Annotated in this window: 113 protein-coding genes, 2 tRNA genes and 1 pseudogene (2 of these 116 running past the window's edge); 76 read left to right on the top strand and 40 right to left on the bottom strand. The window is 57.6% G+C overall.

The annotated features are described in order from the left end of the window. Together kynU and AC0V6N_RS12265 are read left to right on the top strand one after the other, a co-directional pair. Window positions 1-146 carry the end of a kynureninase gene (gene kynU, locus AC0V6N_RS12270; protein WP_486171830.1) on the top strand. 1,090 nt of this gene lie to the left of the window's left edge, so 146 of the gene's 1,236 nt are visible here — the last part of the coding sequence; its start codon lies beyond the left edge, outside the window; its stop codon occupies window positions 144-146. 200 nt (window positions 147-346) lie between these two features. Continuing rightward, window positions 347-2,530, top strand: a complete 2,184-nt coding sequence (locus AC0V6N_RS12265) for a TonB-dependent receptor (RefSeq protein WP_486171829.1) — start codon at window positions 347-349, stop codon at window positions 2,528-2,530. A 73-nt stretch (window positions 2,531-2,603) separates the two neighbouring features. Here the strand turns inward: AC0V6N_RS12265 and AC0V6N_RS12260 are convergent, their stop codons facing one another. From AC0V6N_RS12260 to putA, 5 genes are all read right to left on the bottom strand, one after another. Continuing rightward, window positions 2,604-3,782, bottom strand: coding sequence for a saccharopine dehydrogenase family protein (locus tag AC0V6N_RS12260; RefSeq protein ID WP_486171828.1), 1,179 nt, complete (start codon window positions 3,780-3,782; stop codon window positions 2,604-2,606). Window positions 3,783-4,096: 314 nt separating this feature from the next. After that, window positions 4,097-5,224 carry a tetratricopeptide repeat protein gene (locus tag AC0V6N_RS12255; RefSeq protein WP_486171827.1) on the bottom strand — a complete coding sequence of 376 codons (1,128 nt, stop codon included), beginning with the start codon at window positions 5,222-5,224 and terminating at the stop codon, window positions 4,097-4,099. A gap of 95 nt (window positions 5,225-5,319) precedes the next feature. Then, window positions 5,320-5,874, bottom strand: coding sequence for a dCTP deaminase (dcd, locus tag AC0V6N_RS12250; protein WP_142787371.1), 555 nt, complete (start codon window positions 5,872-5,874; stop codon window positions 5,320-5,322). Window positions 5,875-5,973: 99 nt separating this feature from the next. After that, on the bottom strand, window positions 5,974-6,516 hold the full coding sequence (locus tag AC0V6N_RS12245; RefSeq protein ID WP_486171826.1) for a hypothetical protein: 543 nt from the start codon (window positions 6,514-6,516) through the stop codon (window positions 5,974-5,976). 53 nt (window positions 6,517-6,569) lie between these two features. After that, entirely contained in the window at window positions 6,570-9,716 is a 3,147-nt protein-coding gene (gene putA / locus AC0V6N_RS12240) for a bifunctional proline dehydrogenase/L-glutamate gamma-semialdehyde dehydrogenase PutA (RefSeq protein WP_486171825.1), read from the bottom strand. Between the two features lie 168 nt (window positions 9,717-9,884). On the opposite strand from putA, the gene AC0V6N_RS12235 reads away from it, so the two are divergent. Then, window positions 9,885-10,178: a YciI family protein gene (locus tag AC0V6N_RS12235; protein WP_486171824.1), complete on the top strand. Its 294-nt coding sequence runs from the start codon at window positions 9,885-9,887 to the stop codon at window positions 10,176-10,178. Window positions 10,179-10,799: 621 nt separating this feature from the next. Here AC0V6N_RS12235 and mtnP read toward each other — a convergent pair. Beyond that, window positions 10,800-11,666 (bottom strand): S-methyl-5'-thioadenosine phosphorylase, encoded by an 867-nt coding sequence (gene mtnP, locus AC0V6N_RS12230; RefSeq protein ID WP_486171823.1) that lies wholly within the window; start codon window positions 11,664-11,666, stop codon window positions 10,800-10,802. 42 nt (window positions 11,667-11,708) lie between these two features. Beyond that, on the bottom strand, window positions 11,709-12,413 hold the full coding sequence (locus AC0V6N_RS12225) for a glutathione S-transferase family protein (RefSeq protein WP_486171822.1): 705 nt from the start codon (window positions 12,411-12,413) through the stop codon (window positions 11,709-11,711). A 122-nt stretch (window positions 12,414-12,535) separates the two neighbouring features. Between AC0V6N_RS12225 and AC0V6N_RS12220 the strand changes: the two genes are divergently transcribed. From AC0V6N_RS12220 to AC0V6N_RS12195, 6 genes are all read left to right on the top strand, one after another. After that, entirely contained in the window at window positions 12,536-13,963 is a 1,428-nt protein-coding gene (locus tag AC0V6N_RS12220) for an aldehyde dehydrogenase family protein (protein WP_486171821.1), read from the top strand. Between the two features lie 50 nt (window positions 13,964-14,013). Then, on the top strand, window positions 14,014-14,787 hold the full coding sequence (locus AC0V6N_RS12215; RefSeq protein ID WP_486171820.1) for a M48 family metallopeptidase: 774 nt from the start codon (window positions 14,014-14,016) through the stop codon (window positions 14,785-14,787). Between the two features lie 19 nt (window positions 14,788-14,806). Beyond that, the gene (locus AC0V6N_RS12210; protein ID WP_486171819.1) at window positions 14,807-16,153 is read left to right on the top strand and encodes a phosphotransferase; all 1,347 of its coding nucleotides are present in this window, start codon (window positions 14,807-14,809) and stop codon (window positions 16,151-16,153) included. A 135-nt stretch (window positions 16,154-16,288) separates the two neighbouring features. Beyond that, window positions 16,289-17,575: an acyl-CoA dehydrogenase family protein gene (locus AC0V6N_RS12205; protein WP_486171818.1), complete on the top strand. Its 1,287-nt coding sequence runs from the start codon at window positions 16,289-16,291 to the stop codon at window positions 17,573-17,575. 110 nt (window positions 17,576-17,685) lie between these two features. Beyond that, window positions 17,686-17,883 carry a hypothetical protein gene (locus AC0V6N_RS12200; RefSeq protein WP_486171817.1) on the top strand — a complete coding sequence of 66 codons (198 nt, stop codon included), beginning with the start codon at window positions 17,686-17,688 and terminating at the stop codon, window positions 17,881-17,883. A gap of 59 nt (window positions 17,884-17,942) precedes the next feature. Continuing rightward, a complete protein-coding gene (locus AC0V6N_RS12195) occupies window positions 17,943-21,209 on the top strand; it encodes an amidohydrolase family protein (RefSeq protein WP_486171816.1) in 3,267 nt (1,088 codons plus the stop codon). A gap of 26 nt (window positions 21,210-21,235) precedes the next feature. On the opposite strand, the gene AC0V6N_RS12190 is transcribed toward AC0V6N_RS12195, so the two are convergent. The 6 genes from AC0V6N_RS12190 to AC0V6N_RS12165 form a co-directional block, all read right to left on the bottom strand. After that, window positions 21,236-21,979, bottom strand: coding sequence for a sigma-70 family RNA polymerase sigma factor (locus AC0V6N_RS12190; RefSeq protein WP_486171815.1), 744 nt, complete (start codon window positions 21,977-21,979; stop codon window positions 21,236-21,238). Then, entirely contained in the window at window positions 21,976-24,084 is a 2,109-nt protein-coding gene (locus AC0V6N_RS12185; protein WP_486172485.1) for a flagellar biosynthesis protein FlhA, read from the bottom strand. The genes AC0V6N_RS12190 and AC0V6N_RS12185 overlap by 4 nt, the downstream gene beginning before the upstream one ends. Before the next feature lie 59 nt (window positions 24,085-24,143). Continuing rightward, window positions 24,144-25,196 (bottom strand): transglycosylase SLT domain-containing protein, encoded by a 1,053-nt coding sequence (locus AC0V6N_RS12180; protein WP_486171814.1) that lies wholly within the window; start codon window positions 25,194-25,196, stop codon window positions 24,144-24,146. A 149-nt stretch (window positions 25,197-25,345) separates the two neighbouring features. Further along, on the bottom strand, window positions 25,346-25,684 hold the full coding sequence (locus AC0V6N_RS12175) for a flagellar protein FlgN (RefSeq protein ID WP_486171813.1): 339 nt from the start codon (window positions 25,682-25,684) through the stop codon (window positions 25,346-25,348). Further along, window positions 25,681-25,986 (bottom strand): flagellar biosynthesis anti-sigma factor FlgM, encoded by a 306-nt coding sequence (locus AC0V6N_RS12170; RefSeq protein ID WP_486171812.1) that lies wholly within the window; start codon window positions 25,984-25,986, stop codon window positions 25,681-25,683. Before AC0V6N_RS12170 ends, AC0V6N_RS12175 begins: the two co-directional genes overlap by 4 nt. Before the next feature lie 90 nt (window positions 25,987-26,076). Continuing rightward, on the bottom strand, window positions 26,077-26,625 hold the full coding sequence (locus AC0V6N_RS12165; RefSeq protein WP_486171811.1) for a flagella basal body P-ring formation protein FlgA: 549 nt from the start codon (window positions 26,623-26,625) through the stop codon (window positions 26,077-26,079). Between the two features lie 180 nt (window positions 26,626-26,805). Between AC0V6N_RS12165 and AC0V6N_RS12160 the strand changes: the two genes are divergently transcribed. Then, window positions 26,806-27,834, top strand: coding sequence for a GGDEF domain-containing protein (locus AC0V6N_RS12160; RefSeq protein ID WP_486171810.1), 1,029 nt, complete (start codon window positions 26,806-26,808; stop codon window positions 27,832-27,834). Window positions 27,835-27,836: 2 nt separating this feature from the next. Here the strand turns inward: AC0V6N_RS12160 and AC0V6N_RS12155 are convergent, their stop codons facing one another. Both AC0V6N_RS12155 and AC0V6N_RS12150 read right to left on the bottom strand, forming a co-directional pair. Continuing rightward, window positions 27,837-28,256 (bottom strand): hypothetical protein, encoded by a 420-nt coding sequence (locus tag AC0V6N_RS12155; RefSeq protein ID WP_486171809.1) that lies wholly within the window; start codon window positions 28,254-28,256, stop codon window positions 27,837-27,839. Beyond that, window positions 28,253-28,930: a MotA/TolQ/ExbB proton channel family protein gene (locus AC0V6N_RS12150; protein ID WP_486171808.1), complete on the bottom strand. Its 678-nt coding sequence runs from the start codon at window positions 28,928-28,930 to the stop codon at window positions 28,253-28,255. The genes AC0V6N_RS12155 and AC0V6N_RS12150 overlap by 4 nt, the downstream gene beginning before the upstream one ends. A 240-nt stretch (window positions 28,931-29,170) precedes the next feature. Between AC0V6N_RS12150 and flgB the strand changes: the two genes are divergently transcribed. Genes flgB through AC0V6N_RS12075 form a run of 15 tightly spaced genes read left to right on the top strand, consistent with a single transcriptional unit; the run spans window position 29,171 to window position 42,353 of the window. Further along, complete coding sequence (gene flgB, locus AC0V6N_RS12145; RefSeq protein ID WP_486171807.1) at window positions 29,171-29,524, top strand: flagellar basal body rod protein FlgB; 354 nt, start codon at window positions 29,171-29,173, stop codon at window positions 29,522-29,524. A gap of 2 nt (window positions 29,525-29,526) precedes the next feature. Beyond that, window positions 29,527-29,937, top strand: coding sequence for a flagellar basal body rod protein FlgC (gene flgC, locus AC0V6N_RS12140; RefSeq protein ID WP_486171806.1), 411 nt, complete (start codon window positions 29,527-29,529; stop codon window positions 29,935-29,937). Window positions 29,938-29,939: 2 nt separating this feature from the next. Continuing rightward, window positions 29,940-30,296, top strand: coding sequence for a flagellar hook assembly protein FlgD (locus AC0V6N_RS12135; RefSeq protein WP_486171805.1), 357 nt, complete (start codon window positions 29,940-29,942; stop codon window positions 30,294-30,296). A gap of 45 nt (window positions 30,297-30,341) precedes the next feature. Then, the gene (locus AC0V6N_RS12130; protein WP_486171804.1) at window positions 30,342-31,154 is read left to right on the top strand and encodes a flagellar hook-basal body complex protein; all 813 of its coding nucleotides are present in this window, start codon (window positions 30,342-30,344) and stop codon (window positions 31,152-31,154) included. A gap of 22 nt (window positions 31,155-31,176) precedes the next feature. Further along, complete coding sequence (locus tag AC0V6N_RS12125) at window positions 31,177-31,920, top strand: flagellar basal body rod protein FlgF (protein WP_486171803.1); 744 nt, start codon at window positions 31,177-31,179, stop codon at window positions 31,918-31,920. 42 nt (window positions 31,921-31,962) lie between these two features. Then, a complete protein-coding gene (flgG, locus tag AC0V6N_RS12120; RefSeq protein ID WP_486171802.1) occupies window positions 31,963-32,754 on the top strand; it encodes a flagellar basal-body rod protein FlgG in 792 nt (263 codons plus the stop codon). Between the two features lie 8 nt (window positions 32,755-32,762). Further along, the gene (locus AC0V6N_RS12115) at window positions 32,763-33,446 is read left to right on the top strand and encodes a flagellar basal body L-ring protein FlgH (protein ID WP_486171801.1); all 684 of its coding nucleotides are present in this window, start codon (window positions 32,763-32,765) and stop codon (window positions 33,444-33,446) included. After that, window positions 33,446-34,549, top strand: coding sequence for a flagellar basal body P-ring protein FlgI (locus AC0V6N_RS12110; protein WP_486171800.1), 1,104 nt, complete (start codon window positions 33,446-33,448; stop codon window positions 34,547-34,549). The genes AC0V6N_RS12115 and AC0V6N_RS12110 overlap by 1 nt, the downstream gene beginning before the upstream one ends. Then, complete coding sequence (locus tag AC0V6N_RS12105; protein WP_486171799.1) at window positions 34,546-34,845, top strand: rod-binding protein; 300 nt, start codon at window positions 34,546-34,548, stop codon at window positions 34,843-34,845. Before AC0V6N_RS12110 ends, AC0V6N_RS12105 begins: the two co-directional genes overlap by 4 nt. Further along, a complete protein-coding gene (locus AC0V6N_RS12100; RefSeq protein ID WP_486171798.1) occupies window positions 34,845-36,203 on the top strand; it encodes a flagellar hook-associated protein FlgK in 1,359 nt (452 codons plus the stop codon). Before AC0V6N_RS12105 ends, AC0V6N_RS12100 begins: the two co-directional genes overlap by 1 nt. A 19-nt stretch (window positions 36,204-36,222) precedes the next feature. Next, complete coding sequence (locus AC0V6N_RS12095) at window positions 36,223-37,140, top strand: flagellin N-terminal helical domain-containing protein (RefSeq protein WP_486171797.1); 918 nt, start codon at window positions 36,223-36,225, stop codon at window positions 37,138-37,140. 35 nt (window positions 37,141-37,175) lie between these two features. Beyond that, window positions 37,176-38,039 (top strand): flagellar motor stator protein MotA, encoded by an 864-nt coding sequence (motA, locus tag AC0V6N_RS12090; RefSeq protein ID WP_486171796.1) that lies wholly within the window; start codon window positions 37,176-37,178, stop codon window positions 38,037-38,039. A 1-nt stretch (window position 38,040) separates the two neighbouring features. Then, the gene (locus tag AC0V6N_RS12085) at window positions 38,041-39,045 is read left to right on the top strand and encodes a flagellar motor protein MotB (RefSeq protein WP_486171795.1); all 1,005 of its coding nucleotides are present in this window, start codon (window positions 38,041-38,043) and stop codon (window positions 39,043-39,045) included. 51 nt (window positions 39,046-39,096) lie between these two features. Then, the gene (locus tag AC0V6N_RS12080; protein WP_486171794.1) at window positions 39,097-41,541 is read left to right on the top strand and encodes an HAD family hydrolase; all 2,445 of its coding nucleotides are present in this window, start codon (window positions 39,097-39,099) and stop codon (window positions 41,539-41,541) included. After that, window positions 41,538-42,353, top strand: a complete 816-nt coding sequence (locus AC0V6N_RS12075; protein WP_486171793.1) for a class I SAM-dependent methyltransferase — start codon at window positions 41,538-41,540, stop codon at window positions 42,351-42,353. Before AC0V6N_RS12080 ends, AC0V6N_RS12075 begins: the two co-directional genes overlap by 4 nt. Before the next feature lie 113 nt (window positions 42,354-42,466). Here the strand turns inward: AC0V6N_RS12075 and AC0V6N_RS12070 are convergent, their stop codons facing one another. Beyond that, window positions 42,467-43,285, bottom strand: a complete 819-nt coding sequence (locus AC0V6N_RS12070) for a flagellin N-terminal helical domain-containing protein (protein WP_486171792.1) — start codon at window positions 43,283-43,285, stop codon at window positions 42,467-42,469. A 270-nt stretch (window positions 43,286-43,555) separates the two neighbouring features. Between AC0V6N_RS12070 and AC0V6N_RS12065 the strand changes: the two genes are divergently transcribed. The 18 genes from AC0V6N_RS12065 to AC0V6N_RS11980 are packed head-to-tail and all read left to right on the top strand — an operon-like array spanning window position 43,556 to window position 59,779. Further along, on the top strand, window positions 43,556-44,884 hold the full coding sequence (locus AC0V6N_RS12065) for a sigma-54 interaction domain-containing protein (protein WP_486171791.1): 1,329 nt from the start codon (window positions 43,556-43,558) through the stop codon (window positions 44,882-44,884). 35 nt (window positions 44,885-44,919) lie between these two features. After that, window positions 44,920-45,240 carry a flagellar hook-basal body complex protein FliE gene (gene fliE / locus AC0V6N_RS12060; RefSeq protein ID WP_486172484.1) on the top strand — a complete coding sequence of 107 codons (321 nt, stop codon included), beginning with the start codon at window positions 44,920-44,922 and terminating at the stop codon, window positions 45,238-45,240. 3 nt (window positions 45,241-45,243) lie between these two features. Continuing rightward, on the top strand, window positions 45,244-46,932 hold the full coding sequence (gene fliF, locus AC0V6N_RS12055; RefSeq protein WP_486171790.1) for a flagellar basal-body MS-ring/collar protein FliF: 1,689 nt from the start codon (window positions 45,244-45,246) through the stop codon (window positions 46,930-46,932). Next, complete coding sequence (fliG, locus tag AC0V6N_RS12050) at window positions 46,929-47,975, top strand: flagellar motor switch protein FliG (protein WP_486171789.1); 1,047 nt, start codon at window positions 46,929-46,931, stop codon at window positions 47,973-47,975. Before fliF ends, fliG begins: the two co-directional genes overlap by 4 nt. Then, window positions 47,956-48,609, top strand: a complete 654-nt coding sequence (locus tag AC0V6N_RS12045; RefSeq protein WP_486171788.1) for a FliH/SctL family protein — start codon at window positions 47,956-47,958, stop codon at window positions 48,607-48,609. Before fliG ends, AC0V6N_RS12045 begins: the two co-directional genes overlap by 20 nt. A 9-nt stretch (window positions 48,610-48,618) precedes the next feature. Then, window positions 48,619-49,983 (top strand): FliI/YscN family ATPase, encoded by a 1,365-nt coding sequence (locus tag AC0V6N_RS12040; RefSeq protein WP_486171787.1) that lies wholly within the window; start codon window positions 48,619-48,621, stop codon window positions 49,981-49,983. Further along, window positions 49,980-50,429 carry a hypothetical protein gene (locus tag AC0V6N_RS12035; RefSeq protein WP_486171786.1) on the top strand — a complete coding sequence of 150 codons (450 nt, stop codon included), beginning with the start codon at window positions 49,980-49,982 and terminating at the stop codon, window positions 50,427-50,429. The genes AC0V6N_RS12040 and AC0V6N_RS12035 overlap by 4 nt, the downstream gene beginning before the upstream one ends. Before the next feature lie 49 nt (window positions 50,430-50,478). Then, window positions 50,479-52,623 carry a hypothetical protein gene (locus AC0V6N_RS12030; protein ID WP_486171785.1) on the top strand — a complete coding sequence of 715 codons (2,145 nt, stop codon included), beginning with the start codon at window positions 50,479-50,481 and terminating at the stop codon, window positions 52,621-52,623. Between the two features lie 35 nt (window positions 52,624-52,658). Continuing rightward, a complete protein-coding gene (locus tag AC0V6N_RS12025; RefSeq protein WP_486171784.1) occupies window positions 52,659-53,234 on the top strand; it encodes a flagellar basal body-associated FliL family protein in 576 nt (191 codons plus the stop codon). Then, entirely contained in the window at window positions 53,231-54,286 is a 1,056-nt protein-coding gene (locus AC0V6N_RS12020) for a FliM/FliN family flagellar motor C-terminal domain-containing protein (RefSeq protein ID WP_486171783.1), read from the top strand. Before AC0V6N_RS12025 ends, AC0V6N_RS12020 begins: the two co-directional genes overlap by 4 nt. Continuing rightward, a complete protein-coding gene (fliN, locus tag AC0V6N_RS12015; protein ID WP_486171782.1) occupies window positions 54,283-54,612 on the top strand; it encodes a flagellar motor switch protein FliN in 330 nt (109 codons plus the stop codon). The genes AC0V6N_RS12020 and fliN overlap by 4 nt, the downstream gene beginning before the upstream one ends. Then, window positions 54,609-54,926, top strand: a complete 318-nt coding sequence (locus AC0V6N_RS12010) for a flagellar biogenesis protein (protein ID WP_486171781.1) — start codon at window positions 54,609-54,611, stop codon at window positions 54,924-54,926. The genes fliN and AC0V6N_RS12010 overlap by 4 nt, the downstream gene beginning before the upstream one ends. Beyond that, complete coding sequence (gene fliP / locus AC0V6N_RS12005) at window positions 54,926-55,711, top strand: flagellar type III secretion system pore protein FliP (protein ID WP_486171780.1); 786 nt, start codon at window positions 54,926-54,928, stop codon at window positions 55,709-55,711. The genes AC0V6N_RS12010 and fliP overlap by 1 nt, the downstream gene beginning before the upstream one ends. Window positions 55,712-55,728: 17 nt before the next feature. Then, entirely contained in the window at window positions 55,729-56,001 is a 273-nt protein-coding gene (locus AC0V6N_RS12000; RefSeq protein ID WP_486171779.1) for a flagellar biosynthetic protein FliQ, read from the top strand. Between the two features lie 4 nt (window positions 56,002-56,005). Continuing rightward, window positions 56,006-56,794 carry a flagellar biosynthetic protein FliR gene (locus tag AC0V6N_RS11995; protein WP_486171778.1) on the top strand — a complete coding sequence of 263 codons (789 nt, stop codon included), beginning with the start codon at window positions 56,006-56,008 and terminating at the stop codon, window positions 56,792-56,794. Continuing rightward, window positions 56,794-57,969, top strand: coding sequence for an EscU/YscU/HrcU family type III secretion system export apparatus switch protein (locus tag AC0V6N_RS11990; RefSeq protein WP_486171777.1), 1,176 nt, complete (start codon window positions 56,794-56,796; stop codon window positions 57,967-57,969). The genes AC0V6N_RS11995 and AC0V6N_RS11990 overlap by 1 nt, the downstream gene beginning before the upstream one ends. Then, window positions 57,962-59,389: a flagellar filament capping protein FliD gene (gene fliD, locus AC0V6N_RS11985; RefSeq protein WP_486171776.1), complete on the top strand. Its 1,428-nt coding sequence runs from the start codon at window positions 57,962-57,964 to the stop codon at window positions 59,387-59,389. Before AC0V6N_RS11990 ends, fliD begins: the two co-directional genes overlap by 8 nt. Before the next feature lie 15 nt (window positions 59,390-59,404). After that, window positions 59,405-59,779: a flagellar protein FliS gene (locus AC0V6N_RS11980; protein WP_486171775.1), complete on the top strand. Its 375-nt coding sequence runs from the start codon at window positions 59,405-59,407 to the stop codon at window positions 59,777-59,779. Here AC0V6N_RS11980 and AC0V6N_RS11975 read toward each other — a convergent pair whose 3' ends face one another. After that, window positions 59,780-60,649, bottom strand: a complete 870-nt coding sequence (locus tag AC0V6N_RS11975; RefSeq protein ID WP_486171774.1) for an alpha/beta hydrolase — start codon at window positions 60,647-60,649, stop codon at window positions 59,780-59,782. A 10-nt stretch (window positions 60,650-60,659) separates the two neighbouring features. Next, on the bottom strand, window positions 60,660-61,856 hold the full coding sequence (gene nhaA, locus AC0V6N_RS11970) for a Na+/H+ antiporter NhaA (protein WP_486172483.1): 1,197 nt from the start codon (window positions 61,854-61,856) through the stop codon (window positions 60,660-60,662). Window positions 61,857-62,035: 179 nt separating this feature from the next. Here nhaA and AC0V6N_RS11965 point away from each other — a divergent pair, with 179 nt between their 5' ends. Together AC0V6N_RS11965 and AC0V6N_RS11960 are read left to right on the top strand one after the other, a co-directional pair. Continuing rightward, window positions 62,036-62,572, top strand: a complete 537-nt coding sequence (locus AC0V6N_RS11965; protein ID WP_486171773.1) for a flavin reductase family protein — start codon at window positions 62,036-62,038, stop codon at window positions 62,570-62,572. Continuing rightward, entirely contained in the window at window positions 62,508-63,197 is a 690-nt protein-coding gene (locus AC0V6N_RS11960) for a TetR/AcrR family transcriptional regulator (RefSeq protein ID WP_486171772.1), read from the top strand. Before AC0V6N_RS11965 ends, AC0V6N_RS11960 begins: the two co-directional genes overlap by 65 nt. 5 nt (window positions 63,198-63,202) lie before the next feature. Here the strand turns inward: AC0V6N_RS11960 and AC0V6N_RS11955 are convergent, their stop codons facing one another. From AC0V6N_RS11955 to AC0V6N_RS11945, 3 genes are all read right to left on the bottom strand, one after another. Then, window positions 63,203-63,604: a PaaI family thioesterase gene (locus AC0V6N_RS11955; RefSeq protein ID WP_486171771.1), complete on the bottom strand. Its 402-nt coding sequence runs from the start codon at window positions 63,602-63,604 to the stop codon at window positions 63,203-63,205. Window positions 63,605-63,688: 84 nt separating this feature from the next. Next, a tRNA-Leu gene (locus AC0V6N_RS11950) sits at window positions 63,689-63,775 on the bottom strand. Between the two features lie 104 nt (window positions 63,776-63,879). Further along, on the bottom strand, window positions 63,880-64,920 hold the full coding sequence (locus tag AC0V6N_RS11945) for a zinc-ribbon domain-containing protein (RefSeq protein ID WP_486171770.1): 1,041 nt from the start codon (window positions 64,918-64,920) through the stop codon (window positions 63,880-63,882). Window positions 64,921-65,090: 170 nt separating this feature from the next. Between AC0V6N_RS11945 and ftsE the strand changes: the two genes are divergently transcribed. The 4 genes from ftsE to AC0V6N_RS11925 are packed head-to-tail and all read left to right on the top strand — an operon-like array spanning window position 65,091 to window position 68,026. Then, a complete protein-coding gene (gene ftsE, locus AC0V6N_RS11940) occupies window positions 65,091-65,825 on the top strand; it encodes a cell division ATP-binding protein FtsE (protein WP_486171769.1) in 735 nt (244 codons plus the stop codon). Further along, window positions 65,822-66,754 (top strand): cell division protein FtsX, encoded by a 933-nt coding sequence (locus tag AC0V6N_RS11935; RefSeq protein ID WP_486171768.1) that lies wholly within the window; start codon window positions 65,822-65,824, stop codon window positions 66,752-66,754. Before ftsE ends, AC0V6N_RS11935 begins: the two co-directional genes overlap by 4 nt. A gap of 4 nt (window positions 66,755-66,758) precedes the next feature. Next, window positions 66,759-67,295 carry a YdcF family protein gene (locus AC0V6N_RS11930; protein ID WP_486171767.1) on the top strand — a complete coding sequence of 179 codons (537 nt, stop codon included), beginning with the start codon at window positions 66,759-66,761 and terminating at the stop codon, window positions 67,293-67,295. 11 nt (window positions 67,296-67,306) lie between these two features. After that, a complete protein-coding gene (locus tag AC0V6N_RS11925; protein WP_486171766.1) occupies window positions 67,307-68,026 on the top strand; it encodes a lysophospholipid acyltransferase family protein in 720 nt (239 codons plus the stop codon). Between the two features lie 8 nt (window positions 68,027-68,034). Here the strand turns inward: AC0V6N_RS11925 and AC0V6N_RS11920 are convergent, their stop codons facing one another. Beyond that, window positions 68,035-68,946, bottom strand: a complete 912-nt coding sequence (locus tag AC0V6N_RS11920; RefSeq protein WP_486171765.1) for a prephenate/arogenate dehydrogenase family protein — start codon at window positions 68,944-68,946, stop codon at window positions 68,035-68,037. Then, window positions 68,943-70,046: a histidinol-phosphate transaminase gene (hisC, locus tag AC0V6N_RS11915; RefSeq protein ID WP_486171764.1), complete on the bottom strand. Its 1,104-nt coding sequence runs from the start codon at window positions 70,044-70,046 to the stop codon at window positions 68,943-68,945. Before hisC ends, AC0V6N_RS11920 begins: the two co-directional genes overlap by 4 nt. An 83-nt stretch (window positions 70,047-70,129) precedes the next feature. On the opposite strand from hisC, the gene metX reads away from it, so the two are divergent. Next, window positions 70,130-71,227 (top strand): homoserine O-acetyltransferase MetX, encoded by a 1,098-nt coding sequence (gene metX / locus AC0V6N_RS11910; RefSeq protein WP_486171763.1) that lies wholly within the window; start codon window positions 70,130-70,132, stop codon window positions 71,225-71,227. Continuing rightward, on the top strand, window positions 71,224-71,817 hold the full coding sequence (gene metW / locus AC0V6N_RS11905) for a methionine biosynthesis protein MetW (protein WP_486171762.1): 594 nt from the start codon (window positions 71,224-71,226) through the stop codon (window positions 71,815-71,817). Before metX ends, metW begins: the two co-directional genes overlap by 4 nt. Window positions 71,818-71,828: 11 nt before the next feature. Here the strand turns inward: metW and AC0V6N_RS11900 are convergent, their stop codons facing one another. Further along, window positions 71,829-72,221, bottom strand: a complete 393-nt coding sequence (locus AC0V6N_RS11900) for a VOC family protein (RefSeq protein ID WP_486171761.1) — start codon at window positions 72,219-72,221, stop codon at window positions 71,829-71,831. Window positions 72,222-72,392: 171 nt separating this feature from the next. On the opposite strand from AC0V6N_RS11900, the gene AC0V6N_RS11895 reads away from it, so the two are divergent. The 4 genes from AC0V6N_RS11895 (at window position 72,393) to AC0V6N_RS11880 (ending at window position 76,603) form a co-directional block, all read left to right on the top strand. Beyond that, complete coding sequence (locus AC0V6N_RS11895) at window positions 72,393-72,785, top strand: hypothetical protein (RefSeq protein ID WP_486171760.1); 393 nt, start codon at window positions 72,393-72,395, stop codon at window positions 72,783-72,785. A gap of 45 nt (window positions 72,786-72,830) precedes the next feature. Continuing rightward, a complete protein-coding gene (locus tag AC0V6N_RS11890) occupies window positions 72,831-73,502 on the top strand; it encodes a glutathione S-transferase family protein (protein WP_486171759.1) in 672 nt (223 codons plus the stop codon). A 326-nt stretch (window positions 73,503-73,828) separates the two neighbouring features. After that, window positions 73,829-74,233: a peptide-methionine (R)-S-oxide reductase MsrB gene (msrB, locus tag AC0V6N_RS11885; protein WP_486171758.1), complete on the top strand. Its 405-nt coding sequence runs from the start codon at window positions 73,829-73,831 to the stop codon at window positions 74,231-74,233. Between the two features lie 117 nt (window positions 74,234-74,350). Beyond that, window positions 74,351-76,603 carry a transglycosylase domain-containing protein gene (locus AC0V6N_RS11880; protein WP_486171757.1) on the top strand — a complete coding sequence of 751 codons (2,253 nt, stop codon included), beginning with the start codon at window positions 74,351-74,353 and terminating at the stop codon, window positions 76,601-76,603. Window positions 76,604-76,689: 86 nt separating this feature from the next. On the opposite strand, the gene AC0V6N_RS11875 is transcribed toward AC0V6N_RS11880, so the two are convergent. From AC0V6N_RS11875 to hflK, 3 genes are all read right to left on the bottom strand, one after another. Further along, window positions 76,690-78,222: a Do family serine endopeptidase gene (locus AC0V6N_RS11875; protein WP_486171756.1), complete on the bottom strand. Its 1,533-nt coding sequence runs from the start codon at window positions 78,220-78,222 to the stop codon at window positions 76,690-76,692. Window positions 78,223-78,398: 176 nt separating this feature from the next. Then, window positions 78,399-79,247, bottom strand: a complete 849-nt coding sequence (gene hflC, locus AC0V6N_RS11870; protein ID WP_486171755.1) for a protease modulator HflC — start codon at window positions 79,245-79,247, stop codon at window positions 78,399-78,401. After that, the gene (gene hflK, locus AC0V6N_RS11865; RefSeq protein ID WP_486171754.1) at window positions 79,247-80,440 is read right to left on the bottom strand and encodes a protease modulator HflK; all 1,194 of its coding nucleotides are present in this window, start codon (window positions 80,438-80,440) and stop codon (window positions 79,247-79,249) included. Before hflK ends, hflC begins: the two co-directional genes overlap by 1 nt. A gap of 76 nt (window positions 80,441-80,516) precedes the next feature. On the opposite strand from hflK, the gene AC0V6N_RS11860 reads away from it, so the two are divergent. The 4 genes from AC0V6N_RS11860 (at window position 80,517) to AC0V6N_RS11845 (ending at window position 86,486) form a co-directional block, all read left to right on the top strand. Further along, a complete protein-coding gene (locus tag AC0V6N_RS11860; protein ID WP_486171753.1) occupies window positions 80,517-81,518 on the top strand; it encodes an Mrp/NBP35 family ATP-binding protein in 1,002 nt (333 codons plus the stop codon). Between the two features lie 5 nt (window positions 81,519-81,523). Next, complete coding sequence (locus AC0V6N_RS11855) at window positions 81,524-83,809, top strand: molybdopterin cofactor-binding domain-containing protein (RefSeq protein WP_486171752.1); 2,286 nt, start codon at window positions 81,524-81,526, stop codon at window positions 83,807-83,809. A gap of 76 nt (window positions 83,810-83,885) precedes the next feature. Next, window positions 83,886-84,935 (top strand): ferrochelatase, encoded by a 1,050-nt coding sequence (gene hemH, locus AC0V6N_RS11850; RefSeq protein WP_486171751.1) that lies wholly within the window; start codon window positions 83,886-83,888, stop codon window positions 84,933-84,935. A 141-nt stretch (window positions 84,936-85,076) separates the two neighbouring features. Continuing rightward, window positions 85,077-86,486 carry a cytochrome P450 gene (locus AC0V6N_RS11845; protein ID WP_486171750.1) on the top strand — a complete coding sequence of 470 codons (1,410 nt, stop codon included), beginning with the start codon at window positions 85,077-85,079 and terminating at the stop codon, window positions 86,484-86,486. On the opposite strand, the gene AC0V6N_RS11840 is transcribed toward AC0V6N_RS11845, so the two are convergent. Continuing rightward, entirely contained in the window at window positions 86,483-86,653 is a 171-nt protein-coding gene (locus AC0V6N_RS11840) for a DUF1674 domain-containing protein (RefSeq protein ID WP_486171749.1), read from the bottom strand. The two genes, AC0V6N_RS11845 and AC0V6N_RS11840, sit on opposite strands and share 4 nt — an antisense overlap. Before the next feature lie 60 nt (window positions 86,654-86,713). On the opposite strand from AC0V6N_RS11840, the gene AC0V6N_RS11835 reads away from it, so the two are divergent. Then, window positions 86,714-87,973 carry an RsmB/NOP family class I SAM-dependent RNA methyltransferase gene (locus AC0V6N_RS11835; RefSeq protein ID WP_486171748.1) on the top strand — a complete coding sequence of 420 codons (1,260 nt, stop codon included), beginning with the start codon at window positions 86,714-86,716 and terminating at the stop codon, window positions 87,971-87,973. Here AC0V6N_RS11835 and AC0V6N_RS11830 read toward each other — a convergent pair. Next, on the bottom strand, window positions 87,951-88,772 hold the full coding sequence (locus AC0V6N_RS11830; protein WP_486171747.1) for a hypothetical protein: 822 nt from the start codon (window positions 88,770-88,772) through the stop codon (window positions 87,951-87,953). The genes AC0V6N_RS11835 and AC0V6N_RS11830 overlap by 23 nt on opposite strands. Window positions 88,773-88,793: 21 nt before the next feature. After that, window positions 88,794-89,339 carry a peptide-methionine (S)-S-oxide reductase MsrA gene (gene msrA, locus AC0V6N_RS11825; protein WP_486171746.1) on the bottom strand — a complete coding sequence of 182 codons (546 nt, stop codon included), beginning with the start codon at window positions 89,337-89,339 and terminating at the stop codon, window positions 88,794-88,796. A 144-nt stretch (window positions 89,340-89,483) separates the two neighbouring features. Between msrA and AC0V6N_RS11820 the strand changes: the two genes are divergently transcribed. Genes AC0V6N_RS11820 through folK form a run of 4 tightly spaced genes read left to right on the top strand, consistent with a single transcriptional unit; the run spans window position 89,484 to window position 92,608 of the window. Further along, window positions 89,484-90,353, top strand: a complete 870-nt coding sequence (locus AC0V6N_RS11820) for a class I SAM-dependent methyltransferase (protein ID WP_486171745.1) — start codon at window positions 89,484-89,486, stop codon at window positions 90,351-90,353. Between the two features lie 23 nt (window positions 90,354-90,376). Next, the gene (locus tag AC0V6N_RS11815) at window positions 90,377-91,237 is read left to right on the top strand and encodes a class I SAM-dependent methyltransferase (RefSeq protein WP_486171744.1); all 861 of its coding nucleotides are present in this window, start codon (window positions 90,377-90,379) and stop codon (window positions 91,235-91,237) included. 21 nt (window positions 91,238-91,258) lie between these two features. Continuing rightward, complete coding sequence (gene aguB, locus AC0V6N_RS11810; RefSeq protein ID WP_486171743.1) at window positions 91,259-92,134, top strand: N-carbamoylputrescine amidase; 876 nt, start codon at window positions 91,259-91,261, stop codon at window positions 92,132-92,134. A gap of 9 nt (window positions 92,135-92,143) precedes the next feature. Then, a complete protein-coding gene (folK, locus tag AC0V6N_RS11805; protein WP_486171742.1) occupies window positions 92,144-92,608 on the top strand; it encodes a 2-amino-4-hydroxy-6-hydroxymethyldihydropteridine diphosphokinase in 465 nt (154 codons plus the stop codon). A gap of 92 nt (window positions 92,609-92,700) precedes the next feature. Here the strand turns inward: folK and AC0V6N_RS11800 are convergent, their stop codons facing one another. Beyond that, entirely contained in the window at window positions 92,701-93,216 is a 516-nt protein-coding gene (locus AC0V6N_RS11800; protein WP_486171741.1) for a PEP-CTERM sorting domain-containing protein, read from the bottom strand. A gap of 233 nt (window positions 93,217-93,449) precedes the next feature. On the opposite strand from AC0V6N_RS11800, the gene AC0V6N_RS11795 reads away from it, so the two are divergent. Both AC0V6N_RS11795 and AC0V6N_RS11790 read left to right on the top strand, forming a co-directional pair. After that, window positions 93,450-95,015, top strand: a complete 1,566-nt coding sequence (locus AC0V6N_RS11795) for a tetratricopeptide repeat protein (protein WP_486171740.1) — start codon at window positions 93,450-93,452, stop codon at window positions 95,013-95,015. A 151-nt stretch (window positions 95,016-95,166) separates the two neighbouring features. After that, window positions 95,167-95,242 (top strand) — tRNA-Lys (locus tag AC0V6N_RS11790). A 185-nt stretch (window positions 95,243-95,427) separates the two neighbouring features. On the opposite strand, the gene AC0V6N_RS11785 is transcribed toward AC0V6N_RS11790, so the two are convergent. The 3 genes from AC0V6N_RS11785 to AC0V6N_RS11775 all read right to left on the bottom strand — a co-directional run bounded on the left by AC0V6N_RS11785 (window position 95,428) and on the right by AC0V6N_RS11775 (window position 97,554). Beyond that, window positions 95,428-95,922 carry a hypothetical protein gene (locus AC0V6N_RS11785; RefSeq protein ID WP_486171739.1) on the bottom strand — a complete coding sequence of 165 codons (495 nt, stop codon included), beginning with the start codon at window positions 95,920-95,922 and terminating at the stop codon, window positions 95,428-95,430. A 411-nt stretch (window positions 95,923-96,333) separates the two neighbouring features. Further along, a complete protein-coding gene (locus tag AC0V6N_RS11780) occupies window positions 96,334-96,891 on the bottom strand; it encodes a recombinase family protein (RefSeq protein WP_486171738.1) in 558 nt (185 codons plus the stop codon). Between the two features lie 147 nt (window positions 96,892-97,038). Beyond that, window positions 97,039-97,554, bottom strand: a complete 516-nt coding sequence (locus tag AC0V6N_RS11775; protein WP_486171737.1) for a DUF2924 domain-containing protein — start codon at window positions 97,552-97,554, stop codon at window positions 97,039-97,041. Window positions 97,555-97,649: 95 nt separating this feature from the next. Here AC0V6N_RS11775 and AC0V6N_RS11770 point away from each other — a divergent pair, with 95 nt between their 5' ends. The 7 genes from AC0V6N_RS11770 (at window position 97,650) to AC0V6N_RS11740 (ending at window position 104,052) form a co-directional block, all read left to right on the top strand. Beyond that, window positions 97,650-97,844: a hypothetical protein gene (locus AC0V6N_RS11770; RefSeq protein ID WP_486171736.1), complete on the top strand. Its 195-nt coding sequence runs from the start codon at window positions 97,650-97,652 to the stop codon at window positions 97,842-97,844. A gap of 357 nt (window positions 97,845-98,201) precedes the next feature. Next, a complete protein-coding gene (locus AC0V6N_RS11765; RefSeq protein ID WP_486171735.1) occupies window positions 98,202-98,699 on the top strand; it encodes a ClbS/DfsB family four-helix bundle protein in 498 nt (165 codons plus the stop codon). After that, the gene (locus tag AC0V6N_RS11760) at window positions 98,686-99,390 is read left to right on the top strand and encodes a VIT1/CCC1 transporter family protein (protein ID WP_486171734.1); all 705 of its coding nucleotides are present in this window, start codon (window positions 98,686-98,688) and stop codon (window positions 99,388-99,390) included. The genes AC0V6N_RS11765 and AC0V6N_RS11760 overlap by 14 nt, the downstream gene beginning before the upstream one ends. A 93-nt stretch (window positions 99,391-99,483) precedes the next feature. Continuing rightward, window positions 99,484-100,536: a TIGR00341 family protein gene (locus AC0V6N_RS11755; protein WP_486171733.1), complete on the top strand. Its 1,053-nt coding sequence runs from the start codon at window positions 99,484-99,486 to the stop codon at window positions 100,534-100,536. A gap of 4 nt (window positions 100,537-100,540) precedes the next feature. Beyond that, a complete protein-coding gene (gene cls, locus AC0V6N_RS11750; protein ID WP_486171732.1) occupies window positions 100,541-102,046 on the top strand; it encodes a cardiolipin synthase in 1,506 nt (501 codons plus the stop codon). Between the two features lie 20 nt (window positions 102,047-102,066). After that, window positions 102,067-102,771 (top strand): endonuclease/exonuclease/phosphatase family protein, encoded by a 705-nt coding sequence (locus tag AC0V6N_RS11745; RefSeq protein ID WP_486171731.1) that lies wholly within the window; start codon window positions 102,067-102,069, stop codon window positions 102,769-102,771. Window positions 102,772-102,780: 9 nt separating this feature from the next. Continuing rightward, complete coding sequence (locus tag AC0V6N_RS11740; RefSeq protein WP_486171730.1) at window positions 102,781-104,052, top strand: APC family permease; 1,272 nt, start codon at window positions 102,781-102,783, stop codon at window positions 104,050-104,052. Window positions 104,053-104,082: 30 nt separating this feature from the next. On the opposite strand, the gene AC0V6N_RS11735 is transcribed toward AC0V6N_RS11740, so the two are convergent. The 3 genes from AC0V6N_RS11735 to AC0V6N_RS11725 all read right to left on the bottom strand — a co-directional run bounded on the left by AC0V6N_RS11735 (window position 104,083) and on the right by AC0V6N_RS11725 (window position 107,314). Beyond that, complete coding sequence (locus tag AC0V6N_RS11735) at window positions 104,083-105,531, bottom strand: amidohydrolase family protein (protein WP_486171729.1); 1,449 nt, start codon at window positions 105,529-105,531, stop codon at window positions 104,083-104,085. 72 nt (window positions 105,532-105,603) lie between these two features. Further along, on the bottom strand, window positions 105,604-106,296 hold the full coding sequence (locus tag AC0V6N_RS11730) for a DUF6544 family protein (RefSeq protein WP_486171728.1): 693 nt from the start codon (window positions 106,294-106,296) through the stop codon (window positions 105,604-105,606). A 181-nt stretch (window positions 106,297-106,477) separates the two neighbouring features. Continuing rightward, window positions 106,478-107,314 (bottom strand): universal stress protein, encoded by an 837-nt coding sequence (locus tag AC0V6N_RS11725; RefSeq protein WP_486171727.1) that lies wholly within the window; start codon window positions 107,312-107,314, stop codon window positions 106,478-106,480. 179 nt (window positions 107,315-107,493) lie between these two features. Here AC0V6N_RS11725 and AC0V6N_RS11720 point away from each other — a divergent pair, with 179 nt between their 5' ends. The 3 genes from AC0V6N_RS11720 (at window position 107,494) to AC0V6N_RS11710 (ending at window position 110,236) form a co-directional block, all read left to right on the top strand. Beyond that, the gene (locus tag AC0V6N_RS11720) at window positions 107,494-107,811 is read left to right on the top strand and encodes a TraR/DksA family transcriptional regulator (RefSeq protein ID WP_486171726.1); all 318 of its coding nucleotides are present in this window, start codon (window positions 107,494-107,496) and stop codon (window positions 107,809-107,811) included. A 219-nt stretch (window positions 107,812-108,030) separates the two neighbouring features. Next, entirely contained in the window at window positions 108,031-109,125 is a 1,095-nt protein-coding gene (locus tag AC0V6N_RS11715) for a DUF8173 domain-containing protein (protein WP_486171725.1), read from the top strand. Window positions 109,126-109,213: 88 nt separating this feature from the next. Further along, entirely contained in the window at window positions 109,214-110,236 is a 1,023-nt protein-coding gene (locus AC0V6N_RS11710; RefSeq protein WP_486171724.1) for a sodium:calcium antiporter, read from the top strand. Window positions 110,237-110,246: 10 nt separating this feature from the next. Here AC0V6N_RS11710 and AC0V6N_RS11705 read toward each other — a convergent pair whose 3' ends face one another. The 3 genes and pseudogenes from AC0V6N_RS11705 to AC0V6N_RS11695 all read right to left on the bottom strand — a co-directional run. Continuing rightward, window positions 110,247-110,837 (bottom strand): CC0125/CC1285 family lipoprotein, encoded by a 591-nt coding sequence (locus AC0V6N_RS11705; protein WP_486171723.1) that lies wholly within the window; start codon window positions 110,835-110,837, stop codon window positions 110,247-110,249. 98 nt (window positions 110,838-110,935) lie between these two features. Beyond that, a complete protein-coding gene (locus AC0V6N_RS11700) occupies window positions 110,936-111,421 on the bottom strand; it encodes an STAS domain-containing protein (protein WP_486172482.1) in 486 nt (161 codons plus the stop codon). An 84-nt stretch (window positions 111,422-111,505) separates the two neighbouring features. Continuing rightward, window positions 111,506-112,227, bottom strand: a pseudogene (locus tag AC0V6N_RS11695) (SulP family inorganic anion transporter) (its annotated part continues 397 nt past the right edge of the window); the annotation flags it as partial.

The following is a 112,227-nucleotide window of genomic DNA, read 5'->3' as shown; positions in this document are numbered from 1 at the left end:
GTACGCCCAACGTGATCCGATTTGGACTAACACCGCTGTATTTGCGGCACACCGATATGGTTGAGGCAGCGGAGAGGCTGCATCAAGTTTGCTCAGAAAAGCTATGGGATCGGCCCGAATATAAGGCGGTGGCTGCCGTCACCTGACACTTCGGGCCGCGTTGCGTGTTCAGTGCGTTGACAGGAATCGTGTCCAAATTGACGCACATTCTTGTCGATTGTCCGCTGCGTCGCGCGATTTGTCGAAAGATTACTCTTTTTGGTTGCACTTTTCGTGACCTCTCTTAGGTGCGTGATACATTATTACATTGTGATGTTATCACATGAACTCGCACCAAGAGGGCAACATGAAACCAACCACCTCACAAATCGCGCTTGCAACCGCGATTGCATTCACCGTCTCCGCCTCGCCAGCTCTTGCTGAGGAAACATCCGCCGACGAACAGCAGACCCGCGAAGAGCGTGATGCAGCGCGCGAGGCGGCCCGTGAGGAAGATCCGCATTATCGCGGCAATATCGTGGTTTCTGCCGAAGGGCTTGAAGAGCTCGACTTTATTGCTGGCCAAGACGTGCTGGAGATCGACGAAATTCAGCGCGATCTTGACGGCCAGATCGGTGAAGTTCTCTCCAAGGTTCCGGGCGTTTCCGCCACAAGCTTTACACCCGGTGCCTCGCGCCCAATCCTGCGCGGCCAAGATGGTGAGCGCGTTCGCGTTTTGATTGACGGGCTGGGAACTGCAGATGTCGGCAACACCTCCGCAGACCACGCAACCACAATTGACCCTCTCACCGTCGAACGCGTTGAAGTGCTTCGTGGGCCCGCTGCGCTGCTGTTCGGCAGTCAAGCCATTGGCGGCGTCGTCAATGTGATTGATCGCCGTATTCCGGTAGCTGTGCCTGAAGATCACATTCATGTCGAAGCGCTCACCGCCTTTGACACCGCGAGCAACCTACGCAGCGGCGGCGCATCGATTGATGCAGCGCTTGGCGATATATTCGTGGTCCATGTGGATGGCTCATTCCGTGAAACCGATGACCTTGAAATCCCCGGCTTCCAACTGACGGATGATCTGCGCGCAGACTTGCTTGCTGATGCCGCTGAGGAGGAAGAAGAAGGTGAATTGGAAGAAGCCGAAGAGCTGCGTGAAGCTGCCAATCAACGCGGTTTCCTGCCCAATTCGGCAACGCAAAGCTGGAGCGTCAATGGCGGCTTTGGCGTTTTCCTTGGCGATTCCAGCTTCGGTGCATCCGTCGGCTATTACGACACTGATTATGGCATCGTAGGCAATCCAGAAGGTGGCCATCATCACGGTGAAGAGGGCGAAGGCGGCGAAGAAGAAGAGGAAGAGGGCGAAGAAACCGTCTCTATCGGCCTTGAACAATTGCGCGTGGACTTCCGCGGTGACATCGCCCTTGGCGAAGGGTTCTTGTCGCGTTTGAAATTGCGTGCGGGCTACTCGGACTACACCCACACAGAGTTCGAAGGCGCAGAGGTTGGTACCGTATTTGATACAGAGACCTTCGAAGCGCGCGCTGAGCTGATCCAGAGCGGCGGCGGCGTCATTGGCGCACAATTTACTTCGCGCGATTTCCAAGCCGTGGGCGAAGAAGCTTTCGTAGCTCCCAATGATACCACTCAGTTCGCGGTCTTCACCGCGCAAGAAATCGACTTGGACGGTGTTCAAATCGAAGCTGCTGGCCGGTTTGAGCAAGTTGACGTCGAGTCCGAACCCCTCGGAATTGAACGCGACTTCAGCCTCTTCTCTGGCGCGCTATCAGCAATCTTTGAAAGCGAAGGCGGCGCGCGTTTTGGCGCAACGCTTTCACGTTCTGAGCGGGCACCAGCTGGCGAAGAACTTTTCGCAAACGGCCCTCATATTGCGACACAGTCGTTTGAAATCGGGGATCCCGACCTCAACACGGAAAGCGCATGGGGTGGTGAGCTTTTCCTTCGTGCAGGCTCAGGCGATATCGCGTTCAATGCAACCGTTTTCTATCAGAGCTTTGATAATTACATCTTCTTGTCGCCAACGGGTGAAGAGGAAGATGATCTGCCTGTGTTCGAATTTCTTCAGCGCGACGCCAACTTCTTTGGCTTTGAAGCTGGGCTTGAATTGCCGTTGGTCGAATCCGACAGCTTCTCGCTAGGGGCTGACTTGCGCGCCTCATACGTTTCTGCCGACCTCGATGATGAGGGCGTAGCGGGATTGAACACCAATTTGCCGCGTATCCCGCCAGTGAGTTTGCTCGCTGCTCTTGATGCAGAATACGGCGCGTTTGATCTGCGCGGCGAAGTCGAATGGTATGGCGAGCAAGAAGACGTCGCTGATTTTGAGACAACGACTGACGACTTTGCTTTCGTCAATCTGTACCTTTCATGGCGTCCGTTTGAGGCCAATCAGAACGTCGTGTTTCAGCTGGCAGGAGAGAACCTGTTCGACGTGACAGGCCGCCGCCACACCAGCTTTACCAAGGACTTCGTGACCCTGCCGGGCCGCAACATCCGCGCGAGTGTTCGCTTCGGCTTCTAAGCCAACGGACCATTGGTTTCGCAAAGGGCCGGTGAGGGGGCATTCCCTTCACCGGCCCTTTCGCATGTCTGGATCAATTCTCGACCTTGAAGCTGATCTCTGCATGCTCTTGCAAGCGATCGACCAGAGCTTCTCCCAGGATCGCGCCCGGTGTGCCGATGCATCCTTCGGCATCGCTTTCAAGCAGCGCCATGCCGGTTTCGGCGATCATGCGGCTGGTTGAGCCATAGCCGGGATCGTATTTGCCTTTGACGCCAAAGTGCAGCGTGTCATCGCCGTTCGGATTGTCAGCGACAAACAGCACATCGTAGAAGCCGTTTTCGCGTTCCTCTTTCGATGGACCTTCGCCGGGCTTGGGCGGCTTTGCACCAAACGGGTTCTTCATCATCTCCGCTGCCGCTTCCGCCATCTTCTTGCCCGCATCACCGGGGCTAGTGAGCATCATCTCATCATATTGGAAGTCTTCGCCATAGGGATGGCCAAGCAGGAAGTTGGTGCGATGCACGTTCTTGGTGTTGATCGGTGCCATCACGAACGGAGCGGCCCATTTGTCGAGATCGCCTTCATACATCGGCACCATCCCGGTTGGCTGGCTCGGCCCGTCAAAGCCCGGTGTCAGAGCGAAGCTGTCGCGCAGCACGTTGATGATGCGCGGGTTCTTCGCCGCTGCCTTCATCGTCGCACCAAGGCTGGCTGCGGTGCCGCCCGAGAACGTGCCGGCCATTGCCCGCACGCGTCCGCGCACCTTGGGAGACGCTGCGCCAAAGCGGTCCTTTGCGGCCTTCTGCGTCATCAGCACGCCCAGGTCGAAGGGGATGCTGTCGAACCCGCTTGAGAAGCAGATGCGTGCGCCTGTCTCTTTGGCCTTTGCGCCGTGCTCTTCGATCTTGTCGGCCATCCATGCAGGTTCACCGCATAGGTCTGCATAGTCAGTGCCGGTGTTGACGCAGGCTTCCAGCAGCTTGTCGCCATAGAGCTGGTATGGGCCAACCGTGGTCAGCACGACTTTGGTCCGACCGCACATCGCTTCTAGGTCAGCGGCGTCATCAGCATTGGCGACCACTAGCGGCGTATCAGCAGGTGCGCCGATCTCATCGCGAACGGCTTCCAGCTTCTCCTGAGAGCGGCCAGCCATCGCCCATTTGGGTGCGTTATCGGAGGCGCCGTAATGGTTGCTCAGATACTCCGCGACCAAGCGGCCCGTATAGCCCGTGGCGCCATAGACGATGATGTCGAATTCGGTGTCAGCCATATCTAGTCTCCTTTGATCCTGACATGGGCGCGGCGATGGCGTGTGTCAAAGGGCGATTGAGCGTCACGCTCATCATGCGGTTCGTCGCTGCTGAGGGGCACATGGACCGCATGTTACACGGTCCTGGGCAAGAAAAGTGGTTCTCGATGGCTGGGTAGCAACGCGCTTTTAAGAGGGTCCGGAAGCATCAGGAATTGCGGCTTGATCATGCCAGTCAAATAGCGCGGCGAAGCGATGTAGGAAAATGCGCTATCAATCACTGACCGCTTGGTGCCAATTCGAAACCGCGTGCTGATCAGAGCAATTTTGGCGGATCACACCTTCGTGAAGCGCGGTGAAGGCGGAATGCGGCACATTCGCGTTTGAAGCCTAACCTCCTCACCAGCGCGAATAGCAATGTCGGTGACGACAATGCATGTTGGGGTCGACGCCAATGATGGTGCAACCGCGCTTTCATTGTCGGAAATCCTCGCCAGCTCGCTTGAACCGGGATTGGCTGACAAGACGGATTGAGCCTCATTCACGCGGCCCTGGTTCTGAAGCGACACGGCGAGACTTGAGGCAGCTGCCACCGTTTCTGGCGCGCCGGGTTCGAGATTTTCGTTTGCCGTTTCCAGCACGGGCCGAATGATGTCCTCAGCCTCGGAATTTCGGTCCTGCGCGATCAGTGCGGCGGCAAGGTTGTTCTTGATCGCGATAACACTGGGATATTCGGGAACCTGATACTTTTCGATTAGCGCAACAGCCTCGCGAAAGAGCTGCTCTGCTTCGTCATAGCGCCCTTCTTCGAGATAGATCGCGCCCAGCCCATTCAAAGCGTAAATCTTCGATTGTTCGAAATCCTCAGGCAGTTTGGCGTACCCATCAAGGACACGCAGAAACAATACCTTTGCTTCCTCATTTCGCTCTTGAAGTCTGTAGACTCTGGCCAATCCATCTAAGGCCAAAAGTGTCATCCCATCTTCGGCTCCAAAACTGGCTTCGCTCGCCGCTACCGCATTTTCCAAGACTTCAGCAGCTTCGGAATATTGGTCACGCTCGCGCAGCAATGCGCCCAGCGACACCTGGCTGCTGATTGTGCTGTGATAATTGGGCCCTTCGGCGCGTTCAAAACCAGACACGACCCGGCGCATCAGGTCGACCGCTTCTTCCTCCTGCCCGACCAGAAACAGCGCGCCCGCCAATACTTCGCGCATTATCAGCATCGCCAGATTGTCTGGGCCGCGCTTCTCTTCAAGGTCAGAGACCGCATTCGTGAGCAGATCTATGGCCTCTTCCATCCGCCCCTCATTCATAAGCTCGGAGGCAGGGCCCAATGCTTCTAAATCCGACACACGGATTTGAGCGCTGGCGCTAAATGGAACGGCGAAAGCTGCCACGATCAGCATGATAGCCGACGCAATCCCGACAATGTGATTTGCAGCCGTTTTTATCTGGAGCATTGGCCCTCAACTATGCATTGCTAGGCGATGCTATCTCAGTTGCGCGAAGAGAGGCAACATATTCCCAAGCGCGGCTGCTCTTTACAGCTATGGCATTAGAGTCTGGGGAGCGTCACGCCGCGCTGGCCCATATATTTGCCTGCTCGGTCTTTATAGCTCGTCTCGCAGCGTTCATTCCCTTTTAGGAACAGGAACTGGCACGCGCCTTCATTGGCGTAGATTTTCGCGGGCAGCGGCGTGGTGTTTGAAAACTCCAGCGTCACATGGCCTTCCCAGCCCGGCTCAAGCGGGGTGACATTCACGATGATCCCGCAGCGCGCATAGGTGCTTTTGCCAAGGCAGATGACCAGCACGTCTTCGGGCACGCGGAAGTATTCAACCGTGCGGGCCAGAGCAAAGGAATTGGGCGGGATGATGCAGACATCGGTTTCGCGGTCCACCAGACTGTCTGCGTCGAATTTCTTCGGGTCGACCGTTGCCGAATTCACGTTGGTGAAAATCTTGAACTCAGGCGCGACACGCGCGTCATACCCGTAAGAGGAAAGGCCGTAGGAAATCACGCCTTCGCGCCGCTGCGCCTCAACAAATGGCTCAATCATGCCATTGGTTTGCGCCTGTTCCCGGATCCACTTGTCTGAAAGAATCGCCATGCAAGATGGATTCCCGATGGCGCGCGCCGGGGCAAGGGGAATGACGAGGTTTCCGGTGGAGTTCTTGGTTTCGAACGGTTCGAAACCTGACCAGCAGGACTAGTCGACGAGATCAGCGCCCAAATGCGGGTTGAGCGATGTGATGTGGTTGAGCCATTTCTTCGGCCGGCGCAGCATGTTGCCGGGGAACTCAACCCGCAACCCGACCAATTCAGCCATGCGGCCCACAAAGTGGATGCAATTGCGATCATCCAAACTGTAGCGTGCGCCGGGTTCGTTCTGCCAGCGGCGCACTTCGGCCACCACTCGGCGATATTGCGCGTCTGTTAGCGTGATCGAGAAATGGCGATTGGTGCGGCGAATATTGCGCGCACTTTCGTGCAAGACCATGTGTTCGGCCCAACCGCTCGTGATGGCGGCGGCTGAGCTGCGCGCGGAGAACCCGTAATTCTCATTGACCGCCTCGCCGGTGCTTTCCAGCGTCCCGTCAAGGACGATGAACGTGTGTGGGTAGCGTCCAAACAGGACCGAACCGTTAAAGCTGTGAAAGTGGATTTCCACCGCAGCCATCGCCGTGCCGCTCCATGCAAGGGCGATCAGGGCAATGGCTTGGGTGATAAGGCGGGTGAGGTGCTTGATCATGCGAGCTTTTTTATCGTCGCATGGCGCACTTGCAACCCTCTAAAGCGGTTGGATCACAGGCTCGCGAGCAAGCTCGCATTGCCGCCCGCAGCGGTTGTATCGATGCAGGTCACGCGCTCGGTCGCAAACCGGGCAAGATAGTTCGGGCCGCCTGCTTTGGGACCCGTGCCCGATAGGCCTTCCCCGCCAAAGGGTTGGCTCTCAACGATCGCGCCGATCTGGTTGCGGTTCACATAGAAATTGCCGACTCGAGCACGCGACTGAATGAAACGCTGGGTGGCCGCGATCCGGCTGTGGAGGCCCAATGTCAGGCCATATCCGGTGGCGTTGATATCGTCGACGACCTTGGCAAGCTCCTCCGCCTTAAACCGTGCGACATGGAGGACGGGGCCGAAATTCTCACGCTTCAGTTCAAGGATAGAGGGGATTTCGATGATGGTGGGAGCAACGAAGCATCCCTTATCTGCACCCTCGGGCAGCTCGCGCCGCCACACGGTGTGGCCCGAAGCCTCGCGCCGGGCGACATGGCGCTCCAAAGCGGCCTGCGCATCGGGATCAATCACCGGGCCGACATCGGTTGAGAGCAGAGCCGGATCGCCGATCTCCAATGCCTCAAACCCGCCTCGGATCATGGCGAGCATTTCATCCGCTACATCGTCTTGAAGGTAGAGCACTCGGAGCGCTGAGCAGCGTTGGCCTGCGCTCTGGAAGGCGCTCGCCAGCACGTCGCGCACCACCTGTTCGGGCAGAGCTGAGCTGTCGACGATCATCGCGTTCTGGCCGCCCGTCTCTGCGATCAGGGTCGCAATCGGACCATCGCGCCCTGCAAGAGTGCGGTTGATCGCTTGGGCTGTCTCGGTTGAGCCGGTAAAGGCAACACCAGCCAATCGCGGGTCGCTGGTAATCATCTGACCAACATCGCCCGCGCCGGGCAGCAATTGCAGCGCCTCTTCTGGGATGCCCGCTTCGTGGCACAGCTTTACCGCCAGCGCGGCGATCAGCGGGGTTTGTTCAGCAGGTTTGGCGATCACGGCATTGCCAGCGGCCAATGCGGCGGATGCCATGCCAGTGAAGATCGCGAGCGGGAAATTCCACGGGCTAATCGTGGCAAACACGCCGCGCCCATGCATGGTAAGTGTGTTCTCTTCACCTGTTGGTCCGGGGAGGTACACTGGCCCCGCAAATTGCCGCCGGGCCTCGCTTGCATAGTAACGCAGGAAGTCGACCGCTTCGCGCAGTTCCGCCACGCCATCGAGCAAAGTCTTGCCCGCCTCACGTTGGCACAGCGACAAAAACTCATCGGTGTGCGCTTCGAAAAGGTCGGCGGCTTCTTCCAGCAAAGCGGCGCGTTTCTCTCCGCCCAATGCATCCCAGCCCGGCTGGATCGCGGCGGCGCGTTCAAACGCGGCGTCGACCTCTTCCTGCGTGGTGTCACGCCGTGTTCCGACTTCGCTGGAAAGGTCATGCGGCATTGTCACAGGGGCGAGTTCACCGGCTTCCTCAGCCGGGAAAGTCGGCTCGGCGCGCCAATGCAATTGTTCAAGCTCGGCCAAGCGCTCCATTAGCGGCTCGACCACGGTCGCGTCCGACAGGTCGACGCCGGCGCTGTTGAGGCGCTCGCCAAGAATGTCTGCAGGCAGCGGGATTTTGGGATTGCGGTATGGGTCTTTGGCCGCGAGTTCTGCCACGGGATCACCCACCAGCTCTTCAGCCGCTATCTCAGCGTCGCCCATACGGTTGACGAAGCTGGTATTGGCTCCGTTCTCCAGCAGGCGGCGCACCAGATAGGCAAGCAGTTCCTTATGCCCGCCAACAGGCGCGTAAATGCGCACGGGCGTGGGGTTGTTGCCCTCGATTGCGCGCAAGGCCTCAAACACCTCTTCGCCCATGCCGTGAAGGCGTTGAAACTCAAAAGAGCGACCGGCCGAAAGCTCCTTTACCACCGCGACTGTGTAGGCGTTGTGGGTCGCGAAGGCGGGGCGGATCACGTCGTCATGTTCGAACAGACGCGCGGCGCATGCGAGGTAGGAAACGTCGGTCGCGATCTTGCGGGTGAAGACGGGGTAGTCGTCATATCCGCCGACCTGGGAAAGCTTCACCTCACTGTCCCAATAGGCGCCTTTGACGAGGCGTACGAACAGTTTGCGCCCATATCGCCGTGCAAGTTTCGCCACCCAGTCGCACAAGGGCACACCGCGCTTTTGATAGGCTTGCAGGGCCATGCCAAAGCCGTGCCATTGCGAACCATCTGCGCGGGTGAACAGCGCGTCGTCCGCCACCAAAGTCTCGATAATGTCGAGACTGACTTCGAGCCGTTCGGCCTCTTCCGCATCGATAGTGAAGTGGATGTCCGCATCGCGCGCCTTCACCGCCAGCGCGCGGACAATCGGCACAATATCCTCGCGCGCTTGGTCGGCGTGGAAGTGTGTGTATTTCGGATGCAGCGCGGAGAGTTTCACCGAGATGCCCGGCGATGGGCCAACGCCTCCCGATGCCTCTTTGGCCAGCCGCTCAATCGCTGCATCGTAAGACTGGCGATAGCGCTCGGCATCGGCAAAGGTCATCGCTGCTTCGCCCAACATATCGAAGCTATGCGTGAGGCCTTTGGCGCGTTCTGGTTTGGCGCGTTTCAAGGCTTCGTTGATGTCGCGTCCGAAAACGAATTGCCCGCCCAAAATGCGCATCGCTTGCAGCGTTGCCTTGCGGATTACGGGTTCGCCCAAGCGGTTCATTGTACGCTTCAGCGTCCCGCCCATGCCGCGTTGATGTTGCTCTGGCGGGTCAAGAACTTCGCCTGTCAGCATCAGCGAAAATGTCGCGGCATTGACGAAGGTGGAGGAGCTTTCGCCCAGATGCTCACCCCAGTCGATCTCACCGATTTTGTCTCGGATCAGCAGGTCTGCGGTTTCGTCATCCGGCACGCGGAGCAGCGCCTCTGCCAGACACATCAGCGCGATGCCTTCCTCTGTATCGAGGCCATATTGCTGCAAGAACGCGTCGATGCCTGATGCTTTGTGAGCGCGCGCGCCTTCGATAATTTGCGTGGCGAGTTTGGCCGCGCTTTCGCTCAACTTTCGCGCAGGCGCTGCCTGTTCAAGCCGCTCGGCCACACACGCGTTTTCTTCGGCGCGATAGGCGCGGCGCAGGGCGCTGCGGTCGAGGAATGCTGTCTGGGCCGAAGGCGGATTATGCGCGTTCACTTCTCACAAATCTCCCAATGCGCGAGTCGCGTGTCAGAATTCGCACTTGGACCCGGAAAGGCTCGCGATCAAGCGAAGTCGTATCGGGTTTCAGCCATGCTTGATCATGCGCCGCTCTATGGTATCGATTGCGCCCCCTTACCCACGCCCTGCCGAGGAGTTTCTCTGGTGCCCCTGTTCTGCTTTTACTGCCGCGATGGCGAGCACAATGACAAGCTTCGCGAAATGCACTTAGAGGCGCAGCGCGAATGGATGGCCGAGCATGATGAGAACTACCTCACCGCCGGGCCGCTGCTGAACGCGAAAGGCGAATTTGTCGGCTCACTGCTGGTGATCGAAGCCGAAGACGAAGAGGCGGCAAGGGCAACGGTGAACGACGATCCCTACCTAACCGGAGGCGTCTGGCAATCGATCCGCGTGGACCGGTTTGAGCCGGTTAAGGGACGCTGGAAGGAGCGGTAGAGTCAGCTCGATTTCGCAAAACCAAGATCGAGCCAATTACTGTAGCGATCATTGCGAGTGCGCCGAACAAAATCGCAAGGTAGGTGGGAAGCGCAGCCCTTGAGACGTACCCCCGAGCATAGCTTTCCATTTTTAGAATTCCGCCCGAGAACTCAAATCCGTCAGCGCATCCTATGTTGGTCACTTGAACATCATAATCGCCCTGTTCGAAGTCCAGCACCTCGGTATGAAATTTCGCAGTGGACTGATCTCCAAAAACGCTGACCTCTTGTCGTTCGATCGTTGTGGAATGCACGGCCTTCTTTTTTCCAAGGTCTTCCCTAAGCAAGAATCGCACGCCGATATCGCAATCTGGCGAGGAGACCGCTTGTTTCCTCACAGCCGGATTGGGGATAATGTTTGTGGTGAGCTCGAGCGCATAGCGTTTATTATATCGCGAAGTCCGAAACCAAAAAGTCCGTGAGAACCCAGGAGGTGGAAGAGGTTCGCTAGCAGAGATGTACTCTCTCGTCTCGCCAAGCCTGATCCAGAAACTCGTGGCTGCCATAATTGTCGCGATGACAAAGCAGAACAATGCAAATGTTAGCGTACGTGGCCATCGTCGCTTGGCGATTGGTTGACTCAACCCAAAACCCGACCAGCGACAGCGTCCAACTTCGCCATTACCCCCGGCTCCTGCTCCTCAGGCGCAGTAATCACCGCGTCGTCTAGGGCGGTGTCGATGGGGCTGGCTTTGCGGGTCTTGGGCAGCGCTTCAATAAATTTGAGCACGGTTTCGCGCGCCAATTGGCCGTTTTCCTTCATCTGTGCGACCACTTGGGCGACATCAACCGCGTCGCCGTCTCGCCAGCAATCATAGTCGGTCGCCATGCCGATCAGCGCGTAGGGCAGCTCGGCTTCGCGGGCGAGCTTGGCCTCTGGCATGGCGGTCATGCCGATTACGTCGGCGCCCCATGCCTGATACATGCGGCTTTCCGCGCGGGTGGAGAATTGCGGGCCCTCCATCGCCAGGTACGTCGCACCGGTGGCCACTTTGCCTTTGCAGGCGCTGATCGCCTTGGCCGCCATTTCGGACAAGCGCGGGCAAACGGGGTCGGCTATCGAAACATGGGTGACAAAGCCGCTGGAATAGAAAGTGCTCTCGCGATGGCGCGTGTTGTCGATGAATTGCTCAACGACGGTAAAGCGCCCCGGCTCAATCTCTTCGCGTAGCGAACCCACAGCAGAAATCGCCAGAATATCGGTGCAGCCTGCGCGCTTTAATGCGTCAATATTGGCGCGCGAGTTCAGCTCGGTCGGGCTGATCGGATGTCCGCGCCCGTGACGAGGCAAAAACCGTACCTGCACGTCGCCGATGCGCCCGCACAAGATCTCATCAGAGGGGTCGCCCCAAGGGGTGTCGATCATGAGCCATTGCTCATCCTCGATCCCCTCAATGTCATAGAGGCCGGAGCCCCCAATAATACCGATGCACCATTTCTTGGCCATGTCTGGCGCTTTGCTCCCGCAGGTGAATTAACGCTGATCGCCTTATGTCAGGTCAAGCGGCTCGGGCAAGGCTTTGCCAACTATTCGCTGAGCTTTGGTAAACGGACCCGCGATGGAGGGGCGTTCGTGCATCATCGCGTGATGCGCGGCGAGCGCGGGGAAGTTGCCCAGAGGCATATTCGCGACCAGCGCGATCTGATCGAGGATACAGGCGATGGAGATATCGGCGATCGATACGCTGTCGCCTGAACAGAATGTGCCGCCGTCTAGCTCTGCATTGAGGAAAGCGAGCATGGGCTGAATGTCGCCCGCCCACGTTGCCTTCGCCTTGTCCAGATCCGCCTCTTTGCCTGAAGTCAGGTTGAAGAAGATCGGGCGGAAGATGCCTAGCCCGCCTGCTGCGGCCAAGGTGGTGTCGCAGTATTCCTCAATCATCAGTGCGCGGCCATGGGCAAACGCGTTGTCGCAATAGAGCGTTGGTGAGGGGTGCTTGCGTTCGATGTAAGCGCAAATGGCAGAACTGTCGGCAATGGTGCCGCCCACGCCCTCGGCAGCAATCGAGCGATCACGCATCACTGGGATACGCTTCATCGGAGAGATTTCGCGAAACCATTCAGGCGGGTCGAAGACATTAACCGCCTCGATTTCGAACGGCACATCCTTCTCGATGCAAACGCCAGCAGCCTTGCGCACGAATGGGGAAAGCGGGCTTCCATAAATGACGACGTCGGCAGGAGTGTCAGACATGGCGGGGATTTCCTCTCAAAATTGTGAAACGTTCGCTCCAGTTTCCCTTTGCAACGAATCCGCATCAACTGATAGAGCTATCGCAAGAGAGCAACAGACATTTTGGTCGAGAGAGGACAATCATGGTCACGCAATACAAAAACCTGATCAATGGCGAGATGGTCACCACCAGCGAATGGCTCGATGTGGTCAATCCCGCGAATGAAGACGTCATCGGCCAAGTGCCTTCGGCTGGCGCCGCTGAGCTGGATCAAGCAGTCGCCGCCGCGCGCGCCGCTTTCAAAAGCTGGAAGAAAACCTCGCACGAAGAACGCGCAGCTGTCTGCAATGCAATCGCGGGCGCGATCAAGGAAAATGCCGAAGAGCTGTTCCGCCTGCTGACGAGTGAGCAGGGCAAGCCGCATGCGCAGGCCAAAGGTGAGATTTACGGGGCGGCAGGTCTGGCTTCGGCGCAATCAACCCTCAAACTGGAAGATGTGATCAGCGAAGACAGCGACACGCGCTTGTCCCGCACACGCCGCGTCCCCGTAGGTGTGGTTGGCGGCATCGTGCCGTGGAACTTCCCGATCATGATGGCGATCCAGAAGATCGTTCCTGCGCTGATGGCAGGCTGCACGATTGTGCTGAAGCCTTCGCCCTTCACCCCGCTGACCACGCTCCGCATTGCAGAGCTGATCGCTGACAAAGTGCCAGCAGGTACAGTCAACATCATCACAGGTGAAGACAGCCTTGGCCCGCTGATCACCAGCCATCCAGACATCGACAAGATCACCTTCACCGGCTCCACCGCGACGGGTAAGAAGATCATGGAAGGCGCGTCTGCGGACCTCAAACGCATCACGCTGGAGCTGGGCGGCAATGATGCCTCCATCGTCATGCCAGACGCTGATCCCAAAAAGGTCGCTGAGCAGCTGTTCTGGTCAAGCTTCCAAAATGCAGGCCAAGTCTGCATCGCGGCTAAGCGCGTCTACATCCACGAAGACATCTACGATGAGCTGTCCGAAGCCATCGCCGAATACGCCAAAAACGTGAAGGTTGGCGACGGCTCTGAGCAAGGCACCGGCGTCGGCCCGATCCAGAACAAGAAGCAGTATGATCGCGTGCTTGAACTGATCGAAGATGCCAAGGACAATGGCTATAAATTCCTGACCGGCGGGGACAAAGACCCCTCTGGCACAGGCTATTACGTGCCGATCACCATCCTTGATAATCCGCCCGAAGACGCGCGGATCGTTGCCGAAGAGCAATTTGGCCCGGTCATGCCTTTGATGAAATTCTCAACCGAGGACGAAGTGATCGAGCGGGCTAACAACTCCGAATATGGCCTTGCAGGTGCTGTTTGGACCAACGACACCGATAAAGGCGTTGAGATTGCTGAACAGCTTGAAACCGGCACGGTCTGGATCAATGAATTTATGCATCTGTCGCCCTTTGCGCCCTTTGGCGGGCACAAGCAGTCGGGCTTTGGCGCCGAGTATGGCGTTGATGGAATGAAGGAATTTACCTATCCGCAGGTAATTACGGTTAAGAAGGACAACGCAGTCGCATAAGTATCGGCTCGCGGTGATCCGCGGGCCGACACTCAAATGGAGATGACGTTGTGAGTAAAGAAACCGGTTCAATTTCCCGCCGTGAGATCATGGCCATGGCCACCATTCTGGGCGGGGTCAGCATCGCTGCGCCGCTTAGCGCGCAAGGGCTTGGTGATCTTGTGGGATCAGCGCGTAAAGTCGTGGACGCAGCCACTTTCTCTGATGATGAACTGGCCGCTTACTTCGATCAGATGTCGACCGAGATGGATGGTCAAAACCCGGTTGCTGGCGCGGACGATCCCTATGGTCAGCGGTTGGCAGCGCTTTCTCGCGGGCTGGACACCTATGACGGTCTCAACCTCGACATCCAAGCTTATCTGGTGAGCGACGTGAACGCCTTTGCCATGGCGAACGGTACCATCCGTATCTTTGCAGGCCTGATGGATGAATTCACCGATGATGAAATCCGTTACGTCATCGGCCATGAGATTGGCCACGTGAAAGAAGAGCACACGGTCAAACGTATGCGCGGCGCCTTGCAGCAGGATGCAGCGCTCAGCATTGCAGGCAATGCTGACAACCGGGTCAAGCAACTCGCTTCGTCTGAGCTGGGCAAACTATTTGGCGATGTGATCACCGCGCAGCACTCGCAAGGCGATGAGCGCGAGGCAGATGATTACGCCTTCGAATTCATGCAGGACAATGGCTATGATCTTCAGGCGTGTGTGACCGCGCTTGATAAGCTTGATGCCATGTCGGGCGGCAGTTCTGGCCCTTCATGGCTGGCCACTCACCCCAGCCCTAAGAGCCGCGCGCGTCGGATGCGCCGCAAGCTCGACTGATCGGTCGATTTGAGGGGCGATGGGGGACGCGAGCGTCAATGATCTGTTAGAGGGGCTGGCGCGTATCTGCGAGCGCGCGGGCCTCTCGCCACCCTCAAATCTGGAGCGTCTGACCGGCGGCGCGACCATGGAAAGCTGGCGGTTTGAGGCGGGTGGCGAGCTACACGTCCTGCGCCGCGCCCCTTCGCTCGATTTCATGAACGACCGCCCTTTTGGGCACGATGTTGAAGCGGCAGTAATCCGTGCAGCGGGTGCAGCAGGAGTGACCGCCCCGCGAGTGGTGGCAGAACTGTTGCCAGACGACGGCATCGGCTCAGGCTTTGTGATGGAGGCGCTGCCCGGCACGCCCAATCCCAAGCAGATCCTCGAAATGGAAGAGCCGGACGGGCTGCTGAAACAGGCCGCGTGCGACTTGGCGCGCATTCATTCAGTTACGCGCGAGGATGTGCCCGCGAGCGTTCCGGTAATGAACTACCGCGAAGCTATCGCCGACCTCAAAGCGCAATTCGAAGAAGCAGGCGGCGACCGTCCAATCATCGCGCTTGGCTTGAAATGGATGGAGGACAATCGTCCGGATGAGTGCGAGCCAGTGCTCAATCACGGCGATTATCGCATGGGCAATCTTCTGGCTGAGAATTCGCGGCTAACGGGCGTGCTCGATTGGGAACTGGCGCATTTTGGTGACCGGCATGAGGATTTGGCCTTCGGCTGCATGGCCGTGTGGCGTTTCCACCGATATGACCGGCCCGCTCTAGGTCTGGGAAGTCTCGAAGACTACTTCGCCGCATACGAAGCCGAAGCAGGTGTAGAAGTTGACCGCAACCGCTTCCGCTACTGGCTAATCCACCGCACCGTCTGGTGGGCGCTCGGCTGCCTGCGCATGGCGAAAATCTGGCGCTCAGGCGAAGATCGGATGCTGGAGCGCGTGGTGATCTCGCGGCGGACCAGCGAGCAGGAGCTCGATCTGCTGATGCTGTTGGAGGAGGATGCGCCCCGGCGTGAGCGCAAGAGGAAGCCACCACAAAGATTTGGTGGTAGTCTGGTGACCAAAGGTGAAGCAAACATAGAAGAGATTGCTGCGGCGATATCCGACTGGCTCGCTTCTGTTAAGCATCGCATGGAAGGGCATGATCGATTCCAGTTGGCTGTGGCCCGCAATGCCTTAGGAATAATCGGACGCGAACTGCACATGGAGTTCTCGGGTATAGATGGGGAAGACCTCTCTGAGGACTTCCTTTCCGGCCAGCTGTCTGTTGCAGACAAGGGCCTGTTAGCGAAACTGAAGTTTGATGCGATGGAACATGTCGCAGTTGATTCCCCCAAATACCCCGCCCTAGCCGTGGCGCGTGAGCGTTGGCTGCAATAAGGTCATACACTCCTCCGTTCGTCCTGAGCTTGTCGAAGGACGCGCTCAAGACTTCGCGCCAAAGCATAGTCAATGTCGCGGCTGCCCTTCGACAGGCTCAGGGCGAACGGTTATTGGTGGTTTAGGAGAGACTAAATGGACTTCGCAATTCCCGCTGATCTTCAGGCTTATCTCGATGAACTTGACGCTTTTATCGAAGCTGAGATTAAGCCGCTCGAAGCGCAGGACGACAATATCCGCTTCTTCGACCACCGCCGCGAATATGCGCGCACGGATTTCGAAGCGGGCGGGTTGCCGCGCGCAGAGTGGGAAGAGCTGCTCAAGGAAGCCACAAGGCGCGCTGACGCCGCAGGCCATTGGCGCTTTTCCGCACCCAAGGAGTATGGCGGCAAGGACGGCTCAAACCTCTGGATGGCGGTCATCCGAGAGCATTTTGCGCGCCAAGGTTTGGGCCTGCACAATGACCTCCAAAACGAGCATTCCATTGTCGGCAACTTCCCCTTTGTCGCCATGTTCGATCAATGGGGCACTGAGGAGCAGAAAGAAGAGTTCATCCTCGGCGGTTTCAACCGAGAGCGCCGGGTCGCCTTTGGCCTGACCGAAGCGAACCACGGCTCTGACGCCACTCATATGGAAACCCGCGCGGTTCGCGAAACCCGCGACGGGGTCCATGGCTGGCTGATCAATGGCGAGAAGATGTGGATCACCGGCATGCATGTCGCCACGCATTGCGCGATGTTTGCGCGCACCGCTGGCGATGATGGGAAGGCGTCCGGGATCACCTGCTTCCTCGTCCCCAATCCCACACAAGGACTGGAGATCGAGGAGTGGATGTGGACCTTTAACATGCCCACGGATCATCCACGGCTTTCAGTCAAAGACGTTTGGGTGCCTGATTGCGCAATCCTAGGTGTTGAAGGTCGCGGGCTCGCTCTGGCGCAAAGCTTCGTCCACCAGAACCGCATCCGTCAGGCGGCGAGTTCCTGCGGCGCCGCGATGTTCTGCATTGATGAGAGCGTCAAATATGCGCGGCAACGCAAACCCTTTGGCGAGGCGCTCTCCAAGAACCAGGGCATCCAGTTCCCGCTGGTTGAGCTTGCGACACAGGCCGAGATGCTGCGCTTGCTTATCTTCAAGACCGCGTGGGAGATGGACAATATGCCGCATGAGGAGATTGAGCGCACGATCAGCGACAAGGTCTCCATGTGCAATTACTGGGCGAACCGGCTGGTGTGCGAGGCCGCCGACCGTGCGATGCAGGTTCATGGCGGCATCGGCTATTCGCGGCATAAACCCTTCGAACACATCTACCGCCACCACCGCCGCTACCGCATCACCGAAGGCGCGGAAGAGATCCAGATGCGCAAAGTGGCGGCGTATTTGTTTGGCTATTTGGGACCGAAGAAGGGAGCGATGGGGTGAGTTTTCCCGGTTCGAAATCTTCTGCTCGCGCCAAACGCAGGCGGTCAATTGCGCTATGCTTCGCATGGATAGGCGCGATGCTGGCGTATCACTTAATGTCGAGCCACATCATGAGCGATCCGAAGTATGCAGTTTGCCGCGCTGATCGAGTCTATGAAATCGACCTCAAAGGCGAAAACTATTGCGTAGAGTTCGCAGCGGCAGCGTTTCACTATGCGCTTGCTGCGTTCGTAGTCGTGGCGGTGATCGGCGCAATTGCTTTCATTTTCGTCCGTTGGGTTAAGCGAAAGCGAGAAGACGCGCGCTGAACCCCTAGCAATAATATTTCACCCCGCTAGTCTCCCGTTCCAACACAGGGAGACTTCGAATGCGCCGTTTCACATCCATTCTGCTCGCAGGTTCTATGCTTGCCGCACCCACCATCGCTTATGCCGATGACGAAGAGGGTTGGGATGTCGAAGCGCCGCGTGGGGCCGCTATCGAACAGGTGCCGATTGAGACCGACGAAGGCACTTGGATGGATGTCGATGTCTCGCCCGATGGCACGACGCTCGCCTTTAATGTGCTGGGCGATATCTACACGATGCCGATCGGCGGTGGGGAACCAAGGCGCATTGCTGAAGGGCTAAGCTGGGAAGTTCAGCCGCGTTTCTCTCCTGATGGCTCGCGCATTGCCTACACCTCGGATCGCGGGGGCGGTGACAATATCTGGGTGATGAATGTCGATGGCTCTGACAAGCAGCAGGTGACTGAGGAGAGCTTCCGCCTTCTCAATCAGCCGAGCTGGTCGCCTGATGGTCGCTTTATCATTGCGAAGAAGCACTTCACCACATCGCGCAGCGCCGGGACGGGTGAGATCTGGATGTATCACGTCTCTGGCGGAGGCGGCGTTGCGATTGTTGAGCGGCCCAATCCGCAGCAGCAAAAGGAGCTGGGCGAACCTGTCTTCACCCCTGAGGGCGACGCGATTTACTACACGCGTAACACGACGCCGGGAAACACCTTTATCTACGCGCAGGATAGCCAGTCAGGCATCTTTGCAATCGAGCGCCGCGATCTGGAAACGGGCGAAGTGACCACGGCAGTCGATGGCTATGGCGGTGCGGTTCGCCCGACACCTTCGCCAGATGGTCGCGAGCTTGCCTTTGTGCGCCGCTTTGAAGATCGCAGCCAATTGTGGGTGAAGGAATTTGCGAGCGGGCGCGAGCGGATGATTTACGACGCGCTCGACCTTGATCTGCAAGAGACCTGGGCGGTGTACGGCGTCTATCCGAATATGGATTGGACGCCGGATAGCGCCTCGATTGTGTTCTGGGCGGGCGGCAAACTCAACCGCATTGATCGCGATGGATCGAACCATTCGGTGATCCTGTTCCAGATCGACGATACGCGCGGCATTGCCGATGCACCGCATCCGGTGATTGAGGTTTCGCCGGATCGTTTCACCACCAGCATGTCGCGCTTTGGCCAGCTTTCGCCCGATGGCACGCAAGTTGTGTTTGAAAGCCTTGGCCGTCTCTACACAAAATCCGCTCGGGGTCGCGATGCACCGCGTCCTTTGACCGGTGCTGCCGATGTGGTTGAGGCCTTCCCCGCGTATAGCCGCGATGGCTCTCAGATCGCTTACGTTGAGTGGACCGATGAGACGCTGGGCCGGATCATTGTAGCCGACGCTAATGGCCAGAACCCGCGCGTCATCACCAGTGAACCGGGCCATTTCGCCGACCTCGTTTGGTCGCCCGATGGTCAGCATATCGCGTATGAAAAGCGGGCCGGGGGCTATATGACCTCTGCGGAATATTCCGAGGATACGGGCATCTATATGGTGCCAATCTCTGGCGGCGATCCGATGCGCGTGAACCGCTCTGGTTCTAACCCTCAATTTGGTTCTGAAATCGACCGCATCTTTATGACGGCGAGCGAAGACGGTGGTCTCGCGCTTGTCTCCAGTGATCTCAATGGCGAAGCGCGTCGCACCATTGTCAAAGGCGATCTCGCGAGCGATTTCCGCGTTGCCCCCGATGGACGCACGGTGGCTTTCCGGCAGAACTATGAGGTCTTCGCCATGCCGCTGATCCCGGGCGGGCAAGCGGTTAGCGTGAGCGAAAATGGTAGCGCTCTGCCAATCACCCAGGTCTCAACCGGAGGCGCAGACTATATTGGCTGGGCAAACGGGGGCGAGACGGTGTTCTGGTCGATCGGGCCAGAGCTGATGCGCGCCGATGTGTCCGATTTCTTCGCGAACGGTCCCGATGAAGACGAGGACGGCTACGAACCGCCCGAAAGCGGCATCTCAATGGCGATCACGGTTGAGGCGGATAAGCCCACCGGCACCACGGTCATCACTGGCGCGCGCATCCTGACAATGGCGGACGGGCTTGAGGCTACTGATCCCGGCGTGATTGCGAACGGTGTGATCGTGATTGAAGGGGACCGGATCGCCGCCATCGGTGCAGCGGGCGAAGTCGATGTGCCCGCAGACGCAACCATGGTCGATGCCAGTGGTAAAGTGATTATGCCCGGCCTTGTCGATGCGCATGCGCACGGGCCGCAAGGGGTGGGTGATTTCATCCCGCAGCAAAACTGGCGCATGGTCCAGTCGCTTGCAATGGGTGTGACGACCTTCCATGACCCGTCCAACGATGCGAGCCAAATTTTCGCCGCCGCTGAGCGTCAACGCGCTGGCCTGCTACTCGCCCCACGCATCTTCTCCACCGGGGAGATCATTTACGGCGCGAAGGCTCCGGGCTTCTTTGCCCGCGTGGATTCATACGAAGACGCGCTCGCCCATGTTCGCCGGATCGCGGCGCAGGGTGGCATCTCAGTCAAGAACTACAACCAGCCCCGACGTGAACAGCGCCAGATGGTCGCACGCGCAGCCGCAGAAGAGGGCATAATGGTCGTGGCCGAGGGTGGTTCGCTGTTCGGGATGGATATGAACCTGATCGCCGATGGCAACTCCACCATTGAGCACAATATTCCCGGCGATGTGATGTACGAAGATGTGTTGCAATTCTTCGGTCAATCAAACTCGAACTACACTCCGACTTTGAACGTCACCTATGGCGGTCTGGCGGGCGATCCATACTGGCGGCAAGCGACCAATGTGTGGGAGAACCCGCTTATGGTTCACACCCCGCCGCGCCTTCTCCTGGCGCAAACCGGGCGCCGCACAACCGCTCCAGAATGGGCGTTTGTCGACGATAATGCCGCGCGTGAGGCTCACAAAATCGCGCAGCGCGGGGTCGAGGTTTCCATCGGCGCGCACGGCCAGCAAGCAGGCGTTGATGCGCATTGGGAATTGTGGAGCTTTGCCCGTGGCGGCATGACGGCAACCGAGGCTCTGCGGGCAGGCACGATAGCGCCCGCGCGCTCGCTCGGCATGCAGGCGGATGTGGGCAGCCTAGAGGAAGGCAAGCTTGCTGACCTGTTGATCCTCTCCGCCGACCCAAGCGAGGATATCCGCAACTCCGACAAGATTGAGCGGGTGATGCAAGGCGGGCGGCTTTATGATGCTGTGACCATGAATGAGGTCGCAACCGGCACACGAGAGCGGCGCGCCTATTGGTGGGAAGGCACCGGAGCAGGCGGTTCAGAGGAAGCAACCCACGCAGCAGCCGCGCACGAGGACTAGGCTGTTTGGGACTAGGTTCTAACGGACTATGCCGCGTCTGTGGCCATCTCCGCCTCCATCGCTTTTCGCAGGTCTTTAAGGGCCTTTGCGCGAAGCTGATGGACGCGCGGGACGCTCACTTCGAGGACTTCTGCAATTTCGGTAAGGTTCAATTCCTCAACGAAGAACAATTGCAGCACCAGTTTAAGCCTATCCGGTAGGGCGGTCATTGCGGCCACCAAACGGTCGCGATCTTCCTGCCCGCAAAGCACTTCGAACGGGTCAGGATCGTCACTGGCAAAAGCGGTGTTGCTGTCATCATATTCTTCGTTGATCGAAGAAACGCTGATGCCGGAGCTTTCGATCTCGACCAGCTCGGTATCACTAATGCCAAGTGCTTCGGCGATTTCTGCGCGGCTTGGTTCCTGCCCCGTACGCTGGCGCACTTCCTCCACCGCTTTGCTGTAGCGCGCGCGTTTCTTTCGCGCGGTTCGAGTTTCGTTGAGCTGGCGGCGCAGCATGTCGATCATCGCCCCGCGCGCCCTGATTTTGGCATAGGCGGCAAAGCCGTCTTCGGTGGGGCCAGAATGCCGCTGTGCGCATTCGGTCAGGGCGACAATGCCGGCCTGGATCAAGTCCTCAACTTCCAATCCGTCATGGCCAGAGCCATAGATGTGCCAGGCCGCGCGGTGGACCATTGGCAGAAAGCGCCGCACGCGGTCCTCCACCTCCTCGCGGGAAGAGGCGCTGTAGGTTGCGGCATCTGCAAAACTGGCAGGATCGTGCTTCATGACGCTGGCATATGCATCGGCATGTCTTCAGCCTGAGCGGGCGCACCCCCACGTGTTTCTACGTGGTCTGGTCCCGGTGAGGGGAGCGCCTGAGGCTCGGAGCCGATCACGCCCACCACATCAACCGGCTGGGTTGCGGGCAATTCGTTGATAGATAGGACCAGACAGCGCTTGGCCCGCTGGCGCAGCAGGTTTGTGAGCGCGCGGCGTGCAGGCGGCTGCACAATTAGAGCGAGCGGAGCCTTTTGCTCTTCGATCATGGCGTTGATCCGGTCGGCGATCATGCTGCCACAATCGGGTTCGATCAGCGGCTGTCCGGTTGACGGGTCAACCATTCCGCCAAGGATCGCGCCTTCAAGCGCTGCGTCCAAAGTCACAACTCTCAGCCGCTCCCCGGGCCTTGAGATGCGCTGGATCAATCGCGCGCCCAAATCTGAGCGGACCTGATCAATCACCGCGTCAAATTCTTGTGTGGTCTGCAAGGCAAGCGCGAGGCTGGTGAGCAGAGGTTGGGGATGCGCAATGCCAATTCCATCAGCAATCAGCGCGCGGAATATGCGTGTAAGCGCTGCCAAGCTAAGCGGCTCGGGATGGACCGCCTCGATCAAGGCAGGCGCGCGGTCTTTGAGATCATCGATCAGAGCGCGGACTTCTTCTGGACCCAGCAATTGGTGGCTTTGTGCAAGCAGCTCTTGATTGGCATGGGTCGCGATAACCGTGCTAGGATCAACCGTTAGAAACCCTTCAGACACGGCGTGGTCTTTTGCCGATGGTTCTATCCACAGCGCGGGGCAATCAAAGCTGGGATCGCGAGTTGGCTCTCCGAGTAGGCCATGGCCGGGGCGCACTTCGCCCGTGTCGATCGCGAGCAATTTTGCAGGTTTGGCAATGCCTTGAGCGATGGGCAGCCCGCCTAGCAATACGCGATATTCATTGGCGCTCGCATCCAGGGAATCGCGAATGCGAAACTGGGGCAGGACAAAGCCCAAATCCCGGCTCAGCTGTTTGCGGATACCCGTGATACGGGTGAGCAGCGGCGCGCCTTTGCCCTCATCAACTAGGTGCACAAGACCATAGCCCAGCTCAAGTGTGATGAGTGTTTGGTCTGATACATCGGCAATGTCGATTGTGTCGGGTGACTTTTCTTGCGTCGGGGCTTCGATTTCCTCCGGCACATCGGCTTTGCTGCGCAAATTCCACCAGATCGCGCCCGCGATCCCGGCAGCGGGAAAGAAGATCATTTGCGGCATCGCAGGCACCATGCCGATCGCGGCCAGGATCAGGGCAACCGGCAGCCACCCGCGCGGATCGGAAAACTGCCCACCAATCTGCCCCGAAAGATCGCGCTTATCAGCGACGCGCGTGACGATCGCGGCAGCGGCAATGGAAAGCAGCAGCGCAGGGACCTGAGCGACCAGCGCGTCGCCCACGGCTAGCGTGATATACAGCTCACCCGCTTCGCCTGCAGAAAGGCCGTGACTGATCATACCCAGCGCAAATCCGGCGATGATGTTGACGCCAAGGATCAGCAAAGCGGCAATCGCATCGCCTTTCACGAATTTGGATGCACCATCCATTGAGCCGTAGAAATCGGCCTCCACAGTGACTTCGCGGCGGCGTTCGCGCGCTTCATCAGCGGTGATCAGGCCAGCGGCGATGTCGGCATCAATCGCCATCTGCTTGCCGGGAAGAGCATCGAGCACGAACCGTGCGGACACTTCAGAGACGCGGCCAGCGCCCTTGGTGATGACGATCATATTGATGATCAGCAGGATGCAGAACACGAACAGGCCAACAGCGAAATTGCCGCCGACAAGAAATTGACCAAAGCTTGCAATGATCTCTCCGGCTGCATCGCCGCCTTCGTGACCATTGACCAGAACGATACGCGTCGATGCGACATTGAGTGCGAGGCGCAAGAGGGTCGCGAACAAGAGCACGCTGGGGAAGGACGAGAAATCGAGCGGCGTGCGCGCATTGAGCGCCACCATCAGCACCGCCACTGCCACAGCGATGTTGAGGACGAAGAATACATCTAGCAGCCATGGCGGGATTGGCAGCACCATCAGCACAAACAGCGCAAAGATGCCGACCGGCAATGCCATGGCCGCAGGGGCAGCGCGCAGCCGTTCTATTATGGACGGTTGAGAGGCCGGGAAGCTGCTCACAGGCCAAGCGCCCGCAATTGATCATAGGCCCTGCGGATCTGCTGAGTGGATCGCTCGCTTGCGCCCAGATTGCCTGCCCCAAATGTGCTTTCAAGCATACGCGACATTGGTTCGCGCGAGGTTGCAGGCGCTAGGCTGAGCGGCGAGCTGCTTTCAATAGTTGGGCGATTGCGACCCGTCACAACTGGTGGGCTTTGCGGTGCGAAAACCGCCTCATCCGCGATCAGATAGGGCGCGCGTGTCGCAGCGCTTGGCAGGCCAATTGACGGCGGGGCGAGCGAAGCGGCGGCGTAATTTTCAAATCCTGAGACTTGCGAATTGGCGCGCGCGCGCTCCAGCTTACCGCTTAAGAACTCCATCACGCCTGCAAGGCTGCGCGGCGATCCATTGCGTTCGTAAAACACCGCCTGATTGGCCGCAGCCGGGCGGCGGAAAAGCGCATCGGCCCGCTGATCTGGATTATCCTGCATCGCGGATAAGAACCGACCTGCCCCGCCTGCGCCAAGGAAATGCGCAAGATACAGCTCATTATGTTCGGGTTGGCGGCCCAGGATTGGGGCGAGATGCGCACGGTTATCTTCTGCCAGCCCAGCTGCCATCAGCGAGGCAATCTGCGGATCATTGCGAAGGTCTAGGATCGCTTCGCGCGCTGCGGGGTCGGTGACATAGGCAGAGCCGCTTTGTGTGACCCCGATTTGCGAGGCCACTTCGCCAAGGCCAAAGCGCTCGCCATGGCGCTGCATTGTGTTCAGCCAAGTGCTTTCAATGAATTGGTACAGACCTGTCGCGCTTGAGGTGCGGGCCTGCGCGCGCGGGTTCATGGACGATTCCACCTGCGCCTGAGCCACCAGAAAATCGAAATCGATATCGGTTTGCTGCGCAGCGCTCGCTATTGCGGCCTCAACCGATGGAGTTGGTGCTGCGATCTGGCGGGAAGCGGGTGCGCGGGTCAGCGGCGTCCCAAACGCATCATGCACCTGTGCGGCGCGTTCAAACGCTGTGCGGATCCCGGCAGCAGGGGATGTTGAGGATAGTGGATTGTTGCTCACTTCGCGCGCCTGCCTTTCTTGCTGCTTTGCGACCCGTTCCGTTTCCCCTTGGGCATAACCAAAGGCAGGAGCGCATATTCGCAGGCAAGATCAGCAAGCGGCGTGCCAGAACCGCGGGTTTAGGTAGTCATGCGGATGGCCTGGAGGGCTTAGGCAAGCGCCGCATTGCTTGGTGCATAGGTATGCTGTGAGGCACCCATGGCCTCAAGCCGCGCGGTGACATTGGCCGCCAAAAGGTTGCGCACCCGCCGGTTTACATCGTTGAGCGCGCGCGCGGTTTTCACCAGCTCCAGTGTTTGCGTATCGAGCAGGCCGGGGCCAATCGGCGTAAGGATATCGCACAAGGCTTCTTTTTGATGAGCAGCGTCGAACAGCTCATCGGCATCCAGGGTGGCAAGCGCTTGCCGCTCTTGTTCCAAAACGGCAATCATTTGCCGTAGGTTTGCCGCTAAGGTGTCACCCTGCAATTGGGGCAGAGGGGGCGTCATCGCTGAACCTCATAGCTGAATTGTGCAGCGATCATCGCATCGGCGATTTGCGTTGGCACCAATGGGTAGCTGCCTTTGCGCAAGGCATCGCGAATTTCAGACACGCGGTCTTGGTTGACCGGCGGCTTCGCTGGATCGACGGCTGCGCTCACTTCGATTGATACGCCAGCATCGCTTGCCGCAGGCGAGGAAACGCCTGACGGACGCGCTGCTGTGCGCGGGTCAATCGGTGTACGGTCGGCTTCCGATAGAGCCCGGGGGCTCGCGACCGCCTGCAATTTGCTCAGTTCGAAAGAGGGCATGATGCGTCTCCAAGTGAATGTTCTGAAACCTTGAACGGCGATATCGAGAGGAGTTTAAGCCCTACGGTCGCATACATAGGTGGGCGAGGGTTATTGCGCTGGGATAATTGCAAGGCCCGGCCGCTCAATCTGGGCGCGGATAGGGGTGGCATTGCGCGATGTGCGCACGCCGATCCAATCGCCCAAAGCGCCATTTTCCAACGCTTCGCCCGATTGTTGCACACTAAAGCCACGCCCGCGCACTTGAACGGTAATGGGGTCTCCGCGCGTGACCACAGGGGTGGCCTCGGTGGCTTGTTGGGCAGGGTTGGTGGCAACGAAGATACGCCAGCTTTCCGGCCCAGCGCATGAAACCTGCACAGTGCTGCGATTGCGCCCGTACCAGCTGACTTCCAGCGGGCTTGCGCATCTGGCCAATCGCAATCGTCGATCTGCTGGCACCCGCGCTCCTCCAACTTCCCCGATTGCAACACCTGTAAAGGAGCCAACAACTCGGTCGATCTCTGCTGGATCGGTTATGTTTGAGGGTGGGTTCGATTGCGCAGAGGTGGCGACTGCCAATAGCGGCAGGCACGCAATAGCCGTGGCCGCGGCGATTAGGCGCAATTCGTGCCGCATCATTAGTTTGGGGGTGGTCAATTCAGGTCTCCTGATGATCAGTCTGAACCCACCAAAAGCAAGCTGCGTGCCATCTGGATCACTAGGTGTTTGCAACAGTGTCTGCGGTTCACGGTGATAAACCCGCGCCAGCTAAGGCGATGAGCAAAGAAAAAGACGACACCGGAGTTGCTCCCCATGAATGCGCCGTTCCAGCCGCCAATGGATATCACTAACAGCCGCGCGCATGCGGCCCGCGCTGAACTGCTTGATCGGATCAAGGAGTTCATCGCGAAGCACGATCTTAATGCGACAGGCAAGAACCTCGTCGCCATTTGCATGGCGCTTTCAGGTTCCAACGCTGCGCTGGCCCAAGCATTTGCGGAACGCGAGTATTCAGGTGAACCGATTGATCAACGTTGGCTCGATACGATCATAAGGCTGGATCCCGAAACGGGCGAGCGCATGAACGAACTTGAGCAGTTGATGGACCGGATGGAATATTCGCTGATGCGCTTTGGCCAGACTGCCAAGTCCGCGGCGGATGAAACGAGCGAACATCGCGGAGCCATTGATGCGCAGATTGCTGAAATGGCCTCGAAAAAACCGGAGAAATTTCCGGCTGGCGATGTCGACCGGGTGCTTGCCCTTTCACGCGCGATGGTTGAGCGGATTTGCCAGGTTGAAAGCGCGATGGAGCGCAGCCAGCAAGAAACCGAGCAATTGCGCGCCAGCCTTGCCAAGGCCCGCACGGAAGCGGATGTCGACCACCTTACCCGGCTGCCCAATCGGCGCAGTTTTGAACGTCGCTTGATAAGCGCTGCGCAACAGGCCCAGCAGACCAGCAACCCGCTTTGTGTCGCGTTTTGTGACGTCGATCATTTCAAGGCGATCAATGATAAGCATGGTCATGATGCCGGCGACCGGGTGTTGGTCGCGATTGCGAGCACATTGAATTCTGCCGCCAGCGACACTTGCTTTGTCGCGCGCCATGGTGGCGAGGAATTTGTGGTCTTGTTTTATGGCCTCGATCTGGATGACGCCATGCTCAAACTCGACGGTATCCGCCGCGCACAGTCAATGAAAACGATGATGAACCGCGAAAGTGGAAAGCCGTTTGGCAAGATAACCTTTTCAGCGGGCATTGCGAAAGTCGACGGGGTCAAAGACACGCGCGATGCGCTCGCCCGGGCAGACGCTGCTCTTTATGAGGCCAAAAACGCAGGACGCAATCGCATCGAGGTTGCATGACGTTATTCGGTGGTGACCATCGCATCATAGGCAAGGCTGGCATAAATATCGCTCGGCGATCCTAGCGTGATCACCACGCGCACATCGAATCCCTGGCCCCGTGCATCACTTGCAAGCGCCTGCGCGACCTCCCACACGGCACTGCGATCATCGGCTCCATGACTTGCAAAGATAGTCAGGGTAGCGCGCGAATCCGGGGCTTGCTCGCTCAACCAGTCTGAAATCGAAGGGCCAAACGGATCGGGTCTGTAAAGCGCCTGAGCCGAGGCAATGTCGGGTATTCGCGTTTCATCTTCGACTAGGGCAGAGGAGGGCGGATTGTCTGCCTCTCGCCCGGCAAGGGCCGTCAGCGTGACTAGGAACAGGATCAAGGACAGATCCGCGAGGATCAATTGCCACGAGTGAGCACGCCGCGTTCTCATGCTGCATCCCTGATTACCGACGGCAAATTGGAATGTGCAGCAGGCCGTTCACCTGTGACTTCGGCTTCAAAGAAGTCGATCAGCCGCGCGCGTGCGCATTCTTCGCTCTCACCGCGCCGCTCAATTGCACCTGCGAGCGGGACACAGATGAGGTTGGCTGTGAGTACACCGTAAAGCGAAGACAGCACAGCGGTTGCGACCCCGCTCATCATAACCTCGGTCGTGCTGTCGGCGCCGGTGGGTGTCAGCTGCGTGATTGCAAACAGAGTTCCCACCAGACCAAAAATCGGGGCGACTTCGCCTGCATAGTCGAACACGTGCATGGCTTGCCTGCGGGCAACTTCTCGCGCTGCTCGCTCGCCTCTTGATGCGACATGCAGCGCGTCGATGGAGCCACTTTTGCGATAGGCATTTACGAGCCGCGCAAGCGATCCGTCAGGCGGCAGCTGTGGGTCTGCACTGAGATGCCCGCGCCTGCGGATTTCGGGTGCGCAGCGCGCGATAGCAGCCCGGTTTGCGTCCTCATCAAAACGTGTTTGACCCAGCTTAGCAAGCGCACTGCCCGCAGCCCGCATGTCAGCAAATCCGCATCGCGCAATCGTTGCCAGCAGTGTGCCTGCCAGAACAACCACCAGCGCTTCTGCATCCAGCAAGGCGAGGTTCTGTGCTGGCATGATCTCTCCCGTAGACGCGCTGGCCGGATTTGGTTGGGCTTGCACGGATTAGAACGGTGCCACGGGCAATTGCTTAAGCGGGCAGGGCTTTGCCGGATGGCCTGCAATGGTTTGCCGCAACTCGGGGCAAATGGGGGTGAACACTGCTCATTTCAGGTGTTCGGCGGGTTTGGCACGCTTGCTGCAGAGATACGTGCGAACTCAATTCCACACGTTTCAATTCTGGAGCCAGTCGGACCCATGAACGAACAGATTTTTGGCATACACGGGGCAGCATTGGAGCTGCGATCGCAGCGAATGGGGGTGATAGCTTCCAATATCGCAAACGCAGCGACACCCGGTTTCAAAGCCCGCGATGTCGATTTCAACGCGGCGCTTGATGCGCGTCTTTCCGACATGCGCGGCATGCATGCCCCAGCGGGCGAGACCGAGCTTCTCTATCGTCTCCCGACCATGCCCAGCCTTGATGGCAACACGGTAGAGCTTGGCCGCGAACAGGTCGCCTTTGCCGAAAATGCGCTCGCCTACTCAGCCACACTCAGCTTCGTGCAGGGCAAGGTCAACACCATCACCCGCGCGCTGAAAGGAGAATAGGCATGCCTGACACTACTCGTCCCACACTCTTCTCCATGAGCCAGCAGGCGATGTCGGCGCAAATGGTGCGTATGAATGCGGCGACATCGAACCTCGCAAATGCCAGCACAGTCGCCTCCAGCGAGGCCGAAGCCTACCAACCTATCCGCGCTGTTTTTGCCGTTGAGCTTGACCGTGCAAGCGGCCTTTCAAGCGTGCGCAGCGATGGTTTGGTGCGCGCCGATGCGACGCCGACCAAGCGTTACGAACCCAGCAATCCGCTCGCCGATGAGACCGGCCATGTCTTTGTCGCTCCCGTCGATGAGAGCGCCGAGATGGTCGAAATCATGGAAAGCGCCCGCCAGTACCAGAACATGGTGCAAGCCCTTCAAACCGCAAAGCAGCTGATGCTCGAAACCCTCAGGAGCAATTGAATATGGAAATCTCTAACACTCAGCGAAACAGTCCGCTGCAAGACACGCTCAACCAATTGAACGCGCCATCGACACTGCAACGCCAAAGCGCGGCGGCGGCGCTCGATTCAGAGGATTTTTTGCGGCTGATGACGGCGCAATTGGCCAATCAGGACCCGCTAGAGCCGCAAAGCAATGAAGATATGGTCGCGCAATTGGCGCAATTCTCTTCGCTTGAGAATGAAACCGTCTCGCGTGCCACGCTGGCTGACATCTCTGACAAGCTGGACGCGCTGATCGCAGCTCAGGAACGCGCCAATGCCGCGGCTGAAGCTGCTGCCGCAAGTTCAGATGCAGCGCCGCCTCCGATCGCCGCTTAACTCTCCTCCCCCCACTAACTCCGAAACCAATCAAGGAACCCGACCATGTCTTTCTTCACTTCTCTTAGTGGCATGCGCAATGCAGAAACGGATCTGCGTGTGATCTCTAACAATATCGCCAACGCAGAAACTGCGGGCTTCAAGAAATCGAACGCACAGTTTGCCGATCTCGTTGCAACAGGCGGCAGCTCTGACCCGCGCACGTCGCCGGGAATTGGCGCGCGCGTGTCTGCAATCACGCAAGACTTCGGCCTTGGACAGCTCGAGCAGTCGGGGCGTGTGCTGGATGTGGCAGTGAATGGCGATGGCTTTCTGGTGACCGCTGATAGCGTCTCAGGTGACATCAAATTTACCCGCAATGGAAACCTGCAACTGGTCGCAAGTGGTGAATTGCAGAATGCCTTCGGTGACCGAATCCAAGCATTTCCTGTCGATGCTGCTGGCGTTCCAACCAGCACCGTGCCGGGTGACGTTGTGGTGCCCACCAACAATGCGGGCGGGGCTGCTCTCGCTAGCGTTTCGATCAACGCACAAGGCGTGATTGGTGCAACTTACACCGATGGCACGAACGAGCCGGTGGCCATGATTGCCTTGGCAACCTTTGCTGCAACAGGAGGTTTGCGCCCGATTGGTGAGACCAATTGGGAAGCCACTGTAAACTCCGGCACGCCTGAATATGGTCAACCAGGTATCGGCAATCTTGGCCAGTTGCTTAGCGGTTCGCTTGAACGATCAAACGTTGATCTTGCCGAAGAGATGGTTTCGCTGTTGACCGCTCAGCGTAATTTCCAGGCCAATGCTCGCGCCATCGATACCGCCACTGCGATTTCGCAGACGGTTCTGAACCTTCAGCGTTAACCGGCTGAGTTAGGACCGCGATATGGACCGCCTGATCTACACCGCGCTGACGGGCATGGATGCCGCCATGAACCGTCAGCGCGTGGTGGCGAACAATCTCGCCAATGCCTCGACTCCGGGTTTTCGGCAGGAGATATTCTCCGTCACCCCTGCAACTCTGCGCGATGGCTCTATCGAGGCGCGCGCGCTGGCGCGCGGTATGGTGCGTTCTGCCGATATGGGGCAGGCCGAGATTACGCGAACGGGAAAGCCGCTCGATATTGCGGTGCAAGGGGAAGCTCTAATTGCCTATTCGGCACCGGGTGGCGGCGAGATTTACTCGCGGCGCGGCGATTTGCGAATATCGGCCACGGGGTTGCTGGAAAATGGCGAAGGCTTGCCCGTTCTGGGCGAAGGCGGCGCGCCGATCACGGTGCCGGCAGGTTTTCAGATCAACATTGCGCAGGACGGCACAGTCACTGGCCTAGATACAGGCGAAGCAGGCGCAGAGGCTCAGCAGCTCGACCGGATCAAATTGGTTTCTGCAGAAGGCAGTCCGCTTGCCAAGGGGATCGACAGTTTCCTCAAAGTGCCAGGCGGCGGCGTCTTGCCTGCTGACCCCACAGCCAAGGTTATTCCGGGCGCATTAGAACAATCGAACGTCAAAACCGCAGCCACTTTGGTCGATATGATCGAAGCGCAGCGCGCCTTCGAACAGCGCGCCAAAGTCATCCAGACCGCTGGCCAGATCGACGAAGCAGGCGCGCGCTTGATGGGCATGAGCTGACGCTTGATGCTTACCCCAATTTTCAAAAGCAGGACTTAAATCATGCCAACTTCCGCCCTCCATGTCGCCCGTACTGGGCTCGAAGCGCAAGATGTGCGTATGCGCGTCATCGCCAACAATCTGGCCAATATCAGCACCGCCGGGTTCAAGCGTGATCGCCCTGATTTCGCGACACTTGCTTATCAAGAACAACGCGTTGCGGGCCAACAATCGACCAATCAGACCGCTTATGCCATCGGCCTCAATCTCGGGACCGGCGTACAGGTGCAAGGCACGACCCGGATCGACAGTCAGGGCACCCTCAACCAGTCCGGCAATGCGCTGGATCTGGCGCTTGATGGCAACGGCTTCTTTCAGGTCGAACTACCGCCGGGCGGACAGGTTGCCTATACTCGGGCAGGAAACTTCACCCTTTCTCCAGAGGGCAATCTGGTAACGGCGCAGGGCTATTCGGTTACCCCGCCGATCCAAATCCCTGCAAATTCGCAGAACGTGACCATTTCACCCGATGGCACGGTGAGCGCAACGCAACCGGGGCAAGCGGCGCCGGTGCAGGTGGGGCAGTTGCAAGTCGCAAGCTTTGCCAACCCTGCAGGCCTGCGCTCCATCGGCGATAATTTTCTCGTTGAAACCGCTGGCAGCGGACAGGCCGAAGTGGGCGCCGCCGGCCAACAAGGGCGCGGCCAAATCCGCCAAGGGATGCTGGAAGGCTCCAATGTCAGCGTCGTCGAAGAGCTGGTCGACATGATCGAAGCTCAGCGCGCCTATGAAATCAATTCCAAGATGGTGAGTGCAGTCGACGAAATGCTGCGCAACGCCAATCAGACTTTGTGAGGCCGATAATGCTAAAACTAAGCCGCCTCGCCCTTGTGTCCCTTGTCGCCTTGTCGCTGTCTGCCTGCCTTGGTGGCGGTGGTCGGCCAGAGATGAGCTTTGCCGCGCCGCCGCCGCCGCTTCAATCTGCTCCACCCGTCGGTGCAGGTGCAGAAAGCAAAGGCGCAATTTATCAGGCAAGCACTGGATATGCGCCGCTGATCGTTGGCAATCGTGCACGCGGGCTAGGCGATATGGTCACGATCCTGCTGCTCGAAAGCACCACCACATCCAAAAGCACTTCGGGCGATACCTCGCGCGATGGCAGTGCCTCGATCATCCCGCCCAGCGCAGGGATCTTCAGCTTCCTCAATCCCAATGCCCTTAATGCTTCAGCCGGAGGGTCGTTCTCAGGCAGCGGAAGCGCGGCGCAGCAAAGCCAACTGACAGGTTCTGTCACGGTCACGATCGCTGCGATCTATCCCAATGGGACCGCAGAGGTCGTCGGAGAAAAGCAAATGTCGCTGAGCCAGGGTGAAGAATGGGTCCAGTTTACTGGCCGCATCCGGCTGGTCGATATTGATGCCGACAACACATTGCCTTCATCGCGCGTTGCCAATGCGCGGGTCATTTATGGCGGCAGCGGCGCGGTTCAACAGGCCAGCCGTCCGGGCTGGCTGTCGCGCTTCTTCACAGCATTGTCGCCGTTCTGATGCGCCGGTTTGCTTTTCTCGCCGCGCTGATTGCGTTTATTGCCGCGCTGACCCCGGTTAGTGCCTCGGCGGAGCGTATTCGCGATCTCGGCCAGTTTGAAGGACTGCGTGCAAACCAGCTCACCGGCTACGGCGTTGTTGTTGGCCTGCAAGGGACCGGCGATGACAATCTCGCCTATGTAACAGAAGCTATGCGCGGGGTTTCCGGGCGGCTTGGGTTGCAATTGCCACCCGGCGTTAGCCCCAATCTGCGCAATGCCGCCGCCGTCATCATCACCGCTGAATTGCCTGCCTTTGCAAAGCCGGGGCAGCGGATCGACATCACTGTCTCAACGCTTGGCCAAGCGCGGTCCTTGCGCGGCGGGGCTTTGGTGCTCGCGCCGCTTTATGGTGCCGATGGCCAGGTCTATGCGATGGCGCAGGGCAATGTTGCGGTTGGCGGTTTGGGAGTGAGTGGCCGCGATGGTTCGCAGCTTACTGTGAATGTGACCACTGTGGGCCGGATCGCCGATGGGGCTACGGTTGAAAAGGCGGTTGCGACCGGCTTTGAGCAATCCTCATCGCTTCGCTTTAACCTGCACCAAGCCGATTTCCTGACGGCAAGCCGGGTTCGCGATGCTGTGAATGAACGCTATCCTGGCATGGCGAGCATTGCGGATGGGGTGAGCATTGAGCTTGCTCTGCCGTTTGGCAATGATCAGCGCGCGGCTGTTCTGGCCGATATTGAGATGTTAGCGGTAACGCCTGCGCCCGTTGCGGCCCGCGTGATCGTAAACTCGCGAACGGGCACGGTCGTTATCAACCAAGCGGTGCGGCTTGCGCCCGCTGCGATCAGTCACGGCAAGCTGGTAATCCGCATAGATGAGGCACCTCGCGTGGTTCAGCCTGAGCCGTTTGCTAATGGCGAAACGGCGGTTGAAGAGAACACCGAAATCACGGTCGAACAAATCGATAGCCGTGTGGCGCTGTTTCCAGGAGCGGCGAACTTGAGCGAGATTGTCGATGCGCTGAACCTGCTGGGTGTGGGCGCGTCTGATCTGGTCGTAATCCTCGAAAGCTTAAAGCAGGCTGGCGCGTTGCAAGCCGAAATGGTTGTCCTGTGATCCCATCGGTCCGTCCCACTGGCGCTGCGCAAACCACCGGGCTGAGCCCCCAACGCCAAGCCTTGCGCGAAGCCGCGCAAGGTTTTGAGGCGATCATGGTCCGCCGCATGCTGGAAGCGGCGCGCGCTGCCAGCTTTGCAGAGGACACGCCGCTAACCGGCGGCGGCCTCAAACAGTTTGAGCAAATGCGTAATGAACACTTTGCCGAACTTGCCTCGCGGTCGGGCGCATTCGGGTTTGCACGGAGTATCGAGGAACAGCTTGCTCAATTCGTTGCCGGTAATGAGGACCCATAATGACCAGCTCTCTCATCACCATTGGCCGCTCAGGTGCGGCAGCCGCGCGGGCTCAGATCGAGCTAACCGCGCAGAATATCGCCAATGCGTCGAACCCGGACTATGTCCGGCGTACGTTGAGCGTCACCGAGTACACCGCCACCGCAACGATTGATTTTCAAACGCGCGGCACACTGAGCGGTGTCCGGATTGGCGGGGTACAGCGCGCCAATAGCGAATTGATCCAGCGACAGGCGCGCGACAGCGCATCGGATTTGGCCCGCGCTGAAGCTGAATTGACCGGTATGCGCGATGCGGAAACTGCCCTCGAAAATACGGGGCTCTATCGCAGCCTTATCGACTTTGAAGCCTCACTAACTCTGCTAGAAAGTGATCCGACCGATCCCGCCTTGCGCTCTGGCGCGATTGAGACCGCGCGGCAAATGGCGTTGACGTTCCAGTTTGCTGATACGTCTTTGAACAATTCGCGCGCTCTGGTCGAAGCGGATGTGGGCGTCGGCGTGGAACTGGTAAATGGCGCAGCGGTTGAGTTGGCGCGGATCAATCAGGAATTGTCGAACGCGCGTGATGGCACCGCCGCGCAAGCCTCTTTGCTCGACGCGCGCGATGCGACTCTGCGCGATATTGCCGCTGAATTCGGTACGGTCGTGACATTTGATGATCGTGGCCGGGCAGAAGTGCGGCTTGAGGCCAACCCTCCTCCAGCGGGCGAGACCGGCGTTTTGTTGGTATCAGGTGTCACGGCAAATACTGTGAGCGCAAGTGTGGCTGCCGATGGCACGACCACAATTGATGTCGACGGAAACTCATTTGCGCCCGTTAGTGGAGCAATGGCAGGGCGCGCCTCATCATTGGTCGATATTGCTTCGCGTCAGGCTGACTTGAACGCTGCGGCTCTTGCCACGATCACCCGTGCCAATGCAGCGCAAAGCTCAGGTGTGGCACTGGATGGAACAACTGGCCAACCGCTTTTCTCAGGCACCGATGCGTCGGATATCACTTTGGTTCTGGAAGATGGATCGGGACTGGCACTTGCCGCCGCGGGGTCTCCACCGGGCAGCCGCGACACTGGCAATTTGAGCGGTTTGATCGCGGCCTTTGGCGCAGATGACGGGCCAATCGCTGCGATTGACCGCACTTTACTCACGCTTTCGAGCCGTATCGCAGGGCTAGAAACAACACGCGAAGGACTGGCGATTATCAATGCCAGCGCAGAAGCGGAATTGCTCACGGAAACAGGGGTCGATCTTGATACCGAAGCCGCCAACCTCATCCGCCTGCAACAGGCATTCGAGGCCAATAGCCGCGTGATGCAGGTCGCGACCGATCTGTTTGACACCATCCTTGGCCTGCGTTGATCTTGAAGGAGCTTAGAATATGACCTTTGTCGGCAATTCAACCGGCGCCTTTTTTGAGCGCTCGATCACCCAGATGGGCAATTTGCGCCAATCCGTAGAGCGCTTTCAAACCGAGATTGCGACTGGTCAGCGATTGCAACGCGGGTCCGATGATCCGGTGGGTGCGGCACGATTGCGCGCGCTTGAACGGCTTGAAGTTCGCGGAGCAACCGAAGAGGAAAATGCCGCGCGGCTGGAACAGGATTTGTCCGAAGGTGCCAATCAAATCGGCGGGGTGGTGTCCTTGCTTCAACGCGCGCGTGAGCTTTCTGTGGCGGCGGCAAATGATCCCGTTGGCGAAGATGGCCGTGCGGCCATTGCGGAAGAGCTTGAGCAGATGGCGGACGAATTGTTTGCCCGCTCCAATGCGCGCTCGATCACCGGCGCTCCGCTGTTTGCTGGCACCGCCGGTAACCCCGCCTTTGTACGCGATGCAAGCGGCGTGGTCACCTATAATGGCAATGGCGAGAACGGCGCTGTCCCAGTGGCGCCCGGTACTGAGATTGAGCGCGGCGTGACCGGCGATCAATTGTTCGAATTCGACGTCGATGGCACGCCGACCAACACATTTGCCGTGATCACCAATCTCGCCGCTGCCCTGCGCGGAGCGGCGGCTGATCCGGCGGTGGCGGCGCAGGATGCGCTCGCGGGAATTGATGCAGCGATTGATAACGCCAATCGCAGTCAGACGGTGATTGGCACGCGGCTCGCCTGGGTTGAAATGATCCAGCAGGACCAGACCAATCGCGCCATCGACGTTGCGGAAAAGCGATCCGACATTGCCGATACAGACATCGCAGAGACGATCGTGCGCCTGCAACAAACCCTGACCGCACTCGAAGCAAGCCAGACCACCTTCACCCGCGTTAGCTCGCTCAACCTGTTCAACGCGCTCTAAAGCGCCGTTTGTAATCCAATAAGGAAACCCTCGACGTGTTCGCTGCCATTGGTATCGTTGTACTGCTTGTGCTCGTCTTTGGCGGGTATACCCTGGCGGGCGGTGCTATGGGGCCGATCCTTGCGGCGCTTCCGCTGGAGATGATGATGATCGGCGGCGCGGCCATCGGTGCCACGTTGATCGGCAACTCCATGCACGAGCTAAAGCTGCTTGGCGGCGGATTGGGCAAGGTTTTCAAAGGCCCGAAATACTCCGATCAGGACCATCTCGATGTTATCGCGCTAACCAGTAAGCTGATGAAAGTGCTGCGGTCCGAAGGGGCTGTTGCGCTAGAAAGCCATGTGACAGAGCCCGAAAATAGCGCGATCTTCAGCGAATACCCCTCGCTTCAAAAAGACGAAGTGATCGTCAACATGATCTGCGATCCGCTTACACTGATGGTGGTGTCTTCCGGGACGCTTGATACGCATGCGGTTGAGGATGTGATTGACCACGCGATCAAATCTCAATTGCACGAAATGGATGAGCCACAACACGCGATCCAGTCGCTCGCGGATGCCTTTCCCGCGCTGGGAATTGTCGCAGCTGTGCTTGGCATTATCAAAACGATGGGCGCGATTGATCAGCCGCCCGCTATTCTGGGTAAGATGATCGGCGGCGCGCTGGTTGGGACGTTTTTGGGCGTGCTGCTTGCCTATGGTTTTGCAGGTCCAATGGCGAGCCGGCTAAAGCAAGTAAACGCGCATGATCAGCAGATATTTCATTCGATCAAGCAGGTGATTGTCGCAAGCCTGCATGGCTATCCGCAGCCCCTCGTTTTGGAAGCGGCGCGATCAGGTTTGCCGCCAGCGCATCGGCCAAAGCTGACCGAACTGCTCGATATGATGCGGGGTAAGTAAGGTGGCAGATGCGGCGGCCAGTGCCAGTGAAATTCCGGCTCCGATAATCGTGAAAAAGGTGATCGTTGCAGGCGGTGACGGTCACCATGGTGGTGCGTGGAAAGTCGCTTATGCCGATTTTGTGACGGCAATGATGGCGTTCTTTCTGCTGCTGTGGCTGCTCGGGGCAACTGAGGAAAACCAGCGCAAAGGGATTGCTGACTATTTCTCGCCCACTCTGGTCAAAACCCGGCAGCAAAGCGCAGGGTCCGATGGTCCATTGGGCGGCAGTTCGATCACCGATGTCGACAATTACCCCAATGCAGCCGGTCAAACGGGCACTTTGTCGATTACTGTGCCGCGCGGTCGGACAGGTGGTCCTATGGAGGGAGGCGCAGAAGGTGAAACGGTTCAAGACCGAATGCGCAAAATCCGAGAATCCATTGACGAAAAGCTCGCCGAAAACCGCAAGATTTCGCAGCTTGCCAGACAAGTGCGGGTCATGCGCGCGCCCGAAGGCATTCGTATCGATCTGGTTGATGATGCTGACTTTTCGATGTTTGCGCTTGGCACCACAATCCTCACTGACGACGCCCGTGAACTGATCAAGGTTATTAGCGGTGCGATTGAAGAGGAGCGCAATCCGTTGATTTTGCGCGGTCACACCGATTCTCTTCCATGGCGCTCTGGCGTCAATGCGAACAATTGGTCGCTATCAGCGGGCCGCGCGGAAGCCACTCGGCAGCAATTGATCCGCACCGGTATTGCCGCTGGGCGCTTTGCGCGAATTGAAGGTGTTGCCGATACCGAACCGCTAATCGCAGGCGCGCCGGCAGACCCGCGAAATCGTCGCATTTCGCTGTTGCTGCTCGATAACACGGCTCGTGGTCAAAGAGGCCGCCCGCGCCCGGTCAATCCCACGACACCTGTGCCCGCAACCGAAACGGGGGACGGCTCGGACCAAGTCGCTTTAAGTCAAGAAGCGGCCATAGGTGATAGCGCGGAGGGCGCTGCTGCGACACCGTAAACCATGAAGGCGTAGCGCTGGTCTTGCCATTTTAGACGCAGGACGAGACGAATGACGCAAAGCCTATTGCCGCATCAGATGCCCGATGCACTGGAGCATGCTCCCGACACGATACGAGTGCTATCACTCGACTGTTTTGACACATTGCTCTGGCGCGACTGTTTTGCACCCAGCGATATTTTTGCAGACTTGCCCAATGTCTCGATCGCTCAACGGATCGTAGCGGAGCAACGCGCGCGCAAGGCTGAGGGAACGCTAAAGAACCGCTCCGAGATCGGCATTTCCGCGATCTACGCCCAGGCGATGCCGAACGCTGATGAGACGGCAATCAAGGCCGCGATTGAGGCTGAGCTTGCTGCTGAGGCGGCGGCGTGTTTTGCGTTTGAACCGACGGTTGAGCTGATGCGTGCCGCCAAATCGGCAGGGCACAAGGTCATCATCGTCTCAGACACCTATTTGAGTGCCAAACAGCTTGAGGATCTAATCCGCGCTGCTGCGGGAGATGAGGTCGCTGACCTCATTGACCGGGTCTTTGCATCCAGCGAGGCAGGCGCTTCAAAGTCTCAGGGGATGCTCGCCAAAGTTCTGAAAGCCATGAAATGCCAGCCGCATGAGGTGCTTCATATCGGCGATAATCACGCCGCAGATTTTGACGGCGCAAGGGCTCTCGGTATCCCTGCTTTGCACCTTGTCCAGTTTAGCGAAACGGCACGGCAGCGATTGCGGTTTGAGCGCATGTGTCAGCAGCTGGTTGGTGATGCGCGTGGCAAATTGCGCGGGTTAATGCCTTATCGCGCCGTTCTTTCGCAGGATGAGCCGCAGGTGGAGGATGCGGCCCAAAGCTTGGGCCTCAGCGTCCTGGGTCCAGTTTTTCACGCATTCGATCAATGGCTTAGAGGCGAAGCCAAGGCGTTGGAAGAAAAACGCGGAGGCACCGTGCATTGGCTCTTTATGTTGCGCGATGGGCATTTGCCGCATCTGGTGCATCAGGCCAGTGGCCAGATGCCAAGCACTGCCCGCGTTGAGATCAGCCGTTTCACCGCCATCGCCGCCTCGCTCACGTCGCACAGTGAATATCAAAAACAGTTCGCACTTGAGTATGGCCTCAATCCTAGCACGCTTGCGCGTCAGATGCTGTTTGAGGAAAGCGAAATCGCGGCCCTTATTGGCGATCCTCAAAGCGATGCCGAGAAGGTCGCAGCAAGCGAGCGCCTGCGCAAAGAGCTACGCAAAGGCACGCGCGAAAAACTCACTCGCCGGAGGGCAAGAGCGCGTGCTGACAGGATGATTGCGCATATTCGCAAATCTCTTGACCCGAAGCCTGGCGATACCCTGATGCTGGTTGATCTGGGCTACAATGGTTCAGCGCAAGACCGGATCGATTCATTGATTGCTGAGGCATTCGACGTCCATGTCGCAGGCCGATATTTGCTGCTGCGCGAGATGGCTGTAACTGGCCTCGACAAAAGCGGATTGATCGACGCGCGTCATTACGATGCCGAGCTGCTTGAGGCGATGTGCGGGAATGTCGCGGTGCTAGAGCAGTTGGCGACTTGCGAGCTTGGTTCGGTTGTCGATTTCACTGAAGATGGCGATCCAATTCGAAAGGCGCCCAGCGTCAAAGGAGCGCAAAGCGATATTCGCGACGCCGTGCAAGAAGGCGTGGTTCGCTACGCAAAAGGCGCGCAGACTATGCCGGTGATCCGCAAAAGCGATGTCCGCCATGACCGCGCGCTGCGTGAAGGGGCCGTGGGCACTCTCACGCGCTTTATGTTCCTGCCGCAACCCGATGAGTTGGACGTGCTCAAGACCTTCGAGCACGACGTTAATCTGGGCAGCGAACGGGTTGTTCCTTTGTTTGACGAAGACCATGCGCATGAAGGAATGCGGCGGCGCGGATTGTTCTACATGAAAGGTTCGGCGCGCATGTTCTTGCCTGCTGAATTGGCGCGCGAGGATATGAATGCGCGGTTGTCATGGTTCGCACAGACGCGTTTCGGACTTGGTCTTTCCTACAGTGATAGTGCTGGTCGCTCGATCACCATTCCGGTCATCTATCTCGGGGCGAATGACAGCGCGCAATCACAGATTGAAGCCCACTCTACCCATGATGGTTACTATGCAGCGCGCATTCCTGTTGTGGCGGGAGCGAAAGCGATTGCGCTTCAACTCGGGTCGGTTTTCGAGTGGTTTGAGCTTGGTGGAATAACCAGTTCATCGGTCTCCAGCCTCAAAGGTGATCTGGAAAATGATGAGCAACCACAGCAGCTTGATGTACAATTTGATGGTCTGAAGACGCACAGTCCGGGCTTGCTTGAAGCCACCGATCCGGCGGCATTTGTGCTGGTCAATCCACCTGCCGCTGCCGATGATGGCGCGGCGCAAATGATCGAAGTAAGCCTGCGACCCATTCGCTATCGCAAGCAGGCTTTAGCCAAACCAGCCCCGACCAGTCGAACCCTTCCCAATGCTAAGCTCAAGGATGCCGCAGCATGACCGACCTCCTGATCCATTCGATGGCTGAATTTTCGAGCCTGATCCTGCCCTGCCTCGACGAGGCGAAAGTGAAACACATTTCTGAGATTGGCAGCGAATATGGGCCAATGTCGAAGGTGCTGGCAGAACGGGCAGTTGAAAATGGTGGCTCATTGACGTGCATCGACCCAGCGCCGGCGCCAGAATTTGCGCAATGGGCCAAAGATCAAGATGTGGTGCACCACATCGCTGAAACCAGCCTGGACGCGTTAAAGACTGCGGAGGCAGCCGATGCTTGGTTCATTGATGGCGATCACAATTATTACACCGTCTATCATGAGCTTGAAGCGATTGACGCGATCCAGAAAGAGGCGGGTAAGCCGCTTTTGGCATTCATGCATGATGTTTCCTGGCCATGTGCGCGGCGCGATTTTTACTACGCGCCTGAGCAGGTGCCGCCAGGTTGGCGCCATCCACACAGCTATGATCACGGTGTAAAGCTCGGTGAAGATCGCGTTTTGGAAGGCCGAGGAATGCGCGGGATGGGCCAGTTTGCTGTGGCTCTTGATGCGGGGGGACCGCGTAATGGCGTTCTGACTGCCGTAGAGGATTTCTTGAAACAGGCGGATAGCGACGAACGCCCGCTTTTTTATGTTCATGTCCCGGCCGTTTTTGGACTTGGGATTATCTTCGATGCGGAGGCCGATTGGTCCACGGCAATGGCTGAGTTCCTGCTACCATTCCATGCCAACCCACTGATAGCGCGGCTCGAAGAAAACCGGCTGCGAAATTGGCTCGAAGTGATCGAATACCAGGATCGAAGCGCGGCGTAACACTTAGGCGCAGAATTCTGACGAGTGTGCCAGATATCCAAACAAAAAGCCCGGAGACCTCTCGGTTCCGGGCTTTCCTTGCCACCCCAGCGGGGAGCTTATTGGTCTTGGTCTTACCGTAGGAGCGATAGGACATTCTGCTGCGACTGGTTCGCCTGAGCCAGCATCGCTGTCGATGCCTGTCCAAGGATCTGAGCTTTAGCGAGCGCCGTGGTTTCCGCACCGTAGTCGGTGTCTTGGATCCGCGAACGCGCATCTGCGAGGTTGGTCGACGTCGTAGTCAAGTTGTTGATCGCCGATTCGAGCCGGTTCTGGCCCGCACCGAGCGAAGAACGCGCCGTGTTTACCGCCTGAAGGCCTGCATCAACGTTGGTGATTGCAGTTGCCGCATTGGCGGCCGAGCTTACGTCGAGGCCAGCAGCATCGAGGTTGGTGTCGTCAATAGCAGTGCTGGTGATATCGACCGAACGGCCTGCATCGATCTGGATAGAAACGGTTACGTCGGTCCCCGAAGTTGTGCTGAACAGCGCAACGCCGTTAAACTCAGTGTTGTCCAGAATGTCTGCGATCTGTGAAGCTAGTTCTGTGACTTCCGTGTCCAGGAACCCGCGGTCAGTGTCATCGAGCGTGCCGTTCTGCGACTGGACTGCCAGTTCACGAACGCGCTGCAGCATATTCGACACTTCGTCGAGAGCGCCTTCAGCGGTTTGAGCCAGAGCGATACCATCGCCAGCGTTACGGATACCTTGGTTCAAAGCGCGGATGTCGCTGGTAAAGCCGGTTGCGATGGAAAGGCCGGCGGCGTCGTCTGCGGCGCTGTTGATGCGGCTACCGGTGGAAAGACGCTCCATCGCGCTGCCGAGCATTTCATTGGCCCGCATGCTCGCATTTTGAGCGCGCAGAGCTGAGGTGTTGGTGTTGATAACAGACATTATTCGAACTCCCGAAGTGGTCTAGTGCAAGTAACTAAAACAGGTGATCAAACCGATCATCGGAGCACACCTGCTGTGGCTAAGAGCGACCAAGTCCCAAAATGTTTAAGGGCTACGAAGTTTTGCGAATTTGCGAGCTCACTTGTGCCCGTATAAAAAGCCTTGGGGCAATAGACCGCCGGACTAGGGGGTCCTACGGGTGATTAAATTTGCTCTATCTTGGCCGCCCATGCGGCAAATCCTTTCCACCAGTAACAAACAGGTGGAACAATGCGGGCGCTCCCCAATGAATTTCCGGCAAGTGAGACGCAGCGATGCGACGGTTTGCCGCATAGCAATTTTCCAGAAGAAAGCGGTTCACATGCGTCCTTGCTCGAACCCACGATACCACTGCTGGCCCAGAGCTGGCAGCAAGAGCGGTTGGTCATTGGAACAGACGGCACGTTTCCGCCGATCGCCGATCGGACGCGCAAAGATCTTATCGCGATCAATTTGATCCGATGCGACCGTCCTGCACTGACCAAGACCGGTGATGCGCGCATCACGCTGGCCTATGACGCGCGTAACTTAGCCGTCGCCCAATCCGCCTTGATCGCGAGCGCAGCGCAAAATGGCTGGCCGATTGCGGCGGACAATGAAAGCCTCGCCCTATTGACGCTGGCAGAACGCATCGCAGCGAGCGAAATTCCGGTGCTGCTGGAAGGTCCCACTGGAACTGGCAAAGAGGTGTTTGCACGCTTTGTTCATGCAATGAGCGCGCGAGCGGATGGTCCTTTCGTCGCAGTAAATTGCGCAGCGATGCCAGAGGCGATGCTTGAAGGGCTGTTATTCGGCCATCGCAAAGGCGCTTTTACTGGGGCAGGCGAAGCGCGAGATGGCCTATTTCGGGCAGCAGATGGCGGCACATTGCTGCTTGATGAGATCGGTGAACTGCCGCTCGCTTTGCAAGCGAAGCTTTTGCGGACTTTGCAGGAAGGCGAAGTCTTGCCTCTGGGTGCGACCAAACCGGTAAAGATCGATGTGCGCATTGTCGCCGCCACGAACCGCACGCTTTCTACTGAGGTGGAAGCCGGGCATTTTCGCGAAGACCTGCTCTACAGGCTGAACGTTTTCCCCATGGTGTTGCCTGCTTTGCGCCAGCGAGCAGGGGACATTGCTCCGCTCGCCTTTGGGATGTTGCTGCGCCATGCGGCGAAGCCAGGAATGCCGTGTTGGATATCCGGTCAGGCGCTGGCTTTGCTTGAGACGCACACATGGCCGGGCAATGTGCGCGAATTGGAAAATGTCATTCGGCGCGCCGTCCTTTTGGCTGGCAGGGACCAAAGCATTTTGTCTGAGCATATCGTCTTTGACCGCCCGGCATCGCCTGTCAGTGAGACTGCTCAAACCGCAGCTACAGTGACGCCCAATTTGGCCAATGCATCGCTTTCTGATGTTGCATTTCAATCAGAGGCCCAGGCGATCCTGCAAACGCTCGCGCGTCATGGCGGGCACCGGGGCAAAACGGCACGCAGTCTGGGAATTTCGGAGCGCACCTTGCGCTATAGATTGGCTTCAATGCGCGATTCTGGGTTGATTGACGCAGGAGGTGACGCGTGAATTCGATCTCTTCTCCAAATGCCGTGCAACAAGTGATGGCTCTTCGCGCCGAAGTTCTCTCTCGCAATCAGGCCCTGCGTGATGTTCGCGCAGCAAGCGGCAGCAATGGCGGTGCTGGCATGGCCACTGCGCCCGTCAACGGATTTGCCGATACGCTGGGCCAAGCGCTTCAAAAGGTGAGCGCCGTGCAAAAGCACTCAGGCGATATGCAAGCCAAATATGAACGCGGCGAAGTGACCGACATCGCCCAAGTGATGCTGGCACGCCAAGAGGCAGGCGTTGCCTTTGAAGCGACACTGCAAGTGCGCAACAAATTGCTCACAGCGTACCAAGAAATCATGCGGATGGGGGGCTGATAGGTGGCTGATGCAAGTGTCCCTGTCCCTGCGGGCGGTGCGGTGCCGATTGCGCCTGCGGCATATCCTGACGGTGCGGATTGGCGTGCGCGTCTTTCTGCATTCGCCAATCAACCCGCAGTGCGCCGGGCAATGCCAGCAGTCATCGGGCTGGGCGTGGTGGCGATCGTCGCTGCGCTCTATATGACGATTGCGCAAGGTCCGCAGCGCATCCTGTATTCCAGCCTAACCGATGGCGAGCGCGCCAAGGTTGTCGAAACACTGGACAAGGGCGGCATTTCTTATTCGATCGATACCGGCACCGGCGCGTTAAGCGTGGCTGAGGCTGATGTATATCGCGCCCGGATGCTGGTCGCGAGCGATGCTGGCTTGGCGGCTCCCGAAGGAGCGAGTGAAATGCTGGATGCGATCCCGCTTGGGTCCAGTCGCACGCTTGAAGGTGAACGACTGCGGCTTGCGCGTGAACGCGAATTGATGCTGACCATCCGCGAGATTGACGGGATTGAGACGGTCCGCGTCCACCTTGCCACACCGGAACGATCGGTCTTTGTGCGCCAGAACAATGCCCCCAGTGCCAGCGTCATGGTGCGACTGGTGAATGGGCGCAGCCTCAGCGAATCTCAAGTGGAGGCAATCGTGAACCTTGTGTCCGGCTCCGTTCCGGGCATGAGCTCAGATCAAGTGCGCGTGGTCGATCAGAATGGACGTTTGCTCTCCTCTGAAAAGGATGGTGCGCTGGATAGCCTAATCCTTCAGCGCGAGTTTGAGAGCAAGTTGCGCGAGCAGGTTACAACCCTGCTGATGCCTTTGCTGGGCGACGGCAATTTTTCGAGCCAGGTTCAGGTTGAGCTTGATCAATCTGAGATCACCTCAGCGCGTGAAAGCTACGATCAAGACGGCGCAGTTCGCAGTGAAAGCGAGCGTTCGGCGACGCGCTTGGCAGGCACAGGCGTTGGCGGTGTGCCGGGCGTTCCGGCCAATACGCCTCCGCCAGATGCCGAACTGGTTGATGGTGCACCCGAAGGGCAGGAGGCAGCGGAGGAAGGCGCTGCGCCTCCAACCGACAGCGAAACCGCGACCCAGCGCAATTATGAACTTGGCCGCGAAGTGGCGGTGACGAGCACGCGTCCAGGCGGTCTCGTGAAACTTTCCGTGGCTGTGGCTGTCAGCAGCGCAGCGCTCGAAGCGGCAGCGCCAATGACGGCTGAAGAGCTGCAATCATTGGTCAGCGCCGCAGTCGGTGCAGATGAAGCACGCGGGGATCAGGTCCAAGTCGTCGTCAGCGCGTTTGAAAGCGCGGAAATGCCCGAAATTCCTTTGTACGAAGCCCCGTGGTTCTTCAACGTGCTGCGCATAGTGGCCGCGCTGATTGCTGTGTTGATGGTGCTTCTCCTCGCCGTGCGTCCGCTCCTGACTGCCATTTTCGGCCCCGCAAAGCCAAAGGCGAAAAAGGGCAAGAAAGGCGAGGATGCAGACGCTTTGGATGACGGTGCCGAGGCGCTTGAGGGCGCAGATGCTCAGCTTGCATTGGACGCCGCTCAGGAAGAAGCTGAACCACTTGATCTGCCACGCGAGGTTGACCGCATCCGGCAATTGGCCACGCGCGAACCTGACCGTGCAGTTGAAGCCTTGCAACGCATGATTGTCGAACCTCAGTCAGGGTCTGGCGGCCCGCAAGGAGCCCCAGCATGAGCACCGATGTAATCGAAGCCGAAGGCCAAGCTGCAGGGCAAAAGCGAGTGCCAAAACTCAACCGTTTGGACCGCGCAGCCGTGCTGCTGATGCTTTTGAGCGATGAGGAAGCAGCCGCTCTGCTCGCAAGGCTTGGCCCTGACGAATTACAACGTTTGGGCGCAGCGATGTGCGAGATTGGCGAAATTGACCGCTCTGCGATGGCGGAATCCGTTATGGATTTCACTGAGGAAAGCGCGCGAGAAATTCTGCCCAAGCAGGATCGACCCGCACAAGTTCGCGGATTGCTTGAACGCTCAATCGGTCCCACCAAAGCGGAAAGCATGATGATGCGGATTGAGCCGGTTGCTAGTCCGCGCTCAATTGAAATGGCGCGCTGGCTTGCCCCGCCGGTGCTGCTGAAATTGGTAGAGGATGAGCATCCTCAAGTCATCGCTGCTTTGTTGCTGATGCTGGAACCAGATCCCGCCGCCGAAGTGCTTTCAGACCTGCCTGCGGACGTGCAACCACTTGTCGTTGAGCGGGTGGCCAAGATGGGGCCGATCTCGCAGCAGGCCATTGCAATGATTGACAGCCTTTTGTCACAGCGGATCGGGGCCAGCTTTGGCGCGAATGCTCTGACATTGGGTGGCCCGCGCGAGGCGGCGAACCTCATCAACCTCGCTGCAGGCGAATTGCGCGGCACGGTATTGCCAGCGATTGCGCAGCGCGATGGTCCTCTGGCGGAGAAAATCGAAGAGGAACTGTTCACGTTCGAAATGCTGCTCGACCTCGATGGCAAAGCGATGGAGCGTTTGCTGCGCGATGTCGACAACGAAGCATTGGTCGATGCGCTCAAGGGGCTCAAAGAAGAAGAACGCAATCCCTTCTTCCGTTCCATGTCGAGCCGCGCCGCCGATGGTATCAAAGACGAGATCGAAATGCGCGGGCGTCTTGCGCGGACCGAAGTGGAGGCCGCACAACGCAAGATCGTCGAAGTTGCCCGCTCGCTTGCTGAACAAGGCGAGATTGTGATGGGAGGCGATGATGGTGAGTTCGTCTGATTGGCTGACAGCTCCCGCTCCCGATCCCGATTCTGAGAGCGGGCTTGATGCGGCCAAAGCTTCGAATTGGCTTGGCGAATTGGTGGAGCATGGTGGTTTTGTCGAAGGGTGGCCGCTTGGCGGGCGCACAAGTCACAAAGAACAAGCTTCGTTATCCAGCGATCTGCCCGCAGAACAACCCGATCCGATTGCCGATGCCTTCGCACGAGGGGAAGCCGCAGGCCGGGCCGCGGCAGAGGCTGAGCATAACGCTCAAGGTGGACATCATCGCGCAGTGCGGCTTGCCTTTCGCAACCTAGATCAGGCAGCGATGGATGCGCTTGCGAGTGAGCTATCGCAGACGGTGAACGCGCTGTGCACCAAAGCATTTGCCGACTTTGTGCCAGACGCGGAAAGTCTTGCAAAACGTTGTCAGGATGCTGCCCAGCGTTTGGGGAGCGCTGCTAATGACAGCGCTCTACACCTTCATCCCGATGACATTGCGCTTATCGACCCTGCGATGCTGGAGCATTGGCGGGTTACACCCGACGCGCAGATGGAACGCGGCGGCTTGCGATTTGAAAGCGCGGATGGCTCGATTGGTGATGGGCCCACAGAATGGCGTCGTGCCATCGCGCTCGGTCTGCGCGGATAGCTCCAGACTATGCTCGCCGAAATGCAGATTGAGCTTGCGCGTTTGCGCGCCGCTCCGGTTGCCAATGGGCCCGTCTTGTGTGGTCAAGTCGTCGCCTGCGATGGCGGATTAATCGAAGTCTCGGGCCTTTCACTGCCCATTGGCTCGTTAGGTGCGATTGAGAGCGAGGGCGGGGAAGAAGCCTTGGCGGAAGTCATCGGCTTTCGCGGAGGGCACTCGCTCATGATGCTGTTGGGAGACACCCAATTGCTGAGGCCACAATCCAAAGTGCGCGCGGTTGGTTCGCCTGGAACGGTCAGGGTCGGTCCGGCCTTGCTCGGGCGCGCGGTGGATGGATTGGGCAATCCGATTGATGGTGGCCCTGCGCTCGATCTTAGCGATAAATGGCTGCTTGGCGGAAAACGCGAAGGCGCATTGGAGCGAGCGCCGGTGCGCGAGCCATTTGACTGCGGCATCCGCGCGATCAACGCTTTGGCGATGATGGGGGTGGGGCAAAGGCTTGGCGTGATTGCTGGCTCTGGTGTCGGGAAATCGGTCTTAATCGACACGGTTGCGGGGCACGCCTCGGCAGATATTACGATTATCGCGCTTATCGGTGAGCGTGCGCGCGAGGTTTCAGATTTCGTCGCCCGGCATATGACGGGATCACAATTGGGGAGGATTGTGGTTGTGGCGGTCCCTGCTGATCACGCGCCCAATTTGCGATTGCGCGCAGCCCAATATGCCAGCGCAATCGCGGAGTATTTCCGTGCGCAGGGAAAGCGCGTGCTGCTGGTTCTCGACAGCCTTACCCGGGTCGCTCATGCGGCGCGAGAACTGGCATTGCTGCTGGGTGAACCAGGGGCAGCGCGGGGCTATCCACCGTCTGCGCTAGCCGCTGTGACAAGGTTGGTGGAACGAGCCGGCAACTCAGCGCATTCGGGCGGGGCGGTCACGGGGCTCTACACTGTCCTTGCCGATGGAGACGATACGTCTGATCCGGTGGTCGATACAGCGCGCGCAATCCTGGATGGTCATGTTGTGCTCTCCCGCGAACTGGCACAGCGCGGGCATTACCCGGCGATAGATATTCCTTCGTCTCTGAGCAGGGTCATGGACGATTTAGGAGAGCCGGGCGTTCTTCAAGCCGCGCGTTCCTTGCGCGCATTGATAGCCACGCGCGAAGAAAATCGCGATCTGGTGATGATGGGTGCCTATCGGACAGGATCTGACCCTGTGCTCGACCGTGCGCTGCATCATAGTCAGGCGATTGATGCTTTTCTTACGCAAGCGCGCGGGGAAGCTGTGAGTTTGCCGGATAGCCTCTCGCAATTGAGCGAGTTGGCCGTTTCGGTAGGCGCCAGTGAGCAGCCTTCGACGGCCGCCCAGCAATGACTTCGCCCAAACAGCACGAGCGCCGGATTAAGCTTGCGCAAAGGCAATTGACGCTTGCCACTATTGCGCGACGCGAAGCTATGGCGGCGTTGGCCGACACGGTTGGCGAAGAAACGCGAAGCGCTGCCTTGGCAAAGCGCAGCCGCGACCTGATCCGTGATTATGCTGCCCGTCAAAGCGCTCCAACAGGGCATACTTTGCGAGAGAGCGCGGCCTTTTTGCGCGGTCTTCAGGAGATTGGCGAGCAAGCCATGCAAGCGCGCGATGATGCGAGCGAACAGGCCGCATGGCAGGTTCAGACTCTGGCCGCGGCAGAGACACGCAAAGCGCGATTTGAGGAAAAAGTCGCCCAAGCCAAAAAGACCCAAGCCGCAATGCTTGCGAACCGTGACCTCGCCCATTCCAGCGGAATGGCACGCAAGTTGCAAGATCACGGGCAGACGTAACTTCGGCCACTGGGTGGCGGCTTATTCGAAACTTGAGAGAACTGCCTTGATGAACTCCATGATTTCCACGCTTATGACAAGCACCGGACACGCCGATCTGCTGCAAGCTGGTGTGTCTCCTGCTCAATCAGCAATTGCCGCCAAAGAGCAGGTGGGTAAGGCCAATTTTCTCTCGGGAGCGGCGGCCTTTCCGGCGATGCTGAAGGCGTCATTTCTACCGGCTGAAAGCGCTCAAACGGGTGCACTGGAATTGTCAGCCAAAGATGCGGACCCGGCGAAGGCCTTAAGCCCGACTGGATTTGATCGCACCGATGAAAAGCTGGCGGCGACGACCCCTTTGCCTGCAATCATCACTGCATTTTCCCTTGAATCCAGAGAAGTGCAAACCGGCAAGCCCTTGCCAGTTGCAGGCAGCCTATTGCCAGAGAGTTCGCCGAAATTTGATGCGGTGGATTCAGAAAAAGCGGCCACGCCGAATGAGGCAATTGCTGCTGCCCAGAAACTGTTTTCACCGCCCGAACCGACAAATGTGCCTTCAGCACCACCCTTCGTTGATGCAAATCCAGTTCTGTCAAAAGCGGCTCCTGAAATGGTGTTAGAAACACCCGGCACCAGACCAAATGCGCCGACACCAGATGTGCGACTGCGCACCAACAAATCGCTCGGTGTCGAACCGGTTGCGAAGGATCCGATGACGACAGTGAATGTGTTTCGGCCCGATAACGTTCCTTTGGCTAAGGCGAAGCTTGATCCAACTATGCCAATTTCGCGCCCTGCCACGCCAATGAGGACCGCCGCAGGCGAAGCAACGTCCGACCCTCAACCAGATCAGCCGTCCGCGCGCGTGGGTCAGGACGAAAGACCTCGAGCCTTGCCATCTGATGCGCTGCCACGTGCTGAACGACCGGTTCCAACGGGCCTTTCAGAGAAGGACCCTACGACCACCGTTCATGTCTTTAGGCCTGATCAAGTTCCTACATTGAAGCCAAAGGTTGATCCATCGATTCCAGTGTCTCGTCCGACACGGGATGTGGATCCAGTAGCGATCAAAGCTGCCTTGGACGCTGGCCCAACGCGCGGTCCCATCCCTGAACCTATCGCTGATCAGCTTCCCTTGCGACCGACGCCGCGCGGTCCAATTGAGCGCATGGTCCCGACCGATCAGCCGGCACAACCTCGCAACATCGATTTGGAATTGCGCGCCTATCAGCAGGCTCAGCGCCCATTGACGCTGGAGGATATCCAGCCTCGGTCAGCACAGGCCATTATCCCAAGTACTCCGCAGTCGCGGCGAGAAGCGGGAAGTGAATCTACTAGGGCGCAACCACACGCGATTACGCCCGGCTTGGTAAGAGATGGGGCGCGACCTCAGGCTCCAAAGCTTGTGCGAGAGCCAGTTGAGAATGACAACGCTCTTTGGATCAACCGGGTGCCGTCATCCAAAACGCCCACCACTTCTGTCAATCCAGAGGTCTCGGTTGAACGACAGCCAGTTGAACTACCATCGGAACCAAGAGCACGTGTCGCGGAAGTGACTTTGAGATCGGTTGAAAAGCCGATTGATCAGCCTGACCCGGGGCGGGTGACGCCAAAAGGTGCTGAGCCGATAGCTCCCGTCACTCAGCCCAGTACGGTGAGTCCAGTAACCAACACACCAATTGTCTCACAACCAACCGCGCCGTTCGCAATGCCCAGCGATGCGCGCGGTGACATTCGCACTCCGCAACCGCTCGACACAATCGTTGATACGATGATGGAGGCGCGCGAAGCAGGGCGCACAGCGCGCTCAGACATTACGCTGCGGCATCATGAATTTGGTGCGGTCAATGTGCGTTTGGAAGCAAGCGGCGTTGATCTGCGGGCAACTTTGGCCAGCAGAGACCCCGCATTCATTCCAGCCGTTCAAGCCGCATTGGCTGACCGTGCAGTGGCGGGGCCTTCCGAAAGTTCGGCCGGCCAGCAGAGCAGAGGCGGCGATCAACCCTCCAGCCAGCACTCTGGCCAAAGCAATTCAGGTGGGGCCAATGGCGGTTTTGACCGTTCCTACGGGTCTTCCACAGGGTCACAGCAAGGATCGTCGCAACCATACTCAGAGCAAAGAGGGTCCACAGATGAGGGACGCACTGTGCAGGACCCGGCGGCCGCAACCACGGCCAGGCCAGTTTCGACGCGCGATGCTGAACTCTTTGCTTGAACCAGCGATCATTCGCGCAGAGGAACTGAAACAGCATGGCTAAGGCTGACGACACAGCTGCATCAGACAAGCCCAAGGGCGGAATGATGAAGATGGTGATCATCGCAGTTGTGATGCTCGCGATCGGCGCTGGCGGTGCTTATGGCGCGTTCGCAGCTGGGCTGATCGGTGATGCCGGTGACAGTGGCCCTGACTTGCCAGAATTGGTCCGCAAGGGGGAGACAGACCCTTACGCGATGGCCGACGAAGACAAGGACGCAGGCTCGCTGGTTTATGGCGAAGGCGGTAGTGAATATCGCACTGCCTATTACAGTTTCGAAGATAGCTTTACGTCCAATCTGGCGGATTCGCCTGCGCTCATCCAGGTTGAGCTGGCCGTTTCCACTCGCCGGGATGGGCGAGTGCTTGCGTGGGTGCAAAACCATGAACTCGCGATCCGTTCAGCCATTTTAGTCCAGCTAGCCGCGACCCCCGAGAGTGAGATTTACACCCCTGATGGAAAGGACGCTCTGTCTGAACGTCTGACCACGGCGATCAACGCTGTTCTTGAAGAAAACGAAGGCTTTGGCGGGATCGAAGCGGTGCATTTTAAGGGGCTGCTTGTCCAATGAACCTAGCGCCTTCCTTTGCCCCGTCCTTTGCCGATGCGCGGCCCGTGGCCCAGCATTGCGCTGAACTGACCGCACGTGGCCCGCGCCCCGAAGAGCGCGCGGAGAATATCGCCACGTGGTGTCGTGATCTGGGTTATGATCTCAGCGAGGAGCTGGGCCAGCTTTTCTCCGCCGGCAAGCTCAAAGTCACGGTTGCCCAGCCCGAAGAGCAAACAGGCAAGGCTGTATTCGATCAGATTGGCCCGGTGGCTGCAAACAGCTTGCTGCGTTGCGGTGAGGATGGGCAGGTTATGCTGCTCTCGTTTGATTTTGCGACCGCAATCGCTCTGACGGACAGTTCGTTTGGCGGGGATGGCGCAATTCCGAGCGAAGTGCCCGCGCAATTGCCGCGATCTGCCGGGCTCTTGGTCGAAGAATGCGCAGGTTTGATCGCACAGGTAATCGCCATGTCAAACGGTTCTTCGGAACGGATGAGCGGCGATGTTCTGGTGCGCAGCGAAAGCGTGACGCGCCTCAAACCCTTCGAACCGGACACAAGTGTTATGACATTCGCCGTCACCATAGTGATGGAGCCGCTAAGCGAATGGACAATGCTGTTGGCAGTGCCAGCTGAGCGGCTTGATGCCTTGTTGCCTGGCGCTGAAACTCGGCGCAGCAGTGGATCGGGTGAGAGCAAGGTGAGCGATGGTCGAACCGGTCCGTTTGCGACAATGCCTCTGCCGCTTGAAGCGGTTTTGGGCGAGGTGAGCATGACACTGTCGCGGCTGGAAACACTCAAGCCCGGCGATGAATTGCCGCTCTCCATGCCGCGCGATCTGCCTTTGCGGGTGGGTGAGCAGGTGTTTGCGCATGGTCTGTTGGGCACTGTCGAAAATCAACTCGCGCTCAAACTCACACGGCTTTCCGGACAAGAGCGAGGCGGCGAACAAGGCGCTTTTGCTCGTGCATTTGCTGCACCTGCCCAGCCTGAACCCGCAGCGCCAATGGCTGACGCTGACCCATCACAAAGGCCGCAAGCAAATGGCCAACGACTTCAGGGGTTAACCGCATGACCGCGCCCAATCCAGCCTTGCACCGGTTTGGCGACGTTTCGGTACGGCTCTCGGTAGAGTTGGGGCGCGCAGATTTGCCCTTGAAAGACGTGCTCGCCCTGAGCGAGGGCAGCGTGGTTGCGCTTAATCGCCTGACCGATGAACTACTCGACGTGACCGCCAATGGCCGGGTCGTCGCTCATGGCGAAGTCGTGGCGCAGGATGGCAAGTTCGCGCTGCGTATCGTCAGCCTTGCCGGTGAAGATGGCCAGCCCAGCTCTAACGCATCGGGCGCGGGTCCAGTTGATCCGCCGGTTCCTGGTACAGCGGGTGATCCGGCGTCATGATGGCCGAGTACCTCCTGCGATTGGCTTTGTTGCTGCCGCTTTTGGCGCTGCTCATTTGGGGCAGTTTGAAACTGACGCGATACTTGCAGACGCGGATTGTCGGCTCTGGGGCGAGCGGAAATTCGGTTGAATTGATCGAAACCAGTCTGCTTGGCCCCGGTGTAAAGCTGGCGGTGGTGCGGTTTCATGATCGCGAAATCCTGCTTGGCTGTTCGCGAACAGGGCTGGTTCGTTTAGGCGAGGCAGAAGCCCGCGAAACTGGCGCCAGCGCTACCAATTCAAACACCCAAGACCTCGGCAAAGACAGCCGGTGATGAAGCGCGCTTCTATCCTTGCAGGCGCATTGACAGCCGGTTTGTTAACTATGTTTGGTTGGGCCGAACCGGCCCTCGCAGCTGTTGCCGAACCCAGCGGCATAGGCGGCGCGTTAGAGCGCGCTTTGGGTGAGGGCGGCGCTGGCGGAGAAGACGCACCGCTCAGCTTCTCGATCCAGCTGCTGCTTGTCATGAGCTTGCTTACGATCTTACCTGCGATTGTATTGATGATGACAAGTTTCCTGCGCATTCTGGTTGTGCTCTCGATCCTGCGGCAGGCGCTGGGTCTGCAAGGATCACCGCCGACACAGGTGTTGGTGGGCCTTTCGCTGTTTCTGTCGCTGTTCGTGATGGCACCAACCATAGACACGGTGAATGCGGTCGCGATAGAGCCCTATTCCGCAGGCGCGCTAAGCGCTGATGCGGCAATTGCGGCTGCTGGAGAGGCGTTTCACGCATTCATGCTGTCACAGACGCGTGAGACAAATTTGATCATGTTTGCCGATATCGCCGGAGTGGGCGCTTTTGAGAATCCATCGGAAATTCCCTTTTCGATCCTGATGCCTGCATTCGTGACGAGTGAGTTGGAAACCGCATTCCAAATCGGCTTCATGCTGTTCTTGCCATTCCTTGTGATCGATCTGGTGGTGGCCAGTGTGCTGATGAGCCTGGGTATGATGATGCTTTCGCCAACCATCATCTCGCTTCCGTTCAAGCTGCTTTTGTTCGTGCTGGTGGACGGCTGGGCCCTGCTGATGGGCAGTCTTGCGATGAGCTTTGGTTAGGGCAGCTTGAGCGGACCATGCAGGAAGACGCCCAACTCTTAGCGCTCGCCGATCAGACATTGTGGGTGACAGCCTTGATCGTGGGGCCAGTGCTGTTGGCGGCGCTCATTGTGGGTCTGCTGGTCGGGATCATTCAGGCCGCGACTTCGGTGAATGAGCAGACCCTGACCTTTGTGCCCAAACTTGCGATCACCGCGCTCGTCTTTGTCTTTCTTGGAGGGACAATGATGGCACTTCTTGGCGACTTCATGATCGAGATTTTCGCTCAGATCGCCCAAGTCGCGGCCTAGCTTAGTGAACGTCCTTGATCTTGGATTTGGCTCGTTAGAAGCGCAGCTGTGGCAGGTCTTGTTTCTGTCTGTGCGTTGCGGCGCTGCCTTGCTTGCGGCTCCGATGGTGGGCGGAATGGCGGTACCCCCGCAAGTGCGCATGCTGTTATCGCTTGTCCTTGCGGTCTTCGTTGCGATGTGGGTGCCACTGCCGCCTGTGCCGGATATGATGAGCTTTGCAGCCGTAATTGCAGTCATCCAAGAGGTCGTGATTGGCGCTGCGCTCGGTTTTCTTTTGCAAGTGGCCTTCGCAGTCCCGCTTATCGCAGCTGAGCAAATTGCGGGCACAATGGGCCTTGCGATTGCGACCAGTATTGATCCTGCCAGTGGTGCGCAATCAGGGGCGCTGGGTACCTATTTCAGCCTGATCCTCACGCTGCTCTTTTATGTTATCGGCGGGCATTTGCTGTGGTTCGAATTGCTGATTGAAAGCTACCGTGTCCTGCCCGCAGGCTCCTTTGCCTTTGGGGAAAGCGGCGCGCGCGATATTGTGATGTTTGCAGGCTATGGCTTTGCAACGGCTGCGGCGATTGCCTTCCCCGTCGTGCTGGTTTTGCTGATGGTGCAGGTTGTGACAGGCACGATTTCGCGCTCTGCCCCGGCGCTCAACCTGTTCGCGCTTGGCCTGCCTGCAGGTGTCTTGGCTGGGATTGCCGCGCTTATCATCGTCATGCCGATTGTGGTCGAGCAGTTCGTCTCGCTTCTCGAAGTAACGTTGGAACAGTCAGCGACCCTATTGGAAGGGGTGGGCTAATGGCTGAAGAGAGCACAGGCGAAAAGAGGTTTGATCCAACCCCAAAAAAGCGCGCAGACGCCGCCAAGAAAGGCGATACGCTGCGGTCAAAGGAGGTTGGGACCGCCGCCGCGATGGCAACGGGCGTCTTAATGCTCTCCATGGTTGGACCTTGGCTTTACGATGGATTGAAGTCGGTGGCGCTGGCAAGTTTCCGCTTCGACATCTCACCGACCGCCGAATTTGCACCGGCTACGCACTTTGCCAATGCTGCGCAGGCGATGTTGCCTCCGATCCTTTCGATTGGGATTGCTGTAATGGTGATGACGGTTGGTGCGCAATTGCTGCTTGGCGAAGGGCGATGGGTGCCGACGAACCTCAAACCCAAGGGATCGCGCGTGAACCCGCTTTCAGGGCTCAAGCGCATTTTCGGCATCCAGGGCTTGATCGAACTGGGCAAATCGATCCTGAAACTGGCGCTAATGGGCTCGATCGCCTGGTACTGGGTTTCGGGCCATATCAACGATCTGCTCGGGCTGGGGCGCGGCTCGCTCAAGGCTCAGTTGGAGTTCGCGCTCGATGCAGCGGGTACGCTGATCACATTGTTGGTCGCCGGTCTGCTGATCATCGCGGTGATCGACTACCCTTTGCAAAAATTTCAGCGCGACAAGCGTTTGAAAATGAGCGCGCAGGATTTGAAGGACGAAAGCAAGCAAACCGAAGGCTCGCCCGAAATGAAGATGGCGAGGCGTCAGCGCCAGCGTGATCTGGCGCGCGGCAGTGTGGGTGTTGCGATGAAGGATGCGCAGTTTGTCGTCACCAATCCGATGCACTTTGCTATCGCGCTGACATATGATCCCGCGCTGGCTCCGGCGCCTGTTGTGCTGGCCAAGGGACGCGGTGAAACCGCGCTCGCCATGCGCGATATTGCCGGTGAGGAGGGGCTACCGGTGCTCGAATATCCGCAGCTCGCCCGTGCGCTTTATTTTACCACCAAAGCCAATCAGATGGTCCGCGAAGAGCTGTATGTGGCAATCGCGTCTTTGGTCGCTTTTGTGCTGTCATTGAAGCGCGGCGATCGCCCGATCCGCCCCAATGTGGATGTGCCAACCGAACTTTGCTTCGATGCGGATGGAAAGCTGGGAAAACACCGCTTAAGAAACTCGCGAAAGGCACGTTCTTCCATCCATGGATAATCCCGGCTCCTCCATTATTTCAGCCTTTGGCGCAGGCAGCGGTGTGAACTTTGTTCAGCTGGCTGATGACCTGTCAGAGGCGACCTATTCCTTTCAACGCTCCAATTTGCAGACCCGCAATGAGACTTTGGAGGCGCAAATCTCTTCGGCGTCTTTGTTGAGGAACACACTAACAGGTCTTGCCAGCGCACTGGGTGATCGGATCAGGAATGGCGATCTCGCCCCGCGTGCAAGCATCAGCAACCCATCGGTAGTCAGTGTCTCGACAACGCCTGGCGTCACGCCAAGCGGCAGCTACAGTTTGGAAGTCAGCCAGCTCGCGGATAGCCAAACGCTGGTCTCGCAAAGCTATGGAGCGGCAACTGATGCCGTTGGAGCCGGTAACTTCGTCATTCGTTTTGGCACAGTAGATGGTGGTTCCTTCACTGAAGGTACCAATCAATCCGCGCTAGATATCGAAGTGACCTCAGATGACACGCTGCAAAGCTTGGCTGCCAAGATCACCTCGCAAAGCGATGGCAAGCTGGACGCCTATGTCGCCAATGGCACCAATGGCGCGCAACTGGTAGTCAAAGGCGAAGACGGCGCGGTCAATGGGTTCACGCTCGAGGGGCAAAGTTCTGCAGGATTACCTAGTGCAGTGCCCGGCGACCTATCCTACCTTTCGTGGCAGCCATCCAGCGATGCGGGAGAATTAAGATCAACAGCGCAGGATGCTCTGTTCGAATTGGACACTGTTGCCATGAGCAGTGCGAGCAATTCGGTAACGGGCCTGCCCGAAGGCCTCACATTCGATCTCACTGCGACCAATATTGGCGCGCCGATAGATGTTCGGTTCGATACCGATGATACCGCAATCACCAGCGTGATGACCGACTTTGTCGCGGCGCTGAATGATGTGGTTGCGCTCCTTAATCAAGAGGCAGCGCAAGGCGGTATTCTGGCCAATGATTCTGGCGCGCGAGAGCTGCGCCGCGATCTGGAACGGCTGACCACTGAAGTTGTGATGCCGGGTGCGGATGGCGATGAGCCCGCAACGCTTGCCGATATCGGTTTGTCGATCACGCGCGACGGTACGTTTGAGCTAAATTCAGCGCGGCTAAGCGAATCTCTCACCAACTTCCCTGATGCAACCGCCGCGATGTTCACCACAGGCGCTACCGGAGTTTTCGCAACAATCGATGGGCTCGCGCGGGACAATACGCTGAGTTCAGACCCCGGATCGCTGGGCGGATCAGTTGAGCGGTATGAAAACCAGATTGAGAACAATGACGAACGCTTGGCCTCCATCGCAGAGGCGCAAGAATCCTTGCGTGCGCGCCTCACACGTGACTTGATCGCGGCAGAGCAGTCGATTTCGAATTCGCAATCCACGCTCGATTTCCTGCGTTTGCAGTTTGACTCGTCCTCTGATTCCTAAGGAATAGACAGGCCCATGCAGACCCTCGAAAAACACCCTGCCGATGTTTACCGCCGCGTCGACCTGGATGCGCGGATTGAGGCGTCTTCGGGGCAGGATTTGACGCTCATCTGCCTTGAAGAAGTTGTTTCAACGCTCAGTCAAGCCCTGCTTGCACTTGAGCGACGCTCCGATGCAGCGCCTACGGAGGCTTTGGCCCGCGCGCAGGGAATCGCGGTTTATCTGGCACGAAATGTTGACCCGAAGAATCCGCTCCACGGTGCAATGACGCAGTTTTACGGTGGATTGGCCGCCGCGATTGGGCGCAATATGCGGCATCCTTCTGCGCAGGAAATCACTCAAGTACGAGGGGATTTTGCAGACTTGCTTGAGGCGGCAAAAGCCGTCTGATCAATCCGCAAATTCTGCGATGATGCGGGCCGCATCAGCAGAATCTTCAAACGGATGGAAATGGGTGCGGTCTGGCCTGTGAAGATCAGTGCCGTTTGGCATGTGATCAGCAAGCTGCGGCCATGTGGGTGAGCCCTTAAAGTCCATCCGCTTCGTCTGCTGCGCGCGTACTATCAAGGCGGGAATTTTGAGCGCTTTTGCCACTTCATGAATGCCGACATTGCTGCGGCTCGACATGTAAACACTCGCCTCCATTTCGGGAGCGCAGGCAAGTTCGTAGCCGCCATCTTCGTTCCGCCTCAGGCCATGCTGGCAATAGTCACGAAAGACGCGTGGTTCGAACAAGGAATAGGGCTCACGCTCAGCAAACCGCTCCATCATGGCCTCTGGTGAGGCGAAATTGCGTTTTCGGCGAATGGAAGGATGCGGGTTGTCGGGTGAAAACCAATCTGTGCCCGTCGCATAGAATTCAGGGGCAAGGATCACGGGATCAAACAGCACCAACTTGCTAAAAATTGAGAGGTTGTTGGCCGCACACTGAAGTAAGGTATGCGCACCCATTGAATGCCCGACGCCAACCGCGCCGTTGATCTGCAAATGCTCAAGAAGCGCGCTGACATCTTCGGCAAAGGTTCGCCAATGGTCGACAGGTTCGCCTTCACTGCGGCCATGACCACGAAGATCAATGGCGATGACGCGCCGGTCGCCAAAATGCTCCGCGATCGCATCATAACAGCGGCCATGAAAACCGGTCGCGTGTGCGATGATAATCGTCGGCTTAGCGTCACCCGACTGGCTGGGCCAATCATGAAAAGCGAGGCGGATACCATTCACCATTGCCGTGCATGTTTCTGGCCGCCGTCTTGCCATCAGGTCTTGCTCACTTTTCAGCTTGCGTCCCCTCAGCTGGAACCTCTGGTAGAGAGGATTTGAGAAGGAAATATCCGCCCAAGGCTGCGATCAGCGAGCCAGACAGAACACCCAGCTTTACCGCATCAACCTGCGCTGCATCTGTGAACGCTAGGTTGCCGATAAACAAACTCATCGTGAAGCCGATGGCAGCGAGTAGCGAAAGGCCGTGGATCTTGCGCCAGCCAACCCCTTCCGGAAGTTTGGCAAAGCCTGCCTTCACTGCGACCCATGCAAACCCAACGATACCCACTTGCTTGCCGATCAACAGTCCCAGCGCGATGCCAAGGGGAACAGGTTGCAACAAATCAGCGGGTGACAGGCCAAGCAGAGTTACCCCCGCATTGGCAAATCCGAAAATCGGGATGATCACAAAGGCCACCCAAGGGTGCAGGCCGTGCTCCATATGCTCCAGCAGTTTTGAACCGTTGCGCGCTGTGATTGGTACCATCATGGCCGCGGTAACACCGGCCAATGTTGCGTGGACGCCTGACTTCAGCACAAACACCCACATGATAATTGTCAGCAGCACATAAGGAATTGTCGAGCTGATCCGCATCCGTCCCAGGGCAAACAAAAGCGCCAGCACGATGCCGCCGTCGATGAGCATATTGGTGTCGATTTCGCCGGAATAAAACAGCGCGATTACCGTAATTGCACCAATATCATCGATCACGGCGATAGCCAGCAACAGCGCCTTCATTGCGACCGGCACGCGCGGACCAAGCAGCGAAAGGATGCCCAGCGCAAAGGCGATATCGGTCGCGGCAGGAATGGCCCAACCGCCAATTGTGTCAGGGGAATCGGCGTTAAAGGCTACGTAGATAAGCGCTGGCACTGCCATCCCGCCAATAGCAGCCATCAGTGGCAGCGATGCTTTGTCCCAGCTCGATAACTGCCCGCTGATGATCTCGCGCTTCACTTCGAGACCGATGAGAAAAAAGAAGATCGCCATCAATCCATCATTGATCCACAAGATCAGTGCTTTATCGATCGCGAAATCGCCAAAAGACAGGTTCAGCTTTGTTTCAAGCGTGCCGAAATACATCGGTGCGAGCGGGCTATTTGCAACCACCAGCGCAAGCGCGGCGGCGACGATCAAAAATATGCCGCCCGCGCTCTCCTGCTTGAGGAAGTCCTTAAGGGCCCCACTGAACCGGTCGATCATCGTTTCGTCACCTGAGAGAGTAATTGAGAATTCTTGCATAAAACGCGCCAATCGGAATGCGGTGCCCGAAAAAGCGCAATCTTCAAAAAGTGCACGCAATTGACTTTCGACCTCGCCTGGTTGAACGCCGACACGCACCCACCATCTCTTACCCTGAAAACGCAGTTTTGGAGTTTGCATTGAGCGACAACCGGCCAGCTCAAGTGCCCGGCAATGATGAGACACTGGTCGACCCCCGCGCTGAGTTTCGTCAGCTTATGGGGCAATTCGCGACTGGGGTTTGCGTTGTTGCGCTGGAATATGGCGAGGGGGAGATCGCCGCGATGACGGTGAATTCCTTCGTCTCGGTTTCGCTTGAGCCGCGTCTTATCAGTTGGAGCCTGCAAAACTCTGCCACGCAATACGATCTTTTTGCGCAGGCTGAACGTTTTTCGGTGAGTATTTTGGCTGATGGCCAAGAAGCTCTAGCTCGCCGCTATGCTGCACGCGGGGGCGTCTTGATGGAAGCAGCTGACTTCGTGAAAAGCGGTTCTGGTCTGCCAGTGATCGATAGGGCGCTTGGCTTTCTTGAATGCTCCAAATGGTCGGAATATCAAGCGGGCGATCACACCATGCTGTTTGGCGAGGTGGTAGGCCTTAGCCAAGCGATTGATGTCGTGGACAGATCGCGCCCGCTTGGCTTTTTCAACGGCCAGTTTTGCGCTATCGAACCCTGACGGAAGGGGGCACGACATCTCTACAAAACCACAAGATGACACGCGCGAAAAGTTGATCGCGGCGGCGCTTAGTCAGTTTGCTGAGCGTGGCTTTTATGGTGCGAGCATTGCTCAGATCGCTGGCGAAGTGGGGCTGACCAAGCAGGCATTGCTGTATCACTTTAAGCGCAAGGAAGACCTATACAGCGAAGTCCTTCGCCGGATCGCTAGGCGCATACAGGGGGCGATGCAGGCCAGCATTGATCCAACCCAGCTGCCCGAAGAGCAATTTGAAGCCATGCTTTTGGGTCTTTACGCGTCCGCAATTGAGCACCCACTTGATACAAAAGTTTTGATGCGAGAATTGGTCGATGACCAGCGGCGCGAAGCGCCTGAGGATGAGTGGTATCTTCGCCTGACGCTCAACCGCATGGTCGATATGCTGGATCAGGTCGATGGTTTGCGCAGCCTAACCAGTGCCGAAAAGCTTGCGCGCGTTTATTCTGCGGTGTCTGCGATACAGTTCTTCGCAGGCTCGGCCTCTGTGTTGCGCCGTTTCTACGGTCTTGAAGAATATGCGAAAATCCGCGCCGCCTATCCCGATGAACTTCGCTCAATCCTGCACCGGGTCGTGAGCGCACACTAAGCGCTTCAATACAAAATCATCTGCGTACAACGGAAGATCGCGAGTTTTCGGCCCGTCTCCTTATGCGTGACGGTTGAGGACCAGACTTGTGTTGTGCGCCCCAAATGCTCGGCATCGCTGCGCCCGATCAAAATGCCTTCGCTGGCCGTGCCGAGGAAATTCGATTTAAGCTCGATCGTTGTATAACCTTTGGCGTCTTTGGGCAGGACATTGCCCGCAGCAAAGCCGCAAACACTGTCTGCTAAAGCGATCATGCTGGCCGCATGCAAAGCTTTTGCACCTGATCGCAGATGATGTTGGCGGATCGGCATCGCGGCTTCCAACCAGGCCTCATCCTCACCAATGAGCTCTATGCCCATATGCGGAACGAGACCGCCATCTGGCGGATCAAAGCGTATGTCTGTCATTGGCCGCATCATAGGGATGCCTAAACCGCCTGTCACTTGGCTGGTGAAAGCGTCGCCTGAAGGGAATATGAGACTGAGAGAAAATGGTGCGGTCGAGAAGACTCGAACTTCCACGGGCGTTAGCCCACAACGACCTCAACGTTGCGCGTCTACCAGTTCCGCCACGACCGCACTCAAGACAGCGAAGGGCGCTTTGCAGCATGCCTCCGCTTGGTAGGAGCGCGCCACTAGCAACAGGTATGGGACTGCGCAAGGCCTTAAGTGGCCTATTCGGTTCAGTTGGGTGACCAGCCTATGTCGGCATATTTGGCAGCCTGCGGAATGTTGGTGACGGCTTCGGTCACATTCAGGCTCTCACCGGGTGCCAATTCGCGCTTCGATGGGACGACAATCCAAGTGTAGACGTTCTTTTCGCGTTCATCGCTGAAGACAATCAGGACGTCGGGAACGGCTATGCTGGATTGACCCGAATTGCGGATAGTACCGCGAACCTCGAAAATCTCTTCACCACTATCGAGCTCAATTTTGCGCTGCTGGCTCTTTGGAAAGTCCAGCTCCAGCTCGTCCTGCGCGATACCAAAAGTCGGCTGTGAGATCGGGAACCAGGATGGCAGCCCGTAATAGTTGACGGCCAAGGCGGTGCCGGTCGCTAAGAGAGCAAATACCGCCGCGGCCAGTGTCCACATTTTGAGTGGGTTTCGGCGTTGCGAGAACGGTGGGCTGTAATCAAACCGCGACCTGTCTGCGTCATAGCCTTCGTCAAAGTCGTAGTCAGGCTCGCTCGCATAATCTTCTTCTGCTTCACCAGCGAGTGGGTCAGTGTCGCCAGAAAAGCCCTCTTCCATCGCAGCATCTCGGTCCGATTCTTCCGGCACAGTCGCAGGAGGATCCGCAGGGCGCGGTGCAGCGGGAGTTTCTTCTCGGTCAGCGCGCACTTTGCGACGGCGTTTGCCTTGGTTCAGTGCTCGGGCGGCAATTCCTTCGCTACCGATCTCGCTTGTTTCCGCACTGTCGGGATGATCTTCCGTGCGCCAATGGCTGATCGAAGGCCCTGCCGCGTCAGTTGCCTCATCTGCGTTGGCGTCCGTTTCTGACGAAGGCTTTTCCGGCGCCGGAGTGGGTGGAGGCGCGGGAGGTGCTGACGGCGCAGTTTCTTTCGGCTTCACCGATTGAACTTGCTCTGTCAGGTCGAGCAGATCGGGTTCTTGAAACCAACTGTGCTTACATTTCGCACACCGCACGGTGCGCCCATCACCGCCAATTGCGGCGTCTGGCACGACATAACGCGTGGAGCAGGCGGGGCACGATATAATCATTATTACATTTGCAATAGGCTGCGGGGGGGCAGGTACAAGAGGAAGTGCCCTAGTCTCTCACGCTTTTTCCACATCGCAGCACCCATCGAGCGCGCACGGGGCCATTAGAGCCGGAATTTGGGCCATACTTGGGCTTCCCCCACAAGTTGCACGCTGATAGGTGCCGTCAGATGAGCGATCGGCCTGGCGAAATTGTGAAATTCGACAATGTCGGGCTGCGCTATGGCACCGATCCCGAAGTGTTGAGCGATCTGAGCTTCACCTTGTTTCCGGGCAGCTTCTATTTTCTCACAGGGGCAAGCGGGGCAGGGAAAACCAGCCTTCTAAAGCTATTATATCTCGCCCAGCGTCCATCACGCGGCAGTATCCGCATGTTTGGCAAGGATATGATCACTCTGCCGCGCACGCGTTTGCCTGATTTTCGCAGGCGGCTCGGTGTGGTGTTTCAGGACTTCCGGCTCGTTGAACACCTCTCTGCCTTTGACAATGTCGCGCTTCCGCTGCGTCTGTCAGGCACGGATGAGAGCAAAGTCATCAAAGCAGTATCCGATATGCTGGAATGGGTGGGCCTATCGCACCGCGCACAGGCTATCCCCGCAACAATGTCAGGCGGAGAGCAGCAGCGTGTTGCTATTGCGAGAGCGGTCATCGCGCGCCCTCAAATGCTGATCGCGGATGAGCCGACAGGCAATGTTGATCCCGAAATGGCGTTGAAGCTGCTGCGCCTGTTTGAAGCACTCAACAATCGAGTGGGAACCACGGTGATTGTCGCCACCCACGATGTGCACCTGCTCAAGAAAGTGCCCGATTCGCTCATCATGCGTCTGCAAAAGGGGCGTTTGTCGGACCCAACAGGAGCCTTGCGCTATCCACCACGTCCTTCTGGCAAAGGGCCTGCATCATGAGCGCCCCTCTTGTTGTAGAAGACCGCGCCAATGATAGCGCGCCACATCTTAAAGGCTCCGCCAATGCGCGACTATTGCCACAAACACGTTTTGGGGGGCCGATCCCTTGGGTGATTGCCATTTTGATCGCGCTGGTTGTGATTGCAGCAGCAGGCGGTCTTTCACTGCGCAACTTGGCTGACAATGCACGGGCAGATCTTTCCGATGCTGTCACCGTGCAGATTATTGAAGCAGACCCCGAAGTCCGCTCCACACAGGCTCAGGCGGCTGCCAGTGCGATGGGTGATCATCCGCTGGTCACATCTGTGCGCGTGGTGCCAGAAGCTGAGTTGGCCGAATTGCTGGAGCCCTGGTTGGGTACTGCAGCTGCAACCGAAGATGTGCCGATCCCAGCGCTTATCGACATTGAGCTAACCCGCAGCGCCACTGCCAATGAAATCGGCCAATTGCAGACCGCGCTGGATGAAGCGGTGCCGGGAGCGAAGGTGGACGCGCAATCTGAATGGTTGCGTCCTGTCTATGACGCGTTGGCCGCGCTTCAATATTTGGCGTTGGCGCTCATCGTATTGGTAGGATTTGCCGCCGCTGCTGCCGTCTGGCTTTCCGCGCGCAGTGCCTTTGCCAACCATCAGGATACGGTTGAGATCATTCATTTGCTGGGCGGAACCGATGCTCAGGTCACGCGCATTTTCCAGCGCTCGGTCTTGCTCGATGCCGCATTTGGCGGGATTGTTGGGCTGTTGCTGGGCCTTGGTGCGGTGTGGCTGCTGGGTCAGCAATTTGCAGCGCTTGATAGCGGAATGATCTCAGGTGGCGGGCTTGGATGGGCTGATTGGCTGATAATCGCGGCAATTCCTGTCGGCGGCGTTCTGCTTGCGCTCATAACTGGGCGCATAACGATAGGTTTTGCGCTAAGGTCGATGCTGTAAACACATGCGGATATTGCGGAACATATTCTCCAGCCTGCTGCTGGTCTGGGCGCTCGGCTTTTTATGGTTTGCCGTGACGCTCCCTCAGCCAGCAGACGCAGTAGAGACCGACGCTGTGATCGTGCCCACAGGAGGTGCCGGACGGATCGCACAAGGGCTGAGGGTGCTCGATCAAGGCTTGGCCAAAACCATGCTAGTCACAGGGGTCGATCCTGAGGTCACACCGGCGGAGTTCGCAGTCGAGTTCGAAGTGGCAGATGCGGCAATGCAGTGCTGCGTTACTTTAGGCTACATCGCCGTCGATACGCGTGGCAATGCGAGCGAGACTGCCGACTGGGTTGAGGAAAACCAGATCAAGTCGCTGCGCCTTGTCACGACAGACTGGCACATCCGCCGCGCCGCTGCTGAACTCGACCGAACGCTTCCATCCAGCGTGAAAGTGGTGCGGGACGCCGTACCTTCGGAACCAAGCCTAGCCAGCCTGTTTCTGGAGTACCATAAGCTCCTCGCTAGCTTTATAGCTGGCCTGGTTGGATATTAAGGGGCGCTTTGGTGGCATTTTTGCGCAGCCTAGTCTTTTACCCGCTCTTTTACGGGTTTAGCGCATTGCTGGTTGTGGCATCTGTGCTGGCGATCCCCTTTGGCCGCGATGCGCTTAAGAAAGTGGTCGCGTTGTGGGGCGTTTGGCACCTGTGGTGTGTGCAGAACATCCTCGACATTCACATCGTTCAAGAGGGTGTGATCCCTGACGAACCCGTGCTGATCGCGGTCAAGCACGAGAGCTTTTTTGAAGCGATCGACATGCCGCGTCTGTTTCGCTTCCCGACTGTTTTCGCCAAGCGAGAGCTTTTTTGGATACCAGGCTGGGGGTATTCGGCCAAGGTTTATGGTCTCGTGCCTGTGGCGCGCGATAAAGGGGCACGGGCACTTCGTCAGATGATCGCCACTGCCAAATTGCGCGTGGCAGAGGGTCGCCCCTTGATCATTTTCCCCGAAGGAACACGGGTCAAGCATGGCGATGAACCGCCGCTGCAATCCGGTTTCGCCGGTATCTACAAGCTGCTTGGGCTGCCGGTTGTGCCGGTCGCTGTGAATAGCGGCCCGTTTTACCACGCGGTGATCAAGCGCCCCGGCACCATCACATACCGAGTTGGTGAGACAATCCCCGCAGGCCTGCCCCGCGCTGACATGGAACGCCGCGTGCACCGCGCGATCAATGTGCTCAATACTAGCGAAAGCCTGCCAACAGGCCCGCAGCCTGCGAGCGCGTAACCTAAACCCTATGTGATGTGATCTTCGCGCCCAAAATCGGGTCGTTCATCATCCTGGCCTTCTTCAATGACAGCGCGGCGAATGGCACGGGTGCGGCTGAATAGGTCGTGGAGCGTTTCCCCGTCGCCAGATCGGATCGCGCGCTGCAGCGCTGTTAAGTCCTCTGAGAAGCGGCCCAACATCTCGAGCACGGCAGACTTGTTGTTCAAGAACACATCACGCCACATCACCGGATCGGATGCCGCGATACGGGTAAAATCGCGAAAACCACCTGCGGAGTATTTGATGACTTCAGAGCGCGTTACGTCTTCCAAATCGCTCGCCGTGCCGACAATGGTGTAGGCGATAAGATGCGGGATATGGCTGGTCACGGCAAGCACGAGATCGTGATGCTCGGCATCCATAATCTCAATATTGGCGCCAAGCATGGTCCAAAAGTCTGACAATGCTGCGACCGCTGCCTCATCTGCCCCTTCTGGCGGGGTCAGAATGCACCAACGATTGGTGAAGAGCGAGGCAAAACCAGCCTCCGGCCCGCTCTGCTCTGTACCCGCTACGGGGTGGGCTGGGATGATGGTGCGCCCCGGTAAAGCGCGGGCAAGAGCCTCTGCAACGCTCTTTTTCGAGGACCCAACGTCTGAAATGATTGCCCCGTCTGCAACATGCTCAGCGAATTCTCGCGCAGCCTCTTCCATCGCGCCCACGGGTACGCAAAGAACTATGAGGTCAGCATCGCGCACCGCTTTCTCGGGCGTGTCGCACACTTCACCAACTAAGCCGCGCTCTTTTGCGGTCTCGCGCACTTTTGCGTCGCGGTCATATCCGCGCGTTACAATGCGAGGGGCGTGTCCGCGCACGGCGAGACCGACTGAGCCGCCAAGCAAACCAAGCCCGATTATCGCAACGGTGCGAATTCTCATGGCGTCTCTCCGCAAATCTGGCGAAGGCACGCCGTCACATTAGCCATATCCGCGCCGGTGCCGATTGTGATCCGCAGAGCATCTGGCAGCCCTTGCCCGGGCAAATGCCGCACCGCATATCCAGCTTCTGCCAGTGCATTGAGAGCCGTTTGCGCGCTAACTTCGCCTTCAAAGCGCACCAAGACGAAATTCGCCTCACTCGGCAAAGCAGTCAGGCCGTGATTTCCCAGCGCGCTGATCGCGTCAACGAAACGCGCGCGTTCTGCGGAATTGTGTTCGCGGCTTTGTTCAACAAAGGTTTGGTCGCCAATAGCTGCCAGAGCTGCATTTTGCCCGCTCACCGTCACATTAAAAGGCCCGCGAATACGGTTAAGCACGTCAATCAATTCAGGTGCACCCGTGGCCCAGCCAATACGCTCTGCAGCGAGGCCATAAATCTTTGAGAAAGTGCGCGTGACCAGTACGTTGGAATAGGTCGCCGCAAGCTCGAAACCGATTGCCTGATATTCGGGCGGTAAATATTCACCATAGGCTTCGTCGAGCACCAGCAGCACGTCCTTTGGAAGACCTGAATGCAGGCGCTTAACTTCCGACGGAGCGATCCATGTGCCGGTCGGGTTGTTGGGGTTGGCGAGGAAGACAACGCGGGTGCGATCACTCACGGAGGCCAGAATAGCGTCGACATTGGCTGTCAGGTCGCGGTCATCGGCCTCTACAGGAGCAGCGCCGCAGCGCCTTGCTGCGATATCGTAGACGGCAAAAGAGTGGCGGCTAAACAGCACTTCATCGCCTGCCCCTGCAAAGCCTTGGGCGGCAAGGTTGAGCAATTCATCGGAGCCTGTCCCGCACACAATCCGCTCCGCATCCAGACCATGCAGTTCAGCGATTGCAGCGCGCAAAGCATTGGCGTCAGGGTCAGGATAAGCAGCAGCTTCGCTGCGCGTCGCGTCCAGCGCGGCCAGGGCAGCAGGACTGGTGCCAAGCGGGTTCTCATTGGCGGACAATTTCACCAAGGCGCGCCCATCGCTGGCGGTGGCCTTGCCGGGCACATAGGCGTGAATGCCAAGGATATAGGGCTTTGGTGTGGGCCGTTTTGTCATAAGCAGCGGGTCGATAGCCGCTTCGCTCAGCCAAGAACACCCCAATTGACTTGCGCGCTTTGCTCGCCCAAGCCGCGCCTCCAATGAATGCGTCTTCTGCCTCTAACGTCTATGCACTGCCAGAACCCCTGCCGCTCGATAGTGGGCAGGTGTTGAATGGCGCTCAGATTGCCTATGAAACCTATGGTGAGCTGGCCGCAGATAAGAGCAATGCAGTGCTGATCTGCCATGCGCTGACGGGTGATCAATATGTCGCCAGTCAGCATCCGATTACGGGAAAGCCGGGCTGGTGGGAACGGATGGTTGGACCGGGCAAGCCGATTGATACAGACCGGTTTCATGTGATCTGCGCCAATGTGATTGGATCGTGCATGGGGTCGAGTGGCCCTGCGAGCGAAGGGCCGGATGGCAAGCCATACGCAATGCGTTTTCCGGTCATTACCATTCGCGACATGGTTCGCGGGCTTGTGGGGTTGCTGGATGGGCTGGAGATTGAGCAGCTTCATACAATCATTGGTGGGTCGATGGGCGGCATGCAGGCGCTTAGCCTTGCAGTGAATTGGCCCACGCGCGCGGCACGGATTTTAGTGATCGCTTCAACTGCGCGTCACTCTGCGCAGAACATCGCCTTTCATGAGCTTGGCCGACAGGCCGTGATGGCAGACCCTGCTTGGGCGGAGGGCGACTATTACGCGAGTGGAGCAAAACCCGACAACGGCCTCGCCGTGGCGCGAATGGCTGCGCATATCACCTATCTTTCCGAAGAGGGGCTTACCGCCAAATTTGGGCGGCGTTTGCAGGATCGCTCTTCTAAAAGCTTTGGCTTCGATGCTGACTTTCAGGTTGAAAGCTATCTGCGTTATCAAGGCAGCGGGTTTACACAGCGCTTTGATGCGAACAGCTATCTCTACATCACCCGCGCCATGGACTATTTCGATTTGGCCGAAGAGCATGGCGGCAAGCTCGCCGATGCGTTTGCCGGGGCCTCAGCGCGCTTTTGCCTAGTGAGCTTTGACACAGATTGGCTCTATCCCACAGCGGAGAGCCAGCACATTGTGCATGCCTTGAACGCGGCTGGGGCTAAGGTCAGTTTTGTGGAGCTTTCGGCGCCCAATGGCCACGACAGCTTTTTGCTGGAGCATGAGCAGCTGGATCGCGTTGTGAGGGGGTTTGTTGAATGACGGCTACCCATCTCCGGCCCGACCTCGCGACGATCGCCCGGCAAGTCGAATCCGAAAGCCGCGTGCTTGATATTGGCTGCGGCGACGGTCGATTGATGACCGTTTTGGAAGTGGAAAAGGGTTGCGATGCGCGCGGGCTGGAACTCGATGCCGCGCTCGTCGAGAAATGCGTATCGCGCGGGCTTTCAGTGGTTCAGGGCGATGCGAATAGCGATCTCGCCAACTATCCAGATAAAGCGTTCGACTACGCTATCCTCAGCCAAACACTGCAAACAGCGACGCGCCCGGATCTGATGCTGGATGAGTTGCTGCGCGTGGGCCGGCGTGCTTTCGTCTCCTTCCCCAATTTCGCGCATTGGCGTACCCGAACTGCGCTGCTTTTGGGAGGGCGGATGCCCGTCACGCGCGCTTTGCCGGTAAGCTGGTATGCAACGGACAACATCCACCATGTGACGGTCGAGGATTTCCGCGATCTCGCCGAAGCTAAGTGCGCGCGGATTGAGCGGCAGTGGTTCTTTGCAAATGAGCGCGCCATCGGCCCCATTGGAGCCAATTGGCGCGCCGAATTTGCGGTGTTTGAGCTCAGCTGAGCAAGCTCAGCTTATGAAGGCCGGTGGATACCGCAGATTTTGTGGCCATCGGGATCGGTGAAGTAGCACAGGTTCATCACGCCCATGCTGCCGGTGCGCGGACCGGGAGGGTCTTCGATGCTGGTGCCACCATTCGCCACAGCCACGTCATGCAGCTCCTGGATTTGCTCCATCGAATTGCACTTGAAGCCGATTGTGAAGCCGTTTGATGGTTCGGCCGGTTCGCCATTGATCGGCTCACTGATCGAAAACGTGTCGCCATCATGGATGTAGAACAGCCGCGTTTGGCCGGTGTCATTGACATGCGCCATTGGCTCGCCTGCGCCAAGCACGCCGAGTACGGCATTGTAGAACGTCTTTGACCGTTCGATATCGTTTGAACCGATCATGATGTGATTGAGCATTTTGAGGTCTCCTCTCGTGATTGCGTTGCATTTGAGGACGTAAGCGTGCCCTTCGCTGACCACAAGACGTTTGTTGCATGGGGCGTTGCGACACTGTGTTGCAGGTCACGTCGAACGACTTCGCGCAGGGGCTGTAGCCATGGGTTCATCCCGCGCGCTATAGGAGGTAACATGATCACCGCTCTCCTCGCCGCTATCGTGGCCCCGCTTGCGCTGCAAGCTGCGCCCGCCATCCCCGCCCAAGACACGATCACTTCGCTTGATCAGCTGCCGATTGAGGAGGCAACACCGCCGCGCTGCGCGGTTGCCTTTGCGATAGTCGGGCGGTGGCAGAAGGAGGGCGATCCACAAGGCGCTGGCTACCCCGATATGGAGAGCGAAGGTGGGCGTGAGTACTTCGTTCGCGCGCTCGCAACCCTCATGGAAAGCCGCCAAATCTCGCGCGAGGCCGTGAACGCGATCATTGGCCGCGAAGTGCAAAGCCTGACAGGTGCAGGCGGCGCGCAGCGGATAGAGGCGATGATGCCTGCATGCCTGTTGATGAAGCAGGCAGCGGGGCTTTGACAGCGGTGGATTCGCCGAGTGATTTGAGGCATTAGGCTTCGCGTCATGTGGCAGCTTTACCAATTCCCTCTTTGCCCTTTTTCGCGCAAGATCCGCTTGTTGATGAGCGAGAAGGCGGTTGCCTATGAGCTTTTGCGCGAAGACCCCTGGGCGGCTTCCGACATGTTCCTCAACCTCAACGCTGCTGGCCGCACGCCAGTGCTCGTCAATGAAGGCAAAGGCATCACGCTTGCCGATAGCCGCGCGATTGCTGAATATCTCGAGGAGACCGTTGACCGTTCGCCCATGATCAACGGGACGGCGGTGAACCGGGCTGAGATCCGGCGGCTGGTCGCGCTGTTTGATGAGAACTTCTACAATGACGTTACCGCCCCTCTGCTGATGGAGCGGATGAAGAAGCGCATTGTCTTCAAACAACCACCCGACAGCCGCGCTTTGCGTGAAGCGATGCGGATGGCGCATGGGCATCTCGATTACATGGATTGGCTGATTGACAATCGCCCGTGGTTGGCCGGATCGACGATGAGCCTTGCTGACCTTGCCGCCGCTGCGCAGATCAGCGTTGCTGACTATCTTGGCGGGATTGATTGGGCGGGGCATGAACAGACGCGCGGCTGGTATGCTGTGTTCAAAAGCCGCCCGAGCTTCCGCCCGCTGCTGTCTGAGCGGATGGATGTGATCAAGCCGCCAGAGCACTACGCGCTCGTCGACGGTTGATTTGCGCCGCACTTTGGACCGCGCAAGCGTACGCTTTGAAAATAATGGAAATTCGCGCAAAGCTTTGTGATTAAAACGGAAATCACGGGTTTCAAATGTGCTATCTGTAACCTTTCGCAATAACCGTTCCTGACTGCTCAATTGACGTCTCATTTGACCCTGCAATCGTAGCGGCGTGATCGCGTGTAGGAAAATAGGATCGCCCTTGCGGATTTGCCCATTCAGTCCGATATTCTTGGCAATCGGCCACGCATGTGGTCGCAAGCCCAACCGGGCGCCCGCAATGACGCGATCTTTGATCGCATGAGCGAGGAATGAGAGAGAAAATGACCGACGATCCCAAAATGACCACCGATGAAGAATGGCGCGAGCGTCTTTCCGCAGAGCAGTTCCACATTCTGCGCGAGGCGGGGACCGAGCGGGCATTTACCGGCAAGTATGACAAGTTTTACGAGGCAGGCGAGTATATGTGCGCGGCCTGCGGAACGCGACTGTTCATCAGTGCGGCAAAGTACAATTCGGGCTGCGGCTGGCCCGCCTTTACCAAACCTGCCGATGGCGACGTGATCGACGAACATCGCGACGTGTCATTTGGCATGATCCGCACCGAAGTGCGCTGCGGCAAATGTGACGGCCATTTGGGCCACGTGTTCCCTGATGGCCCGCCCGAAGAAGGGGGCCTTCGTTATTGTATCAACTCTGCCGCGCTGGAATTTGCGCCAGAGGAGTAGCGCTGCCGCCGATTATCGCTCGGGGATTGCCTTGCGCTCACGTGTTCACGCCCGGTTACAACTCACCTATGCAGGCGATAGGACGTTGGGATTGTGCATGTTTAGCCAAGGGAACTAATGTCAAAACGCGGTGACAAACTGCAGAACAAGGGCAAGCGCGGTTCACGCCGCGCAGCCAGCGACCGCGCCAAGTCCGCAGGTGGATCAGGTGGTGGCTCGCGTGGTGGCTCGGGCGGAAAGACCAAATTGAAGCGTTCCGGCTCCAAAGGAGAGCCCAAGCAGCCATCTTGGTTCTGGAAATGGACCAAGCGGCTCGCGCTGTGGGGCACAGGCGGCGCGGTTTTGGGCATGATTGTCCTTACCGTCGCGGTCGGCATGGCGGCGCAAACCATCCCAAGCTTTTACGAGTTGAAGGCCAGCCAAACCGGCCAGACCATCCTCGTGCGTGCGCGTGACGGCAGTGAAATTGTCGAGATCGGGCCAAGCTTTGGCGAATGGCTGGAACATGAGGAAATCCCGGAAAACATGCGCAACGCGATGATTGCGGTGGAGGATAAACGCTTCCATTCGCATCTCGGGGTCGATCCCTATCGTACCGCTGGCGCCATTGTCGAAGGCTTCACCGGAGCGCGTGCGCGTGTTGGCGGCACATCGACGATTACTCAGCAGCTGGCGCGTAACCTGTTTCTCTCCTCCAACCGTACGGTCGATCGTAAAGCGCGTGAGGCTGTGCTGGCGATGGCGCTGGAATGGAAGTTTTCGAAGGAACAGATCCTCGAACTGTATCTCAACAAGGTGTATTTTGGCGGCGGCGCCTACGGTGTCGACAGCGCCAGTCGCAAGTTTTTCAGCCATCCGGGGCGTGAGCTGTCCGTGGCTGAAGCGTCAATCATTGCAGGGCTGGTGAAAGCGCCTAGCCGCTATTCCCCCACCGCCGATGTACAGGCTGCCGTTGACCGTGCGAAGGTTGTGCTACGCCTGATGCGTGAGCAGGGCTATATCACACAGGCACAGGCATCGGTTGATGTCGACACGGTCGAATTGAAACAGCAATCGGGGCAGAATTCGGTGCGCTATTTCACCGATTGGGCGCTGCCGCAGCTCGATATCTTGCTGCCCGAGACCAACGCTCCGCTGGAGGTTTGGACGACGCTGGATACCGGAATGCAGCGCGCGGCTACCGCTTCGATTGATGCAAACACGCCTGATGGCTCGCAAGGGGCTTTGGTCAGCCTTGACCGTGATGGTGCGATTCTCGCCCTAGTGGGCGGCACGGATTATGTTGAGACCAACTTTAACCGTGCGACCAATGCGATGCGCCAGCCCGGCTCTGCGTTTAAATTGTTCGTGTTCTTGGCAGCTTTGGAGGCGGGCTACACACCCGATGACAAGGTGAAGGACGTGCCCGTCAACATTGACGGCTGGTCACCGCGCAATTCCAACGGTCGCAATGTCGGCGAGACGTCACTGCGCACCGCCTTTGCCTATTCGATCAATACCGTCGCGGCGCAATTGGGCAATGAAGTGGGCTTTGGCACGGTCGCCTCAATGGCGCGGCGGTTCGGGATCAGCAGCCCTGTGTCCACTTACCCCTCGATGGTGCTTGGTTCATCCGAAGTGCGCTTGATCGAAATGACGCGCGCCTTCTCTGTCGTGTCAGCGGGCGGCATGGCGGTGGAGCCCTATGGCATCCTTAAAGTGACCACGGCGGGCGGAGAGACGATTTACGAACGTGAAAAGCCGCGTGAGACGCAGTTGGTCCCAGACTATGTGGTCGCCGGGATGACTGACCTGCTTCAGGCAGCTGTACAAACGGGTACCGGGCGCGCAGCACAGATCGGTCGCCCTGTCGCGGGCAAGACGGGCACGACCAGCTCAAACAAGGATGGCTATTTTGTCGGCTTTTCCAGCGGCATCACAACAGGCGTTTGGATGGGCCGCGATGATGCGCAGCGTGTGCCGGGCCTCCAAGGCGGACGCGCGCCCGCACAAGCCTTTGCCGCCTATATGCGCTATGCGGTGAAGGATCGTCCGGTTGAGGAATTCGATACGACCCTCAACCTTCCCGAATGGCGATTGGAGCCGGATGAAGAGGCCTTGTTTGGCGATCCGGAAGACTACTATTTCATTGATGAGCAGGGCAATCTGATAGAGCCTGGCCGGCGCGATAATTCCGATGGGTTTGACGAGAATTCTCCAACGCCTCCGCCGGTGGAAGAGCCGCCTGCCGCTGTCAGCGATGATTTCCTGGAGCAAGCGATCGGTGCGCCGGTGGATGAAGGACCGCAGCGCTCCCCGCCTCCGCGATCGGACCCGCCAGCACCAGCCGTGGTGCCTCCGCGTGATGATGGCGGTGGACCTGATGGATAGGCTTATGGGCTGAAATTCCAGATACAAAAAACCCCGCGAGGCCAAAGCTTCGCGGGGTTTTTTGATTGGTTGGCTGCTGCCTTAGATCAACGCAGCCGCACTGGTACGAAGCGCGGCGGCGCACCGCGACGTTGGATGCGAAGCAGCACTGCGTCGCGTCCGGCATCTTCAGCGGCGGTGACTTGTTCACGCAGAGCCGCAATAGTTGTGACCGCCTGATAGTTCGCGGACAGAACGATATCACCGCGGCGCAGACCCTTACGGCCCGCATCCGAGTTCGGATCAACCGCGCCGATAACCAGACCTTCGGTATCCGCATCCACGCCCAAGCTGCGCGCGATTTGCGGCGTCATTTCGAGCACTTGCAGGCCGAGTTTTTCAGCGATGGTGTCATCCATCTCATTCGGGTCCATCTGCTCTTCGGCATCGGGATCGAATGTCTGCGCTTGCTGGCGAAGTTCTTCCTCGCTCGGACGTTTGCCAAGCGTGGTGTTGATCGTGATCGAACGGCCATCGCGCAGCACTGCAACTGGGATCGTTTCACCCGGCGCGATATTGGCGACAAGGATGCTAACCGTCTGGCTGGAAGTGACATCTTGGCCGTTAACGCCAGTGATGATGTCACCAGCGCGCAGGCCCGCGGCCTCTGCTGGGCTGTCTTCGCTAACCAGTTGGACGATTTCGCCGCTGCCATCGTTCAGACCCAGCGAATCCGCGAGATCATCGTCAACCGGTTGTAGACTTACACCAAGATAGCCGCGCTCAATCTCTTGGCCTTCGCGCAATTGCGCAACGATTGGCTGCGCAATTTCAGCAGGGATCGCAAAGCCAATGCCGACACTGCCACCCGAAGGCGAGAAGATCGCATTGTTAATGCCGATCACATTGCCGCGCATGTCAAACAGCGGACCGCCTGAGTTGCCCCGGTTGATCGACGCGTCAGTTTGAATGAAGCGGTCATAGGCGCCGCCTTGCCCGGTGTTGCGATAGACCGCTGAAACGATGCCGGATGTTACCGTTCCACCAAGGCCAAACGGGTTACCAATCGCAACCACCCATTCACCCACGCGTGTCTGGCTGGAATCGCCAAACTCAACGAAGGGGAAGGTGTTGTCCGAATTGATTTTGAGCACCGCCAAGTCAGAGGCGGCATCTGCGCCCACCAATTCGGCCTCGTACTCGGTGCCATCGGGCATCGTGATGGTGATTTCTTCAAGCCGTGCGCGATTGTCTGGCGTCACGACGTGATTGTTGGTCACGACATAGCCATCGGCGCTGATGATAAAGCCTGAACCCAGCGAGTTTGCCTCACGTCGCTGTGGCTGGTTGCCACCGCCGCCGCGCCGGTTGAACAGCTCGGCAAAAGGCGTGCCGGCGAAGGGGTTGCGATTGACTTCGACCGACTGGCGCGTGGCGATATTGACCACGGCTGGCTGCAATTGCTCGGTAAGATCGGCAAAGCTTGCGGGCGCCCCTTCGACAGGGACGACGCGGTCCATCACATTGGTGTCGTTTTGAGCGACCTGCGCACCTGCGGGATAGCCGGTCATCAGCGATACCGCTGCTCCACCTACCAAAAGCGCGCTTGTCAGTCCGTATACATACCGCACGTTGCTCACGTCCTCTCGTTCCTTCCATCTTACAAGCGCCGCAAAAAGAGCGCTCGAATTACTATAAACTACGCGGCCCAAATGGCCTCAGACGCACTTAACCGCGATTGAACACGTTTGTAGTCGGTAGCGCTGTATGTGCCGTTCGTCTGATATTGGCAAACCGTTACGCCTAAACCTTTGGATTAGCGATTGCCGCGGAACTGGCGCAAATACTCATTGTCAGGTGACAGAATAATTGAGCTATCACCCCTGCCGGTTTCGCCTTCCTGCGCGTTGCGGAACGTTTCGTCATAGCTCTGCATCGCGCGGTAGAAGTCGTAGAAGTTCCCATCCTGACCAAAGCTTTCGGCATAAATCCGCGCCGCTTCTGCATCCGCTTCAGCGCGGATCACACGCGCATCACGCGTGCCGGCCGCACGGATTGTGCGCGCTTCACGCTGACGATCAGAACGCATGCGTTCAAAGGCGGAATCGAGCGGGCGACCTGTGGGCAGGTCAGTGCGTTTGATCTGCACGTCAATCACCTCAGCGCCATATTGCTGCGCTTCGCGGTCAAGGTTGGCGCGGACATTCGCAAGCGCTGTACCGCGTTCAGCGGTAAGCATGGAGGAGAAAGTCCGACGGCCAAGTTCCTGACGCAGAGCCGAGTTCAAAATCGGCTCAAGCGCGGCGCGCACGCCTTGTTCGGTGCGGGCACGTTCGATCATCAGTTTCGGATTGACGATACGGAAGCGGGCATAGGCATCGACCAAAAGACGTTGCTGATCGTTTGAGAGCACCTCTTCCTGCGTCATTTCCAGATCAAGCACACGCTTATCGATGCGCTGGATCGTTTCGATCAGCGGCACGCGGAAATAGATACCGGCAGAATAATCACTGCCCGGACGGTTGGCGAAGCGGACAGGCTCACCAGTACGGATCACGACGACCTGCTCTTCTTCATTCACGACATAGGCGCTCATGAAAAAGCCGACGACAATCACACCTAGAGCGATGATGGCGACGCGATAATTGTTCCAGAGATTTTCCATTACTGGCCTCCCTGCTGGGTTGCTGGTCGGGCGGGGGCTTCCACTGTGATCGTCGGCGGCGTCGCAGTGGCGCGGCGGCGAATTTCAGGCAGCGGCAGATACGGGGTTACGCCCTCTGTCTCGATAATGGTCTTGTCGGTTTGCGAGAGGACACGCTCCATTGTCTCATAATAAAGACGCTGGCGGGTGACACCCGGAGCCAATCGATATTGCTCGTAAACCTTGTCGAACGCTTCGGCTTCACCTTCGGCGCGGGCCAGCTCTTGCTGAGCATAACCTTGCGCCTGATTTCGGGCGCGGTCAGCGTCTTGTTCAGCCACAGAGACGTCGCGGAAAGCATCGTTCACTTCGCTAGGCGGGTCAGCCTTGGCAACGTTGATACCCACGACCTGGATACCTGCGCGATATTCGTCGAGCGTTTCCTGCATACGTTCACGAACGGAAAGCTCGATTTCTGCACGGCCTTGACCAGTGAAGGTTTCATTGAGCGTTTTTTCCGCAACGGAGGCGCGCATCGCGGCCTCGGCCACTTCGTTCACGGTCTCAACAGGCTCTGCCAGTTGGAATTTGAAATCCTGCAGGTCATTAATCCGCCAGCGAACAACGTAACTAAGATCGACCAAGTTTTGATCGCCTGTGAGGATCAGTTTTTGACTGTTGCCATCAGGAATGCGCACTTCCCGAATACCTTCGACGTTTTCAACATCGACAGTCTCAACCGGATAGGGAGCTGTGAATTGCAAACCCGGTGTGAGAGTGCGTGAATAGCTACCGAGGGTTTTGACGACAGCATTTTCACCCGGCTGGATCAAATGCACACCGGTTGCGAGATACCATAGCGCCAAGACGCCAACGACAATGACCGGTGCCCAGCTGCCGCCACCAGGGCGCTCAGGGAATTTAAAGCCGCCGCCTCCGCCGCCGCCTGCGCGGCGCGGACCTTCGGGGCCACGATTTTTGAAGATATCTTCGACAGAGGCCGAGCGGCGCTTCCCACTGTCGGATCCGCCTCCGCCTGGAAGCCATGGATTGCGTGGTCCATCTTTGGACCCATCACCATCGCCTGCACCTGATGGGGGATCGCCGCCATCAGAGCCGTCACCACCTGAACCGCCAGAGGGCTTACCCCATGGGTTCTTCTTGCCAGCCATAGCCAGCCCGAGATTCTGTTTGAAACCATCGAAAATTCGCATGCTTTCTCTTATAGGAATGCAAATTGAGGAAAAACAGGGGTTGGCGCGCGGAATTTGCGCCTTAAGGCCAATAAGCATGAGCGAAGACCAAAATTTGCCCCCCAATGCGGCTGAAGCCGAAGCACTTATCCGTGAAGCTTTGCCAATTGAGATTCATGGTCGGTTGCGCTCGGCACGGATCACAGATCGCAAAGCCGTGGTGGTGGCCGAAGCGGGCGACTTAGGAGCGAAAGCCCGCGAAGAGCTCGAAAAACTTATTGAGAGCGCTCTGTCCGGTTTGGAGCAGGTTGATGAAGTGCGCGTCGCTTTGATCGCGGACAGGCGGCGGCGCATGATTATCGCGATTGGTTCGGGCAAAGGCGGTGTGGGTAAATCGACGCTCACCACCAATCTTGCGGTCGCCTTGGCCAAAAAGGGGCGCAGGGTCGGGGTGATTGATGGCGATATCTATGGCCCATCACAGCCGCGCCTCCTGAAAACAGAACGCGCAAAGCCGATGAGCGAAGGCGATAAGCTGGTGCCTATTGAAAGCCCGCATGGGGTGAAGGTCCTGTCGATGGGTCACATGGTCCCGCCTGGCAAAGCGCTCGCATGGCGCGGGCCGATGGCGGGTAAGGCGCTTGGCCAGCTGGTCGATGCGCTTTGGGATGACACCGAATTGCTGTTGATCGACTTGCCGCCCGGAACAGGCGATGTGCAATTATCGATGATGCAGGATGCAAAGCCTGATGGCGCGGTGCTGGTCTCCACTCCGCAGGACTTGGCGCTGCTTGATGCCGCGCGCGCCGGGCAATTGTTCGAAGATGGCGAAGTGCCGATCATTGGCCTGATTGAAAACATGGCGGGTTATGCCTGCCCCCATTGCGGCGAGATCAGCGATCCGTTTGGGCAGGGCGGGGTCGAGAAGTTTGCTAGCGCGCTGGAAATACCCTTCCTTGGCCGTGTGCCCCTGACCATTGAAACGCGGCTGGCGGGCGATGCAGGCACACCTCCTGCAAGCGGTGATGACGAGCTTGCAGCACCGTTCCACGCTATTGCTGACAAATTGGATCGCTGGCTCACCAGCGGGGCGGTCTGACGGGCATGCAGGTCACCCGGCGCGGATTGGTAACAGGCGCTGCCATTGGCGGCGGGCTGTTTGCCGCGTGGTGGCTGATGCCGCGTTCTTATCCCAACCCCTTGGAGCCTGCACGCGGCGAACATGTCTTCGATGCCTGGCTGAAAGTGGCAGAAGACGGGGTGGTCACTGTCGCTGTCCCACAGCTTGAAATGGGGCAGGGCGTCACGACTATCCTCCCTCAAATCATCGCGCAGGAATTGGGCGCGGATTGGCGACAGGTTGCAGTAGAGCCTGCGCCGGTGGCTGCCGCCTATGCGAATATCCCGCTTGCCAAACGTTGGAGCGAAATGTGGGAGCCGATGGCAGAGGGATTGTCGCAGGCCACGGACGATATGTTCGCAGAGCGCTTCGCACGGTCAACCCGGTTCAACGCAACCGCAGAAGGCACTGCGTTGGAGGCTTATGAGTTTCCTTGCCGAGAGGCGGCCGCGGCAGCACGCGCGATGCTGGCACAAGAGGCCGCATCGCGTTGGGGTACGTCGTGGGAGGAATGCGAGGTTGAGCGTGGCATCGTCAGCTGGGGTGACAACCGTGCGACCTTTGGAGAATTGGCCGCAGGCGCAGCGGAGCAATGGGCACCTGATCCTGCGCCATTGCGCCCCGAAGTGGTCGCGACAGCTCCTTCGATCAATTACGAGGATGGCCAGAGCACCGACGAATTTCCGCGCATTGACCTGCCATCCAAAGTCGATGGCAGTCACACTTTTGCAGGCGATGTGCGGTTGCCCGGCATGGTCTATGCCGCGATCCGTCACGGCCCCAATCACACCAGCGAGCTAACCGAATTCAACGCCGATGGCGCGGCGAGTGTACGCGGGCTGGTGGGCATTGTTAAAGGCAAGCGCTGGCTCGCAGCGGCGGCGACGACATGGTGGAGCGCGGAGAAGGCGCTTGATGCGATGGAGCCTGCATTTTCTACCGCCTTCCCGGTCGACACGTCTGATGTGAACGGGCGGCTCGATACGTTGCTCGATATCGGAGACAGCTTCAAAGTCGCAGAAACCGGCTTTGGCGAAGCGGGAATGGCGCGGGTCGATATCGCGCGGCGCTATGAGGTGGAGCCAGCGCATGCCTTTCCGCTGGAAACCGCGACCGCAGTCGCCCGGTTGAGCGATGGCCGGCTGGAATTATGGATGGCGAGCCAAGCGCCCGAACAGGCCCGCGCTGCCGCTGCCAAGGCGGTTGGCCTGAGGGCTGAGGATGTGGCGCTTTACCCCATGCCCGCAGGCGGTTCGTTTGATGCGCGGCTGGAACATGACCATGCCATCGAAGTCGCGCATCTGGCCAAAGAATTGGGCCGCCCGGTATCGCTGACATGGCAGCGGCGTGAGGAATTGCTCCATTCACGGCCCCGTCCGCCCATGTTCATGCTGCTCGGCGCGCAACTTGCCGAAGGGGGCTCCGGCGCGATTGATGCGCTCAAATGGCGCATTGCCACTCCGCCTGCGACCTATGAATTTGGTGAGCGATTGTTCCGGAATCTCACGCCCGAAGCAGCGATTCGCGAAAGCACAGGGCGCGGCGATCCGATGGCGTGCGAAGGGGCGCTTCCACCCTATGAGATGCCCAGTGTCACCGTTCGCCACATTCCGGTTGAGATCAACTATCCTGTAGGGCGCGTACGCGGCAATGCGCATCAGGGCACTTGTTTTGCGCTCGAAAGCTTCCTTGACGAAATCGCCGCGCAAAGCGGACGGGAGCCATTGTCCTATCGGATGTCCATGCTGGGTTCTGACATTCGCCTCGCCGCTTGCTTGCAGCGCGCGGCCTCCATGGCTGAGTGGAATGGCGGCGTGAACCAGAGCGGGCAAGGCCTTGCCTGCCACCGGATTGGTGACGCAGAAACGGGCGGACGGATCGCCTGTGTCGCGACCGCCATGCCGGATCCCGAGCAAGGCGGTATGCGCGTAAGCAGGTTGTCCGCGGCGGTGGATATCGGGCGGATCGTCAATCTCGACATTGCGCGCCAACAGATCGAAGGCGGATTGCTGTTCGGGATCGGTATTGCGCTGGGTAACGCGCTGCGATTGCGTGGCGGGCTGCCAACGACGTTTGAATATGGCCAGCTGGGACTGCCAAAATTGGCCGATTGCCCAGAGATTGAAGTCGACTTTATCCCGTCTGAGGCGACGCCCTTTGATCCGGGTGAACTGAGCGCGGTTGTGGCAGCGCCTGCAATTGCGAACGCATTGTTCTCCGCCACGGGCTTGCGATTGCGCCGACTGCCCCTACTTTCAGGCGGATTATGATCCGCATGGCATCTTTACCCGAAGGCTGCGCGCGAAATTGCCGGAAACCGTTGCCGCCTCATGCGTTGAGCGCAACATGACTTGGCAACCACAGCGCCTTCCGAACGACCATCCGCCGGTAAAGAGCGGCTCGATTGGCGTGGTGCTGGTCAATTTGGGCACGCCTGATGCGCCTGACGCGGGCTCAGTGCGGCGTTATCTCAAGCAGTTTTTGTCTGATCGCCGCGTGATCGAAATCCCTGCCATCGCTTGGCAGCCGATCTTGCGTGGGATCATTCTCAACACGCGTCCGCAAAAAAGCGCGGAAGCCTATTCCAAAATCTGGACCGATCGCGGTTCGCCTTTGGCCGACATCACCGCGAGCCAAGCCGAAGAGATCGCCAAAGAGCTGACCGGGTCCGATACCGGCCCCAATGTCATTGTCGACTATGCGATGCGCTATGGCTCGCCTTCGATTGAGCAGCGATTGACTGAGATGACGGAGGCGGGCTGCGACCGTATTTTGATCGCGCCGATGTATCCGCAATATTGCGCCGCGACGACTGCAACCGTGTTTGACGAAGTGGCCCGCGTGATGGGTGAGATGCGCTGGCAGCCCGCTTTGCGCTTTTTGCCGCCCTATCACGATGATGCGGCCTATCTCGATGCGCTCGCCAATGATTTGACCCGGCAAGTGAGCGCACTCAGCTTTCGCCCTGAAGTCATGCTGTTGAGCTTCCACGGGATGCCGCTGCGCACCTTGCAAAAGGGTGATCCGTACCACTGCCATTGTCACAAGACCGCGCGGCTGCTGCGCGAGCGGCTGGTAGAGCGGCCTGAATTTGAAGGCGTGCGATTTGAAACGACGTTCCAATCGCGCTTTGGCCCGGCCCAATGGCTGGAGCCTGCGACCGATGACACGCTGATCGCAGAGGGCGAAAAGGGCACCAAACGGATCGTAGTGGCCGCTCCCGGATTTGCGGCGGACTGCGTTGAGACTTTGGAAGAATTGGCGCTCGAAGGGCGTGATGAGTTTAAGGAGGCGGGCGGCGAAGAATATGCCGTACTCGATTGCCTTAATGTCTCATCAAGCGGTGTCGAAATGCTCGAAGCGCTGATCAAGCGCGAGCTTTCAGGCTGGCTCTAATCGGCCGCGAATTGCGTCGGTCCCGTCCAATCATTCGCTTGCTTGGCGGACTATTTACACTGTGGTAAGTTGCATTCGCGATACGTATCGCCGCTAAGTCAATGTCGCCTAAATTTTCGTCGCAACGGAGTTAAGCCTAAAATGGCAACCCTCGCTGAACCAAAAACCACCGATCAATCGGCTCCCGTCTTCAACCATTGGAGCGAAGGTCTGCCCAGCGACGATGCGATTGCACATATTCCCGGTGAGCGCGGCTATCCTCTAGTTGGCAACACTTTCACGCAGCTCGCTGACCCGCATGCCTTCACCGCGCGCATGGTCGCGAAATACGGCAAGGTCTACAAAACCCACGCCTTTGGCGGCTGGAACGTCGCGCTTGTCGGAGCAGAGGCGAATGAGCTGGTCCTGTTTAACAAGGATAAGATCTTCTCCAGCGAGCAAGGCTGGGGTCCTGTGCTCGATCAGCTGTTCCCGCGCGGGCTGATGCTGCTCGATTTTGATCACCACCGTATCGATCGGCGCGCGCTTTCGATCGCGTTTAAGCCGGGCCCGATGCGCCATTATTCGGGCGCGTTGAACAGCGGGATCGCGCGCGAAGTGTCTGGTTGGGAAGGGCCAAAGCAATTCCAGCCCGCGATTAAGCAACTGACGCTCGACCTTGCGGCTGACAGCTTTCTCGGCATTCCATGGGGACCGGAAGCGGACAAGATCAACACCGCCTTTGTCGACATGGTGCAAGCCTCGGTCGCGCCCATTCGCAAGCCGCTGCCCTTTACCAAGATGAAGCGCGGGGTCGATGGCCGCGCTTTCATGGTCGATTTTCTGACCCGCGAAACCAATCGCCGCCGTGCAGAAGGCGGCGGGCAGGACATGTTCAGCCAATTCGCCACAGCCACCCGCGAAGATGGTTCGCTGTTGCCGGTCGACCAAGTGGTCGATCACATGAGCTTCCTGATGATGGCCGCGCATGACACGATCACGTCGTCTGCGACCTCGCTGATCTATTATCTCGCGACCAATCCTGAATGGCAGGAGAAAATGCGCGAGGAAATCTTCGCTGTGACTGGCGGTCCGGACGGATCAGGCAATCCGCGCGCCCTTGAATATGACGATATGGGCAAGCTTGAGCTCACCGAGATGATCTTCAAAGAGACATTGCGTGTGATGCCGCCGGTTCCATCCATGCCGCGCCGCGCGATCAAGGATTTTGAATTTGGCGGCTATCACATTCCGGCTGGCCAATTGTGCGGGATCAACATTTACTGGACCCACCATTCAGAGGAATATTGGGACAATCCCATGGACTTCGACCCGATGCGCTTCACGCCCGACAAGGTGAAAGCGCGGCACAAATATGCCTGGGTCCCCTTTGGCGGCGGCGCGCATATGTGTCTGGGGCTGCACTTTGCTTACATGCAGATCAAAGTGCTGATGGCGCAGCTGCTCCAACGCTACCGGATCGAAGCGCCCGAAGGCTACGCGCCCGCATGGCAACCATGGCCAATCCCTCAGCCCAAAGACGGGCTGAATATTGAGTTCAAATCACTCTAAAAATCCCACGCGATACCGTCTTTCTCCCAATCGCCGTAGCGGGTGGGGGAAAGCTCGCGCGGTTCGTCCTTCATAGGATCGACCTTTTTGGGCTGAGGCACCGGGTCGTTGCTCCAATGGCTTGGCTTTTTGAAGGCTTTCGCGGCGTCAGATTTCTGCTTTGTCATACGCTCAATACAATGCGCATGCTGGCGCTTGGTTTCAATAGCCGCTAACCGAGCGCGCTTATGGCTCAACCCACTGGAATTTACGCTCGCCGCGCGGCGCTCAAAATGTGCGATGCGGTGCTGCGTCGCGGCGAGACGTTGGAGCAGGCCGCGCCGCCCGCTTTGCGCGACGTTCGTTCTGCGCCCGATCAGGCTTTGGCCAGAGCCATTGCGGGGGAGGCGCTGCGGTGGCTCACTGACCTTGATGCGTTGATTGACAGCGCGACCAAGAAACCGCTGCCCGATGATGCAAAGCCGCGCGCGGTGCTGCGGTTGATGCTGGCGCAAGCTTTGCGGTTGGAGACGCCCCCACATGCGGTGATCGCGACAGGGTTGCCACTATTGGCAGGCGGTCCGCGTAGGCTCGCGCATGGTGTGTTTTCGACCTTGATGAAGCGCGAAGCAGCACTTCCCGACATGCCCACCATGCCTGAACGCGTGGTGAAGCGCTGGGGTGAGCGTGCGGCTGAGATCGCGAGCGGGTTGGTGCAGCCACCCGAAGTGGACCTTACCTTGCGCGATGCGAGTGAAACCGAGATTTGGCAGGCCAAGCTTGGCGGGGTCAGCCATGCGCCCGGCCAGGTCCGCGTGCCGCGCGGTGCTCCGGTGGAAAGCCTTGAAGGGTATAAAGACGGCGCATGGTGGGTTCAGGATCTGGCCGCACAAATTCCGACTTCTTTGCTTGGCGCAGGAGAGGGACGTCATGCGCTTGACCTGTGCGCCGCGCCCGGCGGCAAGACCATGGCGCTGGCGACAGGCGGGTGGAAAGTCACTGCGCTCGACATGTCAAAGCGGCGGTTGGAGGTGCTAAAGGACAACCTCAAACGCACCCAGCTCAAAGCCTCACCCATTCGTGCAGATGCGCTCAAATGGGAGCCGAAGCACCAATTTGACGCGATCCTGCTCGATGCGCCGTGCACCGCAACAGGCACCTGCCGGCGTCATCCTGACGTACTCCACCGTATCGGCGAGCGGCAAATCGCGGAAATGGTCGAGATCCAGCGCAGCTTGGTGAAGCGAGCGGTGAACTGGCTCAAACCCGGCGGCGTTCTGGTCTATGCGGTGTGCTCGCTCGAACGCGAAGAGGGTGAGGAACAGGCGGCGTGGATTGATACTGAATTGAGCCTTGCTGCCATGCCAGTCACTGGCGAGGAATTACCACGTGGGATTGAGCCCACGCCAGAAGGCTGGGTCCGCACCCATCCCGGAATGCTGGCCGAAGAAGGCGGCCTGGATGGGTTCTTCGTAGCGCGATGGATTAAACCTGCCAGCGCAGGGTGATCTCAGCACATGGCTTGCCCAATTGCTCCACCTCAAACGTGATTCTGCCTGCCGCCTCGTTGCGGATATTGAGCCGTAGCGGCGTGCCCAATTCGACATAGCGTTTGAGCGTCATCTCCCCGCTTGTATCGAGGTCGCTGCGTCCCTTGATTAAGAACAGCGTTTGGCGAGCAATTTCGTGGAAATGGGTGGAGTTCACATGATCGCCTGACCCCCCAATCAGCGGGTTGCCGGGCGGAAAGCCGTTCTGGGGCGTCACTAGAGCTTCGACATATCCGTCAGCGCGATCGTAGGGCGCGACCAATACGCTCTCGTCATCGCGCAGGCCCACATCACTGCGGCTCGTATAGGTGAATTCGGATCTTGGCGCGGCTGCGCGCGCCTCGCTTTTAGAGCCTTCACGCCATTGTTCGAAATTGCGGTTGCGAAACACGACGCCGCGCCCGCGAATGGTAACTATTTTGGTGCCGCCCGCATTAAACAGCTCAACCTCATAAGACAGTTTGCCGTCCAATTGTGTGCTGCGATAGGTGCCATGCACCGCATGACCGCCTTCGCCATCGCCCAGTTCCCAGTCAATCCAGGTCAGCGCGCTCCACTGGCCGTCTTCCATGCCGCCAAGCACCATTGAAGCGCCCACAGCGGTCCAGAATGCCTGCGTTTGAACAACGACCGCGTGATGCGGCGGAAGGGTTAGCCAAGCCAGCTTTTGCGCATCTTGCGAGCACTTGAAGGTCAGCGAGCCATCGCTTTGCTCAGTGTAATCAGAGGCATAAGGATTGGCGTAACTGTGCGACATGGTTCCGTCCCAAGGTGACGCTTAGCTTTTCACGTATTTCTGAAAGCTTTTTCTGAGCTTCATGATCTTTGGCGGGATCACAGCGAGGCAATATGGATTGCGCTGGCCTTCGCCGTCCCAATATTCTTGGTGGTAATCCTCTGCTGGATACCACTGTGCGGTCTGTGCATCGCCATCGAGGCCTTCGATTGTGGTCACAGCGACCTTGCCATTCTCCGCATTCCAGCGCGCTATTGCTGCTTCGGCCTCTGCGCCTTGGTCAGCAGACAAAGGGAAAATGGCAGAGCGGTATTGCGTGCCGATATCGCCGCCTTGGCGGTTCAACTGGGTTGGATCATGTGTGCCAAGGAAAACATCGTAAATGTCTGGAAGGCTGATTGCATCTGGATCGAAGGTTACGCGGATGCCTTCTGCATGGCCGGTATTGCCCGTGCACACTTCCTTATAAGTGGGGTTTGCAACCGTGCCACCAATATAGCCGCTTTCCACTTCGCTCACGCCCACGACATCGCGGAACACCGCTTCGGTGCACCAGAAACATCCGCCAGCGATGATTGCCTGTTCCATCTCGATCATTCTCCTTAATCGATAAACGACATAGGGATGCCGACGGGGATTGCCAGAGGGCGTCGTAGTGCTTGTCATCACCGCGCCAAGGCGTACAAAAGCGCGCATCCAAAATTTTGTTGTCGCAAAAGAGGACCGATCCCCATGAAACTCAAGCTTCTTGCCCCGATTGCCGCGCTCGCCGTTGGCACTGCTCTTTCCACCAACGCGCCCGCTTTTGCCGAAGCGCACAATGATGGCGCTGCTTTACCGACCATCGAAGAAGTGCTTGCAGCTGATCGCCGCGATGATGACCGCGCACGCGATCAATATCGCAATCCTGCCGAAACGCTTGAGTTCTTCCAGGTTAGCCCGACGCATACGGTCGCCGAGTATGGTCCCGGTGGCGGCTGGTACACTCGCGTTCTCGCACCGTATTTGATGATTGGCGGTCAATATATCGCCTTCAACCAAGACAGCGATGGCCGCACCTATCGTGACCGCGCACAAGAAGCGCGCTCAAAGGCTTGGACAGAGCGGTTCAAAGAAGGCCTTGCAGAAGCAATGGGCGTCGAAGCGGACACCGTAATGGCGTTCGAAACTGACGAAATGCCAGAGGACGTGGCAGGCACGGTCGACCGTGTTCTGATCTTCCGCTCAATGCATGGCCTAAATATCGGCAACCGGGCAGATGATGTGCTGAAAGCTGCGCGCATGATGCTCAAGGATGATGGTATGGTGGGCGTCGTGCAGCACCGTGCCCCCGAAGGCGCAAGCTATGACGATTACGGAGCACGCCAGCGCGGCTATATGCGCAAAGAAGACGTGATCGCGATTTTCGAAGCCAACGGTTTTGAGCTTGCTGCGGAAAGCGAAATCAACGCCAACCCCAATGACACAGCGGATTATGAAGGCGGCGTATGGACGCTTCCCCCATCGCTTGGCTTCGGTCGTCAAACCGAAGAAGAGCAGGCCCGCCACCGCGCTATCGGTGAAAGCGACCGCATGACCTTGCTGTTCCGCAAGGCGAACTAAGCCGAACCCAAAGGGAGGGAATTATGAAGACGTTTCACGCAATCGCAGCTGTCAGCGCCCTGGCGCTGGCGGCGTGCGCACCCAGTGACGAGGTCGCCGAAGGCACCGAAACCGCAGAAGTGGCGGAAGACACGAAGCTGGCTGATGTGCTTGCGCATGAACGCCGCGCCGAAGACACAGCGCGTGATGCTTTCCGCAATCCGGCTGAAACGCTGGCCTTCTTCCAAGTCGAACCCGGTCAGACCGTGGTCGAATATGCTCCCGGTGGCGGCTGGTACACCCGCGTGCTTGCTCCCTATGTCGATGGCGAAGGCAGCTATGTCGCGGTAAGCTTCGCCCCGGAAGTCGCTGCGCCACTTGGTGAGGAATTCGTTGAGCGCGTGCGCGGATTTGGAGAAGGTTTCTCCGCCACGCAGGCTGAAGCGCTCGGGATTCCTACTGAAGACCTGCCGTTCCATTTCGGCAATGCCGTGCCCGAAGAGCTGAACGGCACAGTCGATCGCGTCTTGATGATCCGCATGATGCACAACCTCATCCGCTGGGATGCGGCTGAAAGCGAGCTTGCAACCCTGCGCGCCATGATGAAGCCTGACGGGATGCTCGGCGTGGTCCAACACCGCGCGAAAGCGGACGCTCCTGACGAATATGTCGATGGCAATATGGGCTATCTCAAGGAAGCCGAGCTGATTGAATTCATTGAAGCCAATGGCTTTGAATTCGTCGAATCAAGCGAGATCAACGCCAATCCAAACGATACCGCTGATTATGAAAACGGTGTGTGGACCCTCCCGCCAAGCTATGCCTTGGGAGAAGAGGATCAGGATAAATACACTGAGATCGGTGAGAGCGACCGGATGACACTGCTTTTCAGGCTCGCTGAGTAAGGCTATCGGCGGCGACCAGAGATGACGGATTGCACGAAACTCACAGTCGCCGCCCTACAGCTTGCATTGGCCCGCGAGGATGAAGTGGCCAATATCGAAGCGGTCAGCGCGCTGATTGAAGTGGCCGCTGCGCGCGGGGCTCGGCTTATCCTGCCACCCGAACTGTTTTCCGGCCCGTATTTCTGCCGCGAAGAGGACGAGGCGCTGTTTGCGCTCGCTCGCCCCACACTTGAACATCCAAGTGTCACTGCAATGCAGGCCCTTGCGGGAAAGTTGAAAGTCGCGATCCCCACCAGCTTTTTTGAGCGCGACGGGCACCACTATTACAACACGATTGCTATGATCGGACCTGACGGAGAGATCGCAGGCACATACCGCAAGAGTCATATTCCCGATGGTCCGGGATATGAGGAAAAGTTCTATTTCCGACCCGGCAATGACGGGTTCAAAGTGTGGGACGTGGCAGCGGATGATGGCTCTACAGTCCGCATCGGCGTCGGCATTTGCTGGGACCAATGGTATCCCGAATGCGCGCGGGTGATGGCGCTCAAGGGTGCGGCAGTGCTGCTTTACCCCACTGCTATCGGGTCTGAGCCTTATGATGAAAATCTCGACACCAGCCGCATGTGGCGGCGCGCGATGATTGGCCATGCAGTGTCAAATTGTATGCCGGTGGTCGCAGCAAACCGCATCGGGAAAGAGGGAGATCAGAGCTTTTACGGCTATTCCTTCATCGCCGATGAGTGGGGCGATTTGGTCGCTGAATACGGCGCAGAGGAAGAGGGCGTGATCACCGCTACGTTAGACCTCACGCGCGCGGCCAAGCACCGCGCGGGCATGGGATTCTTCCGCGATCGCCGCCCCCAGCTTTACTCACGCATTGCCGAAGACATCTGAGCTTTAGGTTTGAGCAGCTCTTATCTCATCGCGCTGGGATCTAACCGGCGACACCACCTGTGTGGACGCCCACGCCAAGTCGTGCAGGCGGCCATGGAAGAGTGCGCCAGCCTTGGAACCGTCGCCGCACGCTCTCCGATCATCACCACCGCCCCAATGGGAGCAGCGCAGCGCCGTTTTGCCAATGCTGCGTTGGTGTTGGAAAGCGAATATGACCCATTCGCATTGCTGGCTGGCCTTAAGCGGATGGAGCGCGAATTTGGACGGCGCACCGGCCAGCGCTGGGGCGACCGAGTGCTCGACCTTGATGTTGTACTCTGGAGCGGTGGGCGATTTGCCTCGCGCAGCCTTACGATCCCGCACCCGGAATTCAGTGCGCGCGATTTTGTACTTGGTCCGGCAAAGATAATTGCGCCTGATTGGCGTGATCCGGTGAGCGGCTTCACCATCCGTCAGCTTGCCGCGCGGATTTAGGTTCTGCCCAACGAAAAACGCCCCGTCAGTTTCCTGACGAGGCGCTTTCTCACTTACAGAAGACCAATTCTGTGAGACGTAATTTGTGTCGCTTAAGCAGCGGCAGCTTTGATGCGGCGGCGGCGACCAAGTCCGAGAGCCACAAGCGCCAGACCGAACAGGCCGAGCATGCCAGGTGCCGGTACATCAACTACGCGATAGTCGGCGATGCCGCGAACATAGTCACCAGCAACCACTGGATCACCCCACCATGACCACAGGTTGATGCGGCCATTGCGGGTGGTTTTCAGCATCCAAGGGTGGAAGCGATTACCGTTTTGCGTTGTCGGCGTGTAGTCGGTGCCGCGAATTTCGCGGGTGCCAGTCATGTTGCTGAGCGTGAACATGAAGCTGGGGTTTTCACCACCTTGGAAGTTGCGCAAATCGTCGCCTTCGAAAGAGACGTTGATGTCGCTGCCAACCCATGTGCCAGTGCCGGTATCGGTGTTGATGGTGAGGATGTCGCCATCGCTCATTTCGTATTCGAAAATTGCAGCCGATGCAGGTGCAGCGGCAACCGTGCTGCCAGCAGCCAGTGCGATCGCAGCTGTCTTAGTGAATGTGTTCATCGTTAATCCCCAATAATCATTCGTTGGCGACTTCGACTGAAACTTTCGCCGAAATGCGCTTCACTATTTGGTAAACGGAAAAGAGCAATTCGCGTGCCAATTCCGCTGGAATGCAATGATGCTGCGGGTTCTAATGGTTAACGGATTTGAGAGCTCTAGGCGGTTTGTCAAAAAGGCCGACACTTTGGTCCACGAAAACGGGCCGTTAAGCATCTTGGGGTAGGGACGGGCGCATGATCAAAGCGCTTCCCATCCTCAATACGCCGCTCGGCCTGCGTGCTGCTGCGGCTGCCTTGCTTCTTTCAACGGCACTTGCCGGATGCGACACGGGGCCCAGCGATCCCTTTGCCGCCGCGCAAGAGGCGCTGGCGAATGGAGAACCGCGCACTGCCCTCGACCTAGCGAGCGAAGCGATTGATGCAGATTCCGGCAATCCAGCAATCCGATTGGTTGCAGGCGATGCAGCAATGGCTTTGGGCAATCCTGACCGCGCGATCGCGGAGTACCAGCGCGTTCCGGAAGGTGACCCGCAATATTCGCTCGCACAGGCTAAGCTCGCCGAAGCACAAGTGCTGGGCAATTACCTTGAGGCTGCAGGCGATACGCTTGAGGCGCTCAAGATGGATAATCCGACCGCCTATGTGGCGAAAATCGGCTATCAGTTTGCTCAGGGCGAAGCAGAGGCAGGCTTTGACGTGCTGGCTATTGGGTTGGAGCAATTTCCTGACGATCCACGGCTAATCACCATCGATGCTGAGCGGCTTTGGGCAGAGGGCAAGGCAGACGATGCGTTTGCACGCCTTGAAACCGCTCTCGCCGTTGAGCCTGCGGTCGCTCAAGCGCATCTGTTTGCAGGTCAGCTGCGACTGTCTTCTCGCGATGCGCAGCAGGCCCAGGAGCATTTTGAAAAAGTGCTGAGCGTCCAGCCAAACCAACAAACCGCGATGCTTGCTATGGCCGCGATTGCGCGTGATCGCGGTGACACGCAGGCGGCAAGCAATTGGATCAATAAGGCCAATGATGCCGGGTCGCCGCATCCCATCGGTCTGCTGTTTGCCGCGCAAATGGCCTATGATGCAGGCGATGTGAACCGCGCGTTTGAACTGATAGAGAAGGCGCCGCCCGTTTTCTCCAGCGAACCCGAATTTGCTCGTCTTCGCGGGATGATTGACGCAGCGCGCAACCAGCACGCCATGGCGGCTCTTGCGCTCGGCGATTATGTTGAGGCAACCGGCGGTGACCCCATGGCGCGCCAGGTGCTTGCAAACAGTTTGGCTGAACAAAGCGAATTTGACAAAGCATGGGCTGCAATTGCGCCTGTGATCGATCATCCGCAGCTTGATGGAACCGGATTGGTGCTCGCGCTGCGCCTGGCAGAGGAAACCGGGCGGGGCGATGCAGACAGCATTCGCGCCAAGATCGCTCAGCGTGGTTCTGCGCCCTCAATCGCAGAGGAAATGCGCGAGGCTGGCCGCGCAATCCGTTCCGGCGATTGGGCCAAGGCGGATGGCATCTACGCACCGCTGCTTGACGGAGCGGGCAAGAACAACCCTGCGCTGCTGAACAATGCAGCAGCCGTCAAAACCAAACTGGGCGAACATGCAGAGGCGGTCGCGATTGCGAGGCGTGCCTTGGAAGCGGCACCAACCAGCCCAGAGATCATGGATACGCTGGGTTGGGCGCTCTGGCAGCAAGGCGGCAATGTGGCTGAGGCGCGTAGGCTTTTGCAAAAGGCTGTCGAAGGCGCACCAGCCAACCGCGAGATCGCAGAACATTGGGCAATTGTTCACGCCGAATGAAGCCCAATTGGCTTCGAACGCATCATTGCCTGATGCTCAGTCAGTAACTCAGTCTGCAAGAGGGCTTGACCACCCGCCCTCGCCTGCCTAGTGGGGCGCTTCCGCGAAGGGACACATAGATTCCCTCGGATACCGAGAACACCTCGTATGGGGGCCCTTAGCTCAGTCGGTAGAGCAACTGACTTTTAATCAGTAGGTCGCTGGTTCGAACCCAGCAGGGCTCACCACTCATTCTTATTGAGCACCGGTTTCTGTCGTCTCTACCGAGGCGACGGAATTTGTGCCCGTAATTCCGGGGCTTTGCGGAGCTGGAATTTCGGCGAGGGGTCGATGGAGACGCAATGACCTACCAATTCGCGCGCTGAATGCGCGAAGTTCTCCGCGGTCGATTTAGTGACCTAATTGCTAGATTTCAGGAGTTTGAGAAACCGAGCGCCTCGCGCTGGTCGGCAAAGCGGATCGGCAAGGCACCCATCCGCCAAAGGTTACGAGCGCTCAAGCTCTCGGGTTGAGCGCCATTCAGGATGCTGCGAAGGATCGCGGGATCAAGATAGCTAAGCCTTGCAAGTCGCTGAAGGTGACGCAGCTTGGTGGTTTTGGTCGATCGAGCGGCGGCTTCGTCCATTTCGAGCAGTTCCTCCCGAGCCGCGAATGCCCGGCCGAGGAGTTCGACAAGCCGGTCGTCTTTCACCACACGATCAGGCTCTGAGGGCTGCAAGCGGAGCCGCGGCTCGTGACCATAGTTCTGTCGGGCAAGAGCAATCTTGAAGTTGAACTTCGCCGGGTTGGCTTCATCGCCTGTCTGGATACCTAGTGCGGCAGACGGCTCGAACGATCCTTCGATATCGCCCTCGCTGACAGTAGTTTTGAGCGTCAGCCGCGAGAGGACCTGGCTAGTCCTGCTCACAGGCAACTGTTCGACATCAGATGCCAGACCTTCCGCGTTCTCGAAAACCCTCTGCTTCTCATCAGCTGACCTCGATTTAACCAGCCTCTGAATCTTTTTTCGCTCGTTCTTAGCCACGTCGCGACCGTTCGCCTGACTGATTGTTCGATCTCACTCGCGGGCAGTCTTAGAGCTGGTGCTTCGTAGTCATCGTTCATGTTCGAGGCGTAGTAGGTGTAGCGTCGGCCGTGTCTCTTTGTGTGGGTGGGGAACATAGGCCGATCGCGATCATCGAAGACCATACCGGCGAGCAAAGCCAGTCGTCGTTTGGGGCCTGCAGATGAACCATGCGAGGACCGATCTTTGAGCTTTGCCTGCACCGCCTCAAAGATGTCGCGTTCGACAATTGCTTCGTGAAGGCCGGGATAGATCTTATCCTTTGTGCCGAACCTCACCCACATAGAGCGGATTGGATAGCAGATGCTTGAGCGCGCCGCGTTTGATTGGGTGGCCACCGCTCACTCGGCCGCGCTTCGAGACATGCCGCTTGCTTACGAAGCCATCTCTACCAAGTTCTTCAACAAGTGCTTTGATTGAGTCTGCCTCCAGGTAGCGTCGCATGATCTCTCGGACGGTTTCGGCTTCCTCCGGGGTGACGACGAGCTTGCGATCGATAGCATTGTAGCCAGGCGGAACGCTGCCTCCCATCCACATGCCCTTGGCTTTCGAAGCCGCAACCTTGTCACGGATACGCTCCGTACCGACCTCGCCTTCAAACTGTCCGAACGACAGAAGGACATTGAGGGTCAGTCGCCCCATCGAACTGGTGGTAGAGAACGCTTGGGTCACACTGACAAAGGATGCTTCTGCCGCATCCAAAACATCGACGATCTTTGCGAAGTCCGCGAGGCTGCGGGTCAGACGATCAATCTTGTAGACGACCACCACATCCACCTTGCCTGCCCGCACATCGGCCAAAAGCTGCTGCAAGGCTGGGCGTCCAGCGTGCCGCCCGAGTGCCCACCATCATCGTAGAGTTCAGGAAGCAGCGTCCATCCTTCATGCTGCTGGCTCAGAACATACGCCGCGCACGCTTCACGTTGAGCATTGAGGCTGTCGAAGTCCTTGTCCAAGCCCTCATCCAAGCCCTCGTCTGTCGACTTGCGAGTGTAGATTGCGCAGCGAAGCGTCTTCCCAGGCTGAGCCATTGGCCGTCACCTTCAGCTCACCGAGCCTTGGGCTGCTCAGTCCAAAGAAGCGGGGCCCCGACCACTTGGCTCCCGTGATATGAGAGGCGACCGCACTCAGAGATCGGAACGTCTGGCCTCGATACTCGCACCCGCTTTCGAGGACGACAACCTCATGAACTTCGCCTTGCCATGTTCGCGAGAGCCACGTCCCTGGCTTGGCTTCGGTCGATACTCGACCTTCTTTTCGGCGTTCATCTTTGCGGCCAAGTGCACCGAGCTGTCGAAGTTCAATTTGAGTGAGCTTGTCCGCTCCTGGCTTTTGCAAGCGAGCCGATAGGGCTCTTCTAATTTGTGACCGGCCTAGAGCTGGTGGCGCTGGCGTCCCAAATGTGTCGCGCCATGCCGAGCGCAGTTCTGTGGGCGTCATATCCTCAATGGCGGTGATCTTCTCTTCGATATCCATGACGGATGCTCGAATACCGGCACTAGTCGAGTGCTTTCTGGCCGCTTTCGCTCTTTCCAGTGAACTTGTGGCTACGTTCGAGCATTGCGGTGCCCATGGACGACATCAACCGCGAACTCATCAGCTTGCTCTACACCAAGACCGGCATGCTGATGGAGGACCACAGCACACTCGCGCTGACGGTCGGTAGTCAATCAGATGGCGAGCAGAAGGCTGCTGCTGATGAGCTGGCCGAAGCCTCGACGAAGATCTCAAAGCTGGTTGCTGCCGCTCAATCCATCGCGGAATGACTGCAATGCGCCCCATTATATGCCGTTCGTTAGGCAAACCAGCAAATCGGCAGATCAGGATATGTACGTATTCTCTCGACCCTTGCCTTGGGCTCAATGGCCTTCTGCCGCACAAGGCGCCGCCATGGAGCATAAGAAAGGGGAGGACGTGCACACCCTTAAATCGAAGTCTTAGTCTGGAGATACTCCCTTGCATCGAACTGTTGCCGCAGAGCGAGAAAGCCTCGCTCCAGTCGATGGTCTTGCCCAGCGTTCGACATTCAACCCCGAAACAAATGCTATAGCTGTCAACTCAATTCTCTACGTAACTGCCGCCTTTGCACCTGTCTCCGTCAGCAATCGAAAGGAACTAACACATTGGTTGCACGATCAAAATCAGAACTGATTGCGGTGACGAGAAAAGAGTACACGAAGCTCACTCGTCTCATCGACGCTCTCGCATCTGACACAGCCATGCAAAAGCGAGATGAGGACACGTCAATCAAAGACGTAGTTGCCCACCGCGCGCATTGGATCGATCTTTTATTCGGATGGTACGAAGATGGGCAGGCTGGGAAGCCCGTCTTCTTCCCAGCGCAGGGCTACAAATGGAATAATTTGAAGCTGTACAACGCTGATCTTAGAGAACGCCAGGCCAATTTGAGCTGGGATGAGGCCAAGACGCTTTTAAATGAACGCTACAAGAGGTTTATCGAGTTTCTGGAGGATCACTCAGAATCCGATTTGTACTGCTCCCCTATGCAAGGCGCGAACAACGCTTGGCCACCGGGGCGTTGGGCGGAAGCCGCCGGCCCCAGTCATTTCCGCTCAGCAGCAAAATACATTCGCGCGGCAACTAGACATGACGCAGCCTAGTACGCATCCCGATGATCCGCATTTCGCTCATCGCAGCGGATGGTTGAGGGCCGCCGTGCTCGGCGGCAATGATGGGATCATCTCCGTGGCATCATTGATTATTGGCGTTGCGGCTGCGGATCCTGAGCCATCTGTCGTTCTGATATCAGGAGTGGCAGGTTTGACCGCCGGCGCGATGTCGATGGCTGCAGGCGAATTTATCTCTGTGTCCTCTCAGCGAGACTCGGAATTGGCAGATATCCGCCGCGAGAAGCAAGCGATTGAGGCCATGCCCGAAGAAGAGCTGCAAGAGCTCGTCGAGATATACAAGTTGCGCGGTTTGACCGAGCAAACAGCTTCACAAGTTGCGCGCGAACTGATGAGCACAGACCCGCTTGGGGCCCACTTAAGGGACGAAATTGGTTTGGTCGACACGCACAAAGCCCGCCCCATTCAGGCCGCGCTAGCTTCAGGTGTTACCTTTAGCGTTGCAGCCGCCATACCCGTTTTGACGTCAGTCTTTGCACCGCCGGATGCGGTCATGGTGAGCGTAGTAGTCGTTTCGTTTCTAGCACTAGCCGCGCTGGGAGCAATGGGCGCGAAGCTGGGTGGTGCACCCATCGCGCCGGCAGTAGTCAGAGTTGTTGGCTGGGGAGCATTGGCGATGGCTGCGACCGCGACGATTGGACATCTTTTTGGGGTGGCGGTCTGATAGCACTTACGTAGGTTTCCTAAGCGACACGTCGGCCCAATTCGCTATCGCCAGACAACTTAACAGCCACGAACCAACTAGCAATGAGGCGCGATGTCTGCACGGATCGTCAAGATTTACCTCCCGGAAACGCGGATTGATGAGCTCGAAGCGATCCTCAAAAAGCATGCCCGACTGTTTTGGCGTGAGGCAGTGCCTGGCGGACAGGAAAAATTCAGCTGCCTTATACAGCAGCGCTACACTGAACGCCTTCTAAGTGAACTCTACAGCACTTTTGCACGGGAGCCGCGCTTCACCGCTTACGTTGAGGCTTTGGAAGCGGTCATTCCGCCGCTGGGAGAAACTGCAGAAACAGCATTGCCGTTGGACGGCGATCTACCGCTCCCCAGCCCGCTCGAACGATTTTTCAGCCGAGATCGGTTAAGCACTGATGAAATATACGATGACATAGAGGAAAGCCTTCACGTCAGAGCCACATACCTGCTCACAGTTACACTTTCAGCCATAATTGCCGGTTTAGGCATGCGCAGCGGTCAGACCGCCGTCGTCATCGGCGCTATGATAATTGCACCATTGTTGGGGCCAACAATGGGTATCGCCTTGGCCGCGACAGTGGGGAATCGACGGCTTGGCCGCCAGGCAGCCTTTACGTTAATCATAGGCTGCATTTCCGCAGTGCTCGCGGGCGTTGGCTTAGGATTGGTTGTCGACATAGATCCGCTCATGCCAGAATTGCGTAACCGGACGCTAGTACAACCCGCAGATGTCGCGCTCGCGCTTGCTTGTGGAGCTGCCGGCGTGCTCGCTTTCAGCCGTGGCGCATCGCTTGCCTTGGTCGGAGTGATGATCGCAGTTGCATTGGTCCCGCCTCTTACCGCAACCGGCATCTACTTGGGCGCAGGGTTCCCGATCGCAAGCGCAAACGCATTCTTCTTATTTGCCATCAATCTCGTATGTGTGAACGTGGCTGGTATTATGACTTTCCTCTTCCAAGGCCTGCCCCCCAAGAGTTGGCGCCTTACCGGAGGAATCGCGGCTATTTGGGTAGTCTTACTGATAGCGCTTATTTCGATGATGGCTGGTCGGATATTCCTAGGGTTCGGCTCATGGGACGTTGTCATGCATTTCATCAACAGTCGAATTTGACGATATGACCGAATGGAGCCTGACACTAGCGTTGGTCAAATGGCTAAGCCTTTCAATGCCCTCAGGCACATCGTTTGGGCTTTTGGATCCATGGATTTCATGGCTTTGGTCAAACAACGTCTCAGTGCTGGGTTGGGCAATTGCGCTGGTCGCATTCGTGCTTGTTCCCTTCCGCCGCGCTCCAGCAGAAGCGCGCAGCTGGCTTCTCGTATTTTTCGCTCTGCCGTGGCTTGCAGTGGTTGCCTATTCATTGATTGGGCGCCCCTATTTCTCCACCAATAGAAAGAAACGGCTTGATGCGCTGCCCGCCTTGCATGATCGGATTTTGCTGAAAATAGGCGGATTTTCTGAGCGGCCAAAACTGTCATCTGACAATCGAGCTGTCGAAAGGTTGGCGCATGGTATTGGCGGTTTCGAAGTCACCAAAAACAATCGCCTAGAGATGATCGACAAATATGATGGAGCTTATCAGACCATCATTTCAGACATCGACCAGGCTAGGCATCATGTTCATTTGGAATTCTACATTTTTCGGGACGATAGCATTGGCCAGTTGATCATCGATGCACTCGAACGCGCCGTTTCAAGAGGAGTCAAATGCCGGGTGCTGATTGATGCGCTGGGCTCTTACGGATCACTACGGAGACTTAAGCGGCGACTGAGAAAATGCGGTGTTGAGGTTCACGACATTCTGCCTCTACGGCGCAGGTTGCGTAGCTCGCGCATAGATTTGCGAAATCACCGCAAGATTGTCGTCGTCGATGGTAGGGCTGGCTACACCGGATCGCAAAATGTGTGGGATGTGCGCGCGCAATCTGGTCGCGCCAACAAAGATATCCTGCTGCGGATTGAGGGGCCTGCGGTCGCTCAGCTTCAGGCAGTTTTTGCTGCGGACTGGTACCTTGAGACGCTGGAAGAGCTGAAAGGCGAGCAATACTATCCTGCTCCGCCCACCAATGGGGATTGCACAGCACAGATTGTCCCCACCGGTCCTGAAAAGCCTGAAGTCGGAGTCGACTTGCTCTTCGCTCAGGCAATTCATAACGCTGAGGCAGACGTGGTTATCACCACTCCATATTTCATTCCGAACGACGCCATGGTTTCCGCGATCAAAGCCGCAGTCATTGGTGGGGTTCGAGTAAAGCTGATCACTCCGCGTCAAAGCGATCATCGCCTCGTAGGGCTCGCGCAGCGCAGTTACTACGCGGAACTGCTTAGACTTGGCATGGAAATCCATTTGCTTGGACCAGACTTTCTACACGCGAAACACTTCCGTGTAGATCACGAAGTCTCAATTGTGGGCACCAGCAATATGGATGTCCGATCATTCGAACTGAATGCGGAAATTGATCTGGTCAACTATGATGCTGACTTTGCCGAGAAACTGGAAAAGCTTGAGGAGATACGTTTGGACGAGTGTGAGCGGCTTACGATTGAGAAATGGTCGCAGCGTCCGCTTTACTCGAAGATACTGGAAAACACGGCTCGGCTGATGGCTGATCTGATCTAGAACCGAGAGACATTGCTGAAATGGCCCGAACCGAAATTAAGATCGCCAGCTATAATATTCAGAAAGCGATTGGGACTGACTTCACGCGTCGTCCGCTACGCATCCTCAATGTGCTCGAAGAGATTGATGCCAATATTGTTGTGCTGCAAGAAGCGGATCGTCGCTTTGGTAAGCGTCAAAGCGCGCTGCCAGCTTTCCAGATTGAGGCACATACCGATTATGTGCCCGTGCCTCTGGATGTTCAGCGGGATTCGATGGGATGGCACGGCAATGCCATTCTTGTGCGCAAGAACATCACAATCGAGCATCATGACATCATCCATATTCCATATTTGGAACCAAGAGGGGTCGTGACAGCAACACTCGGCCTCGCCGGCCAACGCATCTCGATTTTTGGAATGCATCTCGATCTGTCTGGCCTTTGGCGGACCCGCCAGGCGAATGTAATTGCGGATCTTGCGGAAGAGCGAAAGAAGAAACACCCCACGATCCTTACCGGCGACCTAAACGAGTGGCGCCGCAATGCCGGGTGCCTGAAAGTCTTCAGCAAGAATTTTTCAGTGCTTGATTGCGGTCGTAGCTTTCACAGCAATCGCCCCATCGCACGCCTTGATCGAATAATGCACTGCGACCGCGTCGAGGCCCTTGAATGGGGTGTACATCGCAGCTCGCTGGCCACGCGCGCGTCGGACCATCTGCCGGTATGGGCCAGGATGCGCTTTTAGAGGGAGGGATTGAAAGATCTGGAGATGTCAAAGGCAGTATCGCACATAAAACCCGCGTCAACTGAAGGTGCAAACGGCACCGTCAAGCTCAAACGTGCGCTCTCATGGCCCCTTCTAACTTTGTATGGTTTGGGGGTAACACTTGGAGCAGGGATTTATGTCCTAGTCGGCGCAACTGCTGCACGGGCTGGACTATTTGCACCTTTTTCCTTTCTGATCGCTGCGCTGGTCGTCAGCATAACTGCTCTTTCATACATCGAGCTAGCAACTCGATATCCAGTCAGTTCAGGCGCTGCTGCCTATATCGAGGCGGGATTCGATCGGCGATGGATAACCATCGGCATCGGATTGCTCATCGCGGTTTCCGGTATCGTGTCGGCATCAGCAGTCGCAATTGGAGCCGGTGGGTATTTGAGCGGTCTGACTGGACTTCCAATACCCATACTAGCGCTTTTGACGGTGATCGCGATGGGTGTGCTTGCCGCCTGGGGCATAAGCGAATCCGTGACAGCGGCGGCCGTCATCACAGTGATAGAGATCGCTGGTTTGCTTCTGGTTATCGGTTGGACGATGGCTGGCCCCAATCAACCAATAGTCGACGCGACGCAGCTACTCCCTTCGTTCGAAATGGCCCATTGGTTTGGCATCTTCGCGGCGTCCACCCTAGCTTTCTTCGCATTCATAGGCTTCGAAGATATGGCCAGCGTCGCGGAGGAAGTGAATGACCCACTGACGGCCTATCCACGGGCGGTGATACTGACCCTGATCATTTCGACCTTGCTCTACACATTGACGACCGCAGCGGTGATAATGACGATACCGCTCGAGGCATTGATCAGCAGTTCTTCCCCTCTCTTGCTGGTCTTCGCGAATGCTCCGACATTTTTGCGCGAGGGCTTCGGCCTGATTGCCATTGTCGCCACGGTGAACGGTATCCTGATACAGATCATTATGGCCTCCAGAATGCTTTATGGATTAGCCGACAGAGGTTATCTGCCAAAGCCGCTAGCTTTGGTTTGGGAGCGCACACATACACCAATTCTAGCGACTGCAGTCGTGGCAGGGATCATCATCGCCCTGTCTCAATTGTTTCCAATCGAGATGCTGGCGGAACGGACTTCTCAGATCGTCTTGTTTACGTTCGTTCTTGTGAACATCGCACTAGTCCTCGTGAAGAATTCAGAAGACGCGCCGCCGCCCGATTGTTTTGTGATTCCGCGCTTCGTTCCCTTGCTTGGTGCGACCACCAGTGCGTTGTTGCTGGGAACAGGTTTGTTTTGAGTGAAAGATTGTTGATGGGTCATTGGAAAGTCATCCCAAGGGAGCTTGCCCGTTTTCAAGGAGTATCTGCTCCATCTCATTTAGTTTATCGCGATCAAGCACTCGGCCATTTACGATTACTGCCTCAGGCTTTCGCAGAGTAGCCAAATCGTCAAGCGGATTTGCGCTCAGCAGAACCATGTCCGCACGCCGTCCAACAGAAAGCGTTCCATCTTGATCTTCCAAATCGAAAAAGCGCGGAGGGGCGACGGCTGCGCTGTAGAGCGCTTCACGAGGCGTAAGGCCGATCTCCACGTAAAGCTCAAGCTCATCCAGCAGCGAGAACCCATGGAATAGAAATGGATTAGCAAATGACGCGTCAGATGATGCGAGGATCGGCACGCCCGCACGGTAAGCCATCAGAAACGTCTTGCGATCCAGCGTGATGCTTTCCTCTGCAAGAGCACGGACTTCATCTGTCATAGCTTCCAACCTGAAGTCCGGCTTACCCCATGCTTCGCGGACTGCCGCGGGCAGCATTTGCATCCTTGGCGTATCCGCAGATGGCCAATTACCGAGATAGAAGTCGGCCACGACCAGTGTGGGGCTAATATGCATTTGCGCCTCAGCGACGCTCTCAAGAACGCGCTGACAAAGCTCTTCACTCCATGTTTCAAGGATGATGCGATTGCGCGATGCCATGATCGTAAAGATATCATCGAGAGGAGCGCCGCTAACCATTGCTAATCGCAGCTCTTCAAGCATTGCGATTTCGGCTGTGGAGCAGGCCATGGGGATACGGCCGAAGTGTTCCATACCGCTTTGACCGCTTCCCACCGCTGTCAAAAGCGAAACGCGTTCTGGGATGTGGCCAACCAATGGTAGGTCAGCCGCTTCGGCGCTTTCTGCAAGCGCCAGATATGTAGCTTCATCAAGCATCGAATAGGATTTAACTGCAGCCCAGCCTTCAGCCCTAATTCGCAAAACCACTTCGCGCGCTTGCTCAGGAGTGTCGGCGAGGAACATGCCGGGCCAGGAGCCCGGCGTCGCATCGACCCAAGCGCCTGAAAGGATTAAGCGAGGGCCAACTACTTCCCCGTCTTCGATGCTCTTTTGAAGTTCTTGTTGCGCTGCGATAGGCCACAAAGCGCCCATGTCCCTGACGCCAGTCACGCCGTTGATCAGATACATGGGTAGTGCAGTGTCAGGCTCTGACGCGGATGAGAAAAGATGCACGTGGCTGTCCCATAACCCGGGAATTAGGAACCGCCCATTCCCATCGATCCGCTCAGCATCCTCGGGAGCATCAATCTCGTCAGATACTTGAATAATGCGGTTACCTTCAATCAGCACTGATTGAGGCTCCAACACTTTACCGCTTTCGATATCGACAATGGCGACATTCTCGATCAACACATCGGCGAGCAGCGGCGAAGGAACGCTAAATAGGACTGCGACAGCAACCAAAATGAACGCAGCTGATTTGAATGGCTTAGTCATGTTTGCTCCAAGGACTCTGACCTGGTCAAACCGTAAGAAGGCTCTGAATTTTGCCAGTTCTGCCCCATGGATTCATCTCGCCTGATAGTGCTTCAAACGAAGATGGGCGTAGGCGAATGGCCCCTCTGGCAGGTGCCAGATCGCGTCCCCTTCGCTTGCCAGACGCCATCCACCGAAATTGCGATACCGGCCAAGCGGCGTGGACCATTTTGCTAGTCGCAAACTGTCATCTTTCTGGAGCATACCGCGATCCTCTGACACGAAGTCGACCAGTTCACCTGCTTCATTGAAGATCAGCTCAGCAGAAACCGTGTTGGCGCCCAGAGTAAACTCTACCTTGGCACGGATGTCGTCGATCTCAGTCCATTTGAGGCGTTCGTCGGTCAGCCTTGAAGGCGCGAAAAATGCAAGATCGTTTAGGATGGTCACGGTTTCCGTGCGGGTGAGATCTGCACTGTCTGTATCGACAACATTCGCCAATCCCGCAGCACGAACTTTCATTCTCGCATGGTCAATATTGAAATCGTGAAGAACCGCGACCGGCAATCCTTTCATGGTCGTTCGCATGAAGAAAAGCCTGTGAAGCTCATCGAAGCGATTATACTGGTTTGCTGGCCCGTGCATGCCTTTTGCGCCAGGTGCATCATACATCGTCGCATCGAATTCCATGATGATCTCTGAAACGATTGGCCTGCCGATTGATTTCGTCACAGCAAGGTAGCGGCGAACAGATGATGGCAGGTGAGCGATGTCCTCCTTTGTCAAGATTTTGGCCGGCTGAAGTGGAATGCGTTGCGCCTGCCAACGCCTTTTTTCAAAGGTGCGAACGAGACTCGTTGACCAGACGAATAGGCCACCTCCAATGATCAATGCTGCAAGTCCACGAAAAATCATGGTCACGGTAGGTCTCCGACTTGGATGCGCTCAAAACTCAGTTGATGTTAGGTCAATGGGCTAGGATCAACGGCACCTTCAGATCTCGAAGCATGTCACGTGTCACACCTCCAAGGATTTGTTCACGGAAGCGCGAATGGCCGTAGGCACCCATGACTATGTACCCGCCTTTACGTGCCTCAGTTGCCTCGACGAGCGCCGCCGCAATCGACTGCCCTTTAGCTGCGGTGAGTTCGGTGATCTCGCTCTTCACATCATGCTGCGCGAGATATTCCGCAGCTTGCAAAGACGGCAAGTCGAACTGCGGTGTGTGTTTCTTCGTCTTCTTCTTTTTCGTCTCGCCCACACTCAATACGTGCACCTCCTTCGCTCGTCCGAGTAGTGGCATGGCCGCTCGCAGTGCATGCGCGCTCTCGGCCGATCCATTCCATGCGACAATTGCCGGCACTTCTAGATCAAATGATCGAACATCCTTAGGCACAACTATGATTGGTGCTCGCACACGTTCAATCAACTCACCGACAAAGCGTGAAGGAGAATCAGGCAGTTTAAGTGGGTCATGCGCGCCAACAATCACGACATCGTGCATCGGTGCGCAAGAGCCGATCAGGGCAGCTGCAGAGCCGCTGGATCGTTTCCATTCCCACTGGACGTCCTCGTGCGCGAGCCGTTCCTCGATTGCTTTCCGAGCGTCCTTGGCGACCTTGTCATACTGAACGATCATCTCCGCAGACATCGTTCCATAGAAGTCGGTTGGCAGACCAAAATCATAGGGTACAGCTTGCGCGCAAGTGATGCGACCTTTGCATTGGCGTGCAAGGTCCAAAGCCACTTGGAAACGGGCTTCGAAACAATCATCGTCATAAACATGGAGAAGGATAGATTTCATGGCTTTCACTCACACGGACTGTGTTGAAACTGAATCCAAAAATAGCCTGAGTTCGGATCAGCGAATTACGTAAATTGCCGTAGAGCCAGTGGTCGTGTGGCCCCGCTACCCTTCAAAGGGAACGAGGCTCGGAGATTAGTCAGAGCCTTGCGATCAGTATCTTTGAGAAGGAAGCGCAAATGCCTGACAAATCTGAGTTCGCTGCACGCTTGAGGAGCCGCCTTGAGGATCTATTGGAACGCGCTGAAGTAATTGAAGACGATCTGCGCCACCCGCTCAACGCGGACTGGAGCGAACAGGCGGTGGATCTAGCTGATGATGAAGCGCTAGAAGGTATTGACGATGCTTTGCGGTCAGAAATCCGCCAAATTGGCTTTGCCTTGCATCGTATCGAAAACGGCACTTACGGCACCTGCTCACAATGCGGAAAAGAGGTGGGAGCGGGCCGGCTGAAAGCCAGGCCAATTGCGACCCGCTGCATTGATTGCGCATCCTGAAAGCTGGACGCTGAGCGCCTCAGGACAATTACGGATGTTGGTGCTTGCCGCAATCTACGAAGCTCAGGGAGTCAGGGCATTCCGCCCAAATAGGAGGCTCTCAAAATGGCTTTTCTCAAGACAGCTTCACTGAAAAGCATTGCCGCAGGGTGCTTAGTTACATTTGGCACGATAACCTTGCCCACAAGTTCTATCGGGCAAGATCAAAGCGAACCTACGATGTTGCAAACGAACGAAGCAGCAGAGCAAGACATGGTTTTTCTTGCTGCTGATGAACTGGTAGTCCGACAGCAGACAACAGACGATCTATTCGCGGCGGCAAGTAGCCTGACCGTTGAAGGTGCTGGTGCGGATCATCTCATCATAGCTGGCGGCGAGTTGATTATCACAAGTGCCAATGTTCGTGATGTCATTGCAGCGGCTGGAGAAATCGATCTCATGCAGGCAAACATCGACGATGATGTCGTCCTTGCGGGCGGTGAGATCGTCGCTGCGGACACAGTAGAGATTGGCGGTACAGCTGTAATTGCGGGCGGAACAATCCGCTTCGAAGCGCCTGTCGGGCAAGACTTACGGATCGGCGCAAACGAGATCTACGTGAATTCGGTCGTCCCCGGCACAGCGCGACTTTCCGGGGACTCAATTGAACTTGGCCCGAACGCACGCATTGAGGGCGATCTCCTTTATCGCGGTTCCAACCTTAAGGTCGATCCAGCGGCTGTGATCGAGGGCAACCGCACGCAGTTGACCGCGTCTGAACCTTACACGGCAGAAGAGTACGGGAAAGGCATCGGGCAATTTCTCGTCTCGTTCGGGCTGTCCATGCTTATCAGCTACTTCGTGATTGTTACTGCGTTGGTCTTTGCAGTTCCGCGTGTAATGCGGGCAACGTCGAATATGCTAGCGAAGAAGCCGCTGCCAGCTCTGGGGATTGGTGTGCTTTTTGCTGTAATCGTACCAGTTCTTGGGCTGGTACTGTTTTGGACCGGTTTTGGCATTCCATTGGCGATCTTCCTGTTCATCGCCTCACTTGCCCTCACCCCGATTGCAGTGGCTGTGACAGCGCATTTCATGGGGATGAGTGCGCGCCGGATAATCGGTAAGAAAACCGGTGAACCTGAGACCACGGTTGATCGTTTTCTTTGGCCGCTCGGTGGTGTGGTCGTTCTCCTGTTGCTGGCCATGATCCCACTTGTGGGTCTTCTGGTTATGCTCTTGGCTATGCTGTTCGGATTGGGAGCGTTTGGACGTCAGGTCACTGGAATGTTGTCCAGTACGGATCAAGAATCGCTTGGATCGCCCGCGACGGCATGATTGCCATTCTGAGGCTTGGCGGTGCCTCATCGCAAACCGCCACCTCTCTTTTTCGCACGACGTCCAAACACATCGAAAGTGAGCGTTAGTGACAGTCCTCTGGCAAACGGTATTCATCTTCGTTTTGGCAGCAATGGCGGTTTGGTGGGCAGGAACAAGACTTCCAGCTTACGTCGTTGCTCTGAGCGAGAGAACCGGTCTTGGCCAAGGCATCGCTGGCATGCTGGTACTTGGTGGCATTACCTCACTACCGGAACTGGCGACGGGCACGACTGCCGCCGCAATTGGAGTGCCACTCCTATCACTTAACGACATTCTTGGCAGCGCTAGCCTCAACCTTCTACTTCTGGCGCTCGCTGACATGGTGATCGGAGCCCGCCCGCTTACCTCGGTAGTGGCTCGTCCTGTTACACTGATCCAAGGCGTGTTGAGTATGACTCTTTTCGCGCTGGTCGCTGCGGCGATTGGTATCGGTGGTGGTGATTGGGGCGGGCCTGCCAGCGCTTGGTCGTTGGCTATCTTCACAGGCGTGATGATAGCCCTGTTTATCTCCGATCGCGCTGAGCGACGACCTATGTGGCAAGTCATCAATCCACCAGATCTCGAAGCCGCTCAAGAGACGCGCAAATCCGATATTTCGAACGAGAAGCTCGCCTTAGTATTACTCGGACTTGCATCCGTCATTCTGATTGGTGGTGTGACACTGGCGAATGCAGGTGAGACTATCGCTCGCGAGACCGGGATTAGCACTAGCATAGTCGGCTTACTGATTATCGCTGTTGCTACATCCCTGCCGGAAGCCAGCGCGATTGTCGGTGCGATGCGTCATCATCGGTATGAATTGGCCATCGGAGAAATCTTCGGATCGAACATGTTCAATCTCGCGATAATCCTGGCGATTGATATCGTCACACCGCGTCCCGGAGTGCTCGCACGGGCTGGAGCTTTCGAGATCACGGCGACAATGCTGGCGCTTGGACTAACAGGCATTTTCGTCATCGGCTTGATAGAGCGCCGTGACAGAACGATCCTGCGCATGGGCGAGGACTCTCTTGCAGCAATCATCGTCTATATCGGCGGTGTGGGGTTGCTGATTTCGCTCACAGCCTAACGCGCACTACCTAACCTGCGGGATAGACAATCTCAGGGCGCAACCGTTCGCTTACCTCTCTCGCATCGAAACTGCGGACATTGCCATTTGGCCGTGCGCCATTGCCAAGAACGATGTCCGCGCTCGCCTCAAATCGCTCAATGGTCCGAACGCTGTAACGATCAGCCCAAAATGAATCGCCATAGTATGGATACCATGCATACCACCCATGCCCCGAGCGATAGTATCTCCAATAGGGACGCCAATAGGTGTGATAGGGTGCGTGCCAAGGATCATAGAACGGATCACGTCGGACTCGCCGATCAATCTGATGCTCAACTTCACGATCCTGGATAATAAAATAGTCGTAGCCTTTGAGAAGGGTCAGTTCGGCAGCGCGAAACAGCAGATAACTTTCGACCCGCTCGCGCGAGGTCAGGCGATTGCCTACGAATGTGACGCGGTAATGAGTCCCATCAATCCTTAGGTCGGAATAGCCGCCGGAAACTCTGCTGCCTGAACTTAATGGTTGATAGGGCGTACTGCTCATACCGCATCCCGTAGTGGCAAGGATGGCGGCAATCGCCGCGGTTATGAGTGCGAATTTGGCTTTCGAAGACATCGCTAAGCTTCCTCGATCTAGATTTAGGAAACTGGAAAAATGCGATGCTTGGAGGTGGGAAGATATAAGTAAACCTCCGAGGATTTTTCGCCCTGACGCTATATTAGGCCGCGTGCGAGCCAGTGATCCTCACCCTCAGGGCTGACCTCGGTTAATTCCATAAGTTGCGTCATCGCTTTGTCGTGGGAAAGGAAGATTTTGCCGTGAAGCTCATCTGTAAAGTTCACCCGCTTCAAACTGTCCATAACAGGGCCTTTCACCTCTGAGAGGTGCAGACTGATTGAACCATCGGCAAGGCGATGATTGATGGCCTCAAGGCTTTCCAGACCTGACGCATCAATAGCATTAACCGCCGAGCACATCAGTACTACATGCCGCAGTTCAGGCCTTTCAGCCACGCGTTCCAAGACATAGTCCTCAAGCCACCGCGCGTTTAGAAAGCTTAGACTTTCATCAATACGGATCGAGAGGATGTGCGGCCAAGTGATGACATCATGGCGTTCAATATTGCGGTAATGTTCTGAGCCAGGCACACGTCCCACCACAGCTGCATGCGGGCGTGATGCTGACCAGAGATAGAGCATTAAGCCGAGCAGCACTCCTACGATTACGCCCACTTCGACGCCCATGGCGAGAGTCATGACAATCGTTGAGAGATGCGCTGCAAAGTCACCTTTCGAGTATCGCCACAATTGAAACGGTGTTTTGAAATCGATCAGACTCAAAACCGCGACGATGATTGTTGCGGCTAGCGTGGCAATGGGAAGCGAATACAGCAGCGGGGTTAGAAAAAGCGAAGCGAGCGCTATCCCGACGGCCGTGTACGCCCCGGCTGCGGGGGTACGTGCACCCGCATCGAAGTTTACCACCGACCGAGCAAAGCCGCCCGTGACCGGATAGCCGCCCGAAAACGCGGCCGCGATGTTGCTAGCGCCCAAACCAACAAGTTCCTGATCTGGTGCGATGCGCTGCCTGCGTTTGGCTGCGAGAGTTTGCGCAACAGATACACTTTCAACGAAGCCAATGATCGAAATCAGAAGGGCAGGCAGCCAGAGCTGACTCCACAATTCGAGATTCACATCAGGCAAACCGAAAGGAGGCAGTCCGCTGGGTATTGCACCGATAATCGCAACGCCTTGCCTTTCGAGACCGCCAAGAATGACAGCGAGGATCGCAGCGACAACCGCAAGAATTGGCCCGGCTTTAGCTAGCGTACCGGCGAATTTGGGTCTTATTCTGATTGCAACAAGCGCCGATTGCGCGCCTTTTCGAACCCAGAACAGAAAGCCGAGGCTTGCTAATCCGATAATAATTGTCGGAACGTTGTAGGTGCTAAAGTTCGATCCGAGACCCACAAGAATCTCTGGCATAGTCGCCCCACCTCCGCCAA

This window comes from Erythrobacter sp. S57(2025) (genome assembly GCF_057365055.1).
Note: the sequence above shows the minus strand (reverse complement) of the source record. Positions and strands in the feature narration are given on the sequence as shown.

Coding starts and splice junctions, on each gene's coding strand:
- AC0V6N_RS12265 (WP_486171829.1), top strand. CDS start 347: ATGAAACCAACCACCTCACAAATCGCGCTTGCAACCGCGATTGCATTC.
- AC0V6N_RS12260 (WP_486171828.1), bottom strand. CDS start 3,782: ATGGCTGACACCGAATTCGACATCATCGTCTATGGCGCCACGGGCTAT.
- AC0V6N_RS12255 (WP_486171827.1), bottom strand. CDS start 5,224: ATGCTCCAGATAAAAACGGCTGCAAATCACATTGTCGGGATTGCGTCG.
- dcd (WP_142787371.1), bottom strand. CDS start 5,874: ATGGCGATTCTTTCAGACAAGTGGATCCGGGAACAGGCGCAAACCAAT.
- AC0V6N_RS12245 (WP_486171826.1), bottom strand. CDS start 6,516: ATGATCAAGCACCTCACCCGCCTTATCACCCAAGCCATTGCCCTGATC.
- mtnP (WP_486171823.1), bottom strand. CDS start 11,666: ATGGCCAAGAAATGGTGCATCGGTATTATTGGGGGCTCCGGCCTCTAT.
- AC0V6N_RS12225 (WP_486171822.1), bottom strand. CDS start 12,413: ATGTCTGACACTCCTGCCGACGTCGTCATTTATGGAAGCCCGCTTTCC.
- AC0V6N_RS12220 (WP_486171821.1), top strand. CDS start 12,536: ATGGTCACGCAATACAAAAACCTGATCAATGGCGAGATGGTCACCACC.
- AC0V6N_RS12210 (WP_486171819.1), top strand. CDS start 14,807: ATGGGGGACGCGAGCGTCAATGATCTGTTAGAGGGGCTGGCGCGTATC.
- AC0V6N_RS12205 (WP_486171818.1), top strand. CDS start 16,289: ATGGACTTCGCAATTCCCGCTGATCTTCAGGCTTATCTCGATGAACTT.
- AC0V6N_RS12200 (WP_486171817.1), top strand. CDS start 17,686: ATGAGCGATCCGAAGTATGCAGTTTGCCGCGCTGATCGAGTCTATGAA.
- AC0V6N_RS12195 (WP_486171816.1), top strand. CDS start 17,943: ATGCGCCGTTTCACATCCATTCTGCTCGCAGGTTCTATGCTTGCCGCA.
- AC0V6N_RS12190 (WP_486171815.1), bottom strand. CDS start 21,979: ATGAAGCACGATCCTGCCAGTTTTGCAGATGCCGCAACCTACAGCGCC.
- AC0V6N_RS12185 (WP_486172485.1), bottom strand. CDS start 24,084: ATGGCATTGCCGGTCGGCATCTTTGCGCTGTTTGTGCTGATGGTGCTG.
- AC0V6N_RS12175 (WP_486171813.1), bottom strand. CDS start 25,684: ATGACGCCCCCTCTGCCCCAATTGCAGGGTGACACCTTAGCGGCAAAC.
- AC0V6N_RS12170 (WP_486171812.1), bottom strand. CDS start 25,986: ATGCCCTCTTTCGAACTGAGCAAATTGCAGGCGGTCGCGAGCCCCCGG.
- AC0V6N_RS12160 (WP_486171810.1), top strand. CDS start 26,806: ATGGATATCACTAACAGCCGCGCGCATGCGGCCCGCGCTGAACTGCTT.
- AC0V6N_RS12155 (WP_486171809.1), bottom strand. CDS start 28,256: ATGAGAACGCGGCGTGCTCACTCGTGGCAATTGATCCTCGCGGATCTG.
- AC0V6N_RS12150 (WP_486171808.1), bottom strand. CDS start 28,930: ATGCCAGCACAGAACCTCGCCTTGCTGGATGCAGAAGCGCTGGTGGTT.
- flgB (WP_486171807.1), top strand. CDS start 29,171: ATGAACGAACAGATTTTTGGCATACACGGGGCAGCATTGGAGCTGCGA.
- flgC (WP_486171806.1), top strand. CDS start 29,527: ATGCCTGACACTACTCGTCCCACACTCTTCTCCATGAGCCAGCAGGCG.
- AC0V6N_RS12135 (WP_486171805.1), top strand. CDS start 29,940: ATGGAAATCTCTAACACTCAGCGAAACAGTCCGCTGCAAGACACGCTC.
- AC0V6N_RS12130 (WP_486171804.1), top strand. CDS start 30,342: ATGTCTTTCTTCACTTCTCTTAGTGGCATGCGCAATGCAGAAACGGAT.
- AC0V6N_RS12125 (WP_486171803.1), top strand. CDS start 31,177: ATGGACCGCCTGATCTACACCGCGCTGACGGGCATGGATGCCGCCATG.
- flgG (WP_486171802.1), top strand. CDS start 31,963: ATGCCAACTTCCGCCCTCCATGTCGCCCGTACTGGGCTCGAAGCGCAA.
- AC0V6N_RS12115 (WP_486171801.1), top strand. CDS start 32,763: ATGCTAAAACTAAGCCGCCTCGCCCTTGTGTCCCTTGTCGCCTTGTCG.
- AC0V6N_RS12110 (WP_486171800.1), top strand. CDS start 33,446: ATGCGCCGGTTTGCTTTTCTCGCCGCGCTGATTGCGTTTATTGCCGCG.
- AC0V6N_RS12100 (WP_486171798.1), top strand. CDS start 34,845: ATGACCAGCTCTCTCATCACCATTGGCCGCTCAGGTGCGGCAGCCGCG.
- AC0V6N_RS12095 (WP_486171797.1), top strand. CDS start 36,223: ATGACCTTTGTCGGCAATTCAACCGGCGCCTTTTTTGAGCGCTCGATC.
- AC0V6N_RS12080 (WP_486171794.1), top strand. CDS start 39,097: ATGACGCAAAGCCTATTGCCGCATCAGATGCCCGATGCACTGGAGCAT.
- AC0V6N_RS12075 (WP_486171793.1), top strand. CDS start 41,538: ATGACCGACCTCCTGATCCATTCGATGGCTGAATTTTCGAGCCTGATC.
- AC0V6N_RS12070 (WP_486171792.1), bottom strand. CDS start 43,285: ATGTCTGTTATCAACACCAACACCTCAGCTCTGCGCGCTCAAAATGCG.
- AC0V6N_RS12065 (WP_486171791.1), top strand. CDS start 43,556: ATGCGGGCGCTCCCCAATGAATTTCCGGCAAGTGAGACGCAGCGATGC.
- fliE (WP_486172484.1), top strand. CDS start 44,920: ATGGCTCTTCGCGCCGAAGTTCTCTCTCGCAATCAGGCCCTGCGTGAT.
- fliG (WP_486171789.1), top strand. CDS start 46,929: ATGAGCACCGATGTAATCGAAGCCGAAGGCCAAGCTGCAGGGCAAAAG.
- AC0V6N_RS12045 (WP_486171788.1), top strand. CDS start 47,956: ATGATGGTGAGTTCGTCTGATTGGCTGACAGCTCCCGCTCCCGATCCC.
- AC0V6N_RS12040 (WP_486171787.1), top strand. CDS start 48,619: ATGCTCGCCGAAATGCAGATTGAGCTTGCGCGTTTGCGCGCCGCTCCG.
- AC0V6N_RS12035 (WP_486171786.1), top strand. CDS start 49,980: ATGACTTCGCCCAAACAGCACGAGCGCCGGATTAAGCTTGCGCAAAGG.
- AC0V6N_RS12030 (WP_486171785.1), top strand. CDS start 50,479: ATGAACTCCATGATTTCCACGCTTATGACAAGCACCGGACACGCCGAT.
- AC0V6N_RS12025 (WP_486171784.1), top strand. CDS start 52,659: ATGGCTAAGGCTGACGACACAGCTGCATCAGACAAGCCCAAGGGCGGA.
- AC0V6N_RS12020 (WP_486171783.1), top strand. CDS start 53,231: ATGAACCTAGCGCCTTCCTTTGCCCCGTCCTTTGCCGATGCGCGGCCC.
- fliN (WP_486171782.1), top strand. CDS start 54,283: ATGACCGCGCCCAATCCAGCCTTGCACCGGTTTGGCGACGTTTCGGTA.
- AC0V6N_RS12010 (WP_486171781.1), top strand. CDS start 54,609: ATGATGGCCGAGTACCTCCTGCGATTGGCTTTGTTGCTGCCGCTTTTG.
- fliP (WP_486171780.1), top strand. CDS start 54,926: ATGAAGCGCGCTTCTATCCTTGCAGGCGCATTGACAGCCGGTTTGTTA.
- AC0V6N_RS12000 (WP_486171779.1), top strand. CDS start 55,729: ATGCAGGAAGACGCCCAACTCTTAGCGCTCGCCGATCAGACATTGTGG.
- AC0V6N_RS11990 (WP_486171777.1), top strand. CDS start 56,794: ATGGCTGAAGAGAGCACAGGCGAAAAGAGGTTTGATCCAACCCCAAAA.
- fliD (WP_486171776.1), top strand. CDS start 57,962: ATGGATAATCCCGGCTCCTCCATTATTTCAGCCTTTGGCGCAGGCAGC.
- AC0V6N_RS11980 (WP_486171775.1), top strand. CDS start 59,405: ATGCAGACCCTCGAAAAACACCCTGCCGATGTTTACCGCCGCGTCGAC.
- AC0V6N_RS11975 (WP_486171774.1), bottom strand. CDS start 60,649: ATGGCAAGACGGCGGCCAGAAACATGCACGGCAATGGTGAATGGTATC.
- nhaA (WP_486172483.1), bottom strand. CDS start 61,856: ATGATCGACCGGTTCAGTGGGGCCCTTAAGGACTTCCTCAAGCAGGAG.
- AC0V6N_RS11960 (WP_486171772.1), top strand. CDS start 62,508: ATGTCGTGGACAGATCGCGCCCGCTTGGCTTTTTCAACGGCCAGTTTT.
- AC0V6N_RS11955 (WP_486171771.1), bottom strand. CDS start 63,604: ATGACAGACATACGCTTTGATCCGCCAGATGGCGGTCTCGTTCCGCAT.
- AC0V6N_RS11945 (WP_486171770.1), bottom strand. CDS start 64,920: ATGATTATATCGTGCCCCGCCTGCTCCACGCGTTATGTCGTGCCAGAC.
- ftsE (WP_486171769.1), top strand. CDS start 65,091: ATGAGCGATCGGCCTGGCGAAATTGTGAAATTCGACAATGTCGGGCTG.
- AC0V6N_RS11935 (WP_486171768.1), top strand. CDS start 65,822: ATGAGCGCCCCTCTTGTTGTAGAAGACCGCGCCAATGATAGCGCGCCA.
- AC0V6N_RS11930 (WP_486171767.1), top strand. CDS start 66,759: ATGCGGATATTGCGGAACATATTCTCCAGCCTGCTGCTGGTCTGGGCG.
- AC0V6N_RS11920 (WP_486171765.1), bottom strand. CDS start 68,946: ATGAGAATTCGCACCGTTGCGATAATCGGGCTTGGTTTGCTTGGCGGC.
- hisC (WP_486171764.1), bottom strand. CDS start 70,046: ATGACAAAACGGCCCACACCAAAGCCCTATATCCTTGGCATTCACGCC.
- metX (WP_486171763.1), top strand. CDS start 70,130: ATGAATGCGTCTTCTGCCTCTAACGTCTATGCACTGCCAGAACCCCTG.
- metW (WP_486171762.1), top strand. CDS start 71,224: ATGACGGCTACCCATCTCCGGCCCGACCTCGCGACGATCGCCCGGCAA.
- AC0V6N_RS11900 (WP_486171761.1), bottom strand. CDS start 72,221: ATGCTCAATCACATCATGATCGGTTCAAACGATATCGAACGGTCAAAG.
- AC0V6N_RS11895 (WP_486171760.1), top strand. CDS start 72,393: ATGATCACCGCTCTCCTCGCCGCTATCGTGGCCCCGCTTGCGCTGCAA.
- AC0V6N_RS11890 (WP_486171759.1), top strand. CDS start 72,831: ATGTGGCAGCTTTACCAATTCCCTCTTTGCCCTTTTTCGCGCAAGATC.
- msrB (WP_486171758.1), top strand. CDS start 73,829: ATGACCGACGATCCCAAAATGACCACCGATGAAGAATGGCGCGAGCGT.
- AC0V6N_RS11880 (WP_486171757.1), top strand. CDS start 74,351: ATGTCAAAACGCGGTGACAAACTGCAGAACAAGGGCAAGCGCGGTTCA.
- hflC (WP_486171755.1), bottom strand. CDS start 79,247: ATGGAAAATCTCTGGAACAATTATCGCGTCGCCATCATCGCTCTAGGT.
- hflK (WP_486171754.1), bottom strand. CDS start 80,440: ATGCGAATTTTCGATGGTTTCAAACAGAATCTCGGGCTGGCTATGGCT.
- AC0V6N_RS11860 (WP_486171753.1), top strand. CDS start 80,517: ATGAGCGAAGACCAAAATTTGCCCCCCAATGCGGCTGAAGCCGAAGCA.
- AC0V6N_RS11855 (WP_486171752.1), top strand. CDS start 81,524: ATGCAGGTCACCCGGCGCGGATTGGTAACAGGCGCTGCCATTGGCGGC.
- hemH (WP_486171751.1), top strand. CDS start 83,886: ATGACTTGGCAACCACAGCGCCTTCCGAACGACCATCCGCCGGTAAAG.
- AC0V6N_RS11845 (WP_486171750.1), top strand. CDS start 85,077: ATGGCAACCCTCGCTGAACCAAAAACCACCGATCAATCGGCTCCCGTC.
- AC0V6N_RS11840 (WP_486171749.1), bottom strand. CDS start 86,653: ATGACAAAGCAGAAATCTGACGCCGCGAAAGCCTTCAAAAAGCCAAGC.
- AC0V6N_RS11835 (WP_486171748.1), top strand. CDS start 86,714: ATGGCTCAACCCACTGGAATTTACGCTCGCCGCGCGGCGCTCAAAATG.
- AC0V6N_RS11830 (WP_486171747.1), bottom strand. CDS start 88,772: ATGTCGCACAGTTACGCCAATCCTTATGCCTCTGATTACACTGAGCAA.
- msrA (WP_486171746.1), bottom strand. CDS start 89,339: ATGGAACAGGCAATCATCGCTGGCGGATGTTTCTGGTGCACCGAAGCG.
- AC0V6N_RS11820 (WP_486171745.1), top strand. CDS start 89,484: ATGAAACTCAAGCTTCTTGCCCCGATTGCCGCGCTCGCCGTTGGCACT.
- AC0V6N_RS11815 (WP_486171744.1), top strand. CDS start 90,377: ATGAAGACGTTTCACGCAATCGCAGCTGTCAGCGCCCTGGCGCTGGCG.
- aguB (WP_486171743.1), top strand. CDS start 91,259: ATGACGGATTGCACGAAACTCACAGTCGCCGCCCTACAGCTTGCATTG.
- AC0V6N_RS11800 (WP_486171741.1), bottom strand. CDS start 93,216: ATGAACACATTCACTAAGACAGCTGCGATCGCACTGGCTGCTGGCAGC.
- AC0V6N_RS11795 (WP_486171740.1), top strand. CDS start 93,450: ATGATCAAAGCGCTTCCCATCCTCAATACGCCGCTCGGCCTGCGTGCT.
- AC0V6N_RS11775 (WP_486171737.1), bottom strand. CDS start 97,554: ATGGATATCGAAGAGAAGATCACCGCCATTGAGGATATGACGCCCACA.
- AC0V6N_RS11770 (WP_486171736.1), top strand. CDS start 97,650: ATGGACGACATCAACCGCGAACTCATCAGCTTGCTCTACACCAAGACC.
- AC0V6N_RS11760 (WP_486171734.1), top strand. CDS start 98,686: ATGACGCAGCCTAGTACGCATCCCGATGATCCGCATTTCGCTCATCGC.
- AC0V6N_RS11755 (WP_486171733.1), top strand. CDS start 99,484: ATGTCTGCACGGATCGTCAAGATTTACCTCCCGGAAACGCGGATTGAT.
- cls (WP_486171732.1), top strand. CDS start 100,541: ATGACCGAATGGAGCCTGACACTAGCGTTGGTCAAATGGCTAAGCCTT.
- AC0V6N_RS11745 (WP_486171731.1), top strand. CDS start 102,067: ATGGCCCGAACCGAAATTAAGATCGCCAGCTATAATATTCAGAAAGCG.
- AC0V6N_RS11735 (WP_486171729.1), bottom strand. CDS start 105,531: ATGACTAAGCCATTCAAATCAGCTGCGTTCATTTTGGTTGCTGTCGCA.
- AC0V6N_RS11725 (WP_486171727.1), bottom strand. CDS start 107,314: ATGAAATCTATCCTTCTCCATGTTTATGACGATGATTGTTTCGAAGCC.
- AC0V6N_RS11720 (WP_486171726.1), top strand. CDS start 107,494: ATGCCTGACAAATCTGAGTTCGCTGCACGCTTGAGGAGCCGCCTTGAG.
- AC0V6N_RS11715 (WP_486171725.1), top strand. CDS start 108,031: ATGTTGCAAACGAACGAAGCAGCAGAGCAAGACATGGTTTTTCTTGCT.
- AC0V6N_RS11705 (WP_486171723.1), bottom strand. CDS start 110,837: ATGTCTTCGAAAGCCAAATTCGCACTCATAACCGCGGCGATTGCCGCC.
- AC0V6N_RS11700 (WP_486172482.1), bottom strand. CDS start 111,421: ATGCTCTATCTCTGGTCAGCATCACGCCCGCATGCAGCTGTGGTGGGA.